The sequence below is a fragment of the uncultured Gimesia sp. genome, assembly GCF_963976445.1.
Taxonomy (GTDB): Bacteria; Planctomycetota; Planctomycetia; order Planctomycetales; family Planctomycetaceae; genus Gimesia.
Genome location: NZ_CAXBKP010000002.1, coordinates 115,344 through 230,686, shown reverse-complemented (window position 1 = coordinate 230,686; position 115,343 = coordinate 115,344). Strand labels below are relative to the sequence as shown.

93 protein-coding genes and 7 tRNA genes (2 of these 100 cut by a window edge) are annotated in these 115,343 nt (G+C 50.0%); 48 read left to right on the top strand and 52 right to left on the bottom strand.

Annotation, left to right across the window (positions count from 1 at the left end; translation table 11 throughout):
* The 8 genes in view from ccoN to ccoS are tightly spaced (at most 49 nt apart) and all read left to right on the top strand, a layout consistent with a single transcriptional unit that may run on beyond the window.
* Positions 1-2,179: the 3' portion of a cytochrome-c oxidase, cbb3-type subunit I gene (ccoN, locus tag AAC022_RS03480; RefSeq protein WP_339728013.1), read on the top strand. 104 nt of this gene lie to the left of the window's left edge; only the last 2,179 of its 2,283 coding nucleotides appear in the window; its start codon lies beyond the left edge, outside the window; its stop codon occupies positions 2,177-2,179.
* Positions 2,180-2,201: 22 nt separating this feature from the next.
* A complete protein-coding gene (locus AAC022_RS03475; RefSeq protein WP_339728010.1) occupies positions 2,202-2,360 on the top strand; it encodes a hypothetical protein in 159 nt (52 codons plus the stop codon).
* 19 nt (positions 2,361-2,379) lie between these two features.
* Positions 2,380-3,069 carry a cbb3-type cytochrome c oxidase N-terminal domain-containing protein gene (locus AAC022_RS03470; protein ID WP_339728008.1) on the top strand — a complete coding sequence of 230 codons (690 nt, stop codon included), beginning with the start codon at positions 2,380-2,382 and terminating at the stop codon, positions 3,067-3,069.
* 34 nt (positions 3,070-3,103) lie between these two features.
* Positions 3,104-4,483: a cytochrome c oxidase accessory protein CcoG gene (ccoG, locus tag AAC022_RS03465; protein WP_339728006.1), complete on the top strand. Its 1,380-nt coding sequence runs from the start codon at positions 3,104-3,106 to the stop codon at positions 4,481-4,483.
* Positions 4,462-5,022, top strand: coding sequence for a FixH family protein (locus AAC022_RS03460; protein ID WP_339728003.1), 561 nt, complete (start codon positions 4,462-4,464; stop codon positions 5,020-5,022). Before ccoG ends, AAC022_RS03460 begins: the two co-directional genes overlap by 22 nt.
* 49 nt (positions 5,023-5,071) lie before the next feature.
* The gene (locus AAC022_RS03455) at positions 5,072-5,863 is read left to right on the top strand and encodes a sulfite exporter TauE/SafE family protein (RefSeq protein WP_339728001.1); all 792 of its coding nucleotides are present in this window, start codon (positions 5,072-5,074) and stop codon (positions 5,861-5,863) included.
* Positions 5,864-5,895: 32 nt separating this feature from the next.
* Entirely contained in the window at positions 5,896-8,355 is a 2,460-nt protein-coding gene (locus AAC022_RS03450; RefSeq protein ID WP_339727998.1) for a heavy metal translocating P-type ATPase, read from the top strand.
* Entirely contained in the window at positions 8,352-8,519 is a 168-nt protein-coding gene (gene ccoS / locus AAC022_RS03445; RefSeq protein WP_339727996.1) for a cbb3-type cytochrome oxidase assembly protein CcoS, read from the top strand. The genes AAC022_RS03450 and ccoS overlap by 4 nt, the downstream gene beginning before the upstream one ends.
* Before the next feature lie 107 nt (positions 8,520-8,626).
* On the opposite strand, the gene AAC022_RS03440 is transcribed toward ccoS, so the two are convergent.
* Entirely contained in the window at positions 8,627-8,827 is a 201-nt protein-coding gene (locus tag AAC022_RS03440) for a cold shock domain-containing protein (RefSeq protein WP_339727993.1), read from the bottom strand.
* A 458-nt stretch (positions 8,828-9,285) separates the two neighbouring features.
* Positions 9,286-9,537: a hypothetical protein gene (locus tag AAC022_RS03435; protein ID WP_339727990.1), complete on the bottom strand. Its 252-nt coding sequence runs from the start codon at positions 9,535-9,537 to the stop codon at positions 9,286-9,288.
* A 248-nt stretch (positions 9,538-9,785) separates the two neighbouring features.
* On the opposite strand from AAC022_RS03435, the gene AAC022_RS03430 reads away from it, so the two are divergent.
* The gene (locus AAC022_RS03430) at positions 9,786-10,115 is read left to right on the top strand and encodes a CU044_2847 family protein (protein ID WP_339727987.1); all 330 of its coding nucleotides are present in this window, start codon (positions 9,786-9,788) and stop codon (positions 10,113-10,115) included.
* Entirely contained in the window at positions 10,105-11,796 is a 1,692-nt protein-coding gene (locus AAC022_RS03425; protein WP_339727984.1) for a sugar transferase, read from the top strand. Before AAC022_RS03430 ends, AAC022_RS03425 begins: the two co-directional genes overlap by 11 nt.
* A 448-nt stretch (positions 11,797-12,244) precedes the next feature.
* On the opposite strand, the gene AAC022_RS03420 is transcribed toward AAC022_RS03425, so the two are convergent.
* Positions 12,245-13,168: a hypothetical protein gene (locus AAC022_RS03420; protein ID WP_339727982.1), complete on the bottom strand. Its 924-nt coding sequence runs from the start codon at positions 13,166-13,168 to the stop codon at positions 12,245-12,247.
* Positions 13,169-13,476: 308 nt separating this feature from the next.
* On the opposite strand from AAC022_RS03420, the gene AAC022_RS03415 reads away from it, so the two are divergent.
* From AAC022_RS03415 to AAC022_RS03400, 4 genes are all read left to right on the top strand, one after another.
* Positions 13,477-14,157: a transposase gene (locus AAC022_RS03415; RefSeq protein ID WP_339727980.1), complete on the top strand. Its 681-nt coding sequence runs from the start codon at positions 13,477-13,479 to the stop codon at positions 14,155-14,157.
* Between the two features lie 596 nt (positions 14,158-14,753).
* Positions 14,754-16,016, top strand: coding sequence for a hypothetical protein (locus AAC022_RS03410; RefSeq protein WP_339727977.1), 1,263 nt, complete (start codon positions 14,754-14,756; stop codon positions 16,014-16,016).
* Positions 16,017-16,073: 57 nt separating this feature from the next.
* The gene (locus tag AAC022_RS03405; protein WP_339727974.1) at positions 16,074-17,252 is read left to right on the top strand and encodes a patatin-like phospholipase family protein; all 1,179 of its coding nucleotides are present in this window, start codon (positions 16,074-16,076) and stop codon (positions 17,250-17,252) included.
* 53 nt (positions 17,253-17,305) lie between these two features.
* Complete coding sequence (locus AAC022_RS03400) at positions 17,306-18,805, top strand: hypothetical protein (RefSeq protein WP_339727972.1); 1,500 nt, start codon at positions 17,306-17,308, stop codon at positions 18,803-18,805.
* Between the two features lie 32 nt (positions 18,806-18,837).
* Here AAC022_RS03400 and AAC022_RS03395 read toward each other — a convergent pair whose 3' ends face one another.
* The 3 genes from AAC022_RS03395 to AAC022_RS03385 form a co-directional block, all read right to left on the bottom strand.
* Positions 18,838-19,095: a hypothetical protein gene (locus AAC022_RS03395; RefSeq protein WP_339727969.1), complete on the bottom strand. Its 258-nt coding sequence runs from the start codon at positions 19,093-19,095 to the stop codon at positions 18,838-18,840.
* A gap of 584 nt (positions 19,096-19,679) precedes the next feature.
* A tRNA-Lys gene (locus AAC022_RS03390) sits at positions 19,680-19,752 on the bottom strand.
* A gap of 202 nt (positions 19,753-19,954) precedes the next feature.
* Positions 19,955-21,256 (bottom strand): O-acetylhomoserine aminocarboxypropyltransferase/cysteine synthase, encoded by a 1,302-nt coding sequence (locus tag AAC022_RS03385; RefSeq protein WP_339727966.1) that lies wholly within the window; start codon positions 21,254-21,256, stop codon positions 19,955-19,957.
* A gap of 408 nt (positions 21,257-21,664) precedes the next feature.
* Between AAC022_RS03385 and AAC022_RS03380 the strand changes: the two genes are divergently transcribed.
* From AAC022_RS03380 to glmM, 3 genes are all read left to right on the top strand, one after another.
* A complete protein-coding gene (locus AAC022_RS03380) occupies positions 21,665-22,744 on the top strand; it encodes a sialidase family protein (RefSeq protein ID WP_339727964.1) in 1,080 nt (359 codons plus the stop codon).
* Between the two features lie 12 nt (positions 22,745-22,756).
* Positions 22,757-23,443, top strand: a complete 687-nt coding sequence (locus AAC022_RS03375) for a lysophospholipid acyltransferase family protein (RefSeq protein WP_339727962.1) — start codon at positions 22,757-22,759, stop codon at positions 23,441-23,443.
* 106 nt (positions 23,444-23,549) lie between these two features.
* Positions 23,550-24,899 carry a phosphoglucosamine mutase gene (glmM, locus tag AAC022_RS03370; protein ID WP_339727959.1) on the top strand — a complete coding sequence of 450 codons (1,350 nt, stop codon included), beginning with the start codon at positions 23,550-23,552 and terminating at the stop codon, positions 24,897-24,899.
* Positions 24,900-24,967: 68 nt separating this feature from the next.
* Here glmM and AAC022_RS03365 read toward each other — a convergent pair whose 3' ends face one another.
* Both AAC022_RS03365 and AAC022_RS03360 read right to left on the bottom strand, forming a co-directional pair.
* Positions 24,968-25,810 carry a sugar phosphate isomerase/epimerase gene (locus AAC022_RS03365; RefSeq protein ID WP_339727957.1) on the bottom strand — a complete coding sequence of 281 codons (843 nt, stop codon included), beginning with the start codon at positions 25,808-25,810 and terminating at the stop codon, positions 24,968-24,970.
* Complete coding sequence (locus tag AAC022_RS03360; protein ID WP_339727954.1) at positions 25,807-26,490, bottom strand: hypothetical protein; 684 nt, start codon at positions 26,488-26,490, stop codon at positions 25,807-25,809. Before AAC022_RS03360 ends, AAC022_RS03365 begins: the two co-directional genes overlap by 4 nt.
* Before the next feature lie 281 nt (positions 26,491-26,771).
* On the opposite strand from AAC022_RS03360, the gene AAC022_RS03355 reads away from it, so the two are divergent.
* From AAC022_RS03355 to AAC022_RS03340, 4 genes are all read left to right on the top strand, one after another.
* The gene (locus AAC022_RS03355; protein ID WP_339727951.1) at positions 26,772-27,632 is read left to right on the top strand and encodes an NAD(+)/NADH kinase; all 861 of its coding nucleotides are present in this window, start codon (positions 26,772-26,774) and stop codon (positions 27,630-27,632) included.
* Positions 27,633-27,757: 125 nt separating this feature from the next.
* Complete coding sequence (locus tag AAC022_RS03350) at positions 27,758-28,636, top strand: DUF6263 family protein (protein ID WP_339727948.1); 879 nt, start codon at positions 27,758-27,760, stop codon at positions 28,634-28,636.
* 371 nt (positions 28,637-29,007) lie between these two features.
* The gene (locus tag AAC022_RS03345; RefSeq protein ID WP_339727945.1) at positions 29,008-29,937 is read left to right on the top strand and encodes a diadenylate cyclase; all 930 of its coding nucleotides are present in this window, start codon (positions 29,008-29,010) and stop codon (positions 29,935-29,937) included.
* Between the two features lie 269 nt (positions 29,938-30,206).
* Positions 30,207-32,951 (top strand): hypothetical protein, encoded by a 2,745-nt coding sequence (locus AAC022_RS03340; protein WP_339727943.1) that lies wholly within the window; start codon positions 30,207-30,209, stop codon positions 32,949-32,951.
* Between the two features lie 50 nt (positions 32,952-33,001).
* Here AAC022_RS03340 and AAC022_RS03335 read toward each other — a convergent pair whose 3' ends face one another.
* The 6 genes from AAC022_RS03335 to AAC022_RS03310 form a co-directional block, all read right to left on the bottom strand.
* Positions 33,002-33,598, bottom strand: a complete 597-nt coding sequence (locus AAC022_RS03335; protein ID WP_339727940.1) for an HNH endonuclease — start codon at positions 33,596-33,598, stop codon at positions 33,002-33,004.
* Between the two features lie 32 nt (positions 33,599-33,630).
* Positions 33,631-33,703 (bottom strand) — tRNA-His (locus tag AAC022_RS03330).
* 22 nt (positions 33,704-33,725) lie between these two features.
* Positions 33,726-33,811, bottom strand: a tRNA-Ser gene (locus tag AAC022_RS03325).
* Positions 33,812-33,867: 56 nt separating this feature from the next.
* Positions 33,868-33,952 (bottom strand) — tRNA-Ser (locus AAC022_RS03320).
* A 28-nt stretch (positions 33,953-33,980) separates the two neighbouring features.
* Positions 33,981-34,053 (bottom strand) — tRNA-Glu (locus AAC022_RS03315).
* A gap of 22 nt (positions 34,054-34,075) precedes the next feature.
* Positions 34,076-34,147: transfer RNA gene (locus AAC022_RS03310), tRNA-Phe, on the bottom strand.
* A gap of 592 nt (positions 34,148-34,739) precedes the next feature.
* Here AAC022_RS03310 and AAC022_RS03305 point away from each other — a divergent pair.
* Both AAC022_RS03305 and AAC022_RS03300 read left to right on the top strand, forming a co-directional pair.
* The gene (locus tag AAC022_RS03305; protein ID WP_339727938.1) at positions 34,740-35,834 is read left to right on the top strand and encodes a DUF1559 domain-containing protein; all 1,095 of its coding nucleotides are present in this window, start codon (positions 34,740-34,742) and stop codon (positions 35,832-35,834) included.
* A 63-nt stretch (positions 35,835-35,897) separates the two neighbouring features.
* Positions 35,898-36,440, top strand: a complete 543-nt coding sequence (locus tag AAC022_RS03300; protein WP_339727936.1) for a carboxypeptidase-like regulatory domain-containing protein — start codon at positions 35,898-35,900, stop codon at positions 36,438-36,440.
* 18 nt (positions 36,441-36,458) lie between these two features.
* Here AAC022_RS03300 and AAC022_RS03295 read toward each other — a convergent pair whose 3' ends face one another.
* The 3 genes from AAC022_RS03295 to AAC022_RS03285 form a co-directional block, all read right to left on the bottom strand.
* Positions 36,459-37,154: a GntR family transcriptional regulator gene (locus AAC022_RS03295; protein WP_339727933.1), complete on the bottom strand. Its 696-nt coding sequence runs from the start codon at positions 37,152-37,154 to the stop codon at positions 36,459-36,461.
* Positions 37,155-37,305: 151 nt separating this feature from the next.
* Positions 37,306-38,697 carry a DUF1501 domain-containing protein gene (locus AAC022_RS03290; protein ID WP_339727931.1) on the bottom strand — a complete coding sequence of 464 codons (1,392 nt, stop codon included), beginning with the start codon at positions 38,695-38,697 and terminating at the stop codon, positions 37,306-37,308.
* Positions 38,698-38,748: 51 nt separating this feature from the next.
* Positions 38,749-41,979, bottom strand: coding sequence for a DUF1553 domain-containing protein (locus AAC022_RS03285; protein ID WP_339727930.1), 3,231 nt, complete (start codon positions 41,977-41,979; stop codon positions 38,749-38,751).
* A 431-nt stretch (positions 41,980-42,410) separates the two neighbouring features.
* Between AAC022_RS03285 and AAC022_RS03280 the strand changes: the two genes are divergently transcribed.
* On the top strand, positions 42,411-43,592 hold the full coding sequence (locus AAC022_RS03280; RefSeq protein WP_339727929.1) for a sialidase family protein: 1,182 nt from the start codon (positions 42,411-42,413) through the stop codon (positions 43,590-43,592).
* Positions 43,593-43,724: 132 nt separating this feature from the next.
* Here the strand turns inward: AAC022_RS03280 and AAC022_RS03275 are convergent, their stop codons facing one another.
* Positions 43,725-45,446: an MFS transporter gene (locus tag AAC022_RS03275; RefSeq protein WP_339727928.1), complete on the bottom strand. Its 1,722-nt coding sequence runs from the start codon at positions 45,444-45,446 to the stop codon at positions 43,725-43,727.
* Positions 45,447-46,396: 950 nt separating this feature from the next.
* On the opposite strand from AAC022_RS03275, the gene AAC022_RS03270 reads away from it, so the two are divergent.
* Positions 46,397-47,527 (top strand): zinc-dependent alcohol dehydrogenase family protein, encoded by a 1,131-nt coding sequence (locus tag AAC022_RS03270; RefSeq protein ID WP_339727926.1) that lies wholly within the window; start codon positions 46,397-46,399, stop codon positions 47,525-47,527.
* Positions 47,528-47,549: 22 nt separating this feature from the next.
* Here AAC022_RS03270 and AAC022_RS03265 read toward each other — a convergent pair whose 3' ends face one another.
* Positions 47,550-48,407 carry a GDSL-type esterase/lipase family protein gene (locus tag AAC022_RS03265; RefSeq protein ID WP_339727923.1) on the bottom strand — a complete coding sequence of 286 codons (858 nt, stop codon included), beginning with the start codon at positions 48,405-48,407 and terminating at the stop codon, positions 47,550-47,552.
* 558 nt (positions 48,408-48,965) lie between these two features.
* On the opposite strand from AAC022_RS03265, the gene AAC022_RS03260 reads away from it, so the two are divergent.
* From AAC022_RS03260 to AAC022_RS03250, 3 genes are all read left to right on the top strand, one after another.
* Positions 48,966-49,760 (top strand): hypothetical protein, encoded by a 795-nt coding sequence (locus tag AAC022_RS03260; RefSeq protein WP_339727920.1) that lies wholly within the window; start codon positions 48,966-48,968, stop codon positions 49,758-49,760.
* Between the two features lie 159 nt (positions 49,761-49,919).
* Positions 49,920-53,081 carry a DUF1553 domain-containing protein gene (locus tag AAC022_RS03255; RefSeq protein WP_339727918.1) on the top strand — a complete coding sequence of 1,054 codons (3,162 nt, stop codon included), beginning with the start codon at positions 49,920-49,922 and terminating at the stop codon, positions 53,079-53,081.
* A gap of 22 nt (positions 53,082-53,103) precedes the next feature.
* Entirely contained in the window at positions 53,104-54,564 is a 1,461-nt protein-coding gene (locus AAC022_RS03250; RefSeq protein WP_339727916.1) for a DUF1501 domain-containing protein, read from the top strand.
* 253 nt (positions 54,565-54,817) lie between these two features.
* Here AAC022_RS03250 and AAC022_RS03245 read toward each other — a convergent pair whose 3' ends face one another.
* From AAC022_RS03245 to AAC022_RS03215, 7 genes are all read right to left on the bottom strand, one after another.
* Complete coding sequence (locus AAC022_RS03245; RefSeq protein WP_339727913.1) at positions 54,818-55,402, bottom strand: hypothetical protein; 585 nt, start codon at positions 55,400-55,402, stop codon at positions 54,818-54,820.
* 133 nt (positions 55,403-55,535) lie between these two features.
* Positions 55,536-55,823, bottom strand: coding sequence for a hypothetical protein (locus AAC022_RS03240; RefSeq protein WP_339727911.1), 288 nt, complete (start codon positions 55,821-55,823; stop codon positions 55,536-55,538).
* A 1-nt stretch (position 55,824) separates the two neighbouring features.
* Positions 55,825-56,157, bottom strand: a complete 333-nt coding sequence (locus AAC022_RS03235; RefSeq protein ID WP_339727909.1) for a YbjQ family protein — start codon at positions 56,155-56,157, stop codon at positions 55,825-55,827.
* Between the two features lie 57 nt (positions 56,158-56,214).
* Complete coding sequence (locus tag AAC022_RS03230; protein WP_339727907.1) at positions 56,215-56,610, bottom strand: hypothetical protein; 396 nt, start codon at positions 56,608-56,610, stop codon at positions 56,215-56,217.
* Positions 56,607-57,227 (bottom strand): hypothetical protein, encoded by a 621-nt coding sequence (locus AAC022_RS03225; RefSeq protein ID WP_339727906.1) that lies wholly within the window; start codon positions 57,225-57,227, stop codon positions 56,607-56,609. Before AAC022_RS03225 ends, AAC022_RS03230 begins: the two co-directional genes overlap by 4 nt.
* Positions 57,199-57,633 (bottom strand): hypothetical protein, encoded by a 435-nt coding sequence (locus AAC022_RS03220; RefSeq protein ID WP_339727904.1) that lies wholly within the window; start codon positions 57,631-57,633, stop codon positions 57,199-57,201. Before AAC022_RS03220 ends, AAC022_RS03225 begins: the two co-directional genes overlap by 29 nt.
* 65 nt (positions 57,634-57,698) lie before the next feature.
* The gene (locus AAC022_RS03215) at positions 57,699-58,199 is read right to left on the bottom strand and encodes a hypothetical protein (protein ID WP_339727903.1); all 501 of its coding nucleotides are present in this window, start codon (positions 58,197-58,199) and stop codon (positions 57,699-57,701) included.
* Positions 58,200-58,395: 196 nt separating this feature from the next.
* On the opposite strand from AAC022_RS03215, the gene AAC022_RS03210 reads away from it, so the two are divergent.
* Positions 58,396-59,259: a GntR family transcriptional regulator gene (locus AAC022_RS03210; protein WP_339727902.1), complete on the top strand. Its 864-nt coding sequence runs from the start codon at positions 58,396-58,398 to the stop codon at positions 59,257-59,259.
* Positions 59,260-59,367: 108 nt separating this feature from the next.
* Here AAC022_RS03210 and queF read toward each other — a convergent pair whose 3' ends face one another.
* Both queF and AAC022_RS03200 read right to left on the bottom strand, forming a co-directional pair.
* A complete protein-coding gene (gene queF, locus AAC022_RS03205; protein WP_339727900.1) occupies positions 59,368-59,736 on the bottom strand; it encodes a preQ(1) synthase in 369 nt (122 codons plus the stop codon).
* 110 nt (positions 59,737-59,846) lie between these two features.
* Positions 59,847-61,298: a DUF5009 domain-containing protein gene (locus tag AAC022_RS03200; RefSeq protein ID WP_339727898.1), complete on the bottom strand. Its 1,452-nt coding sequence runs from the start codon at positions 61,296-61,298 to the stop codon at positions 59,847-59,849.
* A gap of 150 nt (positions 61,299-61,448) precedes the next feature.
* Here AAC022_RS03200 and galE point away from each other — a divergent pair, with 150 nt between their 5' ends.
* The 3 genes from galE to hemQ all read left to right on the top strand — a co-directional run bounded on the left by galE (position 61,449) and on the right by hemQ (position 65,763).
* A complete protein-coding gene (galE, locus tag AAC022_RS03195; protein WP_339727897.1) occupies positions 61,449-62,468 on the top strand; it encodes a UDP-glucose 4-epimerase GalE in 1,020 nt (339 codons plus the stop codon).
* Between the two features lie 186 nt (positions 62,469-62,654).
* Positions 62,655-64,763: an acetylxylan esterase gene (locus AAC022_RS03190; protein WP_339727895.1), complete on the top strand. Its 2,109-nt coding sequence runs from the start codon at positions 62,655-62,657 to the stop codon at positions 64,761-64,763.
* 157 nt (positions 64,764-64,920) lie between these two features.
* Positions 64,921-65,763, top strand: coding sequence for a hydrogen peroxide-dependent heme synthase (gene hemQ / locus AAC022_RS03185; protein ID WP_339727893.1), 843 nt, complete (start codon positions 64,921-64,923; stop codon positions 65,761-65,763).
* 52 nt (positions 65,764-65,815) lie between these two features.
* Here hemQ and AAC022_RS03180 read toward each other — a convergent pair whose 3' ends face one another.
* The gene (locus AAC022_RS03180) at positions 65,816-66,805 is read right to left on the bottom strand and encodes a DUF1571 domain-containing protein (RefSeq protein ID WP_339727891.1); all 990 of its coding nucleotides are present in this window, start codon (positions 66,803-66,805) and stop codon (positions 65,816-65,818) included.
* A gap of 681 nt (positions 66,806-67,486) precedes the next feature.
* Here AAC022_RS03180 and AAC022_RS03175 point away from each other — a divergent pair.
* Positions 67,487-68,470 carry a sugar phosphate isomerase/epimerase family protein gene (locus AAC022_RS03175; protein ID WP_339727889.1) on the top strand — a complete coding sequence of 328 codons (984 nt, stop codon included), beginning with the start codon at positions 67,487-67,489 and terminating at the stop codon, positions 68,468-68,470.
* A gap of 4 nt (positions 68,471-68,474) precedes the next feature.
* Here AAC022_RS03175 and AAC022_RS03170 read toward each other — a convergent pair whose 3' ends face one another.
* From AAC022_RS03170 to AAC022_RS03160, 3 genes are all read right to left on the bottom strand, one after another.
* Positions 68,475-69,425, bottom strand: coding sequence for a YdjY domain-containing protein (locus AAC022_RS03170; protein ID WP_339727887.1), 951 nt, complete (start codon positions 69,423-69,425; stop codon positions 68,475-68,477).
* Positions 69,426-69,523: 98 nt separating this feature from the next.
* Entirely contained in the window at positions 69,524-70,396 is an 873-nt protein-coding gene (locus tag AAC022_RS03165) for an alpha/beta fold hydrolase (RefSeq protein ID WP_339727885.1), read from the bottom strand.
* 4 nt (positions 70,397-70,400) lie between these two features.
* The gene (locus AAC022_RS03160) at positions 70,401-70,940 is read right to left on the bottom strand and encodes a macro domain-containing protein (RefSeq protein ID WP_339727883.1); all 540 of its coding nucleotides are present in this window, start codon (positions 70,938-70,940) and stop codon (positions 70,401-70,403) included.
* Between the two features lie 140 nt (positions 70,941-71,080).
* Here AAC022_RS03160 and AAC022_RS03155 point away from each other — a divergent pair, with 140 nt between their 5' ends.
* From AAC022_RS03155 to AAC022_RS03135, 5 genes are all read left to right on the top strand, one after another.
* Entirely contained in the window at positions 71,081-72,196 is a 1,116-nt protein-coding gene (locus AAC022_RS03155; RefSeq protein WP_339727882.1) for a glycosyltransferase, read from the top strand.
* Positions 72,197-72,250: 54 nt separating this feature from the next.
* Entirely contained in the window at positions 72,251-74,263 is a 2,013-nt protein-coding gene (gene asnB, locus AAC022_RS03150) for an asparagine synthase (glutamine-hydrolyzing) (RefSeq protein WP_339727881.1), read from the top strand.
* Between the two features lie 129 nt (positions 74,264-74,392).
* The gene (locus AAC022_RS03145) at positions 74,393-75,763 is read left to right on the top strand and encodes a PQQ-binding-like beta-propeller repeat protein (RefSeq protein WP_339727880.1); all 1,371 of its coding nucleotides are present in this window, start codon (positions 74,393-74,395) and stop codon (positions 75,761-75,763) included.
* A gap of 148 nt (positions 75,764-75,911) precedes the next feature.
* Positions 75,912-76,544 carry a CDP-diacylglycerol--glycerol-3-phosphate 3-phosphatidyltransferase gene (gene pgsA, locus AAC022_RS03140; RefSeq protein WP_339727879.1) on the top strand — a complete coding sequence of 211 codons (633 nt, stop codon included), beginning with the start codon at positions 75,912-75,914 and terminating at the stop codon, positions 76,542-76,544.
* Positions 76,545-76,700: 156 nt separating this feature from the next.
* Complete coding sequence (locus AAC022_RS03135) at positions 76,701-77,705, top strand: site-2 protease family protein (RefSeq protein ID WP_339727878.1); 1,005 nt, start codon at positions 76,701-76,703, stop codon at positions 77,703-77,705.
* Between the two features lie 120 nt (positions 77,706-77,825).
* Here the strand turns inward: AAC022_RS03135 and AAC022_RS03130 are convergent, their stop codons facing one another.
* The 4 genes from AAC022_RS03130 to AAC022_RS03115 form a co-directional block, all read right to left on the bottom strand.
* The gene (locus AAC022_RS03130) at positions 77,826-78,908 is read right to left on the bottom strand and encodes a DNA alkylation repair protein (RefSeq protein WP_339727877.1); all 1,083 of its coding nucleotides are present in this window, start codon (positions 78,906-78,908) and stop codon (positions 77,826-77,828) included.
* Positions 78,909-79,017: 109 nt separating this feature from the next.
* Complete coding sequence (locus AAC022_RS03125) at positions 79,018-80,487, bottom strand: DUF1501 domain-containing protein (RefSeq protein WP_339727876.1); 1,470 nt, start codon at positions 80,485-80,487, stop codon at positions 79,018-79,020.
* Positions 80,488-80,569: 82 nt separating this feature from the next.
* Positions 80,570-85,711 (bottom strand): DUF1549 domain-containing protein, encoded by a 5,142-nt coding sequence (locus AAC022_RS03120; RefSeq protein ID WP_339727875.1) that lies wholly within the window; start codon positions 85,709-85,711, stop codon positions 80,570-80,572.
* A 518-nt stretch (positions 85,712-86,229) separates the two neighbouring features.
* On the bottom strand, positions 86,230-87,480 hold the full coding sequence (locus tag AAC022_RS03115; RefSeq protein WP_339727872.1) for a vWA domain-containing protein: 1,251 nt from the start codon (positions 87,478-87,480) through the stop codon (positions 86,230-86,232).
* Between AAC022_RS03115 and AAC022_RS03110 the strand changes: the two genes are divergently transcribed.
* Positions 87,457-87,547 (top strand) — tRNA-OTHER (locus AAC022_RS03110). The two genes, AAC022_RS03115 and AAC022_RS03110, sit on opposite strands and share 24 nt — an antisense overlap.
* Positions 87,548-87,771: 224 nt before the next feature.
* Positions 87,772-88,056: a hypothetical protein gene (locus AAC022_RS03105; protein ID WP_339727869.1), complete on the top strand. Its 285-nt coding sequence runs from the start codon at positions 87,772-87,774 to the stop codon at positions 88,054-88,056.
* Positions 88,057-88,086: 30 nt separating this feature from the next.
* Here the strand turns inward: AAC022_RS03105 and AAC022_RS03100 are convergent, their stop codons facing one another.
* Together AAC022_RS03100 and AAC022_RS03095 are read right to left on the bottom strand one after the other, a co-directional pair.
* Positions 88,087-88,659 (bottom strand): TadE family protein, encoded by a 573-nt coding sequence (locus tag AAC022_RS03100; RefSeq protein WP_339727868.1) that lies wholly within the window; start codon positions 88,657-88,659, stop codon positions 88,087-88,089.
* 42 nt (positions 88,660-88,701) lie between these two features.
* Positions 88,702-89,229, bottom strand: a complete 528-nt coding sequence (locus AAC022_RS03095; RefSeq protein WP_339727867.1) for a TadE family protein — start codon at positions 89,227-89,229, stop codon at positions 88,702-88,704.
* A 409-nt stretch (positions 89,230-89,638) separates the two neighbouring features.
* Here AAC022_RS03095 and AAC022_RS03090 point away from each other — a divergent pair, with 409 nt between their 5' ends.
* Positions 89,639-89,920: a hypothetical protein gene (locus AAC022_RS03090; RefSeq protein WP_339727864.1), complete on the top strand. Its 282-nt coding sequence runs from the start codon at positions 89,639-89,641 to the stop codon at positions 89,918-89,920.
* Between the two features lie 17 nt (positions 89,921-89,937).
* On the opposite strand, the gene folK is transcribed toward AAC022_RS03090, so the two are convergent.
* Both folK and folB read right to left on the bottom strand, forming a co-directional pair.
* Complete coding sequence (folK, locus tag AAC022_RS03085; RefSeq protein WP_339727862.1) at positions 89,938-90,441, bottom strand: 2-amino-4-hydroxy-6-hydroxymethyldihydropteridine diphosphokinase; 504 nt, start codon at positions 90,439-90,441, stop codon at positions 89,938-89,940.
* Between the two features lies 1 nt (position 90,442).
* Positions 90,443-90,814 carry a dihydroneopterin aldolase gene (gene folB, locus AAC022_RS03080; protein WP_339727861.1) on the bottom strand — a complete coding sequence of 124 codons (372 nt, stop codon included), beginning with the start codon at positions 90,812-90,814 and terminating at the stop codon, positions 90,443-90,445.
* Between the two features lie 171 nt (positions 90,815-90,985).
* Here folB and AAC022_RS03075 point away from each other — a divergent pair, with 171 nt between their 5' ends.
* Positions 90,986-92,320 (top strand): polysaccharide pyruvyl transferase family protein, encoded by a 1,335-nt coding sequence (locus AAC022_RS03075; protein WP_339727859.1) that lies wholly within the window; start codon positions 90,986-90,988, stop codon positions 92,318-92,320.
* Positions 92,321-92,348: 28 nt separating this feature from the next.
* On the opposite strand, the gene AAC022_RS03070 is transcribed toward AAC022_RS03075, so the two are convergent.
* The gene (locus AAC022_RS03070) at positions 92,349-93,200 is read right to left on the bottom strand and encodes an SDR family oxidoreductase (RefSeq protein ID WP_339727857.1); all 852 of its coding nucleotides are present in this window, start codon (positions 93,198-93,200) and stop codon (positions 92,349-92,351) included.
* Positions 93,184-94,113: a response regulator gene (locus AAC022_RS03065; protein WP_339727856.1), complete on the bottom strand. Its 930-nt coding sequence runs from the start codon at positions 94,111-94,113 to the stop codon at positions 93,184-93,186. The genes AAC022_RS03070 and AAC022_RS03065 overlap by 17 nt, the downstream gene beginning before the upstream one ends.
* A 357-nt stretch (positions 94,114-94,470) precedes the next feature.
* Here AAC022_RS03065 and AAC022_RS03060 point away from each other — a divergent pair, with 357 nt between their 5' ends.
* From AAC022_RS03060 to AAC022_RS03040, 5 genes are all read left to right on the top strand, one after another.
* Complete coding sequence (locus AAC022_RS03060) at positions 94,471-95,358, top strand: prolyl oligopeptidase family serine peptidase (RefSeq protein ID WP_339727854.1); 888 nt, start codon at positions 94,471-94,473, stop codon at positions 95,356-95,358.
* 221 nt (positions 95,359-95,579) lie between these two features.
* A complete protein-coding gene (locus AAC022_RS03055; RefSeq protein WP_339727853.1) occupies positions 95,580-96,110 on the top strand; it encodes a hypothetical protein in 531 nt (176 codons plus the stop codon).
* Positions 96,111-96,363: 253 nt separating this feature from the next.
* The gene (locus AAC022_RS03050) at positions 96,364-97,335 is read left to right on the top strand and encodes a DUF1559 domain-containing protein (RefSeq protein WP_339727852.1); all 972 of its coding nucleotides are present in this window, start codon (positions 96,364-96,366) and stop codon (positions 97,333-97,335) included.
* 488 nt (positions 97,336-97,823) lie between these two features.
* Positions 97,824-98,243: an S-adenosylmethionine decarboxylase gene (locus AAC022_RS03045; protein WP_339727850.1), complete on the top strand. Its 420-nt coding sequence runs from the start codon at positions 97,824-97,826 to the stop codon at positions 98,241-98,243.
* 221 nt (positions 98,244-98,464) lie between these two features.
* Positions 98,465-99,553: a deoxyhypusine synthase family protein gene (locus AAC022_RS03040; protein WP_339727848.1), complete on the top strand. Its 1,089-nt coding sequence runs from the start codon at positions 98,465-98,467 to the stop codon at positions 99,551-99,553.
* 109 nt (positions 99,554-99,662) lie between these two features.
* Here AAC022_RS03040 and AAC022_RS03035 read toward each other — a convergent pair whose 3' ends face one another.
* From AAC022_RS03035 to AAC022_RS03025, 3 genes are all read right to left on the bottom strand, one after another.
* Complete coding sequence (locus AAC022_RS03035) at positions 99,663-100,922, bottom strand: M14-type cytosolic carboxypeptidase (RefSeq protein WP_339727846.1); 1,260 nt, start codon at positions 100,920-100,922, stop codon at positions 99,663-99,665.
* Between the two features lie 75 nt (positions 100,923-100,997).
* A complete protein-coding gene (locus tag AAC022_RS03030; RefSeq protein WP_339727845.1) occupies positions 100,998-103,340 on the bottom strand; it encodes an MMPL family transporter in 2,343 nt (780 codons plus the stop codon).
* An 88-nt stretch (positions 103,341-103,428) separates the two neighbouring features.
* Entirely contained in the window at positions 103,429-105,402 is a 1,974-nt protein-coding gene (locus AAC022_RS03025; protein ID WP_339727843.1) for a redoxin domain-containing protein, read from the bottom strand.
* Between the two features lie 255 nt (positions 105,403-105,657).
* Here AAC022_RS03025 and AAC022_RS03020 point away from each other — a divergent pair, with 255 nt between their 5' ends.
* A complete protein-coding gene (locus tag AAC022_RS03020) occupies positions 105,658-107,847 on the top strand; it encodes an FdhF/YdeP family oxidoreductase (protein WP_339727841.1) in 2,190 nt (729 codons plus the stop codon).
* 36 nt (positions 107,848-107,883) lie between these two features.
* Here the strand turns inward: AAC022_RS03020 and AAC022_RS03015 are convergent, their stop codons facing one another.
* From AAC022_RS03015 to AAC022_RS02985, 7 genes are all read right to left on the bottom strand, one after another.
* Entirely contained in the window at positions 107,884-108,573 is a 690-nt protein-coding gene (locus tag AAC022_RS03015) for a phytanoyl-CoA dioxygenase family protein (RefSeq protein ID WP_339727838.1), read from the bottom strand.
* Positions 108,548-108,874: a hypothetical protein gene (locus tag AAC022_RS03010; RefSeq protein ID WP_339727836.1), complete on the bottom strand. Its 327-nt coding sequence runs from the start codon at positions 108,872-108,874 to the stop codon at positions 108,548-108,550. Before AAC022_RS03010 ends, AAC022_RS03015 begins: the two co-directional genes overlap by 26 nt.
* 69 nt (positions 108,875-108,943) lie before the next feature.
* Complete coding sequence (gene tam, locus AAC022_RS03005; RefSeq protein ID WP_339727834.1) at positions 108,944-109,720, bottom strand: trans-aconitate 2-methyltransferase; 777 nt, start codon at positions 109,718-109,720, stop codon at positions 108,944-108,946.
* Between the two features lie 170 nt (positions 109,721-109,890).
* Positions 109,891-112,965 carry a GAF domain-containing protein gene (locus AAC022_RS03000; RefSeq protein WP_339727832.1) on the bottom strand — a complete coding sequence of 1,025 codons (3,075 nt, stop codon included), beginning with the start codon at positions 112,963-112,965 and terminating at the stop codon, positions 109,891-109,893.
* A gap of 240 nt (positions 112,966-113,205) precedes the next feature.
* Positions 113,206-113,739 (bottom strand): hypothetical protein, encoded by a 534-nt coding sequence (locus AAC022_RS02995; protein WP_339727831.1) that lies wholly within the window; start codon positions 113,737-113,739, stop codon positions 113,206-113,208.
* A gap of 595 nt (positions 113,740-114,334) precedes the next feature.
* Positions 114,335-114,724, bottom strand: a complete 390-nt coding sequence (locus AAC022_RS02990) for a hypothetical protein (protein ID WP_339727830.1) — start codon at positions 114,722-114,724, stop codon at positions 114,335-114,337.
* Between the two features lie 117 nt (positions 114,725-114,841).
* A protein-coding gene (locus tag AAC022_RS02985) for a helix-turn-helix domain-containing protein (RefSeq protein WP_339727829.1) crosses the window boundary here: on the bottom strand, positions 114,842-115,343 show its 3' portion. The gene runs 239 nt beyond the window's last position; only the last 502 of its 741 coding nucleotides appear in the window; the start codon falls outside the window, past its right edge — the gene reads right to left on this strand; the stop codon is at positions 114,842-114,844.

Here is a 115,343-nt window from a genome sequence, read left to right as displayed (position 1 = left end):
CTGGGGTACCATTGCGTTTCTCGTCGGAATTATCATCGCCACTGAACTGGCGGCTCCTTCTGTCAATATGGGCATTGATTTTATTACTTTCGGCCGCTTACGCCCTCTGCATACCAACGCGGCAATTTTTGCCTTCGCTGGTAACGCCATATTCACTGCCGTTTACTATTCGACACAGCGACTCTGCCGTGCCCGTATGTGGAGCGATAAACTATCGCTGCTCCACTTCTGGGGCTGGCAGTTGATTATTGTATCGGCCGTCCTGACTTTGCCATTTGGCATCACACAAAGTAAAGAATATGCCGAACTGGAATGGCCCATTGATATCGCAATTGCCGTGGTCTGGGTCGGCTTCTTTGGTGTAAACTTCTTTATGACGCTGGCCAGACGCCGCGAACGGCACATGTATGTCACACTCTGGTTTTATATCGCGACGATTGTGACGGTGGCTTTGCTGCACGTGTTCAACAATTTAGTGATCCCTATCGGACTCTTTAAAAGCTATTCGATTTATGCCGGCGTGCAAGATGCTTTCATGCAATGGTGGTACGGCCATAACGCGGTGGCGTTTTTTCTCACGACCCCGTTTCTGGGGCTGATGTACTACTTTCTGCCCAAGGCAGCCAACCGTCCGATTTATTCCTATAAGCTCAGTATTCTGCATTTCTGGTCATTGGTCTTCATTTACATCTGGGCCGGTCCGCACCATCTGCATTACACCGCATTACCACAGTGGGCTTCGACCTTAGGCATGTTGTTCTCGATCATGCTCTGGATGCCTTCCTGGGGTGGCATGATTAACGGCCTGCTGACCCTCCGAGGAGTCTGGCAAAAAGTAACCACTGACCCGGTGCTTAAGTTTTTCGTGGTCGGAATCACATTTTACGGAATGTCGACATTTGAAGGCCCGGTGCTGTCCATCAAATCGGTGAATGCCTTATCCCATTATACAGACTGGACCATCGCACACGTCCACGCCGGCGCACTCGGCTGGAATGGTTTCATGACGTTTGGCATGATCTATTGGCTGCTTCCCCGATTATTCCAGACAGAACTCTGGAGCACAAAACTGGCCAACCTGCATTTCTGGCTGGGGACAGTCGGGATTCTGTTATACATCTTCCCCATTTATATTGCCGGTCTGACACAAGGTTTGATGTGGCGGGCAATCACGGAAACCGGCCAGTTGGCTTATCCCAACTTCGTCGAAACGGTTCGCGTTTTGATCCCCTTGTATTGGATTCGCGTCGCTGGCGGTCTGGTTTTCCTCTCCGGCTCTCTGTTAATGGGGTATAACTTTTTCCGAACCTGGAAGACTCGTCCTGACGTTTATGAGGAAGTGGTACACACCGCCCCGGCGTTAGAACGTCATTATGTTGATGATCCGATACCGAAATCAGAACTGACTGGCGTGCTGGAAATTGCTAAATCGATCGATGTGTTTGAAAAACTGAACTGGCACAGAAGATGGGAACGTTTGCCACGACTGATGACGATCTGGGTGATTATCGCTGTCGTCGCCGCCTCATTGTTTGAAATCATTCCCACTTTTTTGATCAGGTCGAATATTCCCACAATCGCAACGGTGACTCCCTACACCCCACTGGAACTGACCGGTCGAGATATCTATGTGGCAGAAGGGTGTTACAACTGCCATTCCCAGATGATTCGGCCCATCCTCTCAGAAACGAAACGGTATGGAGAATATTCCAAGCCAGGCGAATTTATTTATGATCATCCGTTCCAATGGGGCTCACGCCGCATTGGCCCTGACCTCGCAAGAGAAGGGGGCCAGCGTTCCAATCTCTGGCATCTCGTCCACTTCCGGGATCCGGCTTTGATGACCAATGGCTCCATCATGCCGCCTTACCCCTGGCTGGAACAACGGAAATTAAATTTCAAGACCATTCCAGATCGTGTCTGGGCCGCCTGGTATCTGGGGGCTCCTTATACGCGTGCTTTGGACGATTCGATTGCCATGGCGAAAGAGCAGGCGAAAGCCATCGCCGATGACATCGAAAAACAGAAAGGCCCGAAAGGTCTGGAAGATAAACAGGTGGTTGCTTTGATTGCTTACATGCAACGCCTGGGAACCGATATTTATAAGAAACCGGCTGCACCGAAGAAATCAGAGTCAACGGAACCGCAGCCAGCTGCGAACAAAGCAGCACAAAAATAATCCGTGATCGAGGTTAAATCAGATGATTAGACAAGTGATGGAACTCTTGAATTATGATTACTGTGCCGAGATTGCACTCGTCCTGTTTTTGATTGCCTTTACCCTGGTCATCATCAAAACCACATTCACGAGTAAAAAAGAAATAAAACATCAATCAGAAATTCCGCTTTCTGACGATTAATACTGGTTCGGAGAAAAACATGTCAGAGAAAGATCAGTTAAGAACCCACGTCTATGATGGGATTCAGGAATACGACAATCCAATGCCGGGCTGGTGGGTAATGCTCTTCTGGGGGGGCATCTTTTTTGCAATTCCCTATTGGTTGTACTACGAATCGGGAGTTCCCGGGCGTTCCGTCTATGATAATTACAATCAGGCGGTCGCCGACAATCTACGGTTGCAGTTTGAAGAAATCGGCGAGCTCAGCTTAGATTCCGCGACCGTCTATAAATTTAAGGATGATCCGAAGTGGCTCAAGGTCGGCGCCAGTGTTTATGAAATGCACTGTGTCGCCTGTCATGCCGCCAAAGCGGAAGGAAAAGTCGGCCCGAATTTGACTGACGACTATTGGATTCATGTGAAAGAGATCGGCGACATTGCCAAAGTCGTCGAAAAAGGAGCCAACGGTCAGGCGATGCCCGCCTGGGGAAATCGCCTGCATCCCAATGAAATTGTACTGGTGGCTTCCTATATCGCCGGGCTCCGTGGATCATTGCCGGCAGGCACTGGAAAAGCACCGGAAAAGAATGCAAAACAAATTCCCGACTGGAAAGCACCTGCAGGGGAAAAAGCGAAAACCGAGGCAGAGTCTCCCCAAACAGACGACAGCAAGCCCCAAAAAGAGGCCCCAGAGAACGAGAAGCCGCCAGAAACGAAACCAGCCTTATGAACAAGAATTTCTTTTCGATGAACGGTAAGCTTTGATGAACGACCAACTTCTTGAATCAGAGGAACATGTTTTATCCACATTGGAGAAAGATGGCTCCCGTCGCTGGATCTATCCACGTCTCTTTCAGGGGAAATACTGGACCAGACGCCGCGCAGTGGGTTATTTTCTGATCATCGTCTTTATCGCGTTACCTCATATAAAGATCAATTCCAATCCTGCTTTCTTTTTGAATATTGCCAGACGGGAATTTACGATCCTGGGATTCAAGTTCCTCCCGACCGATACACTCCTGCTGGCATTCTTCATGATCTCGCTGTTCTTGTCGATCTTTCTGTTAACGGCTTTATTCGGCCGGGTCTGGTGCGGCTGGGCATGTCCTCAGACAATTTACCTGGAATTTGTGTATCGCCCGATTGAACGGTTATTCTGCGGAACCGCCGGACATGGTGGCAAACCACACAAGTCGGTTCCCATTGTCCGCCGACTGATGATGTATGGCGCTTATCTGATCATTTCCATGGTGTTAGCACATACATTTCTGGCCTACTTCGTGAGTGTCGGTGAACTTCAGCGTTGGGTTCAACAATCACCGTTCACTCATCCAACCGGCTTCCTCGTGATGACGTCCACAGTAGTTTTAATGATGTTCAATTTCGCATTTTTCCGCGAGCAACTCTGCACCATTGCCTGTCCTTACGGCCGCTTTCAATCGGTATTGCTGGACCAGCGATCCTTAATTGTCAGCTATGATATCCTGCGCGGCGAACCACGAGGCAAAATCAGCAAACAGAAGACCGAAGAAACACACGGCGATTGTATCGACTGTGGACAATGTGTGCGGGCCTGTCCGACTGGCATCGATATTCGCGATGGCTTACAAATGGAGTGCATTCACTGCACCCAGTGTATGGATGCCTGCGATGAAATCATGGTGAAAGTGGAACGTCCCACCGGACTGGTACGCTACTCCTGCCAGGATGAAATCGAAGGGAAGCCGACCAATAAACTGCGACCACGTATACTGATCTATCCGCTACTCCTGCTGTTATCCGTTTCCGCATTTACGGTCACCCTGATCAATAAAAAATCATTTGATATTACAATTATGCGGAATTACGGTAACCCGTTTATTGTGACAGATGACGATCTGGTCGAAAATAATCTGCAGATTAAACTGGTCAACCGAACTGATATCCCTGACGTATATCAACTCATATTACCAGAGAAGACCGACATTAAGATGGATATCATGGGGAGCACCAGCCTGAAAGCACGCGAGACAAAGACCATACCACTGTTGGTCGCAGCGCCACGCGATTCGTTTGTCACAGGATTGCGTGAAGTGGAACTTACAATCCGTTCCCAGAATAATTCCGAAGAGAGGAAAATCACATGTCAGTTGCTGGGACCATAACGACCGAGGCAGAACAATCCTCCGAAACTTTGGCACGCTGGACTTGGTGCGGCGTGATCTTCTCATTCCTCGGACTGCAGATCCTGCTTTCGTCCGTTGCCATATTTCTATCGACGAGTGACCCTTCTAACGTGATCGTCGAAGGTTATTACGAACAAGCGCTCTCCTGGGATCAACAGCGTCAAACACAAGCACAGAGTGATGCGCTGGGTTGGAATTCAGTTGTCACTCTTGAAAATTCAACAGAACTGCTCTCAAAACCCAAACTGGAACTGTCCCTGCTAAATCAGGCCGGCCTACCCATAAAAAACAGCAAGGTAGAAGGGGAGCTCTTTCATCATGCCAGAGCAGGGGACGTCTTCAAAATCCATTTTACCGAAACCCGACCAGGACACTACGCAGCACTGGTTCCGATCAAACAGCAGGGGCTATGGGAACTTTCGATCGCCGCGTCCGGTGCTGCGGGAACATTTCAGGAAACGAAACAATTTCAGTTCAAAACATCAGGCGAGTTTAAACATCTCCCAACAAAACACTAATCAGGGTTCAATAGACTACTGAGACAATAATCGCGTAGCAAGGCATTACATGACCGACTTCCATTCGACAATTCCATTACTGGCCACGATCTTCGTCGCCAGCATTGCCGGAAGCGGTCACTGTGTTGGAATGTGCGGGCCTTTGATGCTGCTCGCTGTGCATCGAAATTCCGCGACAAACAAAAAGTCGTTCGGTCCGGAAGCCCTTTATCATGCGGGGCGACTGCTCGGATACGCTGTTTTGGGACTCGTTGCCGGCAGCCTGGGCTGGATGCTGGAATCCGGCGGCGAACTGGCGGGCCTGCAGAAAATCGCAGCTTATGTCTCTGGGATCGGCATGATTCTGTTCGGCAGTTTTTCGCTGCTGACGATTTACCGAAAGGGAAGCATGCCTCATTTCGGTACTGCCGCGGTTGGTAAATATTTGACGAAGTTCATCAAAAAGAATCAACGGCTCCCTCAAGGAATCAGGCCATTTGGAATGGGACTGATTACGGCCTGTCTCCCCTGTGGTTGGCTCTATGCGTTTTTGTTGCTGGCTGTCGCCGCCAGAAATCCTCTTACGGGAAGTCTGGTCATGATTGCCTTCTGGCTCGGAACCATCCCCGCGTTATCACTGACCGGACTGGCCAGCCGCCTGTTTCCGCAAAAGTGGAACCAGCTAGGCAACACCTTGATCGCCACTCTGCTTATCGTCAGCGGCATTTTCACCATGAGCATACGCGCTCACGCGGATATGGGAGAATTACAACAAAAAGCCGAGGGGACATCAAAAATGGAACTTCTAAAAACCATAAACGACCAGCCGCTTCCCTGCTGCCAGCCTAAACAGACTGATTAACCCGTTCCCGGATGCGATAAGGCTTCACTCCGTTGATTGAGCAAACGCACGAAAGCGAAACGATTTCCCAGCAGCAACAAGGCACGTGCATCCACTGCAATCTTCCAGTCCCGACCAGTCGGCAAACAGACGAGCAACCCTGGTTTTGCTGTGCCGGATGTGAAGTCGCTTACGCTATCCTGCAAGACATGGACGCCTGCCTACTGGAAGAACTCAACAATTCAGAATCCGTTTCTTCCTCTGACCTCTCCTATGAGGAAATGGACCACCCCCGTTTTCGAGAACTGTATGCCCGTGAAGTCGAACCGGGGCTCTTCCGCATTCGCTTTCACCTGGAAGGCATGCATTGTGCATCCTGCGTTTTTGTGATTGAGAAACTTCCGAATTACTTGCCGGGCGTCATCAGTGCGCGGGTGAATTTAACAAATACCAGCGTTGATTTGATTTGGGATTCCACCAGCGTCTCGCTCTCAGAAATTGCCCGAACCCTGGATCGGCTCGGTTATCGTCCCCACCCACCCCAACACAATGATGCGGAACAAATATTTCAACGGGAAAACCGTAAGTATCTGATTCGCCTGGGGATCGCCGGTGCCTGTGCCGGGAATGTCATGTTGATCGCGTTTGCCCTGTACGCTGGCATGTTTTCCGGAATGGCAGCGGAGCATTTGGACCTGTTTCGCTGGACTAGTGCGGCACTGGCGCTGGTTTCCATAGCCTGGCCTGGCCATGTCTTTTTCAGAGGGGCATTCTCTGCAATCAAAACGCGCAGCCCGCACATCGATCTGCCCGTGGCTTTGGGAATCACCATTGGCGGCATCGCTGGACTGATCAATTCCATCCGAGGCACGGGCGAAGTCTATTTCGATTCCTTAACCGTCCTCATTTTCTTACTGCTCGTCGGTCGTTACATTCAGTTTCGACAACAACATCGCGCGCTCAGTCAGCTTTCCCTGTTGAAAAGTATTACGCCACGCAGTGCGCGTTTAATTTCCCATGATGAAATCCTGACGGTTCCCATTGAAGTATTAAAGACAGGCGACCAGATTGAAGTCAGAGCAGGGGATGTGATTCCCGCAGATGGCGTTGTGTATTTCGGAGATTCTGCCGTTGATGAATCGATCCTCACAGGCGAATCGCGGCCTCGAATCATTCAAAACGGCGCGCAAGTGACTGCCGGCACGATCAACCTGACGTCTCCCCTCAGAATGGAGATCGAAAGCGTCGGTGAAAACACGCGCATGGGTCGTTTGATGAATCTGGTTGAGCTGGGAGTCAGTTCCAAGCTCCCTTTACTGGAACTGGCCAATCGCATCGCTGGCATTTTTGTGCTCACTGTCATTGTGCTGGCGATAGTCTGCCTGGGAATCTGGTGGTCGAGCGGCGTTAAAATCGCTGTTTCCAATTCGATCTCATTACTGATTGTGACCTGCCCCTGCGCCCTGGGATTAGCCACGCCCTTGGCACTCGCGGTGGCCCAAGGCAAAGCCGCGAAACGGGCGATTTTGATTAATTCCGGCGATGTGATCGAACGCCTTTCAAAACCTGGATTTCTCTGGCTCGATAAAACGGGTACTTTGACCTATGGCAAAATGCAAGTGCATGAATGGTACGGCGACCGCAGTCTCTTTCCACAGATTCGTGCTCTGGAAAAACAGGTCGTGCATCCCATTGCCAGTGCCCTCACGCTCTTCATCGACCAGCAAATCGGAACCGAAGAACAAGACTGCCACACGCTTCAGGATATCGATTATTCCCCCGGCTTAGGAATTCGCGGGGAAGTCGACGGCTCGCAACTCGCGATCGGCAGCGAGGCCTATATCACAGAACAGAAATGGCAGATTCCTACTGAATTTCAGAAGAAAATTGCGGAGTGTCGCCAGCAGGGATTAACCGCCGTACTGGTTGTCGCTGATGAAGAACTCCTGGTGGTCTTGGGAATTGGAGATGACTTACGGCCCGATGCATCGGCTACGATTCAAAAATTACAATCAGATGGCTGGACCGTTGGCATCCTCTCTGGCGATCACCCCGAAATCGTAACGCCAATTGCCAGTCGCCTGAATATTGATCCCGAATTAGTCCATGCAGCAGTACGCCCGGAAGAAAAACTCAAAATCATTCAGGATTCCACCAGCCGCGGGATCACAGTGATGGTGGGCGATGGCGTTAATGACAGCGCGGCATTAGCGGCTGCTTCGGTCGGCATCGCCGTGCATGGCGGGGCAGAAGCCAGCCTGCAAGCCGCCGCCGTATATCTGAATCGGCCTGGCCTGGCACCACTGAAAGAATTGATTGATGGTGCCCGCATGACAAATCACGTGATTTATCGCAACTTGCTGATGTCTCTGGTATATAATGTGATTGCTGCGGGGCTGGCCATCGGCGGGTTGATTAACCCGCTCATCGCCGCGGTGCTGATGCCGATCAGTTCTTTGACGGTCCTGATTTTATCTTTTATGAACCGCGCTTTTCAGGAGCCCCATTCTTGAGTGTTCTCTATATCGCCTTACCGGTCGCAATCTTATTAGCGTTAGCGGCAGTCATCGGATTTGTCTGGACCGTCTCGCGTGGTCAGTACGACGATCTCGAAACGCCGGCATATCGTATTCTGGAAGACGATCAGAAGCCGAAGTCGAAAGACAAATCAAATTAAGTCTGAGTTCAATTGCTGTTTGTGAGTCTATAAAAAAACGCCCGGAAAAATCCGGGCGTTTTCTGACTGATTTTTATGAAATCGATCAGGTCTCTGGCAGGCAGAACTTATTCGACAACGCGAACAGAAGTAGCGCAAGGTCCTTTACGACCTTCACCAACTTCATACTCAACTGTCTGTCCTTCCTGTAGTTCTTCGAGAGTTCCACCCTGAACTTCAGAATGATGAAAAAACAAGTCGCCCCGTTCTCCTTCGATGAACCCAAAACCGCGATCTGAAACCAACCTTTTAATTTTACCCTGTGGCATTTCTGCTCTCCAACATGATAACCTACGACAACCGGCAGCGCTGATAAAAAATAGACTGCCGAAGCCCAAAAAATGAAAGCAGATAGAGCCACAAAAAACAGAAGCTGAAACTTACTTAGAAGCCCTGCTAGTAAAATGAAGCGGGAAGAGATGAACGACCCGAAGGCGGTTAAACTGCACCTTGTCTCTGCTCGTCACAACTGGCGTGACATTAGTATTATACTGTGTAGTGTCTGTCTGTAAAGCTTGACCTGTCCGCTTTCATCCGAATCCTGTGAACCCCACAACCTTTCTCCCCAGCGGAATTCAGGGAAATTGGGGGCACTTTACTGAGAATGATACCGCACCAACCAGACAATTATCGGCACCAGCAGACTCAACGGGATGAAAATCCCTAAGAAGCGAGCATTATAGTGAACTAGATCATCCAATTTAAGCACTGCATATAAGGCTGCTTTTTAGCCCAATATGTTCTCCCACACATTGATGTAAAACTCGATGAGAGGAGTGATCCCGGGAACCGCAAACAGAGGAGAGTAAAATCGTGCGATCGTATCCAGGCCTGAAGAACCAGCCATCGGACTCGCGGCAAATTGACGGCAGATCGCAATCACCGGTCCGACACTCAACAGATAGAACAGCCCCAGACTGATCAGAATATAACTCAAACGCCTGACATTTTTCGAAATCAACGGTTTGTTTTTAAACATCGATCTGGCCTCAGATTCAACTTCACTTTAGCCCCGCAAGTGATCGCTGAATCATTGATATTAGCGGTTATGAATTAAAACAGAAACAAGCGAATCAGTGTAGTCGAAATCTGATTCAACTCTTGTAGTCATGACAAAAAGAGGCACTTGTTTGACACAAGTAAAATCAGCTGGCATACTGTTCATCAGCTATAAAACATAACACATTCATTCATTTTCATCATTAAAGAGTGTGAGCAAAAACCATCATGACGCAAATCCTTGAGATTCCGACAGCGGGGGGTGAATCAGTTTTCGTTGAAGTCCGTCAACCCGAGTCACTGGAACACCGTGCTGGATCAAAAGCACTGATTGAGAAATCAGCGACAACACTGGAGGCGATGCTCGCAAAAATTCGGCCCCTGGCGAGCGCAGCAGTCACCGCGATACAGGGGATGGGAACAGACGAGATGACACTCGAAGTAGGAGTGAATTTGTCGTTGGATGGTAACGTGGTGTTTGCCAGTGTCTCTACAGAAGCAAATTTCAAGGTCTCTCTCACGTGGAAGGGACAAACGAAGACAACAGATGAACTATAAGGTTCCCCCCGTAGTCAGTATTTCCGGTGGCGAGGCAACTCCCCTCGTTGGAATGGGCGTAGTGATTGATGAACGTCATGTGATCACTTGCGCTCATATCATCAATTACGCGCTGGAACGTGAGGCCAACGATCAATCACTGCCGGACGCAAAGATCTGTATTCGGTTTATCCTCGATCCACAAGAACCAGTTGGTTGGGCAACAATTCTGAAATGGCTTCCCCCACTTGACTCTGGAGAAAATGAAGATGTTGTCTTACTGGGCCTGGACACCCCGACCCACGTCGATATCGACCAATCCCAGTTTTCTATTCCGCGGATTAATGAACCGATTCGCGCGTTTGGCCTTCCGCACGGCTCGACCCTGGGAATCTGGTGGCGCGGTCTCGTCTCTCTGCCTGTCCGCAGCAATCGCTTTCAACTGGAACAGAATGAGAATGCCTCTACAATTCTGGAACCGGGCTTCAGCGGGACGCCGCTCCTTTCACTGAACGGACAAAAGATGTACGGAATCGTCGCGCGTGTGCGAGGCAAAGTCGGCTATATGATACCCAGTCAGGAGTTAAACCGGGTATTCAAGGTGCTACCTTCAAGCGAAAGCGAAGAAGAAGCGAAAGCCGATATAGGGGGGGCTCTAGTTTCTTCGCCACATGAGAACAGATCGACTCTCACGAGGGTGGCGACAGATACAGAACAGCAAGGCGCCTTGTTTGAAATCGAAGTCAATGCAGACTATGGCAATTTCTCAGATGAAGATTCCTACTATTATCAAAAACTGATTGAATACATGCAGGGGTTTCCCGGAGTTATCATCAAAGTCAGCTATATTCGCAAAGGGAGTACAATCATCGGATTTCGTGTGAGCTCCGAAAAGGCAGAAGAGGCTGCCGCAACAATCGTCTCAGCGATCAATGAAGGTATGCTGGCAGAACAGGGCGTCGTACGCGCCAACATTCCGTCACCAGAAGCACAACAAGATTTCACACATAAAATTCAGGTATCGCGTTATTTGCACAGGAAAGGGCCCTTCGATCGGATTCTAGCTGCGCTACTCCTGATTCTGTTGTCGCCAGTTCTCTTGCTCTCAATTGTGTTGGTTCGACTGACTTCTCCCGGTCCAGCTTTGTTTCGTCAGACCAGGGTCGGAAAAGACGGTCGCAATTTCATGATGTACAAATTAAGAACGATGCGCGTCAATGCAGAAGCCGCAACCGGTGCAGTCTGGGCGATTGAAAGTGACCCCCGAGTGACGCCTGCTGGGGTTTTCCTGCGTAAAACGTCTCTCGATGAGCTGCCCCAGTTGTTCAACGTCCTGCGCGGCGAGATGTCGCTCGTCGGACCAAGTCCGGAGCGTCCTGAGTTTCTTGATGTCCTTTGTAAAAGTATCCCGGACTATGAAAACCGGATACAGATTAAGCCGGGCATCGTGGGATTAGCCTCATGTAATCTGCATCCAGTCACGATGATTGAAGATGCCAGAATCGAAGTTTTGATCGACCGATTCTACATTGAACACGCGAGCCCCTGGATGGACGTGCGGATCTGCTTGGAAAATATTCCCCGATTCTTGCACTTATCCATCCCCGTCCGACTGACACGACATTATGTGAAACCATTTCTCCCCGGATATTTAAAGTCAGGTGAAGACAACCCTGGCGCTGCCAGTCAGTGGGACCATTAATCCAATCAGTCGCTTATATTAGCGTTTGCATAACTCAACCAATAACACAAACCTGAAGACAGTCGCCAACACGTACCTGATCAAAGGAGAAAGCATTCAGAAAAAACAACTGGTGACAAAACTCGACTTCTGGTCACGTTTTCTCTATCCAGTTATTCTTGGAATCGTACTCGTGATTTCATTTGTGATTTGATGACCTTGAGGAACGTGAAAGGGTGCAGGGCTTTATATTTAAGAGTCGCTGACCCCTTATCCCCCTTCAGATACAAGTTCAAACGGACGAGGCGATTATGTGACACTCCAGAATTTAATTTCACTTGTTAACGATAGCACGCGGTCAGGCACGAGAGTACGAATCAATGTTGAAATAGAATCTGTAGGCAGTTAAAGAGATCGAAATCAAGGGACGTTTAAGAGGTCAGTTTCTCCAGTTCGTTACCCCAGTTCGTTACCGTGGTGGGCGACCTGCGATGAGGACCATCTTTTGGCCAGACCAGGTTAACTCCCGCCCACCTGCAGAGAGTGTTGCCTCACTGCTTCGGCACGCGAGGTGCCGCTTGCTGCCCACGGTATAGAAATACCAGTTAAATGTCGTCCAGTAGTCTGGCGTGTAACGCGGTGAATTGACACGATTGTTGGTGTAAAGGATAAAGTCCTTTTGATCGCTTGTCTTATAGACGGCCATTCGTTGCACACGGATAAACTGAAGCTTCCAATACTTCCGATTCACCGGTTTCCCTTTTCCGGTAAGTACATTGTCTGGCTTTTCCATAAACGCAACGCGGCCGAATTGCGGATCAACGAAATTCACGATCACCGAACGGCCATGAAATTCATAAGTTCCAATCTTGCGGTCGCCGTCCAGTACGAGTTTGTTCGGCGTAAAGTCACACGTTAGCCGGATGAACGTGTTCGTACCGGGAAGGACAGCCACAAACTCCCACAAATCGACAATCGAGTCCTTCAGTGCTATAGACGGTTTCGTGCCGATCAAAGATTGTCCCGCAGTGTTCGGCATCAGAACCGGAGCAATAATTTCGCTCTTGAGCGTGACGCCATTCATTAAAACACGACCGTTAAGATGCCAGCCTCCGATCCAGTTTCCTTTATAATAAGCCCCTCCTGCACGGGGCACCGCACTGCCCTCCCTGCCGAAATCAACCTTGTCGCGGATTAAGGTCCAGGGAAGCCCCTTGCTGGTCTTGCCATCCGACATCAGTGTGAGCCGTCCGCCTTCCAGTTGCCCGCGATAGGTAGTGACAACTTCCCAAACTGCGATCTGGTCAGCAGCCCCAGCAGTTGCAATTCCCCAGCCCAGCAGGATTCCCAAGATGATGCCAAGTCGGTTCGCCTTCGAAAACATTTCTATCATATGTTCGTACCCCGGTCAGTCTGTGAGAGGCATATACCTGTGCCCAAAAAACAACCATGTAAACATAACATACGGCCAAATCGCGATCAACCATGTAACGTACGTTTAGATCAAAAGGTGCTGCATTCTCACTACTACGCGTTCTCGAAGCAAAAAAAGCTGGTGTTATATGCAATGATGTAACTAAAGCATCAGTGAAGTATATCCCCCCCAAGCCATTCCTTGCTCAGCGAGTGGCGTTTCCTAGACTGGAATCAAAAGGGGTCAGGTCTGTTTTAATTGTGTCGGAGTTGTGGTAGACTTCGGTCATGCCTAGATCTAAACGAATTTGTCCTGCCGGTGAGGTGTTTCATGTGCTTAACCGGTCTGTTGCGCGGCTGACGCTGTTTGAGAAGCCGGATGATTACGCCGCGTTTATGCAGGTGGTTGAGGAGACATGGCAGAAGAACCCGCTGCCGATCTTTGCGATGTCGGTGATGCCTAACCACTGGCACTTTGTCGTGCGTCCCACGACGGATACCCAGCTAACAGAATTCTTCCAGCGGCTGACCGTAACCCACACCATGCGCTGGCACTCCCAGAATGCAACCGGCGGCACCGGCCACCTCTACCAGGGACGCTTCAAGTCGTTCCCGATTCAACCGAATGAGCACTTACTGACCGTCATGCGTTATGTGGAACGCAACCCCTTGCAGGCGAAGCTGGTCAAACACGCTGAAGAGTGGGAGTACAGCTCTGCCTGGGCGCGGCAGCAGAAACAGGCTGCCCCCGCGTGGCTGGCGACACCGAAGAAACCGCCGCTACCGCGAAATTGGCGAGCGCTGGTGAATAAACCGCAAACCGACGCCGAGCTAGTCGCCGTCCGAAAATGCATCGTCAGAGGCACTCCCTTTGGTGGTGACAAATGGATCAGTAACACCGCAGTTCGTCTCGCCCTGGAAAGTACTACGCGGCCCCGCGGGAGACCTCGTCTTAACAAAGAATCCTAGCTCTTGCAGATAAGCAGCAGGTGTTGGAAGTTCATCAAGTGGGATTTGATGGCCTTTGGTTCGTTTCAGTTTTGCTGCTTCATGTTTTGAACGGCACTAGCCGCCGTACAGCTCAGATTTGGTGGGCTGAACTTTCTATAAAGTAGTTATGATTGGGGCGAGTTTGCTCTGGGGCAGACACATAGGGCCGCATCCTACTTTTTGCGAGAGCAGCATCTGGTATTCGCAAAATATAAGACTGATACATTCGAAACGCATCCTGAGGATGTGAGTTAATCAGTGCTTCATAATCCAATTATTTGAACTATGTGATCACAAACCAATTGTACCTTAGAGCACTGTTTCGTACACTCTAGTGTATACTTCGCTCTGGAGTTCGTCTTGTCAGCCCCACGTTTGGGTTCGCCTTGAGCGAATAATGGTTTTCAATCGGTGGGGTTGCTCCATTGTGCTTGCTGATTTCATCAATGCGGGAGGGTACACAAATACCACGATAGTTGCGAAGGGGCTATCGAATTCGATGTGATCAGGTACTCTCAGCATAACCGATTGCCATGAAATGATGTTCTTGAACTTCCCTTCAAGGAGTACACACAGTGGGTGATATTTATCAACAGATTTGGGACGCTGATCAGTCTGAGAACGGAATTGTCCCTATCCTCGACACTGAACAGGGCGACCCCAATATTGGATTTGTGAAAGTAAACTCGAATCTCGATATGGATTCTCCTGATCTCAAGGTTCTCCCCGAAGCAGTGATACCCGAGTCAAAGAAGCGGACCTACGATCTCTGTCGCGTATTGTTTGACAATTATGCGCTCCGGGAACGAGACGAAGAATTCGACACACCGGAAGAACGTGAAGAGGTACACAATTTTGTAGATACAATCATTGATACCGCACCAATGCAAGTCGCTAAAGAATACCTGGTTCAAGCTACGGGAACCAGTATCACACGAGAGCGATGGTACAGCACAGTACTGGAGATGTGGTTCCGAAAGTTCCAGCAAGGAGGAGACCCACAACTAACTGGTTTTGAACATGTTGTCGTTGGCGAACAGGAAGAGGGTAAAGTTCAGGGATACCACAACTGGTACAAGTACTACCTGGATGATGGTTTTGCCAGACAAGTCGATGGGATTCATGCGGACACCTTCCCGGGACTCACCGACGACCGAATCCTTTATCTCGGATCTCATCTCACCAATGGCCAGAAACAGTTTCCCGAAAGTGTTACGATCTCCTACAAGTGGATGGCCGCTGATTATGATCGAGATGCCTTACGTCCATTGACAAAACCTAAAGGCGGTTTCTTTGTCGGATGTAGCGTCGAAGGCTTACTCGCGATTGGGACAGTCCGTGCCCATTTGGGGGCAAGAGCGCCTAAGAAAGCGGTGATCAATGGCGCCAAGTACGACTTAAAGTTATTCCACGGCCCTGAACGCAGAAGCGTTCGCACCTTCTACCCCATGTTTAAAGGGGCTCAATCTGAAACGGTTGATGATATTCAATTGAACCCACCAATTGAGATTGTAACCTCCAAAGTGCGTATGGTGGCTGCGTTGGTCAATCCATCAGGCCATGACCCCGGGCACGAGTCCATAACCTTGTTTAATACTGGCACGACTCCCGTTTCGCTTACCGGATGGCAGATCACAAACCAAAACGCTCAATCTACTAATTTGGATGGCTACATTGATTCCGGGATGCCGTTACGAATTAACCTGGATGGCTCTGGGGTCCAGCTTTCAAATCGGGGCGGAACCATTCGGCTCTTGAATGAATCCGGTAAAGTAACGCACAGTGTTTCCTATTCCAAAAGCCAGGTTCGAACGCAAGGAGAAACTATTCTCTTTTAACGCTCCGCGCGAGGCGAACAGCTTTTACAGATTGTCACATAAAAAAGGAGGGTTTGTATGAGTCACACGGATACCAGTCATCCGATCGTTGATGGGCCAGAAATAGTTAGCGAAGAGTTAGTAGATGGACCTGAAGACGGCATCGGCTTATGCCTGTCCGGTGGAGGCTATCGGGCCATGTTGTTTCACGTTGGCACGATTCTACGGCTGAATGAATTCGCTTTACTTCAAAAGTTATCGCGAGTGTCGAGCGTTTCAGGTGGTTCGATTACCGCTGGTGTGTTGGGGCTAAATTGGAATCGATTGGACTTTAGCGATGATGGTCGTGCGGGCAATCTCTCGGAACTGTTGGTTCAACCAATCATGCGAATGGCCAGCAAGACAATCGACCGTGGGTCGATTTTGACAGGAGTCTTATTGCCGGGAAGCGTGAGTGATCGAATCGTCGGACACTACCAGGACATCCTTTTCGGAGATGCAACATTACAGAATCTCCCTTCAGATATCCAAGGGCCCCGATTTGTAATCAACGCGACCAGCGTGCAGTCTGGTGCCCTGGTTCGCATGTCGCGGCCCTATCTCGCCGACTATCGAGTTGGAATGATTCGCAAACCAACAATTTTACTTGCCGAGGCCGTAGCCGCATCCTCAGCTTTTCCACCGTTTCTATCACCTGCCGAAATCGACGTCGATCCGAGTGACTTCACACTGGACAATTCGTGTGATCTACAACATGAACCGTATACAGACACCTTGGTTCTTAGCGATGGCGGCGTCTACGACAACTTTGGTTTGGAAACAGTGTGGAAGCGATACAAGACGCTGTTGGTAAGTGACGGCGGGGGAAAAATTTCACCTGAGCCAGAACCTGCTGGCAACTGGGCACAGCACTCAAAACGCATCCTCGACATTATTGACAATCAGGTCCGCAGTTTGCGAAAGCGACAGCTTATTGGTTCGTTCAAAGTCGGCGATCGGGACGGAGCGTATTGGGGCATCCGCACAAATATCGCACATTACCAGCTTGAAGATGCAATGGCCGCACCGCATAAGGACACGCTACGGCTCGCCGATACTCCCACTCGATTAAAACGCTTACCAAATTTACGCCAGCAACAACTAATTAACTGGGGCTATGCCGTATGTGATGCAGCGATGCGCAAGCATGCTGACATTGATATCACCAATTCAAGTCCCAGTGCGACGTTCCCATTCAAGTCCGCCGGAATCGCTTAAGTAATTTGGAATCTCCAGAGATTGAAATGATCCTCGAACACAAAAGGGAAATCATGACAACTACTGACTATGTAAAATCTGACACAGCGAAGCTGTCTTGCGTAAACAGTAAGGGAAAAAAGTATTCTGTCGAACTTCTGTGGGGCGACGAAGTACGTATCCTCAGTTCCAATGGAACGACGGCAAAGATCAAAGCACGTGGATTAGAAGGAACAATCAAAAAAAGCGACCTTGGTGGTGAGCCGCTTCTTGAAACCTATTTCATTGATGTCGGACAAGGCGACGGAATGCTCATTGTGACGCCTGATCGTCGGCACCTGTTGATGGATGGTGGCTGGCCTCGGCGTTTTCAACCGACCAATAAAAATGCAGCTGACTTCGTCGATTGGAAGTTTCATAAAGATTATGGCATGGATCAAATCGAACTCGATGCCGTTTTATGTTCACACAACGATCAAGACCATTATGGTGGTTTGTGGGATTTGTTCAATCCCGCGGAAACCCACGAACTCGACATAAAAACAAAGAATGTCGTAGTAGAAAATTTCTACCATGCGGGACTCTCATGGTGGAAACTCAATGGCAAAAAGTCGCTTGGCAGAACCGCCGAAACAACAGAGGGAAAATTCTTCACTGATTTGATTGACAGTCGCGCGACTGTCATGAATGCGCTGAAGACCACCAGAAACCCGCACCTGCGAGGTGAATGGTCTCAGTTCCTGAAATGTGCGACGAAAATCAAGACGAAATCAGGAACGGCCATGCCAATGAAGCGACTGAGCCACTGTGACGAATTCGTGCCCGGCTTCGATCCTACCAGCAGCGATATTGGGATCAAGGTTCTCGCTCCGGTGGAATTCGATATCGAAGGTGACGAAGCGATTCGATATTTCTCAGGCGGCCCCAGCAAGAACACCAACGGCAATAGTTTGTTGTTGCGAGTCGACTATGGGCGTTTTCGCATGCTGCTAACTGGTGACCTGAATACAAAGAGTATGCGGGCGTTGCTTGATGACTGGACTGGTCAGCGACAGGAGTTCGAGTGTGATATCGCGAAAGCCTGTCATCATGGCAGCGATGATGTTTCGTATGAGTTCCTATCGGCTCTCCGTCCAGCCGTGACAGTCATATCGTCTGGTGACAACGAATCACACGACCATCCGCGTCCCGGAATCGTAGCTGCTTCCGCTACGACCGGCTACCTTATGATTGACAATGACAAGATCATCTCACCATTGATCTACTCCACGGAACTGGCACGCAGTGTCAAGCTTGGTAAGCCGGTCAAAGCCAGAGTCCCCAAGTCGACGGGCACTGGCACTCACAAAATCGAAAAGGCCGATCTGAACAAGATCAGCTTAACCCTAGAGGAAACGAATGCTGGACAACGAAATCCAAAGACCAAGTACCGCCGCTTGGGAAGCTCACACGTGGTTTCCGGCACAATCTACGGCCTTGTCAATATCCGCACAGATGGCGACCGCATTCTCTGTGCGACGATGAATGAAGCCAAACATGAATGGGAAATTAAGGTATTGCAGTCTCGCTTTTGAACAGCAGCGAAACATAATCTTAGCTCCGAAATTCAATCTCTCCAGATCGCATTTGAATGTTCATCTGAGAGGGTGTTGGTGATATCTAGTAGGATTTGTTTGCCGTTGGTTAGCTTCAGGTTTACTACTTCCTGTTCGAAACCGCGGCTCGCACCGTGCCGCTCAGGGGGGGGACGGTATTGGCGTGCGATGTTGATCTCTGATTCGATTCCAACCCTGTTTTGGAATTGAACTTCGCCAGGCGGGCGGATACAGGGCTCCCGCCCCTCTTTTTTTGTGGATGAATTCATGCCCTGGTTTTGTGAGTCGATCAGTCAATTTCCTGCTCGCTGCGCTCGGCTCGGATCTGCATCCAGGCCTCCCCTTGACTACAAGGTCAGTCCTATGGGTTTGCTGCTAATTTTATTCCTGCGATTGTTTGAGATACCGATGATCATCTGCAGGGGCGTAGGGGAGTCAATGGGGAGTCGCTTTTTTTACCTGCGAGCGACACGTGATGCCCTGGGAAGTCCTGATGAAGCAACGCGAAGCGTTGATGATGGCCTGTGATGTCGTTTGATAACTGAGGTGCGGGCGAGCAGTGGTTTTGGAAATCGTGCTGAAACGAGCGGGTTATATGGTGCGATTATCTCAGTAGTTCAGAAGCATCAGCTGAACCAGTAGTGTTCTCGCGCGCGACGCAGATAACAGAGAATCATTTCGAATGGCGTGACGCGGTCAAGTCTGATTTATTCAGCAGGATATTGCGGAGGTTCAGACGTGAAGATAATGAGTTGGTTAAGAACATGGCTGGATCGAGAGAGTGACAGGCATCTGCCCCTGGCATCTCCCAAAAACAAAAGCCATAACTCGAATTGAGTTATGGCTTTTTGAGTGCCCCCGAAAGGAATCGAACCTTTAACCTACTGATTAAGAGTCAGTTGCTCTACCAATTGAGCTACAAGGGCGTTTTATTTGATGTTGGTATTTTAGTTCGCTTAAAATCATTCGACAAGCGAATCAATGGACCTTCTCTGAGTTGATACAAAGATTTATCGTCAAGTGTGTCTCAAAACATCGGCAAACTTGTTTGAAAATCAGGAACCGGCTGTTTTTTTCCGCAGCCGGCTCCTGGTTTCAATGTCTGAACTCGTATTAAGTACTCGGGAGCTAAATCTGGTCCAGAGCCTGTTTGAGGTCGTTAATTAAATCGACCTGATCTTCCGTCCCGACAGACAACCGGATGAAATCAGGAGTCACGCCGGAACTGGCTTGTTCTTCCGGTGCCAACTGCTGATGTGTTGTACTGGAAGGATGGATGATCAAGGATTTACTGTCGCCTACATTTGCCAGATGCGAGAACAGTTTCACACTGTTAATTAGTTTAATTCCATTGGCCTGCTGTTGTTCTGGTGTGTCTCCCTGAATCCCAAAGCCAAACACAGCACCACTGCCGTCGGGCAGATATTTTTGTGCCAGCTTATAGGAAGGATGCGATTCCAGACCACAGTAATTGACCCAGGAAACCTTCGGATGGCTTTCTAGAAATTCAGCGACTGCCATTGCGTTCTGACTGTGCCGTTCCATTCTTAAGTGCAACGTTTCCAATCCCTGCAGGAGCTGGAAGGCGTTGAATGGACTCATCGCCGGTCCCAGATCACGGAGCAATTGAACCCGAATCTTGAGCACATAAGAGACATTCATGCCACCAAAGGTCTCATAGAATTTAAGACCATGATAGCTGGGATCTGGTTCGGTCATACCAGGAAATTTTCCATTATCCCAAGGGAAATCCCCTTTTTCGATAATGATCCCACCGATGGATGTTCCATGACCGCCGATGAATTTGGTACAGGATGAAACAATAATATCCGCGCCATGCTCAAAAGGCCGAATCAGAGCAGGAGAGGCTAGAGTGCTATCGACAATTAGAGGAATCCCTGCATCATGGGCAATTTTCGCAATCGCTTCGAAATCAGGAATGTCACAACGGGGGTTTCCGATGGCTTCAACATAAACGCAGCGCGTATTTTCATCGATGGCGTTTTTAAAGTTTTCCGGATCGCTCTGATCGACAAATTTGGTCTGAATGCCAAACTTAGGAAAGGTATAATGGAACAGATTATAGGTTCCGCCATACAAGCTGGATGACGAAACAATGTTCTGACCAGATTCGACGATATTGAGAATCGCCAGCGATTCTGCGGCTTGACCGGAAGCGACTGCTAATGCACCAGCACCACCTTCCAGAAGCGCCAATCGTTTTTCGAGAACGTCACAGGTCGGATTCATCAACCGTGAGTAAATATTGCCGAACTCCTGCAAGCCGAACAATCTGGCCGCGTGATCAGTATCGTTAAATACGTAGGAAGTCGTTTGGTAGATGGGAACTGCCCGCGAGTTGGTAGCGCTGTCAGGTTCCTGACCGCCGTGTACACAGAGAGTTGCTAATTTCAATGCTTCGGCATCCATTGTAAAACCCTTTTTGTAATGGGGATAATTTGGCTTTATTAAGCACAATTGCTATTTCAGAGAACTCAAATCAACGGAAAACCAAGCCAAAGCTGATAGCACAATGATCCGAATCGAGTTACAAATGAGGCGAATTTTGCAGAGGAAAACAGCCCCTCAGATTAATCTGCCATCCTATCGATGTTCACGGTAAAAAACAATTCGCCCGCGGGGATCTCTTGACTGAACCGTGCATTCCCGAAAAATGGAGTGATTACCTGACTTACACTGAAAAAGAACACATTTCCCCCTGATTAACCAGATTAGATTTTCGTTCCCAATTCCACTTCTCTACAATGAATGATATCCTGAACCGGAACTTGTTGGTTGAAACTTCATTTTGAGACCTTTGGTGAAGAAAGTACAACTATGACTCGCTTGCTGACCGTCAAATCACTCTCGATGCTCCTATTCTCTGCGTATTTTGGTTTTTGTGCGACTGCCGTTTCGATGGGAAATGAAGCAAAAGCAACGACACCTGACCAGCCTGGCCTGGTGATGCAGGAATTCGTTTATGACGATGCCTCGTTTCCTTCCTGCCATGCCTCGACGATTGCAGAGACCCCTGAAGGTCTCGTTTGTGCTTTTTTTGGTGGGACAGCAGAAAAGAATCCGGACGTGGAAATCTGGTTGACCCGCAATCAGGGAAATGGTTGGTCTGCTCCAGAGAGTGTTGCTAACGGCGTGAAAGATGCTTCGAAACGCTGGCCTTGCTGGAATCCGGTTCTGTTCCAGACGAAACCGGGAACACTGTTGCTCTTTTACAAAGTCGGGCCGAACCCAAGCGAGTGGTGGGGCATGCTGAAAGTCTCACACGATCACGGCAAGACCTGGGGACCGGCAAAACGCCTGCCGGATGGCTTTGTTGGCCCGGTGAAGAACAAGCCTTTCCTACTGTCTGACGGAACACTGCTCTGTCCAGCCAGTACAGAACACGATGGTTGGCAGGTGCAGATGGAGTGGACTCCCGATCTGGGAAAAACCTGGCATCGTACAGGACCCTTGAATGACGGCAAGAAAATTGGCGCGATTCAACCCTCCGTACTTCGCTATGGAGATCGCCTGCAGATTCTCTGTCGAAGTAAAGGGCTAGGAAAAATTGTCGAAGCCTGGTCGGATGACGATGGACGTTCCTGGAGCGAAGTCACCGCGACAACTCTACCCAACCCCAACAGTGGTACTGATGCTGTCACACTAAAAGATGGCCGCGCTCTGCTGGTTTATAACCCGACCACCCGAGGCAGAAGTCCGCTGCATGTCGCTGTTTCTTCCGATGGGAAAAACTGGAAAACCGGCCTGGTTCTGGAAAACCAGAAAGGGGAGTACTCATACCCTGCTGTGATTCAAACAGACGATGGCAAAGTCCATATCACCTATACCTGGAAACGCGAATTGGTCAAACATGTTGTCCTCGATCCCGCGAAGCTGCAACTCAAAGTGATTGATTAAGAGGCAGAGTCTTTGGCTGAATTGACACAAGTTTCGCACACCAGACGTAATCGTAGAAACCTTGTCTGGATCCTGTTTCAATGGATCCTGCAGGCCTTTTTTGCGTTCTGGTTGCGCTATCAGTCACGCGGAAAAGAGCATTTGCCCGCCGAGACGGGAGGCATAATGATCAGCAACCATCAGAGTTTTCTCGATCCCTTGCTGATTTGCCTCCCACTTAAGCGGCCGGTGAGTTTCATGGCACGTGACTCCCTGTTTCGGATCCCGATCCTGGGTCCCTTTATGCGGTATCAATTTGTGATTCCGATCAGCCGCCGTGCGGCTAGCTCAACGAGTTTTCGAGCGGCCATTGAAAATATTGAAAATGATAACTTTGTCGGCATCTTCCCGGAAGGAACGCGTACAATCGATGGTACAGTCGAACGCTTCAAGCCAGGTTTCTTAGCCTTATTGAAGCGAACCGATTGTGCCATCTATCCGATTGGAATCGCGGGTGCGATTCGCGCCCTGCCACGCGGGGCCTATTTTCTACGTCCTCGCCCGGTGCGGGTCATATTTGGCGAACCAATCCCCTTGACGCTGATCAGGGAATATTGTGAACGCGGTGCGGAAAAAGAATTAGTGGAACTCACCAGACAACGTGTTTCCGAATGCCAACAACAGGCCGAAGAATGGTTGTTACCCGAGCCCCCTCGCTGATTTCTTCTCGAGTCGGGATTGTCATTTTAAGTCGTCTGCATTATGGTTTTCCCAAATCAACTCAAAGTGATGCGACAACTCTACTTTTCTTGAGCAGGTAAATACCATGTCGGAACGGATACTCAGTATTTCCGGATTGCGGGGCGTTGTAGGTAACGGATTGACGCCCGATTATTTGACACGCTTCGCAGCAGCGGTGGGCACCATCGCCAACAAAGGGACGATCGTTTTATCCCGTGACGGCAGATCCACCGGTGAAATGGTGCGTCATGCGGTCATCGCCGGCCTGATTTCCACAGGCTGTCGCGTTGTTGATGCGGGCATCGCGACGACGCCTACCTGTGGCGTTCTTGTGACACATCTTAAGGCTGCCGGAGGAATTCAAATCACGGCCAGCCACAATCCGATTCCCTGGAATGGCTTGAAACCCTTTTCCGCCGAAGGTTCGGTCTTTAATCAAGAGCAGGGTGAGCAACTGCTCGATGTGCTCAACAACGAAACTTTCAACTATGTTCCGTGGGATGAACTCGGGCATTTAGAAGTTTATGAAAACGCAGCCGGTCCGCATATTGTCCGTGTTTTGGAACTGGTCGATGTGGATCAAATTCGGCAACGAAAATTCAAAGTGGTTCTGGACTGCAATCGTGGATCGGGTGGGGTAGCGACGCCTCAATTCCTGGAAGCACTGGGTTGTGAAGTGATTGTTCTGGGGGGAACGGCCGATGGTCAGTTTGAGCATACACCGGAGCCCCTCAAGGAAAACCTGACGTCATTAAGTGAAGCAGTTGTTAAACACAAAGCAGACGCCGGTTTTGCACAAGATCCTGACGCCGACCGACTGGCGATTGTGGATGAAACCGGTCGCTATATCGGCGAAGAACTGACGCTGGCGTTGGGAGCCGACTATGTTCTGGCACGGACGCCCGGCCCGATCGTCGTCAATGGTTCGACCAGTCGCGTCACTGCTGACATCGCTGCGAAATACAACTGTCCTTTTTTTCGTTCGTATGTGGGAGAAGCACACGTCTGTGCCAAAATGAAACAGGAAACCGCGATTATCGGCGGTGAAGGAAATGGGGGAGTGATCGACCCCAAGGTGGGCTACGTCCGCGACAGCTATGTCAGCATGGCTTATGTTCTGGCCGGTTTAGCCGCTTCCGGACAGACATTGAGTGCCTGGGCAGATTCACTGCCTCAATACAGCATTGTCAAAAACAAAATCACCTGCCCGCGCGAGCAGGTTGATAGCGCCTGCAAAGCACTCGAAGCCCACTTCGATTCTGCCACCGCATCAACGGGCGACGGCCTGCGACTGGACTGGGATGACCGCTGGGTTCAAGTCAGAGCCAGCAATACGGAACCGATCATTCGCGTGATTGCAGAAGCGCCACAGCAGACAGAAGCCGAAGCACTCTGTAACACTGCGATGGAGATCGTTGGCAAAGCGGTTCGCTGATCTATAAAAAAAATGGAGTAAACATTCAGCACGATGTTTACTCCATTTTGACTCAAAGACTTGGAACTTTATCCTTCCCAGCGGGATTTCATAAATTCCAGCCCCTTGGTTGCTAAATGCTCTTCGTTCGGGAACATTTTACGCCAGATTCGAGTGGCTGCTGCCAGTTCGGGTAAGGCCAGACCGAAGGCTTCAATCGTTAACCAGCCATCGTAGTTGATTTCTTTAAGCGCGACGAAGGTTTCGTCCCAGTTCACGCCGCCTTCTCCCGGGGTGGAGCGATCGTTTTCAGAAATGTGCACATGCACCATCTGGTCGGCACAGGCTTTGACGGCGCCTGTGATTGATTTCTCTTCGATGTTGGCGTGAAACGAATCGTACATCATTTTCAGATTCGGATGATTTACTTCTCGCGTAAACTGCGAACAATCTTCCGCACTGTTCAGGAAATAACATTCGAATCGATTTAAGTATTCGCAGACGAGCATCACATCATGTGTTTGTGCGTAATCGGCTGCTTTAGCAAGAATATCTTTGCCGTAGTTCCATTCGTCGGCTGTTCGACCTTCGCCAGAGAATTCACCTAAAGCAGAATGAAGCGGCCCACAGATATGAGTCGCTCCTGAAGCGGCACACATATCGACCATGCGTTTTAGTCGCTCCAGACCGGCTTCACGAATTTTCGGATCGCTGGAGATCGGATTTTCTTCAGGCGTGCAGACTGTTACCGCGGTACGCCCCAAACCCAATTCAGACAGTTTTTTTCCGACCTGCGAAAACTTCTTTTCATCGGCTTCGAAAATCGGCAACTCAACGCCGTCATAGCCCCAGCCTTTAATCTGTTCCAGCAGTCCAAAATGTGACTCATTCACATCGGATGTCCAAAGCAGCATATTCAAGCCGTACTTCATAGTTGTTTTCTTTCAATCAATTGAGATTCAAAATGCTCAGGCGGTAATAAATCGTCGAGACGCTTTTCCACGATCCTTCGGCCTGTCTTTAGAATAGAAATAGTTTCCACAGGTAATGTTTGTAGTTTGACCCGTTTCATCACTTGATTCAAGCGTACCAACAGTCTTTGTGAATCAAGGTAATCTCTTAAAAAACCTTCTTTAGAAAAATGCCCCAGCCAGAGCTTTAACTGATCTGTATTTCTCGTGGCCATTTTGTTGGTGGCTTGTTCAATTTTCAGGGGATCAATCTGGTCGAAGGCTTCGTAATACTGGTCGATCAGTCCCGGGTTCTGATCCATTAAAACCCCGTCCAGCAAGAGCTCGGTGACAATATGTCCCAAAAACCCAACCCGTGCATACTCATCGTCGGCAAATAGTTTACGGAACAGGAGTGATAAATCGGTGCTGGTTTCCAGAAAGCCTTGCGTGGAATGAAACCAATGATCATCCTCGAGATGCTGTTGAATTCCGGATGCGACTTCCGACTGAATCGTAGAATCGTCCTCGGTAAACGGCGTCACATTTTTTATCCGCAAGCGGACACGACGATCGACTACAGACAGCAGGTCGGGCAGGGCGGTTCCCACTAGATAATAAGGGCGATCGACAAACCTCATCCCATGTGCAAAATAATTCATGAAAACGCTTTATCGATGAAAGTCAGGAGAATTCAACTTGAAACTACTATCGTAGCCAATCCCGGAGGAAAATCACAGTTTCCGGGGCACTTCTCCTGTTCGTTTTGCGGTGAACTCGGACGATCCCTGCAACACCGTAATTCATGTTGGTTTTACTTACAAATCTGATCCGCCTTGGTCGAGAACCGGGCTCGGAACATTGGATACCACAGGATCGGCGCGTATAATGCCTGACATATGACCGAGTTCATCACTCTTTGATTCTGTGCTGAAAGTAAAACATGCCCGATTCGCCTCTCAATTTAATGTTCCTGCTGCGGGACCAAAGCGCGCATATTCAATCAGCGTGGGAACAAATTCATAAGCATCTTCAAGCACAATCCTCGGTTTATGTCTCTGCTGTTTCCATCATCGAAGACTTTTACCCAGATGAATCTGAGGTCGATCTGGTTGTTGTGCTGGGAGGTGACGGCGCAATTCTTCGAGCGTGCCGTCAAATGCGTCTTAAGCAACTACCGATGATCGGCGTCAATCTGGGGCGGCTAGGGTTTCTGGCAGACTTGACTCCAGAAGGATTCTGTAAGAATTTCGCCATGATTTTGGAACGAAAATACAAAATCGTGGAACACCTGATGTTTGAGTGCAAGCATTTTAAGGCGGATGGAACCCTCGACACTTACCTCGGTCTGAACGAAGTTGTCATCAGTTCGGCAGGAGCCATGTCGATGATCGATGTCGAATTGGCCGTTGATAACGAATTAGTCACGACCTACAGTGGGGACGGCCTCATCATCAGCACCCCCGTTGGTTCAACCGCCCACAGTCTGTCGGCAGGTGGGCCGATCCTGAAACAAGACCTGCAGGCGTTTGTGATCACCCCGATTTGCCCGCACACGCCCTCGAATCGCCCGCTGGTTGATAATGCGAATTGTCTTTACTCTTTGACAGCCGCTAATGTTCCCGAGGGGGCCATGCTCGTGATTGACGGACAAATCAAGGTCCCTTATTCAGCTGGAGATCGTCTGGAAATCACCAAAGCGTCGGTCACATTTAAACTCGCGCGCATCCCCGGATTCAACTACTATTCCAGACTCAATCGCAAATTAGGCTGGGGCGGGCAGCCCAAATATGGGGCAGAATAGCGATTGAACGCGAAATTTCTCCTGTGTGCGGCAAAAATGGCCTCCCCATAAATTCTCCGATCTGATAATCTCACCACAGGTTAAGGAGAACCAGCAACTATATTTTTTGAGGGAAGGAGTCCCTGATGCGGTCTTTTGTGTTCTGTGTGCTTTCATTTGTGCTGAGCCTGTCGACGGTAGCATTGCCGGTCACGTTTGCGGCAGAGGACGCAACTGAATATTCCCTGCGCTATAAATTCACTCCCGCGGAATTTGTCCATTACGACGTGGATTCACAGAATACCATCGAGGTTCAATTAAACCAGGATAAAGAGAATACCAAAAACAGCACCAACACATTGAAGCATTACCGTGTGATCTGGGTCGACGAAGAGGGCAATGGTACACTGGAAACCATGATTGATCGTGTGCAAATGAGTGTGCAGTTTGACGACCAGGTACCTGCCACATTTGATTCTAAACTGCCGAAAGAAAAAGACCTGAAGCAATTCGAAAAAATTCGGGGCACCATCGGCAAGGCTTCACGAATCGTCTACACCCCCCTGGGTAAAGTCGTTACCAAGGATGGTAAGCCAGAAACGCAAACTTCGGGATTTCTGATCCCGCTTCCTGAGAATCAGGTCAAAATCGGAGACAGCTGGAAAGAAGAATACGATGTAGAAGTATCCGTTGGCAAAACATTGAGAAAAAAAGTCCCCATCCACCGGATCTTTACACTCGATTCTGTCGAAAATCAAATCGCAGTCATCACCTTCAAAACAAAAATCCTGTTACGCCTGAATGACCCCAAGCTGGGACTCCAGCTCATTCAAAAAACTCCCTCCGGGACGATTAAACTGGATCTCGACCGCGGAATTATCATTTCACAGGATGTCTCGCTTGATAAAGCACAAGTCGGAGTCTTCGAAGGTCAGGGAGCAATGCGAGCTGTTTCCACTCGCATCGAAACCCTGGTAGATCCAGCAAGCCTGGCCCAGAAAGACGCAGATCCCATTAAAAAATAACAAGGCACTGTTCAGAAAATGCAGCTCTATTTCACCGAGGTTTGAAAAGATCTCATCCTTCCTGGCACTTTCTGGCCCCGGTATTACTTTTTTTGCAGGCTGACAAGTCCTTATGTGTTGACGCTGACAACAATTATTTTACACTTAGAGATCGCCGTGAAAGTATGTAAGCCCTTGTAGACTGCCACTTCTCTTCGTTTTAGGCCGTGTTCAGGAAACCGTGAACACATGCTGAACAATCATCGTACCCCAAGTTCTTTGACGTGGAAAATATCGAGGATACTGCGAAAGAAGAGTCAGATGACAGGCAAGGCATCAGCAAAATCGGAAAGACACGTCAACAATAACCACAGCTTCTATTGAGAACGGACATGAAACGGGTTGAGCTTTCTTCACAATTAACAAGCTTGCTAAAAGCAGCAAAGCGTTTGGCCAGTGATTGTGATATTGAAGTCGTCTTCCTGTTGGCCGATATCCCATACGACTTTCTGGAAATCAGTAAATCTCTGGGAAAACTACGGCTTGTTGTCTCCTCAGATAAGCCTGATGTCCAGCGTGCTGCTCAAGAAGACGGCATCGCCCTGGTTCCTTTAATTCACGAGCCACAAACCAGGCAAGTTCAGATCAGCCAGGCCATTCTGGAGGCGATTGCCGATGAAATCCTGGCTTCCGGCGATCGCATCATTGCACTCTATGCCGGTTTTGAAAGAGAACACGCCGATTCATTGAGTATCGTCAGTCTGGCAGACCATCTGGCTAAGTTGACCTCACGTGACTTGCAACGACTCGAGACCAAAGTCCCACTACAAACCCTAAGGACCGTCGTAGACCTGGCGGTCGAAATTGGTCGTGAAGGACGGGAAGGAAAACCTGTCGGCGCCTTATTTGTCGTCGGAAACCACCGCAAGGTCTTAACCCTATCGCATGAACAAGTTCATGATCCGTTTAGAGGTTACTCCCAAAAAGAGCGTGTCGTAAGTAACCCCCGCGTCAAAGAGAGCATGAAAGAACTTGCACAAATCGACGGTGCCTTCATCATCAGCTCTGACGGGATCGTCCAGTCTGCCGGTCGGATTTTAAACGCCTCTGCTGAGGGATTAACCCTGTCAAAAGGTCTTGGTGCCCGCCACTGGGCTGCTGCCGCCATTTCCAAAGAAACAGGGGCCATCGCCATCGCAGTCTCTGAATCAACGGGAACGGTCCGGATCTTTCAGGATGGCTATGTTGTTCTGCGAATTGAGCCGATGAGTAGCGCGATGAAGTGGTTTGACTTCGATACCGAACCACCACAATCTGAATAAAACGCGACGGTTCAGTTAAGTTCGACTCTGAACCTATCATCGCCTTTTATAAGCAGATACGCAGAATTCCCCAAATATTCTCTTCCCTTGAATTGTAATATTTGCTATGAAACGCTCACACAATGCAGTATTCGGTCAATGTCTGTTTTGATGATAGAGTTGAGCGATCTAATATCCACCAAATTCATCTGACGTTTCAAACCTGAAGATGGTGGCCTGCCTGTTAATTCTGTGTTATTTAAGAGCTTGTTCAGCGGGAAGGGAGTCCCATGTCGAATGTAGCGATCAAACTCATCGCCGTCACCGGAGTCGTAGGCCTCGGCGTTTTGATGTTTCTTCAAGCACAAAAAGGAATCCAGTCTGGTAGTATCGAAAACCAGATCAGCCAGCTGGATCTACTGGAATCACAACCAGAGGATTCGACTTCGACGAACTCAGTGCCTTCAGATCTTTCCAATCAAACCGAATCTCAAATCGGCGAGATTAAAATTCCTCGCGGTAAGGTTCCAGCCGAGCTTTCAAAACTCGCAGCGCGAAATGCCACTCCGATCAAATCGAAAACAGAACCACCATTCGCACCGAACATAACCACAGCCCCTTCGAATATTAAGCTCACAGCAGCGTCGGATGAAACAGTTCTCGAGAACCAGGATGCGAATGAGTTTGAACCAGCCGGTAAAAACGCCTTCAATGCTCCTGTCAAAGGTCTGGATTTTCGTGAAACTCCCGAAATGAAAACGCCAGGCCTGAATGAAAACCCATTTGCCGATCCCAAACAGCCAGCCACTTTAGAAAAGCGAATACCAGAAACGGCAGCCCCGCTTGAGTCGGACTTCAACGCCGGCCCGCAATTTGGCCTGGATACGAAATTCGAAACCACGCCTTTTCCAGAAGATACCAAAACAAAGATCCCAGCACGGGAAACTATTTCAAACGAACTCAGTCCCTTCGAGCAGGAAACAGTACCAGAGAAACCAGATCTGTCTCCCACACCTGAGTTACCGACGGCCAGTACCCCTCAACGGGATAGCCTGGAAAATTCATTCTCGGAAAAGACGTCTCCTGCCAACAAGCTGGAGACTGCTGAGTCTCCCTTTGAACTCAAAGAAGAAAGTCTCCCAGCGGCTCCCAAAGTTGATGCCAACCCCTTTATGACGGCACCTAATTTCGAGGAATCACCTGCAGCAACGCCGCTCACAACACCTCCTGCTCAAGTCCCCGCGCCGGAAGTTGAGTCGAAATTCAATCCCTTTGGCAATGAACCTGCTGCAGAACTGAAGCTGCCTGAAAGTGTCACACCAAACAGCACTAAAAATGGGAAAAACCAATCAACTTCCTTTTCGTCAGAACCTGAAAAAACCGCGAACACACCTACACCGTCACCACAGGAAATGACTCCCCAGCCAGAGCCAACGCTCACAAACGAGCCTTCGGATATCGTTGTCATCAAAAAACGGAAAGAGACTGCCCCACAGGAGCCTCCCCTCTTTACGATTCAAGGCAAAACGGGATCCCAGAATACATCTGCACCTCAGCAGATTGAAATCGCTCCCGCTACTGAACCGAAGCCTTTAAATCTTGTCGAGGGCAATCAGCCTGTTCCACAAGAGCCAACTAAGCTGGCAGTTCAACAGAAAACTCAGTCTCCCAAAATGACTATTCAGAAACTGGCTCCTCCCGAAGCCGTTCTGGGACAGCCATTCATTTATCATGTGCTTGTCAAAAATAGCGGTACTACATCTGCTCATAAAGTAGTTGTTGAAGACCGTATCCCCAAAGGGGCAAAATTGACTGGTACTATTCCTCGTGCAGAACAGATTAACGATCGCATTATCTGGCGATTGGGCGCGATGAGCCCTGGCACCGAGAAGAAAATCTCGATCCGTGTCATACCGGAAATGGCCGGGCAAATTGGCAGCGTTGCGACGGTAAATTTCGCTACGGAAGTTGCATCCGAAACCAAAATCACATCTCCCAAACTGGCCATTCAGTCGGACCAGCCAGGAGCCGTCAAACCGGGTGAGATTACCGTCGTCAATTACACCATCACCAATTCAGGCTCGGGCGATGCCAAAAATGTTTATATTCGCAGCATCATTCCTCCGCAATTTACACACCCAGGTGGCGATGACCTGGAATACAATGTCGGCGTGATTCCTGCCGGTGCGACCAAGCAAATTCAATTGAAGTTAAAAGCCATTAAACCTGGTGCAGGAAAGACCATCTCCAGTGTGATTGGAGATGGAAATCTCAAAGCAGAAACCGAAGTTCCCCTCAAAGTCATTGGGAACGGCGAACAATTTTTGTTAACCCGCAAGGGGCCTAAAAACAGGTATCTCGGTCGTTCGGGAGTCTATGAAAATGTGATTGCCAACAACACGGAAAAACCAATTCAAAACATTTCGGTCTTTGAATCAGTCCCTCCCGGCATGAAGTTTGTCACCGCGTCAGCCAACGGACAATTCGACACAGTTCGTAATGTTGTCCAATGGGACATCCCCGAATTAGCAGCCAGCGATCAGCGGGTTCTGACGATTGAACTGGAACCTGTTGAAGTCGGCAAGGTGATCAGTACAGTCCAAGTTGTCACTGACAACAATACGAAGTTTTCCGCAAACCTGCAGTCAGAAGTCACAGTCATCGGTCAGCCTTTACTCAAAGTGGAAACCAGTGAATTAAAGGGACCACTTGAAGTGGGCGAAAAAATGGCGATGCAGATCCAGCTGGTGAATCAGGGCAGCGCCTCCGCTACCAATGTGGAATTTCGCGTCAAGATCCCCAAAGAGTTGGTCTTTCTCGCCGCTAAAGGCCCGGTCCGCTATCGGCAGGCGGGATCTTATGTCATCTTTGAACCGACCCAGGAATTAGCCGCGAAGCAAGCATTAAACTTCGAGCTCTCCTTCACTGCACAAAGCACCGGGGATGCCCGCGTCTTAGTGCAAGTCCAGTCGAAGCAGATGCAAAAACCACTCAACCAGGAAGAAGCGATTCCTGTGCTGGAAAAATTACAGTAGCAATACAAAAACAAGTGCTCCCGTTTTCACAACAGAAGCACTTGTTCGCTTTATGATTCCAGTTCTACATTCCAGTATGTTTCACTGATGAACCGGGACCAGCTGTCAATTCGCATGCTTTGCATCGCATAAAATGGCTTCCACTTGGGACGCACTGGTTCTTTCAACAGCTTCATCCTTGCCTGACGAGGCGTGTGAGCCGCTTTACGCGAATTACATTTAACACATGCCAGCACACAATTTTCCCAAGACGTTTCGCCCCCCTGGGAACGCGGCAGAACATGGTCGATCGTCAGTTCTTCACTACCGGGCTGGCAACCACAATACTGACAGGTAAACCGGTCACGTTTAAACACGTTTCGTCGGCTGAATGTCACCACATTGCGAGGCACCCGATCGTACTTTAACAGTGTGATCACTTCCGGTACTCGAAAGCGGGAATGACTGCTCTGGATCGATAATTCATCGTCTTCCGGCTGCAGCTCCGCCCAATCAGACCAGGAATAGGTCTGATAGTCGGCAGGGTCAACGATCAATGCCGATTCATTCCAGATTTTAACAACGGCACGAGCCACCGTCGTCACACCCACCGGTTGCCAGTTCCGATTGAGTATTAGCGTTGGCCGCTGCAGCGTTGATGCCACCATGATTCCACCAATCCTGTAATTCTAAAAACAAGGGTGTTCGAGGGGAATTGAACCCGCCTCCTTAACAGTCACAGTGTTACGTGCTAACCTTTACACTACAAACACCATATCGAATTCACACATAAAGCGGAAGGCATGGGATTCGAACCCACAAACCCAGCTAGGTACACGCATTAGCAGTGCGGTCCGGCGAACCGTATCCGGCTACCTTCCGTAAAACAAATATTCTCAATTTGAGCCCGAATACTGTCATATCACAGAATTCAAAGCGGAAGCCGTGGGACTTGAACCCACAAGTACTTTGCAGCACCACCTGTTTTCAAGACAGGGCCCTCATCCAGCCGGATGACTTCCTTATCAGTTTGATTCAATACGAATCTAGTACCCCGTGCGGGAATTGAACCCAGCGTCTCCGGCATGAGAGGCCGGTATCCTTGCCATTAGACCAACGGGGCAAAATGAATTTTGCGATGTAAGTGGATCGGGAGGTGCTCGAATCCTCGTCTGCGATTCTTCAGATCGCCGCTATACCATCTCAGCTACCGATCCCTAATAAAAAAGCCTGATGCTGCGAAAACATCAGGCCAGATAAACAATCAGATTTCTCACGACCAGATGCTACAAACGGAGCGGATGACTTTCCTCTGTTCCTCGGGAGAACGAAAGATCGTCATTACTCAAACTAAATCTGTACGCCACGTCGATCAATATCACTGTAAAGCCTGTACTACGAAAAAGAGAACCCACTCATGATTCATGAGTGGCTTGCATTGCTTCAACTTATTACTAAGACGGACTTGCTGAATAAAAGTTCGCTTGAGATCTGAATTTTTTTGAATCACAAAAAAAGCATCGGAAGTTCCAACCACCAGATCAAATAATCTCATAATTGACTCTCCCATCTTCATCTGCAAAAAAAATGAACTGAGTCAGTCGAAGGGGATCGAAAACAGCCAAAACAATTCGGACTTTAGGCAGTTTACCGCACTTTGATTCCTCAAAATCTTCATAGATTTCACCAATCTCTATTGACCTGAACATGTTTTATATATCTTATATAATATACAATATATTAGATCTAATATTCACGTCGACGTTTTTATAGCTATTTTCCAATCTCATGCGCGTTGAGGACAACAAAATGTGGTTATCCAAGTCTCAAAAAAGAATCGGTTTTACCCTCATTGAATTATTGGTCGTGATAGCAATTATCGCGATTTTAATTGCCTTACTGCTCCCCGCCGTCCAACAGGCACGAGAAGCAGCACGCCGGTCTACCTGTAAAAACAACCTGAAGCAGTTAGGCTTAGCGTTACACAACTACCACGATACCTTTGGCGTTTTTGTCCACATGATGGGAGGAACTGCCAACGGTCGCTGTTTTGGCGGATCCCCCATCACTGATGGATGTGGAACAGGTACATTTGGTAGCGGAAACGAAAGTCGCGTCAGTGGATTTATTGGGCTCTTGCCTTACATCGATCAGGCGCCGTTGTTTAATCAAATTTCCTCTCCGCTGGGAAGTTATCCCGCATTTGGTTCTTCTCGAGACGATAGTGGCTATGCACCCTGGAAAGCCAAGCTCTCTTTAATTCTTTGCCCGTCGAACCCCAACCCTGCCGACTATCGCAACTTTGGGTGGACCGTTCCCCAGAGTTATGTCTTCTGTATGGGAGATACGATCAATAACTGGGGCGTCCGAAATACACGTGGCATGTTTGGATTCCAGTCCAAGACCCGGATGCGCGATATTCTTGACGGCAGCAGCAATACCATCATGCTGGCAGAGCGGGGTATCTATTCAGGTAATGCTCAAGATGTTCGCGGATTAGCCGCCAATGGAGTCAGCTCCGTACTGACTGCCCCCAACACCTGCTTTGCCACAGCCAGTGGTGGCCTCTACAACGCCGGACAAAGCGTTCAGAAAGACAGACACATGGGTGGCATGTGGCAACATGGACAACCTCATTTTGCCGGGTTCTGTGCAGTTCTACCCCCTAACAGTCCTTCCTGTATGTCTAATACTCACGGCGACAGCTGGGCACTTTCCAGCTCCAGCAGCTACCATGAAGGCGGCGCGCATATACTGATGGGCGACGGTGCGGTACGTTTCATCAGCGAAAATATCGATACTGGAAATCTGGCAGCAGCACCTGCGACTTCGGGCCCCAGTAATTATGGTGTCTGGGGAGCACTCGGCACAAAGCAGGGAACTGAAACCATCGGCGAGTTTTGATACTGACCTCCATTATTCGATGATCTTAACTACATACATCATTAGATCCAGTGAGAGATGATCATGCTTTTCACGCAAACCTGTCCCCGACTGCAAATTTTCCTTTCCCTGACCGTATTGAGCATAGTAGTTGGTTGCTCATCCGATACTCCCGATATTCCCGACACGGCTTCCGTATCAGGAACTGTCACCTACAAAGGAGAACCACTCAAAGGGGCTTCAATTGTTTTTTCAAACACCGCTGTAAAACCTACTGCGAAACCCGCTGCAAACGCAACCATTAATGCCATCACGGATGAAAGCGGGCAGTTCGAACTCAAATCTTATTTTGGTGCGCGCACGGAAAGAAAAGGTGTGATTCCTGGAACATACAAAGTCACACTGTTGAAAATGGTCCCACCGGGAAAAATGACCGCAGCCGAATATCAGGCCAAAGTAACAGCAGCAAATCAAATCGTTTCGGGCGGCGGAGTCCTCACACAGGCACAAACACCACCAGAACTTCAGCAACTGCTACCGCGACAGTACTCTGATGTGACAGCCTCTAAACTGGAAGCGACCGTCGTCGCCGATCAGGAAAACCAGTTCCAATTTGACCTGAAATAAGAGTCTGCAAACTCGATTTCACTTGTTCTGTAAACGGTCCTGCATCAGTTCTTCAACCAGATTCGCCGTGTTCCGAATATGCTGTTCCATTTCCAGAGCGGCTCTGTCGCACTCATTTTTCTGTAATGCTTTAATGATCGCTGCATGATCCGAAAGTGCAATTTCCTGAGCCTGACTTTCATTATCAACTACTTCACGGATCGCCTGAATCAGCGTGTTATACCGCCGCAGTTCATCTTGCAGACGAAGGCTACCGCAATGCGCCGCAATCAGGCTGTGCAATCTGATATCGAGCGACATCGCCTTCTGAGACCAGTTTTGATCGCGAGCTTCTTTTGCGATAGCGGCAAATTCATTCGACAGATCAGTCAACCGATGAGGCTCAATTTTTCCGCAAGCTGTACGCACCGCTTCCACTTCCAACAGGCGACGCAACTGATAGATTTCACGAATTTGTGTGACACCAAACTCTCGCATCACGGCGCCACGATTCGGCAGATTCTCAACTATCCCAATCGAAGCCAGTTCCACAAGCGCTTCCCGAACCGGAGTCGCACTCACCCCGAATTGCTCGGCCAGATTTTGAATCACCATCCGATGACCAATCGGAAATTCGCCCCGGATGACGGCAGCCAAAATCCTCTGTACCACGACCTCGCGAATATTACCGCGGGGAACCATTGAGAATGATCCGGGTAGATTGGTCGTCGACATAATTTTTCCTCGAGCCGCCTTCTAAAGGCTTATAATAAACAGACTAACACAGCGTGTATATTATATATGATTAGCCGAGGAGATAAAAGCGGACGTTCTGAAACTTCCAGAAAAAGAAGTCTGACACATCGATGCCGACTGATTTGAATCGTCAGGAAATGATATTTTGTACAACTTCGCCCGCGACATCGGTCAATCGGAAATCCCGACCCGAATAATGATAGGTCAATCGTTCATGATTGATCCCCATCAGATGCAAAATAGTGGCATGTAAGTCATGCACGTGAACTTTATCCTGCATTGCACGGAACCCGAATTCATCCGAGGCACCGTGAATCGTGCCTCCTTTGATGCCGCCTCCCGCCAGCCACATGCAGAACCCAAACGGATTATGGTCGCGACCATTGATCCCGCCTTGCGCTGTCGGCGTTCTACCGAATTCGCCCCCCCAAACAATCAACGTCTCATCCAGTAACCCGCGTTGCTTCAAGTCCGTCATCAATTGCGCAATCGGCTGATCGATGTCTTTACACAAACGCTCGTTGCTCTTGTCATGATTGCTGTGCGTATCCCAGGGCTGCCGGTTGCCGTAATACACCTGCACGAAGCGCACGCCACGTTCGCTCAAACGACGGGCCAATAGACAGGCCTTGGAAAACTCGCTCTTGCCATACGCTTCCTGCAGTTTCTCAGGCTCACGTGAAATATCAAACGCATCCGTCGCCGCGAACTGCATCCGGTAAGCCAACTCCATCGACTTGATTCGAGTCTCCAACTCATTATCCCCGGCTCGCGAAACCAGGTGCTGTTGATTTATCGCCTGCACCAGATCCAGCTGTTTCTTTTGTTCGCTGGACGACAACACTTCATTCTTCAGGTAGGGGATCATCTGCTCGGGAGTCAGATCTTTATTGTTGATGTGAGTCGCCTGATGCTTACCGGGCAGAAACGCGCTCCCCCATAATTTCGGTCCCACCACCGGTTTCCCCGGACACAATGCAAGAAACCCAGGCAGATTCTGATTCTCTGTCCCCAACCCATACGTCAACCAGGAACCCATGCTGGGCCGCGTCGGCGTCAACGTTCCCAGGTTCATCATGCACAAAGCAGGAGCATGATTCGGAAAGTCGGTGTGCATCGAACGAATGATCGCCATATCGTCGACATGTTTCGAAAGATGGCTAAAATGCTCGGAGACTGGAATCCCTGACTTCCCGGAATTGATAAATTTCACCGGCGAAGGCAGCAGCCCCATCGTTTTCGAAGCCGTTCTGATGTTAGCCGACTTGGGACGTTGACCTGCATATTTTTTCAACGCAGGCTTCGGGTCAAACGTATCAACCTGCGAAGGGCCACCGCTCATAAACAGGAAAATCACACGTTTGGCTTTGGGAGCAAAATGCGGAATCTGCTGGGGAACTTTTTTCGTAGCCGCATCCGAGGCAGCCAGCATCCCGGCCAGACTCATCATCCCGAAACCGCCCCCGACACTCTGGAGCATTTTTCGTCGGGTGAATAGATTCTGCGAATTTGAATTGATCATTTCCTGAGTCTCTTTATCAATGGAAAATGAAAATCGGGTTCATCAACTTATTCAATCAACAAACATCATTTCATTACTGCACAACAAAGCCTGACAATAGCGCTGCCAGGGAGTCAACTGCTTCGGGTCGGTCGCTTGTCGGCCTTCATAAACACCATCATTTTTATTATCCGTGATATCAGCCGCTTGCGCGAGATACGGATTGTCCGTCCGTAAAGGCCAGCAGGACAGGGGGTCTGACTCTAAAATGGACGCAACATATTCTGCATGCGATAATTGATCTTTTTCCAGTTTTGCAGACTGAAAATGCTTCTGAACTTCATTCGGACTCAGCACCCGGTTAAATAGAGCCACAGCACCCAACTGGCCCTGGAAATTCGAAAAATTATCGTTTCGGCCGGCGATGATCACTTCAGAAACACCCGACTCATATCCCGGCTTCGCTTCACCTGTAATTTCTGGTTTCGAGTTGCCATTCAGATAAACCTTAATCTGCTGCTGATTACGAATAAAGACCACATGATTCCACGTCCCCGGCTGAATCACAGTTTCACCAAACAGTGACTGACGCTGAGAATCGCCATTATAGAAAAACAGACGGCCCGCTTTGTTCGGTCGATACTTGCCGGCAATCCCCAAATGGTCGCCTGCTGCCTTCGCGGCGGAGTCTTTTCCGCGTGAGAAAAAATACCCCGTGATAATGCGTTGGTTATTCGGAATCTGATTTTTCACCCAGATCTCAACCGTATAGGCATCACCCAACTTCTTCACATCGGCTTTCATCCGCTTGCCGGCAAATGTTGGAATTTGATCTACCGCAGGCCTGGGTTCATCAGTCAAACCAGCTCGTTCGATAAACTGCAAACCAATTTGCGTTTCCTTTTGTGTGGGTTCGCGGGAAAACAATAGTTGATAAACTTCGTCTATCCGTTGTTCCGATGATTCACCCTCAAAACGTTTCGCTAACTGCTGTGCCTGCTGTCTCACAAACGGAGAGTTCAACACAAACAACTGCTGTAACGGCGTCGTTGTTTTCGAACGACGGGCCGCATGAAGCGCAGGGTCTGGAAAATCATACGACTGCAGGAACGTACTCAATTTATGACGCGAAACAGTGGCGTAAATTCCACGACGATGAAACGTCGGATCATCAATACTGCCCGAAGGCCCCGCCTGAGTCGCATCCAGATTATTCCCCGCGGCTAACAAAGCATCGCGATAGACTTCTGCTTCCAGACGTCGGCGATTGAAATAGGTCAACAGGCGATTATTCGGGTCCTGTTTCTTCTGTGCGTCAGTTAAAACGACCTTCGATGACTGTTGATACGTCGCCGACAGCATAATCAGACGATGCAATTTCTTGAGTGACCACCCCTGGTCCATAAACCAAATCGCCAGATCATCCAGCAGTTCAGGATGGCTCGGCAAGGCACCGGTTTTCCCATAGTTACTCGGCGTATCAACCAGTCCTTCACCGAAATGATGCTGCCAGACTCGATTCACCATCACCCGCGCCGTCAACGGATTATCGCGGCTGGCAATACTGCGTGCCAGCTCCAGTCGGCCACTGCCGTCCTTGAAAGGCGCGACTTTGTCACCAGCGAGTACTTGCACAAACCTGCGTGGAACCACTTCCCCCAGATTCCCGGCATTTCCGCGAATAAACACGTTCAAATCCCGCGGCTTGTTCGGATAATAGACAATCTTCATCTTGTCTTCGGTGATCTCTTCCACCCGCACTTGTTCTTCCGTCAGCGCATTCGCCAGAGGCAGATCAAATCCGGGAGTCGCCTTCTTGATTTCTGCAGCTTTCGCTTTGTTGGCTTTAACCGTCTTATTGTGTGCAGCGATCAATGCTGTGTTCTGTTTCAATTCTTCCGGCGGAATCGGAAACTTGACCGTCTTCTGTTTTTTTAAATCGGGACGCGGCGCGATCAACACAAATTCGGTTTTCCCCGCTTTTTTAATCTCTTGTTTCAGGACCACGTTGCGTTTGTTTAACGCTTTTACTTTGGCAGTCAGACCCGTATTGCTTTTGGTTAACGCGTCAACCTTGTCGCGGGCAGGTTGTGTTTTAGCGACTTCTTCATCCGAGATAATGGGCCGCGTCGTCTGTCTGACCGATGCGAATACACCCGCGATGCCATAGTAATCTTTGACCGTCAGCGGGTCATACTTATGATCATGACAGCGGGCACACGCCATTGTCAGCCCCAGTAAACCACGGCACAAACTGTCCACGCGGTCTTCCCAGTCATCAGCATATCGGTTTTCCAGCGTGACTTGGGACAACGCGACTTCTTTATGATACGAAGGCCCGAGTCCCATAAATCCAAGGGCAGGGTAGTCTTCCGGCCCTGTCTCCGGCAGGAAGTCCGTCGCCAACTGGCGAATGATAAATTCATCGTAAGGCAGATCGTTATTCAATGCCTGAATCACCCAGTCACGATAGCGATACGCGTGTGGATACGGCCCGTTGTGTGGACCCATATTCGTGTTATCTTCTGCATACCGTGCTACATCCAGCCAGTGACGTCCCCAGCGTTCGCCATAATGCGGCGACTCCAGCAACCGATCAATCAAACGAGAATACGCGTCCGGGGAACCATCTTTCACAAACTGTTCCACTTCCTGCGGCGTTGGAGGTAGTCCGATTAAATCAAAATAAGCACGGCGAACGAGGGTTTGCTTGTTCGCAGCCGGAGCAGGGGAAAACCCTTTCGCTTCCTGAGCCGCGAGGATAAAAGAATCGATCTTGTTTACAGGCCAGTTCTGCTGTTTGACCTTGGGAGCCGGATGAGGCTTCGGCAACTGGAACGACCAGAACTCGCGTGCCTTATCAAAATCGATTTCTGCTTTGACCGCTTTTTTACCCGTTTCGTTTCGCGGGTCAGAAGCACCCATCGTGATCCATTTTTCAAAATCCGCAATCACGTCATCAGGTAGCTTCCCCTTGGGAGGCATCTGATAACTGTCCTCACCATAACGCATTGTTTCCAGCAGCAGGCTCTCTGCAGGTTTCCCTGGTACGAGCGATGTTCCCGAATCACCCCCTTGGAGTGTTCCCTGTTTCGTATCGAGTAGCAGACTCCCTTTCAGATTTTTGGAGTCGGCGGAATGACATTCGTAGCAATGCTGAATCAGAACCGGACGAATTTTCTTTTCAAAGAAATCGAGCCCTTCCTGATCCGGCTGCGGTTCCTTCGCGGAAACTCCCGGAAGGAACAAACCAAACAGGCCTGTGATTACGATGACAGCGGTCACTTTTTGCAAAGTTTTCATAATCATGTCTACGATGATAAAAGTCAGGTGGGAAAAAGCCGCGCCGGCTGAGGTCACTATTCTGTATCTCGTTGTTTCACAAACAGATACATCAAGTATGCTTTATATCCTATCGGGTAAAACCGGGAATAACAATATAATATTTAAAAAAGGCTTCCAAATCCGTCGATTTCCGCAATTCTGCTCCGAATTGAGACTCCCTTTTTCATGCATTACACCCTCGCAAATTCAAAAAGCTCTCATCGCTCTTTTCCGTTTCCTCTTTGTCCCGTTATTCACGATTCACTTTTTCAGCCTTGTTCAACAGAAATCGTTGCAGCGGATTTCATTCCTCGCTAGGCTGAGAGACGGCGAGAGTCCATCAAAATGGCATCTCCTGTGAAAGCAACATTGCCCCCGAGTTCGAACATTCCGGAAATGAAGGACATCACATGTTACTGAAAGCCCCCGCTGCGACGACTCGAATCTTACTCCTCGCCGCGGCATTCAACTTCCTGATCAACACTGCTTTCGCTGCAGAACCACAACAACCCGGTTTCACAATTCCCTACGTTGACCTCAACGATGAAACGGATCGGCAAATCATCGTCGATCGGAAAGACGGACAATACCTGGGGCATCCCACGACTGTTCTGCTGGAAGACAATAAAACCATGCTCTGCGTTTATCCCAAAGGGCATGGTAAAGGGGGCATCGTCTACAAACGCTCCAACGACGCCGGTAAAACCTGGAGTGATCGTCTGCCAACTCCCGCATCCTGGGCGACCTCCCGCGAAGTTCCGACGCTGCATCGCGTCGTTGATGCGAATGGCATAAAACGAATCATCATGTTCTCCGGCCTTTATCCCACTCGCATGGCAGTCACCGAAGATGACGGTCAGACCTGGAGCGAACTCAAGCAGGTCGGCGACTGGGGCGGTATCGTCGTCATGGGTTGTGTCGAACCCCTCAAAACCGGTAAAGGTCATTACCTGGCGCTGTTTCATGACGATGGCCGCTTTATCTCAAAAGGTTCGAAACAGGAATCTCCGATCGCCTTCACTCTCTTTAAATCACTCTCTAAAGATGGCGGTTTAACCTGGTCCGACCCCCAGACCATTCACAAATCATCCGACGACCACATCTGCGAACCCGGCATCATTCGCTCTCCCAACGGCAAACAGTTAGCCGTCCTCCTGCGTGAAAACAGCCGCCGTCACAACTCACAAATCATCTTCTCCAATGATGAAGGGAAAACCTGGACCGCCCCTCGCGATCTTCCTGGCTCCCTGAACGGCGATCGCCATACCGGCAAATATGATCCCCTCAGCGGTCGACTGCTGATCTCCTTCCGCAGTAAAACCCCCAAAGGTCACACCGCGCCCACCGAAGGCGACTGGGTTGCCTGGGTTGGCACTTATGATGATCTCGTGAACGGCAAAGAAGGGCAGTACCATGTGCGACTGAAAGACAACACCAAAGGCGCCGACTGCGCTTACCCCGGCGTCGAAGTCCTCCCCGATGGCACCTACATCCTGACAACCTACGGCCACTGGAAAAAAGGCAAAGCCCCTTATATCTTAAGCATACGACTCAAACTCGCCGAACTGGACGCCCGCGCCAAAAGTAATTAAGCGTCTCCTTCCCGACAGGTTTCTAACTAACAAGGGTGGCCCCGAATGCAATTCGGGGTTGTCGCCAGACAACAGGAAATGGCAGAGCAAGCGTTCAAAGAAGAGAACGCTTTTCTTCTCCTTTCTCCCAGTCTATGACGATGCAGTCTCCAATTCTCCCCCCGCATCCGTTTCCACAACTAGAGTCTGAGACGGATCCACACCCAGCGATGCCACCCCGGCAATAAAGAACGCAATCGCACACGTAATAAACGCCATGTTCCAGTGATGTTCCACGCCTATCACCGCGATCATCAATGAAGGCGCCACAGCCGCCCCCAGATTCCCCCACATATTTCCCCAGCCTAAAACCGAGCCTACGTGCTTGCCAGCGATATCCTGGTTAAACGCCCACATGGCAGGCGAACCAAAATCGGTGGAAAACGCAACGATCGAAAACATAACCACTGCGACCCAGGGAGAGACATCCAGCATACACACCAGATACGCGGCCATCGCCGTAAATCGCGAGATCGCAATCGGCAGCACACGGCTCCAGCGCAGACTGATGCGTTTCATCAACCAGTCCGTCACTTTACCACCAGACAAAGTTCCAAGCCAACCAACCGCCAGCGCAATCGTCACCATCTTTCCTCGCTCTTCCAAAGGAACCTGATACGTCTCATCCAGGAATCGCGGCAACCAGGTTACCAGAAACAGCCAGCCCACATTCGTGCAGAATTGTGACAAAGAAAGCAGCCAGAGACTCTTGTTCCTTGTAATCGCCTTGAAAGGAATCCCGCCGATCTGTTTTGAGTGATCTTTGTCCTCATCCAGACGACCATGTTCAATCAGTTCCAGTTCCTGTTGGGAGCAGGACGGATGGGCGCGGGGATAATCGCGAATGATCCACCAGAAAATCGCCGCAATCAGGATTCCTACCATTCCATAGGAAATCATCATTTTCCGCCAGCCTTTTCCCTGCACTTTTCGTACATCGGAAGAATAGCGTGCTTCAAATAACAATCGATTCAACCGGGATTTCTGCTCAACATTCATTTCAGCAGGGCTCACATTCAACAGCTGTTCGGCCTGCTGATTGAGTGTTAACCCTTCGAAGTCTGCCGGATCATACAGCGTCTTTTCCAGCAAAATAGAATTCAAATTCGTAACAAAGTCGCCTTCCACCGCCGTGCCTGGCTCAATCTCCGGATCAGCAGCTGCTGCTTTCAGATATTCTCTATCTCCCGATGTAAGCTGTGAATAGATCTTCGTTTCAAAAACTTGTTTCTCGTCTAACCGATTGATAAATGTCTCTGCCAGGTTGTGTGGATTCATAATATCCCCGGATTTGAGATCCGAGGATTCCGACATCGGCACGAATGAGATAATCAGTAATGCAGTCAACACCGGAGCCAAAGCACCACCAATCCGTCCCCCGACAGTGACCATACTGCTGGCGAACCCGCGTTCCGTTAATGGCATCCACTTACTGACGATATTGGCACTCGTGGGATAGGCGCCTGCCTGGCTCAGTCCAAACCCCAGACGAAAAATCAGCAGCATGATAAAACCGGTCGCAAATCCCGTCAAAGCTGTGAACAGCGACCACATGAGAATATAGAACGTCAACATTTTCCGCGCACCAAAGCGGTCACTAAACCAACCGGAAGGCACCTGGCATAGCGCATAGGAAACAAAAAACGAACCGAGGAGAATGCCAATCTGCTGGTCGCTTAATCCCAGCTCATCCTTGATGAAGACCTCTGCGAAGGAAATGCAGAATCGGTCCAGATACAACAAAACCGCCATCAACATGCAGGCAAAAATGACGCGATAACGTACAAAAGAATTGGTCGGTTCCACACTGGCCATAAGTTTCTCAGCTTTCCTTCAAGGTCGGTGAGCAATTTTGATGCAGGAGTATAACAGCATACTGATATGAAAACGAGCGCCAACTCAAACGACAGAACAAATCTCAGTGCACACCCGCTGAACTTACTTCTTTATTAACAGCTTGACAGCATCCCGAAACGAAATAAACTTTGCGAAGCTTGCGTCGGGCGCGCGAGTCACAAATTCCCGGTTTGTTTTATCGCCCTCGGTTTTCAGCAGTTAGCGCAATTGAATCAAAATACAACACCCTATGAGAAATCGCTGGCTCTATGTTTTCCGACATCCGTTTCACTCAACAATGATAGAGTATACTGAAATTCGCCACTCGCTGAAGTTCACTCTCTTCACCTCGCATGTTCGTGAGCTATCAAAGGCGTTCACGACAACATCGATGAAGATCAGAAGGGTATCCCTGGTACTTCATGTGCTGTTCACAAGCAATCAAATAGGTACACATCGGGAACGACTCAAAATGAACTGGTTTGGGAAATCATATTCCGTAATATTTTTGCGGTCGCGAAATATGCAGCAAATTCACGCAAGATATTGAAACATCTTTGTACTTTAAAGAACGATAAAACAAGAACGAAGGGGTAAGCCCGAATGCAATTCGGGCCGAGCGCAGCGAGCAGGAAATGGACAGTTCGATTAACGTATCGTGATAAAATGAGCCATTCGGCTTGAAAATGATACTGGTATCAAATTCGGAAAAGTCCTCTGTCAGTTTTCCGTTGTCTTGCGACAACACCGAATTTCATTCGGTGCTACCCGATTACTCCTTGATCATATTTCTCCATACTCCACCTTGAATTCATAATTTTCATATCAGGCAAATGCTCACATATTGGATTTGCCATAATGCGAACAATCTGTCACGATGGTAAGCCACTGTCTCCAGGAACCAGATCACGACCTAAGGAACACTCCCCATGTTAACCAGAGCCGCCGTTCTTTACGAAATGGAAAAAACGACTCCCTATGCCGAGTCAAAACCGCTGGTCGTCGAAGAAGTCAACCTCGCCGATCCCGGCCCAGGGGAAGTCCTCGTCGAAATGGCGGGCGCCGGCCTCTGTCACTCCGACCTCTCTACCATCGATGGATCGCGTCCCCGCGTGATGCCGATGGTCATGGGCCACGAAGCCAGCGGCATCGTCCGCGAAGTCGGGCCCGGGGTGCACGATCTGAAACTTGATGACCACGTCGTTTTCTCCTTCGTCCCCCTCTGTGGTCACTGTCTCCCCTGCGCTACAGGTCGCCCCGCATTATGCGAACCCGGTGCGAAAGCCAACAGCGCTGGCACATTACTCTCCGGCCGTCGTCCCTTTCGCAGTCTGTCCGGTCAGGAAATCAACCATCACCTCGGCGTTGCCGCCTTTGCCGAACACACGGTCGTCGCCCAGGAATCGCTGATCAAGATCGATTCGCAACTCCCCCTCAGCACCGCCGCCCTGTTTGGCTGCGCCGTGATGACCGGCGTGGGTGCAGTCGTCAACACCGCGAGAGTCGAGCCTGGTTCTACCGTCGCCGTCTTCGGCCTTGGCGGCGTCGGCTTAAGTACCATTATGGGTGCCCGCGCCGCGGGTGCCGAAACCATTTTCGCCATCGATCTGCTGCCTGACAAACTCGAACTTGCCGCGAGTGTCGGTGCGACGCACCTGATCAACGCCGGCGAAGAAGACCCTGTCACCATGATCAAAGACATCATGAACGGCGTCGATTACGCCTTTGAAAGCGTCGGCAACGAACTGGTCTTGCAACAGGCCTATGCCGCCACCAAGCGAGGTGGCACCACCATCACCATCGGTCTGCCGCATCCGAACAAAATGTTCTCGATCCCCGCCGTCAGTCTGGTGGCAGAAGAACGCACCGTCAAAGGTTCCTACATGGGCTCAGCCGTTCCGCGACGCGATCTGCCCCGATTCATCGCCATGTATGAAGCAGGTCTACTCCCCGTCGACAAGCTCCTTTCACGGACCATCCAACTCGACGAAATCAACGCCGCCTTCGACGCCCTCGCCACCGGCGCCGCCGTCCGGCAGGTGGTGACGTTTGAGAAATAAAGTATGGAGAATTACTTTGAGATCAGTCAGACGAATAAGCCGACCCGATGATCCCCCAGACAACCTCTGTCATATCTAGATGTCCCGCCTGTGAAAGATGAATACTATCCAGCGTCGCATCCCCGCCAGCGATGATCGATAGAAACACCCGTTTCGGCACCAGCGCCACGTTATGCTTTCGCGCCAGGTCACGCTGAATACGCCCATAAGCATGATAAAACGGAGGCAGCGGCAGTTCGAGCATCACCAGCTGGCGGCTTGGCGCAGCCAGTTCCGATAACAGTGCATCCAGCTTCGTCTCAAACTGGGCCGCCGTCGTCGATCCCAGAATATCATTGCCACCAATTTCCAACAGTACCAACGGCGATTTGATCTCCGTCGCCGCCACTCGCTTCCGTGCCGAGGCAACCGTATCACCCACATGTGAAAGGTCCTGCACAGCAATGCCATGCTTCCGCTGCAGAATCCGCGGCCACGTTTCGGTATCCTCATCTCCCAGACCGGCCGTCACCGAATCCCCAATCACCGTCAGACTGCGCGATGCATCAGGCTCCACTCCCGGCGTCAGGTGATAAGGCACTTCCAGCATTAGCGCGACCAGCCAGACACCCATCACTGCATAAGCGGCTCCCCGACGCCATTTTTTCATGAAACCGGAACACACCCAGACCAGTGTCACCACGCCAGCGATACTATAAAACCACCAGGGCAGGGGAGTCGAAGAGACTGCGATCAAGATCATTCCCAACAGGACCGAAAGCACCATCACCCGCCGCGCCATGCGATTCTCACGCAATGACAACAGGGCCGCGAGGATGATCAGCACTACCCCCGAAAAGAAAGCCTGCCCCGAGACGATGTGATAGACGATCGGATTCACTGGTGATTCTCAATTGCTGTAACCATATGGATCCCCCTTCAGAAAGCGTTTGCCAGCTTTTCATAATAAATCACACATCATCTTCCTTCTGCAATGTACCATAATCGCGGCGTCGCACCACTGTTGTTTCGACGAATTCATGCTCTTCCGATTTTGAAACGACCTCTTCAGTTTCCGATGGTTTTGATTCATACTTCTATCTCAGTGACGCAGCACAGGTTCGATGGTTCTCTTGTAGTCAAAAATTCTTCAAACATAAAAATAAAGGGTAGGCCCGAATGCAATTCGGGCCGAGCGCAGCGAGCAGGAAAATGTCAGTTCGACTCACCTTCCAGAGCAACATTGCCAACCCCAATGGAATACAATCATTGACGATGATAATTTCCAATGACTTTCACAGACAGTTTCCTGTTGTCTATGACAACACCGAATTTCATTCGGTGCTACCCAACTGTGAAATCTACTTTACACTCAGAGATTCCTGATCTAAAATCGATCTGACAACAATACTTTGAATGTGTTCCCAACAGATTTTTCCAGTAAAGATCCGCTAAGACGATGCCGGACCCTGACTTTCAACTCACAGCCGACTTCTATTTCCCTTCGGAAAACTGTCCCTCGCTCGATGTGCAGGAGGTCGTGAGGCTGCTCGAATCGCGCATCCCCACAGTCACAATTGACTTTGAACGCGGGCGGCAGCAGGTTCTGGCAAACATTGACCGTCTCAAATCATTGAGTACGCCGGAAATCATCTACTGCGGCGAGTATCAGCTCGTGGACCGTACAATCTATGTGGAAATCCCCGTACCCGAACGTTCAGAAAAACTTGTGGGGTATACGTCAGGCTTCAACTACTACGATGGCTGTCTCGGTCTTGAGTGCCAGCCGTTCGACACGGAGGCACTCAAGCGGGGAGCCATATTTGCTGCCAAATCATTGGGGCTTGACCTTTCGCTTATGACTTCCGACTACCATGAGATTGGCATCCTCTTTAAACCCGGTAAGGTAACGCCACCAGACTTGATCGCCGAGCGCTATGCCGATTTAGTGGCTGTCTCCGATGTTCGCTCTGTCACTGATGACTGGCAATCGCGGCTGGAGACCGCCTGCACTAACTGGCTGAACACGCATCCGACTGAGCAGACGGCACAGCGCTGGCGGTCTGTCATCACAGATGGACACAGTCTGGCCCGGTCACTGATCCATCGCCTGACCTCGATGGGAACGGTTCGCGAAGCCAGCATCATCGACTTTGACCGTGAATTCTGGCATCATTGTCTGGCCCTTGACTATGACGAGTGGAGTGGCCTGGTCAATTTATCCGGACTTCCAAAACCACTACTTGATCTTTGAAAACCACGCAAGAAATTGGAAGGCGACGACCATTCCCTGATCCCAAAATCGGATTTCTCCCAATCCGCAAGTGACATTCACTCCCATGCCTGCTAATATTTAATATACTTTATATATTAGCACCCTCGTTCGTATTCCTTCCCCGTCAAGAGTGGGTCCATGCCTCAACTGTTACGGAAATCGGTCACGCCATTACTACTGGTCCTCAGCCTGACCAGCATGCTTTACTCCCCGATTTTGAAAGCCACCACTGAGGAAAAACCAGAGCAGGATCGCATCGAATTCAATCGCGACATCCGCCCGATTCTCTCCGAAAAGTGCCTGCATTGTCACGGTCCTGATCCCGCGACCCGCGAAGCTGATCTGCGGCTCGATGATCCAACCGATGTCCGCCGGCCTCGTGACGATTATTCGATTATCAATCTCAAGCAACCCGTCAACAGTGAACTGCTCAAACGACTGTTGACCAGCGACACCGATCTCAAAATGCCTCCCGCCGATTCGGGGAAGGAAATCTTCCCACAGGAAATCAAACTCATCCAGCGCTGGATCGAGCAGGGGGCTGAATACCAGCAGCACTGGTCCTTTATCCCGCCAGGCAGACCGGAACTTCCTGCAGTCAAAGATCAAAGTTGGACACAGTCTCCCATTGACCGTTTCGTGCTCGCCCGTCTGGAACGCGAAGGTTTAAAACCATCGCCCCGCGCCGAGAAAGCCACCCTCTGTCGGCGTCTCTCCTTCGACCTGACCGGCCTGCCACCGACTCTGGCTGAACTGGATGCATTCCTCAACGACGATTCTCCCCACGCCTATGAAAAACTGATCGACCGTCTGCTCGCGTCACCGCATTACGGCGAACATCGGGCCCGTTACTGGCTCGACGCCGCCCGCTACGCCGACACCAGCGGCTATTTCACCGATGACGAATGGCAGATGTGGCGCTGGCGGGACTGGGTCATCAACGCCTTCAACGACAACAAACCCTTCGATCAATTCACCATCGAACAGCTGGCCGGCGATCTGCTCCCCAATCCCACACAAGACCAGCTCATCGCCACCGGCTTCAATCGCAATCATATGACCACGCAGGAAACGGGGATCATCGACGAAGAATACCGCGTCGAATACGTGGTCGACCGCCTTGATGCCACGTCCACCGTCTGGATGGGTCTCACCATGGGCTGTGCCCGCTGTCACGATCACAAGTACGATCCGATTTCCCAGAAAGAGTTCTATCAGCTCTTCGCCTTCTTTAATAACAGCCCCGAAACCGGCAACACCGGAACTGCGGGCAACGCGAAACCAATTCTGAAAATCCCCTCAGACATGTATCTGGCTCAAGAACAACAACTCAAAGATCAAGTGGCGACGCTTGAACAGCAACACAAACAACGCGAACAAGATCTGACAAAACAGCAGGCTGAATGGGAAATCCGGGTCCTGAAAGGCCTCAAGCCCCCTTCCAACGATCAATTAATTCTGCATTACCCACTCGACGATTTCACACAAAACAACACGCTTAAACTGGTCGGCGACCCCGAATCCGTCTCTGGCTTTATCGGGCAGGGCGTGAAATTCGACGGTACCACTCTCCTGGAAAGCAGCACGCCCCTGGCATTGGATCGCAACACGCCGTTTACCATCGCAGCCTGGATCAATCCCGCATCCGGCGGCCCAGCCTGTCTGCTTTCGAAAAATGACGACCGCAGCCAACTCCGTGGCTTCGACATCATGCTCCGCAAAGGCAAACTCGCCGTTCACCTGATTCACAAATGGAACATCAACGCGATTCAAGTCGTCACCGACAACAAACTCAAAACCGGTCGCTGGCAACATCTGCTCGTCACCTACGACGGTTCATCCACCGCCGCCGGTGTTCGCATCTATTTTAACGGCACGCCGCAGGCCACATCCGCTCCCTTTGACAGTTTGACCGACAGCATCACGACACAGGAACCATTCCGTATCGGCCGCCGCAGCACCAGTGCCTTTTATAAAGGTTCGATCGACGACATACGTATTTTTCAGCGAACACTCTCTCCTGAAGAAGCCCGCCAGCTCGCCGACTATCAGTTCCTGAGCACCACACTTTCCGTTCCCACTGAAAAACGAACCAATCAGCAACAGCAGGCACTCCGCAACTACTTCCTCAACACCGCCGCCCCCAAGCGATTTCAAACGGCAGAACGCGACCTGCAAAGCATGCGCAGCAAACTGGCGGCGCACCAGAAAAACATCCCTACCTCAATGATCATGCAGGAAAACGAAACATCACGCGACACTTTCATCCTGCTGCGCGGCGTTTATAACAAACAGGGCGAAAAAGTCACCGCCAGTGTTCCCGCCGCCTTACCCAGCTTCACCAACGAACTGCCTACCAATCGGCTCGGCCTCGCCCGCTGGCTGACCAGTCCCGAACATCCCCTCACAGCCCGCGTCTATGTGAATCGACTCTGGCAGCAGATCTTCGGCGTTGGTCTGGTCAAAACCGTCGGCGACTTCGGCTCTCAAGGAGAGTGGCCCAGCCACCCCGAACTGCTCGACTGGCTGGCCGTCGAATTTCAGGAGAGCGGCTGGGATATAAAACACCTCATCAAACAAATTGTCCTCTCCGCGACTTACCAGCAATCTTCACGTGTCACCGACGAATTATACGAACGCGATCCGGAAAATCGACTATTAGCCCGCGGTCCGCGGTTTCGCCTCGACGCTGAAACCGTCCGCGACAACGCCCTCCAGATCAGCGGCTTGCTTATCGCAAAGCAGGGGGGACCGAGCGTCAAACCGTATCAGCCCGCCGGTCTCTGGGAAGCCGTCTCCTATGACGGCGATGTCACGTATCAACAGGACACCGGCGACGGACTCTACCGCCGCAGTCTCTACACCTACTGGAAGCGCCAGAGCCCGCCCCCCGGCCTGATGGCCTTCGATGCGCCGACCCGCGAAACCTGCACCGTGAATCGTCCCCGGACGAACACGCCGCTGCAGGCACTCGTATTGATGAACGATCCGACCTACCTCGAAGCGGCACGTATCCTTGCAGAACAGACTTTGAAAAAACATTCTACCGAATTGAAACGTATCCAGTTCGCGTTCCGTTCCGCCACCAGTCGCATGCCCAACAAATTCGAACAGAGTGTCTTACATCAAATATTGACTCAACAATTAAACGTGTATCAAAACAGCCCAGCAGTAGCCAGAAAACTTCTGCAGGTCGGCGAAACTCGTGTTGACAAAACCATTTCACCAGCCGAACTGGCCGCCTGGACGATTGTCACCAACACGATTTTCAACATGGATGAAACCGTCACCAAACAATAATCGACGCCCCACAGGAACCGTCATGCAACTCGATTTAACAGCACTCCAACAGGAATTTACCCGCCGGCAGTTCTTCCGCCAGAACGCGACCGGCATCGGTGCTGCTGCTTTGGGTTCGCTGCTCAACCCCCAGTTATTCGCCAATGAATCAAAGTCGAACACGGATTCCACTCAGCCGTCGCATTTTCCGGGCAAAGCCAAACGTGTGATCTACCTTTTCATGCACGGCGGCCCTTCGCAGATGGAACTCTTCGACTATAAACCGCGTCTTAAAGCGTTAAACACGACGCCGCTCCCCGATTCGGTCCGCGGCGATCAGCGACTGACCGGCATGACCTCGAACCAGAAGTCGTTCCCCATCGCCGCCCCCAATCAATTCCGGTTCCAGCAGCACGGCGAGAGTGGCACCTGGGTCAGCGATGCACTCCCGCACTTTGCACGCGTCATCGACGATGTCTGCGTGATCAAATCAATGCACACCGAAGCCATTAATCACGATCCCGCCGTCACGCTAATGCAGACCGGCCACCAGCAACCGGGGCGTCCCAGTTTCGGCGCCTGGTCGAGTTACGGCTTAGGCAGTGAAAATCAGAACCTGCCCTCCTTTGTGGTGCTGATTTCCGATGGCAGCGCGTCGCGTCCCGCTGATCCCCTCTATGCCCGCTTATGGGGCACCGGTTTTCTCCCTTCGAATCATCAGGGCGTCAATTTCCGCAAGAGTGGCGACCCGGTACTCTATCTCTCGAATCCCCCCGGCATCGACGCCACCAGCCGCCGCCGCATGCTGGATGGTTTAGCGCAACTCAACCAGCGGCAGTTCGAAACGTACCGCGATCCAGAAATTCGTACCCGTATCAAGCAATACGAAATGGCGTATCGTATGCAGACCTCGGTCCCCGATCTGACCGACCTCTCCGAAGAAACCGATCAGACTTTCAAACTGTACGGCGAAGCCTCCCGCAAACCGGGCACCTACGCCGCCAATTGCCTGCTGGCTCGCAGAATGGCGGAGCGGGGCGTGCGGTTTATTCAACTGTACCATCGTGGCTGGGATCAGCATTACAACCTGCCCAGCGACCTCCGCCTGCAGTGTGGTGACATCGATCAGCCAACCGCGGCACTCTTAACCGATCTTAAACAACGCGGTTTATTAGACGACACGCTGATCGTCTGGGGCGGCGAATTCGGCCGCACGATCTACAGCCAGGGCACCCTCACCAGCACCGATTACGGCCGTGACCATCACGGCCGTAGCTTTACCATGTGGCTGGCCGGCGGCGGTATCAAGGCCGGCATCTCCTATGGTGCAACCGACGACTTCTGTTACAACATCACCGACAACCCGGTCCACGTTCACGATCTGAATGCCACACTACTGCACTGCATGGGCCTCAATCACGAACGGCTGACCTATAAACATCAAGGCCGCGACTACCGCCTGACCGACGTCCACGGCACCGTGATTGACAAAATCCTCGCATGAACGATGTGCCGATCCCATCTCAGCAAATATAGGGGTAGACCCATGTGTCTACCCGTGGTATCGATGTGTTATTTTTGCAGATGGTCGAATGATTTCTTTGCCCCACCGGAACGAGTAATCATTCACAAAATCGCGAGGCGGGCGGACACATGGGTCCGCCCCTACACTATTTCGCCCGATCGATTCATACCCATTGATGGCATACCCTGTCAGTTTCCTGCTGTCTTCCGACAACACCGAATTGCATTCGGTGCTACCCGCTTTGATTTTCTTCATCGGACCACTCACGCAAATCCACATTCACCCCGCCGTAATCCAGCTTTCGTACAGCAGGATAGCCGATCTGTTCTTCGATTATGTCCAGTGATTTCGAAAAGCAGCCGTCTCCTGGGCACATTGATCTCATAATCTCCTCGTCGGTTTCCAGAATCCATTCCTGTTGATCCATACAGGTATCGCGAAACAACGCAATGGTGCGTTTCAGTGATTGCATCGCACTGGTTGTGCCTCTGAAATCTCGATGTTCCTGTTCCCACTGTTCTCCCACATCCAGAGGAAAGATCCAGATTTCCGGGACTTTCATGCAGGTGATGGATTCATTCCAAAGGCTTACCAGTGAATATTCTCTCCCTTGCAGTTCAGACACAATTTCGTCGAGGGGACGTCTGCCTCCACGTCGTATCAGGGCTTTCTCTGCCCGTCGTTGATTCCATGACATCTTGAGCAACAGACCAATGATCACAGCAGCAAAGGCAGCTAACACAAATAATGCGGTATATCCCAAGGCCAAAATCAGAGGCTCTAGAAATTCGGCGACCTGGATAAGCACATTCCTCATTCGTAATGCCATCCAAAAACACAATATGATTCCAGCTTCATGACCTTTTCAAGCCTTTGCACATTTTTACTGTCATTTTCCTGTTGTCTCACGACAACACCGAATTGCATTTGGTACCACCCGGTGACCTTTTTCAAAATCGATGTAGTTCAATAAATGACGCGATTTTTCGTACCAGTTTTTCCGCGGACTTCGTTTTCGCAACCACCATATAGCCCGACCAGAAATCCCATTCCAGGCCGACCATTTTTCTCTGGTGTTGGAACTCCTGAAACAGTACATCCGGGCTGCTCACCTGTTCTCCCACGGGTTCCAGTTGAAACTGGTCCACAACGATTTGTGTGATCTTTTGATACATGTCGGCTTCGATTTCAAAAAACTGAATCGTCAGCCGGTGGCTGGCATCCCGGTGTTTTTGCATCTCACTCAGGCTCTATCACGACTGCGGTGCCATAACACAGGACCTCGGTCGCCGATCCCTTACTGACCACTTCCGAGGCATCGTAGCGCAAACCGACAATCGCATTCGCCCCCAGCTCCCGGGCATGTGCGAGTAAACGATCATAGGCCTGCTGCCGGGCCTGTTCGCACATTTCGGCGTAGGCACCAATCTGGCCTCCCACGATATTCTTCAACCCACCCATAAATCCCTGCGCAATCGTCGGCGACCGGACAATGATGCCTCTAACCACGCCTTTATACTCTTTGATCTTGTATCCTTCGATCGTAAACGTCGTCGTGACCTGCATACTCATGGGGTTTCTTTCTGATTCAGGATTTCATTTCACTGCAAACGAATCCAAGGTGATATTCTAGCGACGAAGCTTCTCTAAATACTCTTGATACGCTGATGTCGCTTGGTCGGAAGTAATTACGTATTGTTCCACATTAATTTTGACGAATTCGTTTCTTTTGAGCCATTTCAAGCCTTTCTCAGCAGACTGAAATAGTCCCCCTTTCGACTGGTAGACACGCTCAATACTTTCAAGAAAGCAAGCAGCAATCCGGATTTGATTCTCCTTGCAAGTAATCACACCATGCTGTGCCAGCTTTGTCAACGTCTTTGAAAGTTCCAGCTCTGTTGGAATGGCATGATTAATAGCATCCGCTGCTCCAATAATATCACTGAGTGCACCATCCGTTTTTTGGTTCGCAGCATAAATTGACATCAGAATCCAGCCGTCTCTCCAACTCCAAATGTGATTCATGAATCTGATTCCTGATCCGCTTTCGGCGGGAAACGAATCGTTTTGATGTACTCGCGCATGATCAACGGCAATTCTGTCATCTCATCTGCAATCTCATATGAAACTCGCCACCATTCACCATCTCGATTGATAAACAGGTCATACACTGAAAAGGCAGGGGCGTCGAACGTATCTGTCCTCAATACATACATCCTTTCATAGGCAGGAAATCCCTGAAATTCGACACGGACAGAATCGGATATTTGTTCTGTCTGCGGCGGATCTATCAGCTTACAGCGGAAGTTGGCTCTTTGATAACGTCTCGATATCCCTTCACGCGGGACAACACTCAATCTGGAAACTTCCTGATGGTACTCCATGTTCAGATTCGAATCCCAATTTGGCGGGGCAACGAAAGAGAGCCCCGAGGGATGGAAAATTCGGTTTTCCTCACGTGGTGACGTCTTGGGAATTGTCCTTCCAATTGGCCCCTTGAAATTACGTGTCATGTCAACATAAACTATGAACAACACCGTGAGGATGCACAATACAATCAGCAATTCGATCTTTGTGAATCCTTTTAATTTCGTCACAAACAGAACTTCCCACTTACTCTCGCGAATCAGCCGACGGTACATCCACCTTCGTCGTCCCGGAAATAATTTTGTCAGAAACCAAGAATAAGCCCGTAGCGTTCGGCCCTCGATTTCCTTCCGCGGGCTGCCAGTTCTTCACGATCGTTTTCCCATCGCTGCTTGTAAACGTGGTCTGAAACTGAAGAGGTTCACCCTCTGCGAAAGGAACGGTCACAATCGCGATCACGTGTTTTGGAAAACGGGCATCAACGTCGATTGCGTCGACCGCCCCTGAAGGCAGCGTTTTTGTCACCTCTTTCAGATCCAGCTCCCGATACAAACTGTGGACGGCTCCGTTATTCTCCGTGACTTCAAAGGGTTCTATTTTCCTGTCTTTTTTGGATTGTTGGTTAAATCGTACCAGAGCGATGACAATCACAATTAGCACCAGTTTCACAACAGTTCGCATGAAAAGTTTCTCCCCATGACTTCCTCGCCGGGAAGTTCAAGTAATGTGTTGCCTCACACTTTTAATTACGTACTCGTACGAGTGGTACGCGGCTGAAACAGTCGCCGCCAACCAGAGTGAATACACCAGGCGATTCCCAGCGACAGAGAAACATGAATCGCTAAAATGATCAGTTTTATAACATGAAATTGAGATTGGACATAAAGGGAAACGATCGTCCATCGCGGCCATATCCGATTCAAGTCGACTTGTAATCGACCATTTTCTGGTACGACCTGAAGCAGGGAAATCAGACTGAATACAATAAAAAACCAGAGCCAGAAGCGTGAGATCCTGATACTCCCAAAGAACGCAGTGAAAAGTCCAAAACCGCAGGCCAGCGCAAACGTTAGCCAAAGCATGAATGATTTCATTCGCTCTTCAGGCCAGGTCAGATCTGTTTCAAGCTGTAACAGGCCCAGGAACATAAACGCATAGGCCAGAAAAACATATGAGCCAACAAAGCCAATTGCTGCCCACCCGATTTTGGGTTGTATTCCTTCAGACTGAGTCTCTGTAACCGTCATCGTTTTACTTTCTCTTCAAACCCCCACTCATCTTCACCTGACTCCATCTTCTCATACTATCCAGTTGAACACAAGGCTTGCTTTGATTCGCTGGCCATGCTTTTCTGGTGCAGTCAGTAAGATGCCAGCCCTCAGTTTACATTGTCGCCAATATCATTTATGATTTGCCAGACGAAAATCACACCGAGGGACACCGATGCAGATTTTGACACTCACGAATTACATCAAAGCCGATCTGATCGCCCGGCTGTCGCGCGCCGAGTTGCCGCCCGAATCTCTGACGCTGGCTGCGCTCTCCGATCATTACCAGGTGAGCGTCACCCCTATTTATCATGCGATCAATCAACTGATTGAAGCCGGTTATCTGTATCGCGAAAAGAACCGGCGGCTGCATGTCAACGAGGAGAAGATCGGCGACGCACAAACTGCCGCTCTAACACCTCAGCCTGCGCCCCCGGAAGATCATTTCAAGCGTATTACGGACGACCTGCTGACGATGAGCCTGAACGGCGAATCGCTGTTTTTGCGCGAAGCCGCTTCCGCGAAAAAGTATGGCATCAGCCGCACCAGTCTGCGAAACATGTTTAATCGACTGGCCGGAGATGGTGTGCTGGAACACGTGCCGCGGCGGGGCTGGAAACTGCGGTCCTTTAACCAGCACGATCTCGATGCCTTTATCGAAGTCCGCGTGGTGCTTGAACTGAAGTCGCTTGAGCTGGCGAAAGGGAGCCTCGACAAACAGGTCCTCGAAAAAATCCTGGCCGGCAATCAGGTGCCGAAAACCGATGACGAACTACTGCAAATCGACAACAGTCTGCATGAATATTTGATTAAACAGTCGGACAACTATTACATCATCAGTTTCTTTGACCGGCACGGCCGTTATTTCGATCTGCTGTTCCTCTGGGAATCGAACGACCGGGAAGCCGCGATTCAGGAGATCCAGCAACACCAGCGTATCCTTGCCGCGCTGATCAACGAAGACTGGAAAACGGCTCGCAAAGAACTCGAACTGCATCTCCGCAGCAATCACCCCGTGCTGTCACAGTTGAAACGCTGAGCTAATGCTTTGTCAAGCTAGAAACTGAGGGTTGGGGGTGTTGTTTACGTGCTCCGTTGTCGCACTCTCGTGATATCTATCAACCCCAAATTTAAAAATGACGCTCCACTAATCTACATCTTTTGAATGCGTCACGGTAATCGTACTGCTGATGCCGCCGCGAGGTGTAAACTCGGCTCGCAGTTCCAGCCAGCGGGGATCGGTGACGGCGATCAGGTCATCCAAAATTCGATTGGTCACGTCTTCATAAAACGCACCCACGTTACGATAGCTCTGCAGATAGAGCTTGAGTGACTTGAGTTCGAAACAGACCTGATCCGGGATGTAGGTGATGATCAGCGTGCCAAAATCAGGTTGACCCGTTTTAGGACAGACTGAGGTGAACTCCGGGCAGACCGTTTCCATAACGTAATCACGATTCGGATACGGGTTCTCAAAAGTTTCCAACAGATCGCGGGGAGATTCGGTTTCGCTCATGGTGGTTTGTTTCTGTATAAGATAACGGTGCGTAACAAATTTGTGACCGTGTTCTATAAGGATTCCGCGGCCCGTTCAAGCATCAGCACGACAATTCGCCTCAAAACCAGTCAAATCTTGACAAAGATCCGCTGCAGATACATCCACAGACAAATCAGCCACAGCACAAACAAGACGGTCGCGGAAATCGCGATCGGAGCGTAAGGGCAATCCGCGCTGAACAGCGAGCCAGCGACCGACCAGCCCGTCGCTTCATCGAGCGTTGTCAGATGAATCTTGAGCGATTTCTGAACCCAGGGGCGAATCAACTGGGCCATACAGTACATGGCGATCGAATTCATGCCGACCACCACAAACGGAAACGCCCATTTTTTATAACCTTTGACGTCAATGATCCAGTAAAAGACCGCCAGAAACCAGAACGCCCAGCCCGCACTGAAGATGGCCCAGCCGGGGGACCAGATCCGTTTCACTATCGGCACCAGATGCCATTCCCACTGTTCCATAGTCACCGGCCAGATCGACGTATCGAGCAGCATCGAAATCACAAAACAGACGAGCCCCGCCTGCAGCAGCCATTTGACTTTCATTTTTTCGATGCGATTCGAAATTAAGAGTTGCCCCGCCATCAATCCAAACAGCATGGTCGCGATCGACGGAATGAAGTTCAACGTCTGATAGCCACCGTTATTCACCCAGAAGGTATCGCCCTGATCGGGATCGTCGTTGGGATCATCATAGCGGGGGAACTGATTCAAAAACTGTCGATCGACGGCCGCTGCGGCGTTGGTATGTTTATTCCAGGCACTGCCAACCCCTTCAAACTGCGACCATTCCGCTTCGTCTTTGTGTTTGACTTCCGTAAGATAGGATTTGACGGCCGTCAATTCGTCTTCAACGGGCATGTACTGATAGAAAAAGAACCAGTAGCCGCCCAGAATCGTCACCACGCCGATGAGTTGCGTCGCAAATGACCGGTTCACATAAAAGAAGACCACGAGATATCCCAGGCCGATCTGACATAACACATTCGCAAATGTGAAATTCGTCTGCGGGCTGTACTGTGACGACAAAAAGACACCCAACGCCACCAACAGCACCGCGCGAAAGATCGCATGCGACCAGATGCGGAGTGTTGAATCTCCCTTTTGGTTCCGTTTTCGGACAGAGAAGGGCATCGACACACCGACCATGAACATGAAGGAAGGCTGGATCAGGTCCCAGAACGCGGTCCCCGTCCATTCGACATGACTCAGCTGATACGAGAGTGTCTGCCAGAGGTACTTCCACGAGAATTCCCACTGGGTGCCGTTATACTGATCTAGAATTTCCGGTGAATTGCGGACCGCACTGGCAATCGCCAGACCGCCGGAGGCCATCGCCAGCATCACGAACCCGCGATAGGCGTCCAGTGACACCAGACGCTGGTTGGGATTCGGTTTCTTCTGCTGCTCTTGTTTCTGAACCGTTTCCAGGGGAGGGGTGATCGGTTTTTCAGGAATCTTCTGCAAAGGGATTGTTTCCGGTATTTGCGAGTCTGAATCGGGATTATTTTGCGACATCTGATTTACCGATGATCAAAGAACAGCTAAGGTATCAAAAAAAACGTATCATTCAGGCAAGAAACGCCTGCAGTCATGGTACTCTGTTTGCATTTCAGAGTAAAACATCAATCAAAGTCTATTTATCTATATTTTTCGGGGAATACTTTCATGACCATTCTGGTGACGGGCGGGGCAGGTTATATCGGCTCCCATTGTGTGCGACAGTTGATCGACGCCGGGCACAAGGTCTGTGTGATCGACAATCTTTCCCGTGGCCATCGCACTGCCGTCCCGCCACAAGCGTCCTTTTTTCAACTTGATCTGCTCGATACCGAAGAGTTGACCGACATTATGAAGTCACAGCGGATCGAAAAAGTGATCCACTTCGCGGCTCTGGCGTATGTTGGGGAATCAGTGGCCGAACCACTGCCGTATTACACCAATAATGCCGCCGGCACGATTTCGCTCTTACGGGCGATGCGGCAGTCGCGCGTCAGTCAGATCGTCTTTAGTTCGTCCTGCGCCACGTATGGAATTCCCGATCAGATTCCGGTCACTGAAGACAGTCCGCAGAGCCCCATCAATCCCTATGGCTGGTCAAAGCTGTTCATTGAACAGATCCTCAAAGACTGTGCACACAGCTATCCCAACTTCGGTTTCATCGGCCTGCGTTACTTTAACGTTGCCGGTTGCAGAGAAGATGGCACGCTGGGTGAAGATCATCGGCCCGAAACGCATCTGATTCCCAATTGTCTGAATACCGCACTCGGAAAACAGACGCAGGTGACCGTTCTGGGTAATGATTATCCCACCGCCGACGGCACCTGCATTCGTGACTATATCCACGTCGATGATGTCTGCGCCGCGCATCTGCTGGCATTGGATGCACTCACACCCGAGTCAAAACGGTTTTTTAACATCGGTCTCGGACACGGTTATTCGGTACTTGATGTGATCAATACAGCAGAGCAGGTGACCGGCGTCGAAATCCCGATCGAGTATCAAGCCCGTCGCCCCGGTGATCCACCAGTACTGTCGGCTTCGAACGAAAAAATCAGTAACGAACTGGGCTGGACTCCCCGTTACACGTCCCTGGAAGCGATCATTCAAACCGCCTGGGACTGGTTCCGTGCTCACCCACAGGGATATCAATCCACGGCTGCTCCCACTTCAACAGATCCTTCCTAAGCAAAGCGTTTCCTGCTCTCTATCGGATCCATCGCATTTGGGAAATCTTTGGCGAATCAGCAGATTCACAACGAAATGGCTGACAGGCCATCGCGCGACTGGTACAATAATTAGCATTGTTAATGAAACACTCTCCTCAGTATCCCACCGCCAAATCCAACAGGGCCGAATACAACAGGAATTACGATGACTCAGAAACGACGCCACCGAAATTTTCTCGCACTCACATTCATCGGCCTCTTGATCCAAACGGGCGGCTCTCATGCAGCGAATCCAGTTCAGGAACGCCGCAAGCTCATCGGCACCACAGCCGCAGATCAGCGTCTGACCGACTATTTCCGCGACCACGCTTCGCGACTGGCCAACCGCAGTCTGAAGAACATCAAAGATCTCAAAACCTGGGAAACGAAACGCGTTCAATATCGTAAGCAACTCTTTGAAATGCTCGGCCTGTCACCGCTGCCTCCCAAAACCGATTTAAAACCGGTCATCACGAACAGCATCACCAGCGATGGGTTTATCGTCGAAAACATCACATTTCAGTCGCGTCCCGGCCTGTATGTCACGGGGAACCTGTATCGCCCGATCAAGCAGGAAGGAAGAATCCCCGCGATTCTGTATGTCTGCGGTCACGGCGGCGTCAAGAAAAACGGTGTCATCTATGGCAACAAGGTGCATTACCAGCATCATGGCGAATGGTTCGCACGCAACGGTTATATCTGTCTGACGATTGACACACTACAACTCGGTGAAATCGAAGGAATACATCACGGAACCTACCGCGAAGGAATGTGGTGGTGGCTTTCCCGCGGTTACACTCCAGCCGGCGTGGAAGCCTGGAACTGCATTCGCGCGTTGGACTATCTGCAGTCGCGTCCCGAAGTGGATGGCGAAAAACTGGGCGTCACCGGCCGCTCTGGTGGCGGCGCTTACAGCTGGTGGATTGCTGCCCTCGATGAACGCATCAAAGCCGCCGTTCCGGTTGCCGGCATTACGAATCTCAAGAACCACGTGATCGATGGAGCCGTGGAAGGGCACTGCGACTGTATGTTTATGGTCAATACCTACCAATGGGATTATGCCCAGGTCGCCGCGCTCGTGGCACCGCGGCCCTTACTGATTTCCAATACCGATAAAGACAGCATCTTCCCGCTGGATGGCGTGGTCGACGTTTATAATTCGACAATGAAGATATATGAACTGTATGGCGTTCCTGAAAATCTGGGTCTGCAGATCACCGAAGGGCCTCACAAAGATACGCAGGAACTGCGGATTCATTCCTTCCGCTGGTTCAATCATTTCCTCAAAGGCGATGATTCCCTGATCGAGATGGCGGCAACAAAATTCCATACGCCAGAAGAACTCAAAGTCTTCAAAACGCTTCCCGAAGATCAGAAAAACGCCAAAATCCAGGAAACCTTCGTCAAACAGGGGAAAGCCAAAGTCCCTGAAGATTCCGCCCAATGGCACCAGATGAGGGAACAATGGAAAGGCCAGTTGTTGAAGAAATCGTTTCGTGCCTGGCCTAAGAAAAAGGATTCGTCTACACAAACGAAAGTGGAAACCTCAATAAAGGACGGCCTCACGCTGAAAACGATTTCGTTTGACAGCCAGAAACATGTTCCCTTGAAATTGTTTGTTGTGATACCTGAAAACACAAAAATGCCCCGACAGGTTGAATTGGCCGTCTTGAATCAAACAGAATGGGATACCTACCTCAAGGAACTGACGCCCGTTTTTTCGGGGAGGGACTCCGCGACACCACTTTCTCCCCGAGGCGAAAAACTATTCCAGAAACTGCGTAAAAATGTGTTAGACAATCAGTCAGCGGTTGCTTATTTCACACCCCGCGGTATCGGCCTGGATGTATGGAATTCCGAAGAACGCAAGCAGATACAAATTCGTCGGCGTTTTTATCTGCTCGGTCAATCTCTGGAGGGAATGCAAATCTGGGATGTCCGCCGTGCCATTCAGGAATTGCAGGCACAACCGGAATTCGCAAAGGCAGATCTACGACTGGTGGGAACGGGGCAGGCGGCTGCACTTTGTCTGTATGCTTCGCTGTTCGAAAAAGGGATCAGCGAACTGGACCTGACCGGCATGCCCGCTTCACATCAGCATGGTCCCGCATTGCTGAACGTGCTGCGTTTTATGGATCTGCCTCAGGCACTGGCGATGGCCGCCAGTCGCAGCAGGGTAAAACTGAATGATGTGAAACTGGAAGACTGGAAGTACTCTGCCGAAGTCGGCCAGAAAATGGGCTGGGGCGAAAAACAGCTGCAGATCTCGAAATAATCGGGAGAATTCGAGAACCAGACTGAATCCGCTCACGCGCCAGCGTTTGCTCATTCCCGTGGTTCAGCTATAATTAGATTCGGCCCTCGTACAATCTGGTGCAGGGGGTCGTCCACGATGAACGATATTCCTTTATTATTGAACAAGGTGACCCGACGTGAACCGTCCTCCACATACTGCTGCGCCACAACCTGATCCTACAATGAATATGACCGAAGGCTGGCACTGCCTGCATCTGTATTACCGCGTGGATCAGGGAATACTGAATCAGATCGACCAGAGCACCCGTGACGCCGGCCGCGAAGAACTGGCAGCAATCCTTGATCCCAATCATGAAAACGCACCAATTCGCATCCAGACGTCCATCGTCTCCGGTCATAAAGCCGATTTGCAGGTGCTGGTCATGGACACGGACCCTATCAAAATTGACAGCATCCAACAGGCCATCCGTACTTCCGGCCTGGGCCCGGCGCTCATTCCCACTTATTCGTTTGTTTCGATAACGGAAATTTCCGAATATGTTCCGACTCTGGAACGGTATGCGGCCAAACTGAAACAGGAAGGCACCGATCCGGAGAGCCCTGCGTTTCAGGCAAAGCTCAAAGCCTATGAAAGTCGCTTACCAGCGATGAACCAGCAGCGAGTCTACCCGGAATTCCCTGACTTTCCCGTCTGTACATTCTACCCGATGAATAAATCACGCGTTCCCGGCGCCAACTGGTACATGGAACAGTTCAGCAATCGCTACAGCATGATGGCCGAGCATGGCATGAGTGGCATGAAGTTCGCCGGTCGCGTCGTCCAGGTCATCACCGCGTCAACGGGCTTTGATGACTGGGAATGGGGTGTCACTTTATGGGGCAGGGCACCAGAGCCGATCAAGGAAATCGTTTACACCATGCGATTTGATAAAGCGTCGGCCAAGTATGCGGAATTCGGGCCGTTTTATCTGAGCTATATCATGTCCCCACAAGAAGCAATCGCCCACCTCAAACTTTGATCGTTCGAGATGGGCGATAATCACTCAGGCAATATATGTAAACCGCGATCGCTTAGCGGCGAAAGCGGTAATCGGTGTTCTTGTCACTGAACTCTGTCGTTGCCAGTTCGGACTTCATATTGATATCTGTGAATGAATAGGATTCAATCATCGTTTTCTCGTCCAGTTCTTCAGCCGAGGTGCTGGCCAGACCATCTTCTGGCCAGCCGAATCCGCGAACAAAAATCGGCAAACAGGTTTTATAATCGATGTAAATCACTGACTTACGATATGAGGGGGACTCTTTGGCGTTCGCAAAATGGGCAATGAAACAGTAGCAGTCTTTACCATCAAATTTCTGATTAGGCAGCATGACACATTCGGTATTGAGCTTTTCATCGAGATCCTTTTTACGAAAATCGATAATCGTTTCGGCCAGAGCCTTAATACCGGCTTTGGTAATGGGATAACGGCATTCCTGCATTGCCAGTGAACCTTGTGGGTCAAGTTTCAGTGTTGGCATCAGGCGGCCTTTGAGACCTCCCATTTTTACCAGCATCTTTTCTTCATTTTGACCTTCGACATACAACAATTCCTGGCCTTTATCGCCCACAACCCACTTCATATAAACGCTGAATGGTTTGTGACGGCACTTCAGGTTGATCACCTGATTCTCTGTCAAAGCGCCTCCCACAAATTCCTGCTTCGAAAATGTTGTGGTGTAATCAGGAACGGTTTCCAGATAACGGCAACCTTTTTCCAGCAACAGCATGTTCATCAGCAATGCCATCCGCCCCGTTAATGTTCCGTTTTGTTGTGGCGCCTGTGTCTTTGCTGTATCTGCTTTTTCACCCGATAGGGGAGCAGATAATTGAGTGGGCTTGTAAGCAATCACCGGGATACTGACAGGCTTAGGCGCAACAATAGCCATATCATTGGGATCCGCGTCTGCAGGCGAGGGATCATAACTAAAGTACAGGATTCCGATCGCTGCAGAAAAGATGGCCGATGCCAACATATTCGAAAAATGGTGTTCTGTCCTGAGTTTTAGCATGCGCATCATGCGGTACCGTTCCTTTTCGATAAGAAAACGCAAGGCACCGTCTTGTCTGAAGTGAATCCAAATAAGGGGATCCATTCATCCGTGAAAAGACGTAAACCGGGCTTGCCCGTAGTAGTGATATGATGTGGCCAGCACACGAAAATCCTTTTGTGCGTCTGACAGATGTTTGTTTCCATATAATTCTTTTGCTCACTGCTATCTGAAACGGAACGAACGAGTTTCGCACGTTCCCGCTATTTTCAAACACGGAGAACAACTGGCTCACTGAGTTTTATTGATCAATCCAATACGTTTCTCTGATCCAACCTCACTGTTGAATAGGTATTGTGAAAAAACCAGGGTCGCTATAACTAAAAATTCGTCATTTCCATAAGCCAAAATGAGAGAAACTGGTGCCAGCTTTTAATCAGATCACTTCTCACTTCGATCGGGGTTCAGATTAGATTAAACCCGCATTCTCACCCTATTTTGCCAGATCGCGATTTTCCGATTCTTCACCTTAACGCCTGATCTGAATTCATTTGAAATTAAGCGATCTCATTGTGTGGTTTTCTTTTTCTAAGCTATTTTTCTATAATCACTTAAGGTAACCGCCTGCATAAACGGGCGTGAAAACATCAGTCATCGTTGATTTCAAAACGAGTGATTTCACTATCTCTTCCAACAGAAAAGGGCAGCAACATGTCTTTCGATCGGCGTTCATTCCTCAAACACTCTAGTGCCGCCCTGTTCACCGGCACTTTGACTCAATTCGCCTCCGCTGCATCTTCTTCAGAGGGAACTAACCCACAGAAAGGAAATCGCCCACAGAGAAAAATGAAACTTGATCTCTCTTGCGGACGGATTGGCGTCCGGGCCGATCAAAAGCAAGCGATTGACTACGCACACAAATATGGCTTCGAAGCGGTGGTTCCCGATGCCGGTTATCTTGGTAAACTTTCAGACAGTCAGTTGGCCGATCTCAAAGCCGACATGAAATCGAAGAATCTCGTGTTCAGTGCAGCCGGCATGCCCGTTGACTTCCGGAACGACGAATCGAAATTCCAAAAGGGGCTCAAAGCACTTCCCGCTTCGTCTGCAGCATTACAACGTGCCGGAGTCACACGCACCGGAACCTGGTTGATGCCCACCCATGCCGAACTCACCTACAACGCAAACTTTAAACGACACGCGCGTCGCTTAAAAGAAGTCACACGCATCCTGGCCGATCACGACTTACGGTTTGGAATGGAATACGTCGGCCCGAAAACACTCTGGTCGAGCAAAAAACATCCCTTCATTCACTCCATGCCTGAAACGAAAGAACTGATCGCCGCAATCGATGTTAAAGGCGTTGGGCTGATTCTGGATAGCTGGCACTGGTATACCGCCCATGAAACAAAAGACGATTTACTTACGCTCTCGAACGCCGATATCGTGGCCGTCGATTTGAATGACGCACCCGCCGGTCTGGCAATCGACGAACAGATCGATCAGAAACGGGAGCTGCCTATGGCAACAGGCGTGATCGACGTCGCGACATTTTTAAACACGCTCAACAGCATCGGCTACGATGGCCCCGTGCGTGCGGAACCGTTCAACGCAGCACTCAGAAAGCTGCCTGCAGATCAAGCCGTTGCCGCGACATCCACCGCCATGAAAAAAGCCGTCGCGTTGATCAACTAAGCGGTTATTTTTTCGCGAGCGATATTTCAATCGTCACTGGCGTTCCGCGGGGAGGAATCTTGTCCTGATTGGCTTCAAACAGCAGATTTCCTTCCCCTGACGCCGAACTGGCAATGCTAACGTCAATAATTGCCGTCGGGAAGTTGGCGACACAAATCAGGTCGCCACTTTCCGCATGGTAAAACTTCTCGCCCGTCATTTCATCAATCGAAAAACCACTGCCAGCGAAGATCCAGTCCGCTTTCATCAGTCGGGGCTGGGTTTCGTCATAGAATTTCTTGATCGCGGCCTGGAATGGTTTGTCCTTCGATTTCGCCAGAAAATCATCTCGCTCTTTTTTCGACATCTGTCCGAACCAGATCAATTCCTTGTATTTCTCGTCGTACCGCAATTCGCTCTTTTTATCGATCACCACTCCTCCAGGCAACTGATCCAACTTGGCGGTGAAATACCGGCTCGTCGCTGTTCGCACCCAACCCTGGGCTGGCTCACGGTGCAGCTTCCCGGCTTTGTCTTTCCATTGCAGGTAGAGATTCAGTTTTTGCCCCTGGGGTGGCTGAAACTTTGGTGAAAACCGAACAGGCGATCCGACTTTTGCACCAATCGCCAGGAGGCCGGCGTGAATGGCTTTCGCCGAGGAATCAATCGAAAGAATCGACTCGTGCTCTTTCGTCTGCTTTTTGCAGCACAGCATTTCCAGCACGCCTTCCTGCAGACAGACTTTTGTTTTTAACAACAGTCGCTTGCCTTCCAGATCCAGCAGCACCGTCTTCTGTTTGTTCAAAGCCACCAGACCGTCGTCGCCTTTTTTCGTTTCCGGCTTGGAATCAGAACTCGTTTTGTTCGCCTTTTCTGATTTCGGTTTTGCCGGGTCCGCAGCGGAAAGCAATTGCCCTGCCAGCAATACAACAGCCAAAGAAAAAATTGACAAGTGAGAGAAAGTCTGTCGTTTCATGAATACGTCCCATATCATTAAGGGTCTGGAAAGCCCATCTGTTACATACTGTTATTCTAGGTACTTCGAAATAAATGTCTGCCCCGATCCAGCAAGATTTACGAGATCGGGTGGGAAGAATTCAAATCAGCCAACCAGTCAACGTAATCTGCAACGATCTGATCTCGATTCGGTTCAAATTCGAGCGTATGACGGGCCTCCGGATATTGAACAAGCTGTTTCTGATCCGCGGCAATGCGTTGGAAATAAACCTCGGTCGCGGCATTATCAATAATCTGATCTCGCCCCGCCAGTTGACACAACGTCGGACAGGATATCTGTCCCGCCGCACTGTCTGCCAGCCGATCCAGTTCCCGGTTGGCCTGCAGAAACGAAACGGTTACGTCGCGTAGCGCCAGTGAGTCTGTTCTGATAAAGTCCTGATACGCGGCTTCACCGGTAAATAACGCGGGATCATTCAACGGAATCTCAACCCGCTTTCGTTCAACCCCCAATTGCTTCGCCAGTTTTAATTGAAACTTCTGTAATCCCGTCGGCTTAACCACGGCTTTAATGCCCGGATACAGCAATGCCAGCCCGTCAATCAGATCAGGACGCAGCGCCGCCACAACCACGGCCAGTTTCCCTCCCCAGCTCATGGCCTGCAAAATGATCGGCCGCTGTTGTTTTGACTGCTGCTGATAACGTATTTGCGTCAGCAGCTGCACAACATCCTGCACCAGACGTTGCCAATGCGATACATGTCCCCGCTCATTCTGATTCAGGCCTGATCCGCGGCGATCAAAAAAGCAGACGCGAAATCCCGCATCGCATAATTGACTGCAGGAATAGTCATACCAGCCGGAATGGCTTTGAATCCCATGCAGCACCACCAGCGTTCCCCGCGGCTGCGTTTCTTCTGGCGTCCAGACACGCCCCTGCAGACGATAGTTATCGGAAGCCACAAATTCCTCAATCGCGGGATCACCCATAGTTTCAAACCAGCATCGTTTCTAAAACACGGGCATAACAACCGAAGGTGCCCTGGTCGAACAGCACAAAACGGACCAGAGATAATTGATCGAATGACTCCAGTTTGACCGCAACCGTGCGTAATGCCACTTCCGCCGCCAGATCAACCGGATAACGATAAACGCCTGTGCTGATCGAAGGGAAGGCCAGGCTCCGACACTGATGTTTTTCAGCCAATGCCAGACACGTCTCATAAGCTGACTGTAACTGTTCCCGTTCTTTTTTGCCGCCACCGTGCCAGATTGGCCCGACTGCATGAAAGAGATACTGGGCCGACAGATTCCCGGCAGAGGTCACGACGGCGCTCCCCGTGGGACAACCATCCGGATAACGCCGCTGCAGTTCTTCCTGGATGGCAGGCCCGCCGGCATCATGAATCGCACCATCCACGCCACCGCCGACCGCCAGCATCGAATTGGCCGCATTGACGATCGCATCCACCTGTTGACTGGTAATATCTCCCAGAACCAGCTCAATCTGCCCGGATCCAAACTGTACGATCATCGGTTTTCGATCTATGATATAAAGTAAGCAGCCGCTCAGGACCAGAGATTGGTCTATTTCACTCAGTATAAAATACGATAGACTTTGTTCAAAGAGCGAACTCAAAACATTTCCCAGCAACGATTGCGAATGATTCTACCGTGATAAAAGTCAGCCTTCTCATTCCGACACTGGACCAGTCCGGCGCAGAAAAACAACTTGCATTACTCGCTACATCCTTACCCCGCGATGAATTTGAAGTGCAGGTGATCGCTCTCACACGTGGCGGCCCCTACGAAAAACTGCTTAAAGAACACGATATTCCGGTCACGATCCTCAATAAACGGTTCAAATTTGATCCACTTGCGTACCGTGCCCTGAAAAAAACATTACAGAAACAACAGCCCGATATTCTCCATACCTGGCTGTTCGCTGCTAATTCTTATGGCAGAATGGCCGTCAAACGACTGGCTGCTTCACAAAAAATCCCCAAAGTCATTGTATCGGAACGCTGTGTTGATTCCTGGAAAAGTAAATGGCAGCACAATGTCGACCGCCGCTTACTGCCTCAGACATCATTACTTGTCGGCAATTCGCAGGGAGTTGTCGATTTTTACCGCGAGAAAGGCGTTCCCGACTCGATTCTTCGTGTCGTATGTAACGGCATTCCCACTCCCGATACCACGGTCTGTGAAACCACGCGTAATCAGTTATTCCAGGAACAAAATATTCCTGAAAATGCACGGCTCATCGCGTTTGTAGGTCGCCTCGCCAGACAAAAACGGATCGAAGACCTGCTCTGGGCAATACAGCTGGTCCGACAGATGGATGAAAATATCATTCTGCTCCTCGTCGGCGACGGCCCCGAGCGGGAAAAACTCGAACAGTTGGCGCACCAATATACAATCACACCCAATGTCCGCTTTCTTGGTCATCGTCCCGATGTTAATAAACTCTTCCCCCTGTTCGAACTGTTCCTGCTCGCCAGTGATTTTGAGGGTCAGTCGAATAGTATCATGGAAGCGATGTCATACGGAATTCCGGTCGTCGCCAGTGATATTCAACCCAACCGTGAACTGGTGATCCATGGTGAAACCGGTTTTTTAACGTCCGTCAGCGATTGCACTGGCTATGCACAATATGCAGAACGCATCCTCGCGGATCCGGAACTGGCAAAACAATTGGGAACCACGGCCCAAAAACGAATGCAAGAAGAATTCAGTGTCGATAAAATGGTAAAAGGGTACGCCGCCCTTTATCATGAAGTGCTCAAATAACTTAAAGCTGCTTTCTGCGGCCCAGAATCTTCAATCAGAAATTGAACCTGTTTTATGTGTGGAATTACCGGAATCGCGTGGACCGCGCGAGAAAAAAATATATCGCCGCTTGTACTGCGACGCATGACCGATGTGCTGTCGCATCGAGGCCCCGATGATTCCGGCGGCTACCATTCCGACATTCCCGGCAAGTCCTTTCAGTTGAATGACCAAAACACGACTGCCGATTTTCAGCCTGCATCCGACAGCGGCGCAGCGCTCGGACACCGCCGGCTCTCCATCATCGACCTGGGGACCGGTCACCAGCCATTATCCAATGAAGACGGCTCGATCTGGATTGCCTTCAACGGCGAAATTTACAATTACCAGGAACTACGGAAAGAGCTCATCCAACAGGGACATCAATTCAAAACCGAGTCCGATACCGAAGTCATCGTGCATCTGTATGAAGAGCAGGGGGCCGCTTGCGTAGAACGCCTGCGAGGCATGTTCGCCTTTGCCATCTGGGATGAACCCCGACAGCGTCTGTTTCTGGCCCGCGACCGCATCGGACAGAAACCCCTGTTTTACCGCGAAACAACCGACTCGCTCAGCTTTGCCAGCGAACTCAAATCATTACTGCAACTGCCAGACGCCAGCAGAATCGTCGATCCTCATGCAATCGACCTGTTCCTCGCTTATCAATACGTGCCGCATCCCTGGTGCATTCTGAAAGGGTATCAGAAACTCCCGCCAGCACACCGCGCCATCTATGAACAGAGCAAACTCACCGTCGAACGCTACTGGAAGCCTCCGTATCAAAATCCCACTTCCAATCCGCAGTTTCCGTTCAAAACACCACAGCAATGGTCAGACGCACTCCGCGAGACACTCACTGAATCTGTTAAGATTCGTATGCGCAGCGATGTCCCCTTAGGCGCCTTTCTCTCCGGCGGCATCGATTCCACCATCATCGCCGGCTTAATGCAGAGTATGTCCGATCGCCCCGTGCATACTTTTTCAATCGGTTTCCCTGTGAAACAATTCGATGAACGCACCTATGCGCGGGAAGCAGCCAAAATGCTGGGAACCGATCATCACGAATATGTCGTGGAACCAGAGGCACTGGAAATGCTCCCGCGACTCGCCTGGCATTACGACGAACCCTTCGCCGACAGCAGCGCCATTCCCACGATGTACCTCTCCCAGGTCACGCGGCAGGAAGTCACCGTCTCACTCTCAGGCGACGGCGGGGATGAACTGTTCGCCGGTTATGACCGCTATCGCGCGGTGGCACTTTCTCAATGGTTTGATCGCCTGCCGGCTGTATTAAGAAAAATGATGACCGCATCCATTTGGCAAAAGCTGCCAGCGTCGGTCGAACAAAAATCATTCCGCCGCCGCGTGAAACGTTTTCTCGCCGGCCTCTCCGTGCCCCCTGAACGACGCTATCTGAAATGGGTCGGCATTTTTGATACAGAACGTCGGCACGAAATGTATTCCCCCGAATTCCGGGAGCAGTTAAACGCGTTCGACTCGGATCAGTTTCTGCTCGACGCCTATCAGCTCTGTCCCGATCGAGATTTTGTCACCCGCACCACAGCCACGGATGTCCTGACCTACCTCCCTTGTGATATTCTGACGAAAGTCGATATCGCCAGCATGGCGCACAGTCTCGAATGCCGCAGCCCGTTTCTCGACCATCATGTCGCAGAACTCGCCGCGGCCATGCCGATGAATCTCAAAATGAACAAAGGCAGAGGCAAGCAGATTCTGACGAAGACGTTTTCCGACCTGCTGCCCGAATCAATTCAGACCCGCAAAAAAATGGGCTTCGGCGTGCCCCTTAATCACTGGTTCCGCAATGAACTCAAACCGCTGTTGTTTGACGTACTCATGAGCCAGCGCGCCCGAGATCGACAGATTTTTGATCCTGCAGCCGTCGAACAACTCATCAGCGAACATCTGAATCTGCAATGGGATCACAGTGCCCGCCTCTGGTCTCTGCTTGTTCTGGAAATGTGGTTCCAGACCTTCCTCGATCCGGTTTCCATTCCCGATCATTTCCCCGAAACCGTGCTCACATAAACGGACGACGACCATTCTCGGCTTCTGATGCTTGAGCTTTCCCCCTCAATCGGCGAAAATATCAACTGACGTTGATTAGTTGATCCGCCAGGATCACAACCCACCTGATAATCCCGCCAATACGAGTTGATGATGCGTTACATTTTCAGTTTGCTGACTCTGATATTGTTGATTGTTCCTGCTGTGATCCAAGCTGAGAAACCGAGCCAGGATGCAAAGCAGTTGAATATCAAATATGAAGAGTGGCCTCAATGGCGCGGCCCGCGCGGCGATGGAACCTGGAATGGTCCCCCAATCAAAACAACCTGGCCTGAAACGGGCTTGAAAAAAATCTGGGAACAGGAAATTGGCGGCGGTTACGGCGGGATTACCGTTGCACAAAGAAAACTCTACGTGATGGATCGGCCGGCTGCCTCGAAAGAAGAACAGAAAAAAGCCGCAGGAATTCACAGCCATCGCGTGAAACGTAAGAACATCGAACGCATTCTCTGCCTGGATGCCCGCACTGGAAAAAAAATCTGGTCGCATGAATATCCCTGCGATTACAACAAGCTCGATTACGGCAATGGACCGCGGGCCGCCCCGACTGTGCGGGATGATCTTGTCTACACTCTGGGAACGATGGGCGATGCATTCTGCCTGTCAGCCAAAACAGGCAACGTTATCTGGCACAAGCAGCTTGTCAAAGAGTTCGGCGGCAAAGTCCCCCAGTGGGGTTATGCGGCTGCGCCCTATCTGATAAGCGATCTCGTCATTCTGATGCCCGGCGGTGAAGAGCAGGGGACGGCGATCGTCGCCCTCGACAGAAAAACAGGAAAGGAACGCTGGCGTTCGATCAAGGATACCGCCGGTTATGCAACACCGCTCCTGATCCACCATCAAGACCACGATCAACTCATCGTCTGGTCGCCCCATCATATCCACAGCGTTATCCCCCAGACAGGGAAACACCTCTGGTCGATTCCTTATAAAGTCACCTATGGCGTGGCGATTGCCAGTCCGATTGAAAAACAGGGGCTGATCTTAGTCGCCGGCTACTGGGAAGGCTCCAAAGCAATTCAGCTCGGCACGAAACCGGAACAGGCCCAACTCAAATGGGAAGACCGCCGCACGCTACGCGGGCTGATGTCACAACCACTCTACCGCGATGGATACGCCTACTTGCTGGACAAACAATTCGGTCTGACTTGCTTCGAATACGCCACCGGGAAGAAAATCTGGGACGACGACAACAAAATGACGCCCGGAAACAGCAGAAATCCGCAGGCAACGCTCATCTGGCTTAACCAATCCGCACGAACTTTGATCCTCAATTCGGAGGGAGATCTGATTCTGGCCGAATTAACGCCTGACGGCTACAAAGAATTAACTCGCACCAATCTGATCGGGGAAACCTGGGCCCATCCCGCTTACGCGGAAACCCGCATTTATGCACGCAGCAATACAAAATTAGTCGCATATGAGCTGCCAGTCGACGAAGTGATTGGCGAATCCCCATAAAAGCAAACAGGCTGACCTGTAAAGTTCTTTGTAAAGTCGATAAAATGCGTTCTAGCGCTACCCGCAAACTCAACGGGTATCTTGCATTTAAATTCTTAACTGCGATTATCTTATCTTCTTTATTTTCACCTGAAACGTTTTACACAATATGAATTCACCATCGGAAAACCAATCCGAGAATCCCAGTTCAGGGACCGAGTTATTAGGACCAGAAATCTGGAATCTGCCCAATCTAATCACCCTCAGCCGCTTGGTGCTGGCGCTGATTCTGTTTGTGATGATCTATCTTGAAGGCTGGTGGAAAACCTCGGCCACGCTGTTTATCGTCGCCGCCGCGACAGACTTTCTGGATGGCTATTTCGCACGAAAATACAATCAGGTCACGACGCTGGGCCGAATTCTCGACCCGTTTGTTGATAAAATCATCATCTGTGGTGCATTTATTTTTCTATTGGAACGGGGCCCCGAGACAGGCATCAATGCCTGGTTTGTGCTGATCATCATTGGACGCGAAATGTTTATCACCAGTCTGCGTGGATTCCTGGAACAGCACGGCCGTGATTTCTCCGCCAGTTGGAGCGGAAAAATCAAAATGGGCGTGCAATGCGTTGCCGTCGTTTTGAGCCTGCTCTCGTTAAGCCCCGATTCGCCGTTTAATACATCCGGTTTTATGTTGCTACGAGATATCTCCATCTGGTCCGCTGCCCTCATTACATTATATAGCGGCATTGATTACGTATTCAGAGCGGCCCGAATGCTCCGACAGGCACCACTCCGTTAAATATGCGAATGCACGGAATCACATTTCTGGTTTCTTAGGACACATCAGGATTGAATAATCCCGGAAATTCGACAAATATTCCACGCACTTTCCCAACATCGCTGTATAAAATACGAATACCCGATCATTCGACTTTCATTTTTTAGATCTGGACTTATGTCTGACGAACATGCACCTCAACCGCCCTCTGATAATATCATTGTTGTGCAACCGAGCGACTATCAGTCTGAGGTCAACGATTATCATCATCCTAAGTCCACGCATCCCGTTCCCGTACGCGTCCCACGTAGTCGAGTTCCGCTGGTTCTGTTCATTCTGACCTGTTTGAGCACATTGATCGTTGGCGGCTATAATCATCAACCATTCGTTCCCACTCCCGATGGATTTTTTGCACTATACGCGTTCATTGAACACGTTGGCTGGTCCACATTTCTCACGAATGGATTTTCGTACGCCGGCCCTGTGATGCTGATTCTGCTCTCGCATGAAATGGGACACTATTTACAATCAAAGCGTTATCGCATCCCCGCCACGCGTCCGCTGTTTATCCCCATGCCCATCAGTCCGTTTGGCACCATGGGCGCCGTGATTCTGCAGCGGGGAGGCATCGCGAACCGGAAACAGATGTTCGATATCGCCGTCTCCGGCCCCCTCGCGGGGCTCGTCTTCGCGATTCCTTTCGCCTATTGGGGCGTTCTCAATTCCGAGGTCATCACGGTCCCCAGCAGGGCAGGAACATATAGCTTTGGAGAACCTTTAATCCTGCAATGGATGGTCTCACTCGTGCACGGTCCACTGGCGGATAATCAGGACATATTGCTGAACCCCATGCTGTTCGCCGGCTGGGTCGGCATCTTCATCACCGCTTTAAATCTGCTCCCGATTGGCCAGCTCGACGGAGGCCATATTCTTTACACCATGATCGGCAAAAAAGCGAATCTCATCGCACGTCTGTTCCTGACAGCCGGAGTGATCTATATGATCTACAACGATGAATACGGGTATTCGCTGCTCATTCTGTTGCTCGTCTTCTTCGGCATCACACACCCGCCTACCGCCGACGATACCGTTCCACTGGGCCCCATGCGAATTGTGATCGGCAGCCTGACGCTGGCATTTTTCGTGATCGGTTTTACCATCACGCCGATCATTATGCACTAATGTAGCCAAAGGATCGTTCCACCGCCTCGCAGCCAGGGCGAACGATTCCCGCTTCTTTTCCTGGTTTATCATCTCTGGGTTTATCATCTCTGGGTTTATCATCTCTGGAAGAAGTTGAAATCAAGCCTGAAGCTCAAATTGACCGTCGACCATCTCCTGACCATTCACAATGATCGCAATCCGGTGCAAACCAGGATAATACTTGCGCGTGCTAATCGGCTTAAAGGAATAGCTTCGTGAATAGGACCGGGAACTCTGGGAAACTTGACCTTCTGAGATCTTGAAGACTTTTCGAGAAGAAACCCCGTTCTGGCGGACAAACTCAATCGCATATTCCACGCGCAGCGGGCCCAGCTCTCCAGCCTGGGAAACCAGCTCAAATTGAAATTGGACATCTCTACCCCACGCCACACGCTTTGGTGAAATTTTAAATCCCTGCAGACGAATCTCTTCCGGTGCCTGATAGCCAAACAATGCCAGCACCTCAGGACTCCCCTGTTTCAACAGTGTGCGACAGGCATGTTTGACAATCCATTGTGTCTCGGCTTTTCCTTTGATCCATTGTTTTGCAATGTCAAGTACCAGATCTGGATGATCTTTGGAGATGTCATTCAAATGGTTCGCCACGCTGCGCCGGACATACTCACTTGGATCCGCTTTCAGCTTTTCAAGAATGGGCAGGGTGGGACCAGGATCTTTTTTGAATTCCGGCAGCGCCATCGCCCAGGGTAAACGGGGGCGACTCCCCTCGGAAGCCAGTCTACGCACATGATGATTCTTTGAAGTCGCCCAGCGATTCATCTGCCGCATCATTCGTTTCTGATCTTGCTGAATGAAAGGGCGTACGGCAAATTCGCTACTGGAGAATTCTGTAAAATGTTCCAACGCCGGCAAAGACAGATCCCATTTTTCCAGTCCATAGACTTCGACAAAGTCTGGGAAGAACATCGCTTCAAAACCACCAAACTGAGGGGCCGCCTGCTTCAAGATGTTGAGTGCCGCTTCATAGTCTGATGGTAAATATTCATGCATGGCGTTCGAAATATGCCGCATCCGTTGCTTCAGTTCCCTGTGCTCCCATTCTGCATCAAAGACAAATGACAGCATTTTCTGTTTGGGAAACGCGGGTTCGTGTTTTCGAATCTCTTCAGCGAGTCGACGAAGATAGTCTCGATCAAAATGATCCTTTAGCAGCTTTGCCATAATCGCGCGTTGTTTCAGTCTGGTATTAATCTGTTGAATTGTAATGGAAACAAAACAGGCCCCCTCTCAACGAAAGGGGGCCTGATCATAACAATTCACGTCTCTCAGATTAACCCATCAGTTTGGTTACCGCTTGCGCTTTGACCAGCTCTCGGGGTTGATTCAGGTGATTATACACAATTGTTTCCGGGTTAATGCCAAACGAATGGTAAATCGTCGCCAGCAATTCACGCGGATGAACCGGATCTTTACGCGGGCTGGAGCCGGTTTTATCCGATTCCCCATGTACATAACCCCGTTTGACACCCGCACCTGCCATCAGGGAAGTGTAGCAGTAAGGCCAGTGATCACGTCCGTCATCACTATTGGAGTTCCCCGAGGTACTCACACCGCGTTGGGGACTTCTTCCAAACTCACCTACGGCGACAACCAACGTCTCATCCAGCGTGCCTCGGTCATACAGATCTGAAATCAGACTGGCCAGTCCCTGATCGAACATGGGAGCAGACTGATCCCTCAATCGTTTGGTGAGACCTGAATGCACATCCCAGGAATGATTGTTTGAGTTCGCGACTTTAGGCCAAACGACTTCAACAACACGTGTACCCGCTTCTGCCAGACGACGCGCGAGCAACAGACTTTGCCCAAACGTATTACGGCCATATTTGTCTCGAACCGCATCGGATTCCTGATCCAGGGAAAACGCATCACGGGCACGCCCGGAAATCACCAGATCGAGTGCTCGAGAATAATATTTATCGAGTTTGTAATCCTCGACGGCTTTATTCAGCTGAGGCATGCCTTTGTTAATCGTGTCTCGCAGGCTGGCACGGCGCTGTAATCGCGATGTATAAACATCGGGACGCAGCTTGAGATCGTCCACACTGATCCGATCCATTTTATTCATATCCATATCATCTCCAGGTGGATACAGATAGTAAGGATCGAAGGCACGTCCCAGGAATCCTGCTGTTCCCGCTTTCCCGACCACATTACTTTCCTGAAGCGGGCGGGGCAGCATCACAAATGGCAGCATGGAAACATTCGGAGGCTGCAGCCGAATAATATTCGAACCAAAGTTCGGAAAATCTTTTGGACTGGGTGGTTCCAACTGACCAGAAGGACTCACTTTGTCTGTCGTATATCCGGTGAGCATCTGATAGATCGCAGCGGTATGATTGAAGAGCCCTTTGGGGGTGTAGCTCATCGATCGAATCATCGTATATTTGTCGTTGTGCTGCGCGAGATTCGGCAGCAGTTCCGTGAACTGCACTCCCGGTATTTTCGTAGAGATCGGCTTGAACACACTCTTCACGTTATCAGGAACATTCTCCTTCGGATCCCATAAATCGAGATGACTGGGCCCCCCTTGCAGAAAGATCAAGATCACGCTCTTGGCTTTCGCCCAGCCGGGGCCGCCTCCCTCATTATTGTTGGCGGCTGCTTCCTGAAGCTGCAGCATGGAGCCGAGCCCCATTCCCATCATGCTGGAACCACCGACCCTCAATAGATCGCGTCTAGACATTTGACTGCGAGACTCACACACTTCCTTGCCGGGTTGACCTGGAATGATTAGCATTTCAGCATCTCCTCACTTCTTCTGTTAGAGATCGGTTTGAGTATTGTATCCATCAGCGTGTTAACGTGTTTCGAAACAGCATTTAATGATTAAACAGAAACGCAGGGCTGTTGATTAACGCCCAGGTCAAATCCTGAGCCGCAATGAGACGATTATGCTTTGACTGCTCAGCACTGAGCTGGACATCATTTCGCAAGCGAGTCAGTTTCCGATCGACGGGGCGGACTTGCTGCATCGCTGTCAGATGGTTTCGCAATTCGACCAGTTTTGGATCGGTCGGACGTGGCATTTTACTATCAGCGACCGCCTTCAGCTTTGCCTGTAATTGACTATCGGCTTTACTGTAGTATTCAAGCAGTTTCTTTTTCTCAGCCGCGTTTCGCTTTTCCAATGCCTTCGCCAGGATGTTCTGAATCTCCTGTGGATGCTTATCCAGCGTTGTAGGCCCGGTACCGTTGGACACGGAGAGCCGGAACCGGCCAATCGAATGCGTATTACTGTTGAACTGCTGCTTAAGCACGAATGTCAGAATCGTCCCCTGTGCATCAGCGGCAACCGGCGATTGAATATCGAAGCTCGCTTTATGCGGTTTCCCGATTTGCGGAGAGACGGCCCAGCCTTCACCTGACGGTTTGATCTTACCATCAATGGCCGTTTTCACATCATAGGTATTCTGGCTAAAATCAGCCTGTGCATTGAACAGCGTCAATTTGGTCTTCTGGTCCGGTTTCGATTTGGGAGCGGCATAGACTTCGAATTCATTTAACACAAAGTTACCATCGCCAGATCGACCAGGTCCTTTTTTGGGCAGGGAATCATCGGTCAGAACATCCAGACGGACTGCCGTAATCCCCTTGAGATTTGTCTGCGCGACAATCTGATAATCCCCTTTGCCATTAGGGCCCTTTGCCAGGATTGACAGATCCTTCTGCAGCTCCAGGGTCGATTTATTGGTCGCAGTCAGTGTTTCGGGCTTGAGCGGAGTCCACTTTGTGCCAGTGGTTTCTGCTTTTTCCCAAGCCGTAATTCTTGCTTGCACCGTTTTCTGATATTCCGTCAATGCTTTTTGCAATTTGGCGGTACGTTCTTTCTGCTCCTGATTCAACCAGGTTTCTCTAGGGGCGATCGCCGTCTGGAACGAAGTCGCCGCTTGCTGTGCGTCCTGAATATTTTTGACGCGTTGATTTTCTGTTTGGATGATGTTCGCTGACAAACCCTTTTCGTAGTCCGCCAGTTGTTTGGTCAACGCCTGATGCTCACTCTGAATCTGCTGCTGAATCAACTTGACCCCGGCTTGCTTTTCTTCTGCTGTCGCCGGACGGTTCAGAACCCGCAGAAAAATAGAATCGATCAGTGTGACATCATCTTTTTCTGACTGAACCAGTTTGCTCAGAGCGTTATTCGGGTCGCTAATGGCATTTCCAACTGTCGGTCCACTGATCAAAGCCATCACTGGTCCCAATTCAACACCAGACGACCTTTCACACTCACAAGGGCTCTCGCGTTGCGCACGACCAAACTTAGCCAGGAAGTCACCTTTCAGCTTGAATCCCACGTCTGGTAGTTCTGCAGCACGGGTACCAGCGGGTACACCGGGAATATTCGACACCGACCCTGTCACACGGCAGAGTGAGTCATACAACACTTCTGCAGGCAAGCGACGTGCCTTCGCGTGAGAAAAATTAATTTTATCGTCTACGTTCCATTTGTTGGATTCCACCGAAAGCTGATACGTCCGCGACTGACAGACCACCCGCATTAAGTGGCGAATATCGAAATCATGTGATAAAAAGTCGGCCGTTAAACGTTCCAGTAACTCCGGATTGGAAGGCGGATTGCCAGCACGAATATCATCGATCGGATCAATCAGCCCGGTTCCGGTTAGATAACCCCAGACCCGGTTCGCATAGGCTTTCGCAAAGTACTGATTGTCACGTGATGTGATCCAGCGTGCCAGTGTTTCACGGCGTGAGAGGTCTTTTTCGTCTGCCTTAAAACTGGCAGGGTAGGGGAAGGTCGGTGGTGCTGTCATCCCCGTTCGTTCATGAATCATTTCGCCTTCTTTTTTATCAAAGACGACTTCAAATAATGGTTTCCGACCTTCAACGGCAGTCCCACCAATCGTGCGTCCCTTACTCTCAGGTGCATTTTTCAAATCGAACTGGGCAAAGAAAGCCGAGGTTTCATAATATTGATCCTGGGTCCATCGCTCAAACGGATGGTCATGGCACTTGTTGCAGTTAAAACGGATTGACAGAAACAAGTGAGTCGTGTTTTCCATCGTATCTTCAGGAGTGCGATGAATCTTAAAGTACGAAGCCGATGGGACCTCTTTATTGGAACCACTGGCGGAAAGAATCTGGTAGGCAAACTGGTCGTAGGGCACATTCGCTGCCACCGATTTACGAATCCAATCCCGAAAGAGTTTGGCGCCTTCAGGCCCCAGGTATTTACGATTGACCTGTAACAGGTCAGCCCATTTGTTTGTCCAATGGTCGACAAATTCCTTGCTGCCTAGCAGGCGGTCAATCAATTCATTGCGTTTGATTTTTGACTCCCGCTTGTCTGCCAAAAATGCTTTGACATCATCAATGCTGGGAGGCAGGCCGGATAAATCGATAAAGACCCGGCGCATGAATTCAGCATCGGTACACAAATCGGAGGGGAGAGTTTTGGTTTTCTGCAGTTTTTGATCAACCAGTTTGTCAATGTAATTGTAAACGGGAAGCTGCTTCCAGACAAACTCGGAACGATCTCCCATCACGGTGACAGTTGTTGCGGCATACTTTCCCTCATATCGCGCTAACAGCGGTGCTTCACCCCGCCTGAGCACTTCGGCGATACCACCATGATACATTTTGGCAATTTCGATATTACTGCAATCAATAAACGAATCGGAAGTCACATCGCGGACTTCACCATTATCATAAGTGGCTAAGACCCGGAATTGCTGCAACAAACCTGCTTTGGGAACAACCGGATTTTCGGGAGTAATTTTGATACGCGCCACGCGCGGTGTTTCCTTTTTCAAAGGAGTCCCATCCTTGATCCAGGAAGACACAATTTGATAATGCGCATCGCCGGCAATCGCCACCTGACCTCCCTTATGAGGTACTTCCGCAATCGCTTTCAGCAAGATCAGACTCTGCTCAGGAGACGCCAGATTGACGCGACGTGATTTGAGGTCATCCGTATATGCCCGTAAGTCAAACAAATCATCGGTCCCTCTCAGGGAAAGCTTAAACCCGTCTTTCCCCTTGTTGGCACCATGGCATAACCCGGAATTACAGCCCATTTTGGTAAACGCCGGCGCGACATCTCGCCAGTAATCAGGACTGTAGTCTGACGGAAACTTCGCAACGGTAATCTTGGCTGTCGCCTGTACTCCATGTAAACTGAAACTGACGTCAGTCGTGCCTGGCTGCAAGGCCCGCACTAATCCGGTAGGAGAAACATGGACGCTGTCTTGTGTGTTAAGTGCTACTTTGACCAGACGTGTTAGATCGGTTCTGGCACCGGATTTTGTATAGCCCGTCACTAGAAACTGGACCGTGTCATACTTTTGCGCGATCGTCGCTGCAGCAGGCTGTACTTCCAGTTTGACCAGTGGATCGGAATTCGAAAACTCCTCTTTCGGTAACTTCTGTTGCTTGACATCGACCACTACCAGCTTCGTTCCTTGCACAACTGCTTTTTTCTGTGCTACTTCTGGCTGGCTTGCCTGTAGAGGTACGGGCACAAACGCTTTCTTAAGTTTCCCGGTTTGAGATTCATATAGTCTCACCTGACCATCCTGGCCCGCGGTCGCAATGATCTCCCCTTGAGGATGATAACAAACCGTATACAGACCGGTTTCAGGAATTTTGACTTCACTGACCAGTTTGACAGATTTCGTTCGAGTTTCTTCGATTAGTTTTTTCTCGTCTGCACTTCGTGCAGCCACACGTTTGTTTAGAATTTTGACCAGATCATCGGGAATCTTCTTTTCGATATCAAACGAAAAGACTTTTAACTCACCCGTATGATTTAAACTGCTGACAGCAACCAACTGCTTGCCGTTGGGGTGAATATCTACACCAAAGATACGACCTTTCAAAGCAGGGAAGCTGCGCACCAGATTTGCATCATCGCCAATCACCCGCACGGATTGACGAAAGACCTGATAAAGTTTTGGAACACCGTCTGCTCCCCCGACCAGAATAGTGTCCTGCGTTGGATGCCGGTCAATCGCAGCCAGTCCCCCCGTTAATGCTTTCGGGGTGATCGAAGTAATATTGTCGATGAATCGCTGCGTTTTCAGCTCGGCCAGTTTCGTGGTTCGATCTCGGCTGACGGAAATAATGTGGCTCCCATCGGTAGAAAAGACCGTATCCAGTACCCAGTCGTAGTGTGCGTTCTGGTAGAAGACTTCTTTGCCGGTTTCCACCTCAATCGCACGGAGCGTATTGTCTGCACACCCAAAGGCCAGCAGTTTACCATCAGGTGACCAGCTGACGCCGTAAAGTGTGTCATAAGTCAGCGGAATTGATTTCTTTAATGCCTGTTTCGCCACATCCCAGATCTGGATCTCGCCACGTTCAGCCGGTGTTCCACCGGTCACAGCAAGATATTTTCCATCAGGTGAAAATTCAACCGATTCAATCCGTTGCGATTTTCCAATCAACCGTCCCACCAACTTATTGCCCTCGGCTGCATGTAGCAGCACTTCATGAAAGCCGGCAACGGCCAGTATTTTTCCATCAGGAGAATACGCCAGTGATGTGATCACCGGAGGGGCAGAGTAGGTCGGAGGATTCGCTTTGTTAAACCGGTATTCGATTTTCTTCGGAGAATCATTAATCGCCCCCTGTTGAATCCAGGTGCGAATCAGCGTGATTTGATCCTGTGAGAGCGGTGCTTTTGCTTTGGGCATTGCCGCTTCGTTATCGTCCGGCGTGATCATTTCGACCAGATAGCTCTTTTCTGGCTGACCGGGAATAATCGCCGTCGTTTCACTTTCGCCCCCTTTGAGTAAGTGCGAAAAGTCGGTGACGACATAACTTCCTTCAGGATTACGCGGATGATGGCAACCGGCACATTGGGCCTGAAGAATCGGTCGGACCTGCTGATAAAAACTAACCTTACTCTGAGTTGCAGGCGGATTCGCAGCAAACAGACTGGAGCAGGACAAAGCGCTGAAAGCAAGCGCGTAGAAAGCAAATGAACGGAACTTGTCGAAGGACATGAACCTCAACCCCCTTTTGGCAAACCTAAGTTAAAAATAACTCTGGTGATGAAAAGAGGTAATCTCTTCTCATTGCCCCTGATTGATTCTGAGAGGGCTCTGGGTGGAGAGCAAGAAATCAATCCGGGTGAGAGTAGTGGAAGGATAAGTTTATATTTGGCTGACTTCAGCCAAGAACTTAAATTCTCTATTGCAATGATATATGTCTTATTATGAATATATCGTATTTCATCGTCGATGAAAATCTCAACTTTTTCGTAAATTTTTTGAATATTTCTTGCTTATTGTTTCGGAAACCACTGAGACAAAACAGTCTGCTTTTGCCTCGTCACTGATTTGCTTCTGCAAAATTTACGCTTTCAAACAGGGTGATTGAAAGCTGACGCCCACATTAGTTAACAACATTGTCAAAAGCCGTGACCGAGCATTAAAAAAAGAGGTGGCTGTTTCCAGCCACCTCTCTCACTCAGGTAGAACATCAACCCAAGCAGGCACGAATCAAAACAAATTCGTTTGCACTAGAAATCACTTTCGGGATCCGCCAGCAATTTCGCAGGCGGTACATTGGCTGCGATTTTACCAAAAGCAACCAGCAACTGTGCCTGCATATCTTCGATCGTGGCACCGCCAGGGGCGTCGATCCAGATTCCGTTGCAAGCCTTGGCAATCGCCTGCATCAGGTTTCGGTCTGCTCCGGCACCAACAGTCATCGTGTGCACGGTATAGCCCAGGTTCGCAGCTTCGACTGCTTGCCAGAACGCATACTGTTTATCGCGACTGCTGGTAGAATAGTCGGCTTGACCATTACCATCAAAATCGGTGATCTCATCCCAGTCCCAGCCACCCGGAAGTGACCAGCCTGATGGAGAACGGTTTGCATTACCGTCTGTCATCACCAGAATCGTGGGACGAGCACCAGCACGACCATGAGACTCCAACAACTCTTTGGCATCACGAATCCCGTACCCCATTCCGGTGTAGGGAGCATAGTGTGAGGCCTGTTTGTGTCTCTGAATCGTATCGATATCGCCATAGCGATTCGTAATCAGTTCATCCCCCAGATCAACGGTATCAAGGATGCCGTCATCATTCAGAACCGATTCCACGCGTGAAGAATCATCATACGTTACGAGTCCGACATAATCTCCGAACTGCAATCCATCAAGGAATTCCGTGAATAACGTCACGCCTTCTTTCATCGCATGGAACGGATAAATCGGAGCCCGCCACAAATCTTCCGACTGATTGTTCTTCTTACGTTGACCAACCAAATAGCCCATCAAAGTACGATAGCCATACATCTTTTTATAGCCATAGTTCTTGACGGTACTATTCGATCGAACCCATTTGATATAGTTTTTCCACAAACTTTTGTTTGTGTTACCAGTCGGCTGACCATTCAAATTCCCATTGTAATTCTTTCCTTCCTGTGGAAATGGATATTTCAGGTTGCCACTGGAATCGACTTCATCCAGATCCAATGCGTTGAAGATGTAATTATCATCATTTGAACTGATGTACTTCCCGGCTGCGGAATCAATCTTTCCATACCCACCTGTAGGGAACTTCAGTTTGCCCGTATCCGAGTAGGTCGCACCGGAGGCGACTAAGGTATTCCAGATATCATCCAGGTTACCTTCAACAGCTTCCTTACCCATGTTATAAGAGGACATGGCACCAAACTCACTGTCGTAGCTCATCGAACCCGAGTAGTCGAGCACCAGCACAATGTCACGTGCTTCAATGAAGGCGATTGCTGAGGTGGTCACAGCGGCCGTCTTCTCGCCCATAAACCCGGCAAAGAAGAGTTGCAGTTTCGAGTCCTGCTGACCTTCTGCCGCGTTATCACGGCGTGCGATAACCTTCACGACATTATAAGGTTTCGCTGTTTCGCCCCAGACCATGTGAAACGTTCCAGAAGCATCCTGATAACGTTTCCCGAATTTGACATCCGTTTCAGGGTCAACATAAACTCCGTTTAAGCGCGCCACCTTTTCGGCCATTTCTTTTGCGGCTTCAACGGCAATCGAATTGGCGTCCTGCACTGCGCTACTCACATCTTGACCCTCTTCAATGTCATCAGCGGTCGTCTGCACAGCATCGGTAATCTGTTGTGCCGCAGCCAGAGCGGCGGCCTCAACCGCATTTCGCATTCTGGTTTTGGTCATGGTGATGACAGCGATATCAATTCCGAACGCCATGAACCCCATCGTCGCGATCAGAAATGGCACCGCCATAACCATGAACGCACCGCGGCGATTTTGATCGCCCGGCAGATCCATTTTCTCTGTTTTACTCATTGGTATCTGTTTCATGTTTCCCCCTCGTGCTCCCCAGAAGACTGAGCATCATACTCATAAAAGTTATGTGTGTTCCTAGTTGACGATCTTTGTCGTGCCATTATTCAAAATTAAATCCCAGACAGGATCGCCACTCATCGGCTTGGCCATCGAGCCTTCCAGATTCATAATGTCGGTTAGTTTTGTACTGGTTGCCCCATCGGGTATTTCAATTCCAATCCGAAATAATCGATTGCGGTTTGCTGGATCACTCAAATCAAACTCCGTTCCATCACTGGGAGGGTTCGGCATCGGATCCAGTGGAACTCCTTCTGCATCATCTGCTTTAGTGATGGTAACCGTCAGGTTCGTTTCATCATTTTCTATTCCAGACGCCCGCAGAAAATTGCGCACATCAAGAATAATTTTATCATTCAATGTCATCCCCGAAGGCAAATTCAGATCGGCGTCCATGGAAGCCAGTCGCCCCGATTGAGCCAGTGCCGCATCCATGATTGTGGAAGTATGTACGGCACGACGCACCGCAACCATCCCTAGAATTAACGCCAGGAAGACTGGTGCCACCAGGGCAAATTCAACTGCAGCCACACCTCTGCGGCTGGCAATTGCCTTCCCTGAATTTGGTCGTTTGTTTTGAATTACACGCATGAGTTTACTCCTGCAAACAGTGACTTGATTTATTTCTGTTGTTTATTCGTGACGCCTGACAGTGTGCCCGGATAACATCATGCTGTCCTCCTTAGCCTTAGCCTCAGCAGCTTGAACCGGATCAACAAAAAACGAATTCAATATTCGAATATCTTTGTAAGGAACTTCGACACGAACGATAAACAACTGGGCTTTCTCAGCGTTGGACAATTCAAGATCAGGCAGAGAAGAGTAATTAATCTGTGAGACATCGGCTCCGGGAGTATCAAACGAACTGGCATTTTTCACCGAAACCGTCGCTAGATCTGAATCGAAAACGGTATCCAGAAGTCGTTTCACTTTGTCCTGCACCTGGGCAGTCGTGACGTCCTCGCAACGCCCGAGTTTTGCCCCTTCCTGAGTCGCTTCCTGAATGATGTTGGACACCATGTAGGCATAGCCAAATTCAAAAACGGCAAACACAAATGCCAGGAAGACCGGAGTGATAAATGCCAGTTCCACTAAAGTGGTACCGGAGCGATTTGACTGTGATTTCTGATTCAATGCCTGTCGGCCTTGCCGCGTAAACATCGTAAGCCTCTTGAAAATAAATGTTATTGGTCCCTCCTTGGTTTTTATTGTGTTCTGCGGACCTGCAGAGTGCTGGGAGAACTTATTCAAGAGGGGAGGGTTTTATCCATTAAAACAATAGCTCAGGAATGGCGATGTGCTGTTTTTTTTCTGTAAAAATATTGAAATCATCGCCTGTTGCAGCACCGCTACAGGATGTAAAACAGTTTCAGAGAGCTTCTCCCTGGATGATGCAAAAAAACAACATTTGGCAGACGATCCCAAAAAATTGTTAATTTCTTGTACGGGAAAGGGGGTTCTCTACCTGCTTCAATTGAAATTCATGCTGCTTTAGCGATACACTGTCGCCTGACGTGCCGATTGGTTGCTTCTCAAAATTAAAAATAAATATGTTTTGGTAGAATAAATTATGGGTAAAAAGGCATCTTCGACTATCAAAGCAGGCTCAAACGTTCGGGTAAAAGAAGGAATCTGCGTTCCAGAATTTTCCGAAATTTGCTGCGAAGGCTGGACCGGAATGGTGGTCGAAGTCCGCGGTAAAAAGGTCGCCGAACGTTCCTACATTCTTGAATGGGATGAAGAGACAGAACAGAAAATGCCCGAGATATATAAATCTCAGTGCGAAGAGCAGGGGCTGTTCTTTAAAATGGCATGCCTACCCGGCGACGCTCTGCTCCTGTCTGATTCTTAAAACAACCCGCCTGATTCTTAAAGCAATACGTCATCGCGGCGGATCAGTTGATTGCCATTCACCGACCGTAATGTATCAGCGATCTGAGCTAGATCTCTTCCCAGGCCGGGAACACAATATTGGGGAGACAGTTCCGCCAGCGGCACCGCCAGAAAGACACGTTCCGGGATTTCTGGATCCGGGATAATTCGATGCTCGATCTGCAGTTGCTCGCAATTAAATAACACCAGATCAATATCAATGGTCCGTGGGCCATTTTTGTTCTGAGGGTCGCGAACTCGATCCAGTTTGCGTTCGATCTGAGGAATCAATTCCAGGCAGAGTTCAGCTGCATCCAGTTCAGTCTCCAGAAGCACCGCAGCATTCAAAAAATCGGCTTGATTCGTATCCCCGACAGGCTCGCTCTGCCAGACCGCAGATCGACCGACGACACGCCCCGATTCTCCCAGTAAACTGACTGCCTGAGGTAAATAATACTCCGGACGGATATTACTACCTAATGCCAGATACGCCTGATTCATGTCACACTCCGGAAAAATCGTCGCGCGTTCTGTCAATAGTCACTCCGACCGAACGTGCGAAGCGTAATGCTCCCGGCTTTTCAATTCTGATCGTCGTCTGCTGAACACGATCGTCTTGCAGGCAGATTTTTGCCACTTCATCCGCCATCTTTTCTACCAGCTGAAACTGCGAATTCTCTATCAGATCGATAATCTCTTTCGTGATGGTGCGATAATTCACGGCATCACGAATTTCATCGGAACGGCCTGCAGCCCTCAAATCAACCTGCATCGTCAGATTAATTAATACGTCCTGCCTCTTGTTTCGTTCTTCCTCATTAATGCCAATAATGGTGCGTAACAGTAAATCGGAAATGTGGATTTGATCGGGCATATTTATAAGAGAGGTTTAAAATAGAGCAGACGTGGACTGAATACAGGTTACAATAACTAAAAGCCACTATAGTATGAGTCTGCCCGATTGCACAGATTAGAAGACTCATCTTATCGATGGAAATAATTGATTTCTTTTTAACATATGATCGGGCTTAGAACAGGGAGAACGATGAATCAACAACAAGACACAACACGACGCACCTGGTTAAAACAAGCGGCTTGCCAATCACTGGGAATTGCCGGACTCTTAAATAGCGGCTTGCTTCAACAGCAGGCTTTCTCGCAATCGACAACAAAATCAGACAGCCGTCCCACGCTTCTGCTCCGTTCCGGCTGGCAGACCGTCAATATTGGCGATATCGGCCACTCGCCTGGAATTTTGAAATTGCTGGAAATGTATGCCCCCGAATTTCAGATTATCCTCTGGCCGAACAGTGTGGATCGGGGCGTCGAACCCATGCTGAAAAAACGGTTTCCTCACCTGAAAATCGTCAAAGGCCGGCTTCGGAGAGACGGTAAGTGGGACTCGGAACAACTTGAACAGGCGTTCCAGCAGGCTGATTTCTTTCTGCACGGTTCCGGCCCCAGCGTTGTTTCACGCAGAGAACTGGCGTTTTGGAAAAAAACGACCGGCAAGCCTTATGGTATTTATGGTGTGACCGTCTCCAAAATCAATCCGGAATTACACGAACTGCTCTCCGGGGCCGATTTTATCTTCACACGGGAAACCCATTCCCTGAAAAATCTGAAAGACGCCAAAATCACAGCCGCGCATCAGGATTTCGCCCCTGACGCAACTTTTGCTATCGATTTAACCGATGATCCCAAAGCATTGAAATTTCAACAGCAACACCAGCTGGAAACGGGAAATTATCTCTGTGCGGTCCCTCGACTGAGATTTACCCCGTATCATAAAATCCACAAAGGCACCCGCTGGTCAAAAGAGAAAATCCAGGAAGTCGAGTCGGTCAACCAGCAATATCAAGAGATCGATCACGCAAAACTGAGAGCCGCGATTATCAAATGGGTTCGCTCCACCGGAAAAAAAGCTGTCGTCTGCCCGGAAATGACCTATCAAACCGAAATCATTCAGCCACTGGTGATCGATCCACTTCCCGCCGATGTCAAACCGCTGGTTGTAGCTCATGCCGATTATTGGCTGCCCGACGAAGCAGGTTCCCTCTATCGAGATGCCGCCGCTGTCGTAAGTATGGAATGCCATTCTCCCATTATCGCCTGTGCGTTTGGCACTCCCGGGCTCTATGTCCGACAACCAACCGACACCATCAAAGGGCAGATGTGGTATGACATCGGACTCAAAGACTGGACATTTGAAATCGATGAGGTCAATGAGCAACAAATTGCAGATCGCGTCATGAAGGTGGCTGGCAATAATGAGCAATCACTCGCCAAGCTGAAATCGGTGATGCACTCGATCCAGCAACGCCAAAAACGAACCATGCAAATCGTGAAACAGGCCGTTCTCAAGTCTCGGTCTTCCTGAGTCAGTGAATCTCATCCGGATTCTTGTTCTAAAGTCCGGATGAGAACTGCTCACCTCCGGAAACCGTCAGCACTTCGCCCGTCACAAAATCAGAACGAAGCAGATAGAGCAGGGCATCACAAATGTCCTGGGGATTCCCAGCGCGTTTCAAGGGAACGTGTTCGGCACGTTTTTCCAGATAGGATGCGTCCTGACCCGGCGGCGGCAGAATCGCACCAGGGGCAATCGCATTTACCTGGATGGCGGGAGCTAATTCCAGCGACAGACATTCGGTTAAGGTTACCAGGCCCGCTTTGGTAATCCGATAAGGCAGGTGTCCCACTCCTGCCCGCAATGCTCTCCAGTCAACAATATTGACAATCTGGCCTGTTTGCCCTGGCTGAAATGCTTCTGCAAACTGCTGACACAAAAAAAACGGTGCTTTTAAATTGATATCGAGATGGGAATCCCAGTCATGCTCTGTCGATGTCAGCAAATTTTTGTTTTCAAATACGGAAGCACTATTAATCAGGATATCGACTTTGCCAAACTCAGCGACGACCGCATCAATGATCTCGGAAGCCGCTTGCAGGGGCGCTGACAAATCTGCCGAGACAGCAACCGACTTTCGCCCCCGTTGCTCAATTTCCGCACAGGTTTGCTCTGCATCCTGCTTTGAAGTGTGATAATGAATACAGATATCACAGCCCGCTTCTGCGAGCGCAAGCGCCATGGAACGTCCAATACGGACAGCGGCTCCGGTGATAACAGCTACTTTTCCTTCCAGATTCAACTTGGAACTCCATTCGATTTGGTCTTCAGCAATGAAAAAACCCCGGTGATTACCGGGGCCATTCAAAGATCGCTGATAGACATGCTGACGTTTATTCCACAGAAGCAACCGCCTCTTTGACAACCGGCGTTCTTCCGAATGCACGTTCTATTTTGCCAACCAGAATCTGCTTTGTGAAGTCTGTTTTGAGAATATAGTCAGTCGCACCATGGTTAAATGCCTGAATGATCGCCGTCGTGGAACGATTTGACGTCATTACCAGAACTTCGACATCCCCAATAAAAGGCGACTCTTTAATGTATTTCACACCGTCCGCATGACTTCCATCACTACCATCGATATCCAGCAGAATCAGATCAGGAGTATGGATCGCGGCATCCATAAAAGCCTCTTCCACGGTAGCAGCGCTCTCAACGATGTATCGTTCGTGTAACAAGCCTTCGAATAAAGCACGATTCATCTCATCTGGGTCAATGATCATCACGCGTTTCTTGTCTGCTTCATCATGGTCATAATCAATAATGTCGCCCAGCTGACCGACAAAACCAAAATAGACAACAACCGGACCAATGCCAGTTTTGAAAATACCACACTGGGAACCGGCTTCCGGAGGATATAATGTATCGATTTGTTCTGTTTCGATGACAGAAGGATGACCTAACAAAAATCCCATATGGTCAACCGCTTTTTTGGCCTGACCTGCGATCATATTCGACAATTCACATGAGAAATCAGTCAGAACATGTTCATCATCAGCCAGAGATTCATCGATCAGCAGTGAAACAGCCTTTGAAACCAGATCTCGTGGCAGATTGACGACCACAATCCCTTTTCCAGGGCCATTGACTTCAATAGCAGAGCTCTTCTCGTAACGAGGAGCCTCATGCACTTCGACAACTTTGACCAGTTCGACAGTTGTTCCAACAAAATATTTAAATACATCCAGTACAGAATTAATGACTGGCTCTGCAAACCGCCTGGTTAATGTTTCTGTTGTATGTGTAGCTGGGATGAGAGACATTGTACAAACCCGTCTTTACCAAACAAATACTGCTTTTATTTAAAAACTGCGAACGGCATGAAATTTAACGCTTCCACACCAAAACCTGCCATCAGGTTCTCGCAACAACTTAAATTTGAATATTGACTGCCTAAACTATATGTCAGAAAATTCTATTGGTAGTTCCCCTTTGATTGGTGGAGCCCATTTGAGCCATTCCCGAAAACACAAATTCGGCAAAATCAGAACGATCCATCGACATTTTGATGAAGATCGTGTAAACCAGATGGATTAGTCTGTAACGCTAACTCATGAGTTATTAAACAGATACCGACATTCAAAGCCCTCAACACCCTGCTGGCAACGAAAGAGCTTGAAATGAAACCTCTGCTTTTACTTTTTCGCATTTTTTTCATCACTTTTATAACAACACTTTTGCTCTTTCCGGAAAGTAAAGTATATACCTCCACAAAAGATACAGGGATATCTGAATGGACTGGCAAACAAGACAAGTGGCATGGGTTTCAACGAGTTCATTTTCAGATTGATGGGCGTAAATGTTATGTCGTGATTCCCACCAAATCGGCCCCCGGAAAACCATGGGTCTGGCGCGCCCGTTTTCCAGACTTTCATTATGAAATGGATGTCGAACTGCTCAAACGAGGTTTTCATATCGCCTACATGGACGTGGCAAATCTGTTTGGTTCCCCTCAGGCAATCAAACACGGCGATAAGTTCTATGATTACTTAACAAAGAAACACGGCTTTCAATCAAAAGTGGCTCTGGAAGGAGTCAGCCGGGGAGGCCTGTTTATTTACAACTGGGCACTGGAAAACCCTGAGAAGGTCAGCTGCATCTACGCCGACACACCCGTTTGCGATTTTAAAAGCTGGCCGGGGGGAAAAGGAAAAAGCCAGGGATCATCAGCAAGTTGGAAAACCTGCCTCAATGCATACGGCATGACCGAAGCAGAAGCATTGGCATACAAAAACAATCCCCTCGACCGCATCCAGATCATCGCCGAAGCCCGGATCCCGGTCTTACATATCGTTTCAGAAAACGATCAGGTTGTCCCTCCTGCTGAAAACACCTATTTAATGTTCAGTCGAGTTCCCGAGCAATATCGCAAGGATAACTTCAAAGTGATCTCAGTCAAAACAGGGACCGAAAAATCAAAAGGACATCACTTTCAACATCCTCAGCCAGATCAGGTTGTCTCATTTATAGTGCAGCACTCACAGACGAAAAAGAGCAAGCCAAATTGACATATTCACACAGCGCTCGGTAATAGCAGTTCGAAAACTGCCATTACCGAGCAAAACAGTCTTTCATCGACATTGCATCATTGAAAGAATTTTACTCGTTCAAGCAAAAAAAGCTCGTTATTCTCTTTTCATCTCCTGACTGCTTCAGAACAATGAAAGTAGCAGGGATGTGATCTGAACCGAGGATAATTTGTAACCTGCCTTGAATAGAGTATTTTCGAGTGAGTTCCCACCTGGTATCTGCAAAGCCTGACTTAAAGAAGCGACTGCGAAGGAATCAACTTTCGCGGGCTGGCTTTGTCAATTTGCTATGTCTGTTCTATCTGCTTTCCAATACCGGAATTATGCCCTTACTGGATCAGGGAAAACACTGTCGCTGTGCAGACCAGCTGAAAACGAAATCAGAATGCTGTTGTTTCAACAGCACACTTCCTGAAAAATCAACGAAACCCAAGTCATGCTGCAGAGCAAAAAAGCAAGCAGCTCGCAGTTGCTGCTCTCAGAAGAAGAGCACATCCCCTCATTCTGAGTCAGACAAATCAGAATCGAAGCACTGCCAGATCTCATCCCTCTGTGGCTGTGGTAACTCTGCCAGTCAGGGATTGCACACCGCCGCTCCCAGAGACCTCAATGCGCGACCGAGTTTGATCTCAGCGGATCAGCGGGCTATTCCGCTGACGATCTGCGATGACATGCCAGTCACACTCGCCTTCTCCCCAGAAACGCCCCCTCCGCAGCAATTCATGTGGTAACCATCTTCGCGTTTGCGGTGTACTAGTGGAACGTCATTTTTAAATTTTGGGTTGATAGATATCACGTGAGTGCGACAACGGAGCACGTCAACAACACCCCCAACCCTCAATTCCTAGCTTGACAAAGCACTAGCGGTCGACAATTCACTTTGTTATCCGCCAAAACAGCGCAAGCCTTCTTTCCCACTACGTTGATCGTCTAACGTCAAGTCACGTTACCGATTGTTGATTGCATCGGATAAGGTAAACCTCCATGAAATCTTTCACACAGAAATGGAAACCACGAACACGTGGTTTCACACTCATTGAACTTCTCGTCGTCATCGCGATTATTGCGATTCTGATTGCATTGCTACTCCCCGCAGTCCAGCAGGCCAGAGAAGCAGCACGTCGCTCCACCTGTAAAAACAGCTTGAAACAAATCGGTCTGGCTCTGCACAACTACCATGAAACCCACCGCGTCTATCCCCCCGGTTATATCGCACGGGGTGTAAACGCCGCTGATGCCAGCTCCCCAGGAGAAACAGGGACTGGCTTTTCCTGGGGCACGATGCTCTTAGCCTTTATGGATCAGGCCCCCCTTTATAATAAGCTCAACCTGAATCTGGATGCCTCGGTCAGTCCTAATATTGAACTGGGCGATGAAGCCATTCCCATCTTTCGCTGCCCCAGCGATACGAATCAGGGCGTCTTTACCGTTACCGATGGCTCCAATACCTACATGCTCTCTTCGGCGAACTATGTGGGAATCTATGGCTATGGAAGTCTGACAATGTCTCCAGGCGCTCCGGCTATTAAAGGAATCCTGTTTCGTAACTCGAATATCAAAATCCGTGATATCACGGATGGATCGTCGAATACGATTGTCGTTGGCGAACGTTCTCACCAACATCAATTCGTAGGCGCCGCAACGGTCGTCCAGGCAGACTCGACCTGGTATGCAGCCATTCCCAATATCACACGTCCCTCCGGAATGATGTCGATGGCAGACGAAGGCTCTGCAACATTGATTTTAGGTCATGTCGGTCAGCCGGGGGGCATGATGCCCATGGAACATCCACCGAATACCACGAATCATATCGCTAACTTCTCCAGTAAACATGTCGGGGGCGCTCATTTCCTCTTGGGCGACGGGGCCGTCCGTTTTCTCAGCGAGAACATAAACTACGAGACCTTTCGCGATCTGGGAACGATTAGTGACGGAAATGTCATCGGGGAATTCTAAGGCATTCAACCTAAATCAGCGATGATTCTGACTGAAGCCGGGGTACCAGATGGTGCCCCGGCCTCGGTTCGTAAAAGGTTATCATAAAGTCAGTTTCTCTATCCCGCCTGAGTACGAAATCACCGGGAAGCTCCAGACGAAAGGGGCGCATTTCACCTGTAGATTTTGCGCATCTCTGTATGTCATTTGCCTGGAAACCCCAAAGCTTCTTCTGGCTGCATATCCCGCTCAGAACCCCAGATCCTGCCAGTAGTTGGGCCTCAAATTAGTCGAACCGGATTCCCGGGACAGATTCCTGTTCTATTTTTGTAAATTCCAAGCAAATTCGTGAATTTATTTCTTGTGTTTTCTTTCCAGATCACATAATAATCTCGGACTTTGAAAAAAGCGTACCGATATAAGCATTACGATTCGAAATCGTCTCGAACAATTTCATCAACAATCGGATGCCCATTTTTTTCTGGCACCTCTAGTGGAGGGTTTATGAGTTGCATAAAGGAAGACATCTTCTCATTGATTGTCGTAATGTCCCGCGGGACATTTGTCTGAACGACCAACTGGTACTTGAAGCCATGGCGCGTGGAGCTACCCGCGCTGGTGCAACTGTGATTTCACAGGTTAGATATCACTTTGGTCATAATTCTGCACCGGGCTTCACAGCGATGTGCCTTCTAGATGAAAGCCACTGCTCAGCTCACTGCTATGCCGACCTGGGCTTAATCGCTCTGGACGTCTTCACTTGTGGTGATACCGATCCGAATGACGTATTACGTTACATTCGGGAAGAAGTTGACCTCGGTGATGTCAGCATTCTAGAGATGCCACGATTCCCCATCCCGAATGGGAGACCTGCTTTACAGGAACCAGCCGGTTCCCACACTGAAGCAGACCAGGTCGTCGCTCTATAAATTCTCATCCATTTCAATTCCCCTCCCCGGAAAACCTCCAGATACTGCTTGCAGTTCTCGAATTGATCTTGGACTGGGTAAATTGACTGGTTCTGAATTCCGAGATACCATCCTATCACGTCAGGTGCGTTTCGATGTCTATAAACAGTCATCGAACGTACTTGACGGAGGGATGAATTCCCAGCATAAGACATCTGAAAATTCCCAGTAGAAAGCAGAACATGAGCGGAGATCGAGAATTCCACGATGGCCGAGGCGATGGTTTAAAACCTCTGAAAAGCCTGGATCTTTCCAAAGTCAATTCCTTCTCTGACCTTCTGCAGGCCATGTCCGAAACAGCCTTCTCAGGTAGAAAGCTTGGCGTCGCCTATGAAATATTACTGGAAATGTCACGTGATACAGAATGTAAAGCCATTCTGACACTCTCTGGTGCCATGACCGTCGCCAAGCAGGGCAGCATCATCTGCGACATGATCGACCGTGGGCTAGTCCGCGCGGTAGTCGCTACTGGTGCGCTCATCGCGCACGGCTTGACGGAATCCATCGGCCTGGTTCACTATCAGTATAACCCCGCTGATTCAGACGAGACCCTGTATAAAAAGGGCTACAACCGCATCTACGATACACTGGAAATGGAATCCAACCTGAATAACGTCGAGCGGCTCGTCCGCTCCGTGCTCAGAGAATCCCAACCCGAAGACGGCGTCTGGTCCTCAGCCCGACTCTGCCGCGCCTTAGGCAAGCGGTTAGCCGAAATGGATGAAGGGCGAGGCATCCTCAGAAGTGCCTACGAACAAAACGTACCGGTCTTCATCCCTGCATTCACCGACAGCGAAATCGGTCTCGACGTCTCCACCTGGGCCATGTCTGAATATATCGCGCAATCCGGCAAATCACTGGAAGACCTCGATCAGGCCGAGATCCTGACAGCGCTGCCCAGCTTTAATCCGTTTATCGATCTGCAGGAATACGCCCAGCTGATGCGAGATGCCTCCACTCTGGGCATCTTCACCATCGGGGGTGGTGTCCCCCGCAACTGGGCACAACAGGTCGCCCCCTATTATGAAATCGCCAACTATCGGCTCGGCACAGAATGGAAAGAACCCCGTTTCAAATACGGCATCCGCATCTGCCCCGAACCAGTCCACTGGGGTGGCCTCTCAGGTTGTACCTATTCAGAAGGTGTCAGCTGGGGCAAGTTTGTCTCTCCACAGGATGGCGGACGCTTCGCTGAGGTCTACGCCGATGCGACCGTCGTATTGCCGCTGCTGATGAAAGCCGTCTTTGAAAAGCTGGACGAATCCAGCTAACTGATAAACGGTTCTCCCTCGGCATCTCCTGACAGTCAACACTCCCTGTTCACAGCCACGCTGTTAGTCTCGCTTTACCGATGAATTATCACGGTGAAACGAAAACGAGTCAATCAAGGGCAGGGGACGATCGCGGGTCCGTCTTCAGGTAACGGGCGATTCCCAGGCCCAGCTGACGTCCCACGGTCATATAACCCGCCGGATGGCTGTGACGCGTATTCCAGCAGGTCTCCAGCGTAATTCCCACCACATGCTCGCGCGTCGCACTGCGTACCCAGTTACTGGAAATTTCTTTCCAGCGTTTATCATATCCCGGGCCCGTCGATGGGGTACTCTGATCCAACTCCAGCGGCGTCTTCATCTCATGCCGACAGGCGGCAATGAACGCATCCTGAAGTTGTTTCCCTTTTTTTGTCACCAGTGCGGGAGGAGTCACATAAAAAAACGGGCGTTTGGAATTCGAGCCCGGATTGTGCAAATCGACAAACAGCACTAGCCGGTTCTGCCGATCGAATTCTTTAATTGACCGCATCGCCGTTTTGACGGAGTTCCATCGAGGTGCCTCTGACCAGTCCCGATTATGATCATGCGGCACTTGATTTTTGCCCCCGTTACCCGTTGCTACATTATCGACATCCATAATCGGGACAAAATAAATGTCTGCTTTCTTTCTCAATGCAAGTGCCTGCGGATCATCACTCACCGCCCATTCAATGAATCCGCGACCGACCCAGCTCCCGCCCGACTCCCACGCATGCTGGCGGGCCTGAACCCAAATCACCATTCGCGAATCAGTCTCGCTCTCGCCTTGACTCACCACTAAAGCAGGAACCACACGGCCCGCGCGTGTTTTGCATAATTCAAACGACGTCACATCAGAATGTTCCCGGCTCAATCGGTCGACCAGTTGTTTCGCGTCAGCAGGCACAAACGGCGGCCCCCAGGCAAACCAGGCTTGTTCCGCGTCTACCTTCATTGTCCACTGGCAAGTGCCATCTCGCTTTAAGCCAGCTGGCGTCTGTAGCCAATTTTTTTGGTCAGTGCTGAAAGTAGCCCGATCGGGTAAAGCCCAGTTGCTCGAAAGTTTTTGTCCGTTTGCTTGTTGCATGTGACTCGCATCAACAATCACTATAAGCTCTTCACCGGGTTGAACCCCCGTCACTTGAAAATACCACCAGCAAGGCCAGCCAAACTGCGAATCACCGGCCGGTCGAATTTTAATGGATCGTTTCGCCTGATCGATCTCCAGAACTTCCGCCGCTCCTCCCTCAAAAGCAGAAGAGACAGCAAGTTCGCCAGCCCATGCAGTCTGAGCAGCCACAATAACGGACAGACTTAATCCTAAAAAACTGAAACGGTGCCCCAACATACTCACTCCTTAAATGAAGCCTTGATCCCTGCTGACAGTAAACACGGTCTGAGATAACTCCTCAGAAGTCGAATGTTATTCCTGCGCCAGCGTCTTTTCTACCGGCTGGTCAACAGACGCTTCCGATTCTTCCATCGCCGGCACCTGCGATCGCTTCGCATACTGAGCCAGTAGCGCGGGCAGGAAGACCAGATCGCCGAACAGTGCAGAGGCAATCGTCAAGCCGCTCATGATAGCAAAGATCCGCTGGTCTCGCATGTCACTGAAGACCACAGTCGAAAAGCCGGCCACCAGGATCACGGTTGTCATGATCAGTGCAGTTCCCACGCCCGTAAATGCGCGGCGGATCGCCTCTTCATCATTATCCACCAGCAGCTGTTCTTCACGGAACCGTGTCAGGAAATGGATCGTATCATCGACGGCAATTCCCAGACAGACGGTAAACGCACATACGCTGACGATCTCTAAAGCCTGTCCGGTAAATACCAGGAACGCTCCGGTCACAGCCAGCGGAAACATATTCGGTATAATCGAAATTAATCCCAGCCTTAATGAACGAAATGCAATCGCCAGCACAATCAAAATGATGATTGCCGCACTTCCCAAACTGGTCGCCAGATCGACCACAATCTGATACAGGTTTTTCCAGCGCCAAACCGCAGAACCAATCAGTTCAAATCGAAACTGGGGATGCTCAACAGCAATCGTTTTCAAACCCTCTTCAATCCGCGTGAAAGTCGGTCCATATTTCGCAATCCCCAGATCCTGCACATGAAAACTGACTTCTGCCTGATGGTATTCTGGCGTATAAAATGCACGCTTCAAAGGCGGCGGCAGCAGATCCATCATCGACATCCGCTCCTCCGGCGGTCCATCACCGGGCAATGCCCCCAGAATATTGCGAATCGATATTGGATGCCCGATCAAAGGCTCCTGAAGCAACAAATCATCCACTTCACTAATCGCAATTAAGACTTCCGGCGAATCGGATTCCACTTGGTCATTCCAGGTAACGCGCACACGCGAATGCTCCAGCCCCCCCATGGCCTGATCCATGTGATTCAAAGCGAGTGCTGCTTCCGAACCTTCCGGCAGCATATTCGCCCGCCGTTCATCGGGACGGAGTGTTAACGAAATCAGAATCAAGACGGCGGTAATCCCGATTCCCAGTGAACTGATCAGCTTCGTCCGTTTCAGAACCAGATCAATAATCACGCTGATCCGTCCCAGATGACGGTCGATGATTCCTTTACCGTATCCCATATGAATCGAACGCCCCAGCCAGGTACGACAGGCCAGGGGAATCACCGTAATCACGGCGATAAACGTCAACAGCACACCAATTACACAACTGTACCCGAACTCGCGCACCGTATCGTGATGTGCCAGAGAAAGCGAACCAAAGCCAATGGCCGTCGTCACGGAAGTCAAAAAACAAGCCAGCCCCACTTCCTGAATTCCACGCCGGGCTGCATCCCGACCACTCAATCCCGAAGCCCGATGCCGCCTGATTTGCACCATCAGATGCACGCCATCCGTCAGCCCTACCAAACTCAATAGAACTGGCAAAACCACATCGTTAAACGGGTTATCCTGAAAATCAAAAAACTGAATGATGCCCATTGTCAGGAAGACACCAAACATCGGCGCCAGCGCCACAATGATCACAGCGGAGATCCCTCGGAACAGGATAATCGCCATCAACAGAATCATCCCGTAGCCGATGACCTGATATTTCACTTTGTTGGCATTATGCGTCCGTACTGCGGTCAGATAGATCGGCACGCGTCCAGTCGACATGAACGAAAAATCAACTCCTGGGTATTGTGCGGCGACTTTTTGCGCCACCTGCTTCAAACCAGTGGTACAGGCATCATCGTCCACCACATATAACCAGTCAAACTTGACCATTAACAGCAGAGTCTTGCCATCCACCGAGAGCAACTGCCCACCCACCAGCGGATGGTTGATCGTTTTCTCTCTGGCCGCATCCAGGCGTTTTTGTGAAGCCCGTTCATTCGGAATGAGCGGTTCGCGCAAACCAAATATATTCAGATTGGGTATATCATCCAGCCAGAACACGCTCTGCACATAATCCAGCGACTCGAGTTCTTTGACGATCGCCCGCAGTGCTTTCACGCCGTCCGTTGTAAAGAACTCATCGGAATCGATCACCAGAATCGTATCGGCGTCCGTCAAACTGATGGGAGAAACATCCGGGGGCCGTTCCTGTTTCACAGGCGGACCTGCAGGACCTTGTTGAACCTGTTTTACCGGCGCAGGCGTAAACCAGGCACGAACCTGTTCCGGCATGGTATAGCCCAGCATCGCGATCCCACTGAGCAGCAGAATAAACAAGGTAACCAGCAGGGGATGGTCAACCATCCAGACCGAACATCGATTAAACGTACGAGACACTCGCGATTCACTTTCTGTCAGCAGTCAATTTAAGCAATGAAGAGGTTTGAGATCAACCGGCGCGAAATGAAAACCAACCCCGACATACCTACCTGACCAGTCCTTCAATTTCATCTCTCTGGATCAGCCCATCTCCATTGCGGTCCCGAATTCTTCCATATCTCTGCGCTGCAAGCGGAACTTCGTCCAACTCGACTTGCCCATCCTCGTTTTTATCAAACCGCTTTATGAACGCAGCTACCAACTTGTCAACACGCTGCTTTTCTTCTGCTTCAAGGATCGCCTTCGATTTCTTTGGTTTCTTCGCCTTCGGTTTGGCATCCGTTTTCTTCTTTCGAGGTTCCGCCACTTCAAAAAACGCAATCGCCATTTCTTCCCAGGTCTGATCTCCCCAGGTTACGTATTCATTCGGGTCAGGATTAAACGGGTTCTCTTTCGAATTATCAAACTTGACCGTAAATTCGAGTGAATCAATAGAGTCCAGTTTCATCGGCTGGCTCAACTCATAAATATGCTGCCAGTTAAAATCATAGTTCGGCACATCCAGCAGAATCTCAGATTTATCTTTCTGCTTCATAAACAGTCGAAACGATTTTCCCCGCAAGTGCATATGCGGGGCAATCGCCAACAGTTCGGCCTGCGGCGGGATCCGGTGAACTTTCGCGGACACCGGAAAATCGTTTGCGTTTGGCGGAATTTCAAATTCCTGATCAATGCCTATCAGCGTGAAGACTTCATGCGTAATCTCTTCTTCTTTACCAAAAAGCAGTCCGATTTTGGATACATCTTCCTGAACCGATCCGGTCGGTGTGTAATGCATTTGAAACACCAGTTTCGAACCCGCGGGAACTTTACGACCGCGTCCTGGCGGCAACATATTAATCCGCTGTCCCGGCACGTATGCTGTCAACCAGCCGATGCCTCGAAAATCCGAGCCATCCGGCGGACGAATAAATACAATTGCATGGTGTACCACCGACCGATTGCCGGGCAGCACCTGTGCTCCGGTGATCCACTTGTCTTCCTTGAATCCTGGGTCCACCACGAAATACTGGTATTCCACCACGCCTTCTTTCGGGACCACAAACGGTTGCTTCCGCATTTCATACACGGCTTCAGGAACTTTAGGTAAATGCCAGCCATCGCGAAACGTAGGAGGCTTCGGCATATCGTTCACATCACCAAACGGCATCCCGCCCACAACCCAGTCACGTAGAATTTTTTTCTCATCCTCAGACATAAACCGCGCATTGGCATAATGACCATACTTCGGACTCGCATGCCAGGGAGGCATCCGGCCGTCGTCTATTGTTTCCAGCATCGTGTCGGCCCAGCCACGCACTTCATCATAATCGGTCAATCCAAACGGCCCAATTTCTCCCTTACGATGACATTCCACACAATGCCGATTCAAGACAGCCGCCACTTCCTTACAAAATGTCAGACTGGTTGTCACCTCTGTCTGTTTCACACGACCAATAAAACAGCCATTGGGTTTCGTACTTGAGACTTCGACAGGTTTACCAGCCAGTACTTGATCGAGCGCCTGCTTTAAATCGTGCGACGTTGTTTCCGCCCGCGAAATGCCTGGCAGATATTGATTATCAATCCGCCCCCGGTACTTCACGTTTAACTTCTCATCCAGAACAAATACTTCGGGAGTCCGCACTGCTGCAAACTGGTCGGCGACTTTGTTGTTATAATCCTTGGCCATCGGGAACCGGATCTCGTAGCGTTTGACGTATTTCTGTACGTCTTCCAGCGAGTCCTGCTGGTTGCTGTTCACACCAATGAATCGCACACCCTGTGACTCATACGCTGCCGACATCGCATTCAGTTTCGGCCCATAAAGTCGGGCTAGCGGGCACTCGGCTCCCAGAAAACAAACTACCGTCAATTTCTGCTGCGGTTTTTCGGTGAGCTCGACAATCTTGCCATCCACAGTCGGCAGATGAAATGTCAGCGTCCCAGTTTTAACTGGCTCCACTTTTTCATTCGCCGTGAGAGAGTTACCAGATACGAGAATCAGTAAACACAGAACTTTTAAATAACCACGAATCATGAAGTGATCCTTCCTCCAGAACCGATAAAGATAGGGATTATTATTCTATCACCTCGCTGGAAAGCCCCGCAAGCCCTACTGTACGGATTACGGTTCTCCCACATTGATTGCACACTTTCATTTGGATATACTCGACTTAAACCCTGATAGTTGCAGTTTTTGTCTAAAGTATGAAAAATACTTGAAGACGAAGAAGACGATACAGATACGGTTCACTGCAGTGTGCTCCTGATGAACAACAAAGGAAGGCGAAACGTGAAAGCTCCACGTAGCGGCGGCGGTTGGAAAGCAATCAAATATAGTCTGACACTGGCAAATAAAGTCGGCTGGTGGAAACTCTGGAAAGCCATGCGTACCAAAAACGCCTGTAAAACCTGTGCCGTCGGCATGGGCGGCCAGAAGGGGGGCATGGTGAATGAAGCAGGACTGTTCCCGGAAGTCTGCAAAAAATCGTTCCAGGCCATGTCGTCCGATATGCAACCTGCGGTCGCCAGTGATTTCTTCGCGAAATACAACCTCGACCAGTTACGTTCCTTTTCCTCCCGTAAACTCGAATACAGCGGCCGCCTCACCGAACCACTATTACTTTCTCCCGGTGAAGACCACTACAAACCCATCTCCTGGGACGCCGCCATCGACCTCGTCGTCGACCGTCTGAAAGCAGCCGGCCCCGAACGCGCCTTCTATTATGCCAGTGGCCGTTCCTCCAACGAAGCCGGTTTTCTGTTCCAAATGCTGTCCCGATTAATGGGCACCAACTACGTCAACAACTGCTCATTCTACTGCCATCAGGCCAGCGGCGTAGGCCTTGGTTCCAGTGTCGGCACCGGAGCCGGTACCATCCGTCTCGAAGATCTGGAACACACCGACCTTTATATCTTGATCGGTGCCAACCCGTCTTCCAACCATCCACGTCTGATGAAAGCCTTCATGGAAATCAGGCGGCGGGGCGGGAAAGTTATCGTCATTAATCCCGTCAAAGAACTCGGGCTGGTCAATTTCAAAGTCCCCAGTGACGTCCGTAGCCTGCTGTTCGGTTCCAGCATCGCCTCGATGTATGTGCAACCCCACATTGGTGGTGACCTCGCATTGTTGACTGGTATCGCGAAAGAAGTCCTCGAACGTAACGCGCATGACACCAGCTTCATTACCGAACACACCGAAAATTTCGAAGCCTTCAAACAACAGGCCGAGAACACCAGCTGGGACGACATCGTCCAACAAAGCGGCGTTGATAAAGCCACCATTCAGAAAATTGCCGATCAATATATCTCCGCCAAAAACGTCGTCATCGGCTGGTGCATGGGTATCACGCATCACCTGCACGGCACGAACAGCGTGCAATCCATCGTTAATGTCTCCCTCCTCAGAGGCATGGTCGGCCGTCGCAAGGCAGGTCTGATGCCGATCCGCGGGCATAGTAACGTGCAGGGTCTCGGCTCCGTCGGCGTCACACCCGGCATGAAACAGGCGATGCTCGAACGCTTCGAAAGTCAACTCGGCATTAAGATCCCCACAACTCCCGGCTACGACACGATGGCCTGCATGGAAGCCTCACACCGGGGAGAAATGGATTTCGCCTTCTGTCTCGGCGGCAACCTGTATGGCAGCAACCCGGATACGAAATATGCGCTCGAAGCCATGAGCCGCATCAAAACGACGATGTATCTCTCGACCACATTAAATACAGGGCACGTCTGGGGCACCGGCAAGGAAACCTTAATCCTGCCCGTTCTCCCCCGCGATGAAGAACCGCAATCCACAACGCAGGAATCGATGTTTAGCTACGTCCGCATGAGTGATGGCGGCCCATCTCGATTCGAGGGTCCGCGTAGTGAAGTCTCAATCCTGGCGGCCATCGGTCAAAAACTCTTCGCGGGTGACGACCGCATCGACTGGAAAAAACTCGAAAGCCACTCCGCCATCCGCGAACTGATCGCCGATCTGATACCCGGCTACGAGAATTTGAAAGAAACGATCCAGTCAAACAAAGAATTCCACGTTACCGGCCGCGCCTTTGAAGAATACCAATTCCCTACCGAAAGCGGCAAAGCCAAATTCCACGCCATCCCGCTTCCCGATCTTCCCACTGATGAACACCAACTGCGTCTGATGACGATCCGCTCGGAAGGCCAGTTCAACAGCGTCGTCTACGATGAAGAAGACCTCTACCGCGGCCAGGAACGTCGCGATGTGATCCTGATGAACCGAGCCGACATCGACCGCCTCGGCTTCAAACCCGACCAACGGGTCAAAGTCAAAAGCGAAGCAGGGGAGATGCCCTACATTCTGGTCCGCGAATTCGACATCCGCGCGGGCAATACGCTGATGTATTACCCCGAGGCCAACATCCTCGTCCCACACACCGTCGATCCACTCTCGAAAACACCGGGTTTTAAAGGCGTGCCGATTACACTCGAAGCGGAAGCTGCTGTGACGACTTGAACAAACGTCCGCGAGACGATTCAAGACGAACAAAGGTCATGTCCACCACAGCCCCTCCGGCAACTTGGCGGCCGAATAGACCACATGCAATACGCGTCGTCGCTGTGGCAATTTTGCTGATCGGGAGCGATGGACGAGCAGGGGGCGCATCAAAAGCACATCGCCGAGACCAGCAGGGCAGAGTTCAAACGACTCTTCTTCAATTAGTGCAACCGCTGCTTCACTCAGCCGATCCTGATGACTACCCGGCACCACTTCCAGCGCCCCGTTTCTCTCTGGGCATTGATCCAGGTGAATCCGTACTGCCAATAGTTCCCGCTGGAAATCAACGGGCGGTTCCACATATTGGACACTTGCTTTGGTGGACCAGTTTGTCCAACGCGGATCATCGGTGCTGCCGGCAATCGGTATAAACAGATCCTGATGCGGCGGCACAAACCAGTTCGCCCCCGGCAGCTTATCAAACAACGTGGCATTCACCAGTTCCGCCGTCCCGCCCAGGGCTTCACTCGCTAACGTAAAGAGTCTTCCCTGTTCCAGCAGAGGCCTCAATCTTGGTAACTGCAGATGCACATTTCGAATCGCAAATCGGGTTCCATTTTTCCGCTCGCGAAAACTGTCCGCAGGCGCTGTATCCAATTCCTGTTCCCATGTCGAAAGATCTTGCCTGATGAAAACCTTCGGCAGTCGTTCGTAGCCATCACATTCGAGCGTTTCGTAGTTCACTGCTGATTTCCCGGGATTTCAATGTTTGAATCAGGCTGCCCGTAATCAATGATAAAAGCACCAGATAAAAACAAATCATCGTTGCTACCAACAGATACGTCAACAGGAGCCACGTGGAATATTGCCCCGTATTATAGAGGCCAATATTTTGAAATAACCCGACGACATAACTCGCTATAAAGACAAAATAGACGATTGCAGTGATCCCAATACCGCCAGCCTTAAGACCACATCGGTAAACACCGTAACTGCCTGTCACCCATAGCAGCGACAAGAAGAAGAAAATCAGGTACGCCATCATATTCACCCAATAAACAAAAGAAGATTGTCAACCCGTTTCATAGCAACAGCCACTTCTCGGATCTCGATTTCAGTTTGACTGATACGCCACAATAAATAACCTTCGAAACGGAAACAGTACTTTACCATTCTGCTGAATCGGATAAGCGTCCCGATATCGCGCCAGCAGTTCCTGTTCAAATTGAGACCGCTGGTCATCGTCAGCCAACGCTTCCAGGTACGGCCTGAGTCCCGTCCCCCGAAACCATTCCAGAATTGCTTCCGCACTCTCCATAATATGAATGTACTCGGTTTCCCACAGGTCTATCTTCGTAGTGAGCGGTGCCAGCAGATCATAATAAAACGACCGCGATCCCGTCGCGAGCCTCTGACGCGCATTTGCCGTTGCGTCTTTCCACTGGAGAAGCTCAGAGACGTTAACCACACACTGGTGCAGGGGAGAACCATAATGCGCCGGCAGCTGCACTGCCAGTGCGCCACCGGGATTGAGAAAACGCACCAGCCGAGGAAATACCGTTTGATGATCGGGCACCCACTGTAGCACTGCGTTCGAAAAAATCAAATCGAAATTCTCTTCCGGCTCCCAGGTGGTCACATCCGCCTGAAACCAGTTGACCTCCGCATTCGAAGCCTGTGCGGTCTCCAGCATTTCTGCAGAACTGTCTAACCCGCTGAGTCTTGCTTCCGGAAATCGTGACGCCAGCACAGCCGTACTGTTACCGGGACCACAGCCCACATCCACAATCCGCCCGGGAGATTCGAGCTGTATCCGAGCCGCCAGATCAACAGCCGGTTGTGTCCGTTCCCGTTGAAATTTCAAATATTGATCCGCATCCCAGACAGGCATTCCCGTGTTTCCTCACTCAGCCATTGATGTTTCGACAGCCACTGATGCATCAGCCAGAGACTCTCATGACAAACTGAGGACAACTTTGAACCAGAACAGGTTCGCTCGTAGCACACAGAGAAATAACAAAGTCTCAGTCTGCCGGCCTATTCCATGGTCATCATTTTCTATTAGAAGTTCTCGCATTGACTGCGATCGAGAACCATTCGAATTTTCTGAGACAAAACCTCCATCTTCGTCGGCTTCTGGATCACTTCAACGTGGGCTCCCTCACTTGATTCCGGAACGTCTCCTGCCATGCCAGTCAAATAAATCACCTTCAGCTCAGGATCCAGCTCTTTCAGTTGTTTTGCCAGTTGCTGTCCATTCATTTCTGGCATATTAAAATCGGTTAACAACAGTGAGATCTTTCCCTCATGAGAGCTGGCAGCCTGAATCGCTTCCTGCGGCCCCGATGCTTTGATGACAGAGTAACCAGAAGCCTTAACCAAAGCAGCCACTGCAGACAAAACCATTGCTTCATCATCACAGACGAGAATCGTCTCGCCACTCCCCAAAGTGGGAGTCTTAGAAGCTGTGATTTCTTCCCTTTTACTTATGACTGAATTGCCCTGAATCTGAGGCAGGTAGATCCGAAATTCGGTTCCCTCACCCAACAGACTCTCGACGGAAATAAAACCACCCGTATTGGAAATATCACGAAATACCGTGGAAAGGCCCAGGCCGGTCCCCATTGTAGCCGGCTTGGTCGTGAAAAAAGGCTCGAAGATCTGTTCGACCGTTTCAGGAGACATCCCGCAGCCATTATCCTTGACCGATAATTGTGAGTAGGAGCCGGGAAGTCGGTGCAATTCACTGGACACAGGGGCCTTGGAATATTCCACATTCTGAGTACTGATGCTGAGTGTCCCTCCTGCGGGCATGGCATCACGGGCATTGACAACCAGATTCATCAGAGCCTGTTCAATCTCACCTTCATCCGCCCAGGCAGATTTGGTATCCGGACCCAGTTCCAAATTCAGAGTAATCGAATCACCCAGTATTCGCTGCACGATGCTCTGGTTATTTGAAATCAGCAGATTGAGATCAACCCACGAAGTATTCGGCTCTTTCTTGCGTCCGAACGCGAGCATCTGTTTCACTAGTTCTGCAGCACGTTCGCCTGACTTCTGGATATCCTTTAAGGGCTCTCGAAACCCTTCCGGAATTTCGTCTTCCGGTGTCAGCTGCATCAATTCCGCGTTCAAATTGATGCCGACAAGAATGTTATTGAACTCGTGGGCCACTCCGGCCGCTAATTGCCCGATGGCTTTCATTTTCTGGCTGTGTTGCAGTTGAATCTGCAGTTGTCTGTTCAGTTCGTTGGCCTGTTTCTCCTCTGTGATATCTTTAATCATCAGCAGCAGCAATGGTTCCTCGGCTCTTTCGATCAACCAGGCGGAACAATCAATAAATCGCTTTTCCCCACTTTTGACTCGCAGCACGGTCTCCTGATTATAAACCAGCCCGTTTTGACCTACGCTGCTGACGATTTCCCCCCAACTCGCTGGATCGGTATACATGTTGAGGTCCTTCATCGTTTTTCCGATGACCTCTTCGCGGGTATACTGTGTGGTCTTTAGAAAAGACTCATTCACATCCAGCAGATTACCAGTCTTCAAATCGACAATCCCCTTTCCGATGGGATTGAGATGAAAGATCTTTGAAAAACGTTCTTCTGAAATCCGTAAAGCGTTTTCATTGCTTTTACGACTGACCTCATTTCGATAGGCACTTAATAATGTCCCGCCGGTGACGAGTAGAGGCTTTAAAAAATCTACCTGCTGTTCATCGTATCCTGATGGCCGATTCGCGATCCCCGCGATACCGATTAAATCCCCCTGGGAATAGATCGGCAGTGCCAGAAACGAGTCCATATCGTCAACAGTATGATTGGGCACGAGCCCCCCCAGCCGAACATCTTCCGCTGGCTGATTCGAAATCATCGCCTCTCCAGAAGTCATCATCTGACCAAACAACCTATCCAGATGAAAGAACTCCAGTGCCGGGAATAACGGCCCCGTGTCGCCCGCCGGTAATTCCTCACCCCGGGAGACTTTCATACTTGCGCGCGTCTTCAACCACGGGAGGCCCTCTTCAGTCTCCAGGACCTCTCCGATGAATCCATATTCGCTGTCGGAAGTATTCAGTAATGTTTGCAACAGATCTTCAAACACTTTATCCGGATTTGAATCGGTAATGTAATGAGCCAGGAGTTTACGAATGGATTCAATCAGATTAATCGAAGTACGCAGCTCCTCTTCATATAAGACCTGCTTGGTAATATCGGTTCGAACACCTGCGATCCCTCCTTCAGCAGTCTTTTGTTCCGAAATCAGTAGCCAATGGCCATTTCCCAATTTTTGCCGCAAGCTTCCAGTCGGATTCTGGTGCTGCTTGAGCCGCTCCTGTACCCATTCTTCTTCACGTCCCACGGCCTCTGCAACCTGTCCGCGTTGAGCTGAAATTCGAACATGATCTTCAAACCGTTGACCGGGGACCAGCAGATCTGCACTCTCCTGATAGATCTCGCGGTATTTGGAGTTGCACATCACCAGTCGGTCTTCGCCATCATATAACGCAAACCCCTCAGTCAGAGATTCGATCGCTTCGGTCAGTTGAACACGTAACTGATGAGATTCCTGTTCGCTTTTCTGCAAACTCTCTTCGAACCGGGAATGCTCAATAGCAATCGCTGCCAGATAGACAGCCTGCTCAATCAGACGAAGGTGAAAGGGACTGGGTTTACAGGGCTTGTGATAGTAGATTGCAAACGTCCCCAACACGTTCCCCGTCGAGGAACGGATCGGCGCGGACCAACAGGCACGAAGGTTATGCTTTAACGCCAGGCCCTTGTAGTTGGCCCATAATGGATCAGTGGCGATATCGAAGACATCGATTCGTTGATTCCGAAAAGCGGCTGAACCGCACGACCCCTCGTTGGGACCAATTTTAGAACCATCGATATTGCGGATGTAGTCAACCGGCAGATTGGGAGCAGCACCGTGCCTGAGTCGGCCTTCAGCATCAAGCAATAAAATCGAACAGACCATTTCCTGACTGCTCGCTTCAATATACTCTACCAGAGTCGTCAGGGTCTCGTGGAGGGAACCACCTTTGCTGATCAGTTCAAGGACAATTTTGATATCAGGCAAGGCTTTGTACGACTGCTGTTGCTCAAGCACCTCAATACCATCTTGATTCATCTATCCGTTTTCCCATTTTAATAGAAAATTTGACGAACGCACTTACCAACTCTCTTTTGCCTGTGATCGATCTCTCACTAAACTCAAATCACACGGAAAACTTCTTTAGACTCCCACACAATTCCAGACTCAATTTCCAATAGTATGTGTCCCCAGTCTCTCTCCCCAGTCTCTCATAGACATCTTAACAAACACCTGACGCCATGTGATAGAGTCTCCCTGACCTCGCCGAAGACACCGTCAATTCAATTTTGCAGCACGAAGCCGAACCAGCAAGCTGCTCAACCCATTTGAGCCGAATAGGAGAAACACACCCAGAACCATACGGCAGATCAACCCAAAGAATTGTGCCTTAAACTCCACTGGCATTTGGGAATAATGACTGAAGCTATCCCATTGGGCAATTCTGAACAGAATGCTCCCGACTTCAGGGATCGTCAACGATAATACAAGAAGACCAATTGCAGAAAAGACAACCGACTGTACCTGTAGCGCTGTCATCGATCTCAGCCCATTGTCGATGGTGGTTCCGGGCAGAAGATGATTGACAATCTTCACTGCACCAAACCACAACAGGCAGCCAGCAAGCACATAAAACACAAAAGGCACCAACTGGTAATAGATCATACTGGTTTCAGGAAAAGTGAGCTCTACCTGATTGGTCTTCCAGGAAACAAAAAACAAGGTAAAAGTCGTGACGGCATACAGGGCATTCACAAGATAAAACAGACCCAGTAGCCTGCAGCCGATAAAAGCGAGTTCTTCTTTCTTCATGGTTCGTCTCTTTCTGCTTCAATTCTACTGATGCACATTCACATCACATCATACAACATAACTGTATATTATCACACATATTTTTCAGAAGTAGAGGCAATCACCTCTGACAGGTTCCGAAACGCTTTTAACTCACCAAAACAGAGACACGCAGCCCCTCCGCAGGCACACATCTCTTAACAACGAGAGCAACCAGAAACAGGATGAAAGGAAATACAAGAATCAGAGGATCAATCCCCCCCAAACAACAGTATTTCCCTGCAAATAGAACTGCGAGACCTGTTTACGATTTTCCCTCAGAAATTGGTACTCGACTTTTTAAAAGTTGGTCACGGAAAAACACCATCGGCGTTACTTCCCTGTCAGACCAGACCAACCGCCCAGTTCCTGGCTAGAGTCCGTTTGCCTGAAACCGTGCTTATCAGTTCGTCCTGTCGCTTGACCAATGTTTCCTGAATCTGCTCCGCAGCCCAGAGCAGACAACCGCATTATGGACAGCAGGCATCCCCAGCAGGCACAGAATATTCAAGTGCGACATCCGCTCCGCACAGGAGACAGTGGCTCGGTAAACCTTCAGGCGTGCGGGAGGAGATGGTCATGATTCCCCCTCTGTATTCAGTTTTTCTGTAAATCCCTGCCATTCCGGGATATTAGACCGCACGACAAACGTTTGTTCTGCCGCACGATACAGGTAAATACAACCACAGTGCGGACAGATCGCATCCATCGCCCGAACCAGTCGCAGCCTGGTTCCTGGGGCACTCTCAGATATGATCTTCATAACGATCTCAGACCAGCGTTCATCTGCCAGCCCCAGCGCCTCAGCCCCGATGACTTCACCACATTTCAGACAGACAAACTGATCCGCCAGTTTTCTCATCTTTCGCTTTTTACGTTGAGCCTGAATCAGGGAAACAGTTACGATGATCGGTAATAGCAAAATGAAGATCAGAACGATGAAACCATTGGTTAATTTCTTAAGCATGCTCAACCTGTCTGATTCCGAAATATCACCACGCAAATGCTTCAACAACAAAGAAATAGAATAACAGAATATCCCTGAGTCTGCATTGAGAATCAGCAAAGCAGTGGAATCCTAACACTATCCCGTTCCCCGATCATCCGAAGGGGGATGCCCCATTACCTGGCGATACTGTGCCGAGAACTGAAAGACACTCGCAAAGCCCAGCAGATGCGCGGCTTCTCCCACGCGAAGCCCCTCATGCTGCATCAGCCGCTGCGCAAATTCCATTCGCGCCCGTCGCAAAAACTGCTTGGGACTCATCCCCAGTTGCGTACGAAATAGTCGCCGCAGGTGAGGCTCTGATAAACCCGCTGCTTCCGCTAGTTCCGAGATCCGATAATTTTGATCCGGCGCGGCTTCGATCAGACGCTTAATTATCTGTAAACGCTCATCCAACGGGGGACTATCAGTTATTTCTGCTTCAGGAAACATCAACCGTACCGCAGCCGCCAGCAGGCAACCATCCGGGTCGCCTCGTTGTACGTGGATCGTTTTCAACAAACCAATCAGCGCCGATCTCTGTGGTTCCTGTTCCCGAAACTCAACAGCCCGTTGATCAGTCAGTCGCTCCGAAGATTGG

Bases quoted from the DNA above. Each gene is read 5' to 3' on its own strand.
- AAC022_RS03240 (WP_339727911.1), bottom strand. From the start codon at position 55,823: ATGCAAAAACACCGGGATGCCAGCCACCGGCTGACGATTCAGTTTTTT.
- AAC022_RS03090 (WP_339727864.1), top strand. From the start codon at position 89,639: ATGGGTAAAAAGGCATCTTCGACTATCAAAGCAGGCTCAAACGTTCGG.
- AAC022_RS03260 (WP_339727920.1), top strand. From the start codon at position 48,966: ATGCCGGACCCTGACTTTCAACTCACAGCCGACTTCTATTTCCCTTCG.
- queF (WP_339727900.1), bottom strand. From the start codon at position 59,736: ATGAGCGAAACCGAATCTCCCCGCGATCTGTTGGAAACTTTTGAGAAC.
- AAC022_RS03255 (WP_339727918.1), top strand. From the start codon at position 49,920: ATGCCTCAACTGTTACGGAAATCGGTCACGCCATTACTACTGGTCCTC.
- AAC022_RS03220 (WP_339727904.1), bottom strand. From the start codon at position 57,633: ATGCGAACTGTTGTGAAACTGGTGCTAATTGTGATTGTCATCGCTCTG.
- AAC022_RS03190 (WP_339727895.1), top strand. From the start codon at position 62,655: ATGACTCAGAAACGACGCCACCGAAATTTTCTCGCACTCACATTCATC.
- AAC022_RS03250 (WP_339727916.1), top strand. From the start codon at position 53,104: ATGCAACTCGATTTAACAGCACTCCAACAGGAATTTACCCGCCGGCAG.
- AAC022_RS03345 (WP_339727945.1), top strand. From the start codon at position 29,008: ATGAAACGGGTTGAGCTTTCTTCACAATTAACAAGCTTGCTAAAAGCA.
- AAC022_RS03225 (WP_339727906.1), bottom strand. From the start codon at position 57,227: ATGTACCGTCGGCTGATTCGCGAGAGTAAGTGGGAAGTTCTGTTTGTG.
- AAC022_RS03230 (WP_339727907.1), bottom strand. From the start codon at position 56,610: ATGAATCACATTTGGAGTTGGAGAGACGGCTGGATTCTGATGTCAATT.
- galE (WP_339727897.1), top strand. From the start codon at position 61,449: ATGACCATTCTGGTGACGGGCGGGGCAGGTTATATCGGCTCCCATTGT.
- AAC022_RS03455 (WP_339728001.1), top strand. From the start codon at position 5,072: ATGACCGACTTCCATTCGACAATTCCATTACTGGCCACGATCTTCGTC.
- AAC022_RS03035 (WP_339727846.1), bottom strand. From the start codon at position 100,922: ATGTTGGGGCACCGTTTCAGTTTTTTAGGATTAAGTCTGTCCGTTATT.
- AAC022_RS03360 (WP_339727954.1), bottom strand. From the start codon at position 26,490: ATGAATTATTTTGCACATGGGATGAGGTTTGTCGATCGCCCTTATTAT.
- AAC022_RS03395 (WP_339727969.1), bottom strand. From the start codon at position 19,095: ATGAATTCATCCACAAAAAAAGAGGGGCGGGAGCCCTGTATCCGCCCG.
- AAC022_RS03420 (WP_339727982.1), bottom strand. From the start codon at position 13,168: ATGATAGAAATGTTTTCGAAGGCGAACCGACTTGGCATCATCTTGGGA.
- AAC022_RS03400 (WP_339727972.1), top strand. From the start codon at position 17,306: ATGACAACTACTGACTATGTAAAATCTGACACAGCGAAGCTGTCTTGC.
- AAC022_RS03175 (WP_339727889.1), top strand. From the start codon at position 67,487: ATGTCTTTCGATCGGCGTTCATTCCTCAAACACTCTAGTGCCGCCCTG.
- AAC022_RS03130 (WP_339727877.1), bottom strand. From the start codon at position 78,908: ATGGCAAAGCTGCTAAAGGATCATTTTGATCGAGACTATCTTCGTCGA.
- AAC022_RS03270 (WP_339727926.1), top strand. From the start codon at position 46,397: ATGTTAACCAGAGCCGCCGTTCTTTACGAAATGGAAAAAACGACTCCC.
- AAC022_RS03470 (WP_339728008.1), top strand. From the start codon at position 2,380: ATGTCAGAGAAAGATCAGTTAAGAACCCACGTCTATGATGGGATTCAG.
- glmM (WP_339727959.1), top strand. From the start codon at position 23,550: ATGTCGGAACGGATACTCAGTATTTCCGGATTGCGGGGCGTTGTAGGT.
- AAC022_RS03125 (WP_339727876.1), bottom strand. From the start codon at position 80,487: ATGCTAATCATTCCAGGTCAACCCGGCAAGGAAGTGTGTGAGTCTCGC.
- AAC022_RS03000 (WP_339727832.1), bottom strand. From the start codon at position 112,965: ATGAATCAAGATGGTATTGAGGTGCTTGAGCAACAGCAGTCGTACAAA.
- AAC022_RS03145 (WP_339727880.1), top strand. From the start codon at position 74,393: ATGATGCGTTACATTTTCAGTTTGCTGACTCTGATATTGTTGATTGTT.
- AAC022_RS03475 (WP_339728010.1), top strand. From the start codon at position 2,202: ATGATTAGACAAGTGATGGAACTCTTGAATTATGATTACTGTGCCGAG.
- AAC022_RS03435 (WP_339727990.1), bottom strand. From the start codon at position 9,537: ATGTTTAAAAACAAACCGTTGATTTCGAAAAATGTCAGGCGTTTGAGT.
- AAC022_RS03305 (WP_339727938.1), top strand. From the start codon at position 34,740: ATGTGGTTATCCAAGTCTCAAAAAAGAATCGGTTTTACCCTCATTGAA.
- AAC022_RS03290 (WP_339727931.1), bottom strand. From the start codon at position 38,697: ATGATCAATTCAAATTCGCAGAATCTATTCACCCGACGAAAAATGCTC.
- AAC022_RS03355 (WP_339727951.1), top strand. From the start codon at position 26,772: ATGCCCGATTCGCCTCTCAATTTAATGTTCCTGCTGCGGGACCAAAGC.
- pgsA (WP_339727879.1), top strand. From the start codon at position 75,912: ATGAATTCACCATCGGAAAACCAATCCGAGAATCCCAGTTCAGGGACC.
- AAC022_RS03180 (WP_339727891.1), bottom strand. From the start codon at position 66,805: ATGATGCGCATGCTAAAACTCAGGACAGAACACCATTTTTCGAATATG.
- AAC022_RS03095 (WP_339727867.1), bottom strand. From the start codon at position 89,229: ATGTTTACGCGGCAAGGCCGACAGGCATTGAATCAGAAATCACAGTCA.
- AAC022_RS03040 (WP_339727848.1), top strand. From the start codon at position 98,465: ATGAGCGGAGATCGAGAATTCCACGATGGCCGAGGCGATGGTTTAAAA.
- AAC022_RS03275 (WP_339727928.1), bottom strand. From the start codon at position 45,446: ATGGCCAGTGTGGAACCGACCAATTCTTTTGTACGTTATCGCGTCATT.
- AAC022_RS03245 (WP_339727913.1), bottom strand. From the start codon at position 55,402: ATGAGGAATGTGCTTATCCAGGTCGCCGAATTTCTAGAGCCTCTGATT.
- folB (WP_339727861.1), bottom strand. From the start codon at position 90,814: ATGCCCGATCAAATCCACATTTCCGATTTACTGTTACGCACCATTATT.
- AAC022_RS03295 (WP_339727933.1), bottom strand. From the start codon at position 37,154: ATGTCGACGACCAATCTACCCGGATCATTCTCAATGGTTCCCCGCGGT.
- AAC022_RS03050 (WP_339727852.1), top strand. From the start codon at position 96,364: ATGAAATCTTTCACACAGAAATGGAAACCACGAACACGTGGTTTCACA.
- AAC022_RS03135 (WP_339727878.1), top strand. From the start codon at position 76,701: ATGTCTGACGAACATGCACCTCAACCGCCCTCTGATAATATCATTGTT.
- AAC022_RS03365 (WP_339727957.1), bottom strand. From the start codon at position 25,810: ATGAAGTACGGCTTGAATATGCTGCTTTGGACATCCGATGTGAATGAG.
- AAC022_RS03100 (WP_339727868.1), bottom strand. From the start codon at position 88,659: ATGCGTGTAATTCAAAACAAACGACCAAATTCAGGGAAGGCAATTGCC.
- AAC022_RS03405 (WP_339727974.1), top strand. From the start codon at position 16,074: ATGAGTCACACGGATACCAGTCATCCGATCGTTGATGGGCCAGAAATA.
- AAC022_RS03025 (WP_339727843.1), bottom strand. From the start codon at position 105,402: ATGATTCGTGGTTATTTAAAAGTTCTGTGTTTACTGATTCTCGTATCT.
- AAC022_RS03440 (WP_339727993.1), bottom strand. From the start codon at position 8,827: ATGCCACAGGGTAAAATTAAAAGGTTGGTTTCAGATCGCGGTTTTGGG.
- AAC022_RS03215 (WP_339727903.1), bottom strand. From the start codon at position 58,199: ATGACGGTTACAGAGACTCAGTCTGAAGGAATACAACCCAAAATCGGG.
- AAC022_RS03065 (WP_339727856.1), bottom strand. From the start codon at position 94,113: ATGTCTCTCATCCCAGCTACACATACAACAGAAACATTAACCAGGCGG.
- AAC022_RS03335 (WP_339727940.1), bottom strand. From the start codon at position 33,598: ATGGTGGCATCAACGCTGCAGCGGCCAACGCTAATACTCAATCGGAAC.
- AAC022_RS02990 (WP_339727830.1), bottom strand. From the start codon at position 114,724: ATGCTTAAGAAATTAACCAATGGTTTCATCGTTCTGATCTTCATTTTG.
- AAC022_RS03415 (WP_339727980.1), top strand. From the start codon at position 13,477: ATGCCTAGATCTAAACGAATTTGTCCTGCCGGTGAGGTGTTTCATGTG.
- AAC022_RS03170 (WP_339727887.1), bottom strand. From the start codon at position 69,425: ATGAAACGACAGACTTTCTCTCACTTGTCAATTTTTTCTTTGGCTGTT.
- AAC022_RS03280 (WP_339727929.1), top strand. From the start codon at position 42,411: ATGTTACTGAAAGCCCCCGCTGCGACGACTCGAATCTTACTCCTCGCC.
- AAC022_RS03060 (WP_339727854.1), top strand. From the start codon at position 94,471: ATGAAACCTCTGCTTTTACTTTTTCGCATTTTTTTCATCACTTTTATA.
- AAC022_RS03235 (WP_339727909.1), bottom strand. From the start codon at position 56,157: ATGAGTATGCAGGTCACGACGACGTTTACGATCGAAGGATACAAGATC.
- AAC022_RS03165 (WP_339727885.1), bottom strand. From the start codon at position 70,396: ATGGGTGATCCCGCGATTGAGGAATTTGTGGCTTCCGATAACTATCGT.
- AAC022_RS02995 (WP_339727831.1), bottom strand. From the start codon at position 113,739: ATGAAGAAAGAAGAACTCGCTTTTATCGGCTGCAGGCTACTGGGTCTG.
- asnB (WP_339727881.1), top strand. From the start codon at position 72,251: ATGTGTGGAATTACCGGAATCGCGTGGACCGCGCGAGAAAAAAATATA.
- AAC022_RS03430 (WP_339727987.1), top strand. From the start codon at position 9,786: ATGACGCAAATCCTTGAGATTCCGACAGCGGGGGGTGAATCAGTTTTC.
- AAC022_RS03010 (WP_339727836.1), bottom strand. From the start codon at position 108,874: ATGATGGCGTACCTGATTTTCTTCTTCTTGTCGCTGCTATGGGTGACA.
- AAC022_RS03285 (WP_339727930.1), bottom strand. From the start codon at position 41,979: ATGAAAACTTTGCAAAAAGTGACCGCTGTCATCGTAATCACAGGCCTG.
- AAC022_RS03210 (WP_339727902.1), top strand. From the start codon at position 58,396: ATGCAGATTTTGACACTCACGAATTACATCAAAGCCGATCTGATCGCC.
- AAC022_RS03120 (WP_339727875.1), bottom strand. From the start codon at position 85,711: ATGTCCTTCGACAAGTTCCGTTCATTTGCTTTCTACGCGCTTGCTTTC.
- AAC022_RS03075 (WP_339727859.1), top strand. From the start codon at position 90,986: ATGAATCAACAACAAGACACAACACGACGCACCTGGTTAAAACAAGCG.
- AAC022_RS03385 (WP_339727966.1), bottom strand. From the start codon at position 21,256: ATGGATGCCGAAGCATTGAAATTAGCAACTCTCTGTGTACACGGCGGT.
- AAC022_RS03380 (WP_339727964.1), top strand. From the start codon at position 21,665: ATGACTCGCTTGCTGACCGTCAAATCACTCTCGATGCTCCTATTCTCT.
- AAC022_RS03300 (WP_339727936.1), top strand. From the start codon at position 35,898: ATGCTTTTCACGCAAACCTGTCCCCGACTGCAAATTTTCCTTTCCCTG.
- folK (WP_339727862.1), bottom strand. From the start codon at position 90,441: ATGAATCAGGCGTATCTGGCATTAGGTAGTAATATCCGTCCGGAGTAT.
- AAC022_RS03425 (WP_339727984.1), top strand. From the start codon at position 10,105: ATGAACTATAAGGTTCCCCCCGTAGTCAGTATTTCCGGTGGCGAGGCA.
- AAC022_RS03340 (WP_339727943.1), top strand. From the start codon at position 30,207: ATGTCGAATGTAGCGATCAAACTCATCGCCGTCACCGGAGTCGTAGGC.
- AAC022_RS03460 (WP_339728003.1), top strand. From the start codon at position 4,462: ATGTCAGTTGCTGGGACCATAACGACCGAGGCAGAACAATCCTCCGAA.
- AAC022_RS03160 (WP_339727883.1), bottom strand. From the start codon at position 70,940: ATGATCGTACAGTTTGGATCCGGGCAGATTGAGCTGGTTCTGGGAGAT.
- AAC022_RS03350 (WP_339727948.1), top strand. From the start codon at position 27,758: ATGCGGTCTTTTGTGTTCTGTGTGCTTTCATTTGTGCTGAGCCTGTCG.
- AAC022_RS03200 (WP_339727898.1), bottom strand. From the start codon at position 61,298: ATGTCGCAAAATAATCCCGATTCAGACTCGCAAATACCGGAAACAATC.
- tam (WP_339727834.1), bottom strand. From the start codon at position 109,720: ATGCCTGTCTGGGATGCGGATCAATATTTGAAATTTCAACGGGAACGG.
- ccoG (WP_339728006.1), top strand. From the start codon at position 3,104: ATGAACGACCAACTTCTTGAATCAGAGGAACATGTTTTATCCACATTG.